Origin of the sequence: Paenibacillus sp. FSL R5-0473 (assembly GCF_038004565.1) — a bacterium.
Lineage (GTDB): Bacteria > Bacillota > Bacilli > Paenibacillales > Paenibacillaceae > Paenibacillus > Paenibacillus amylolyticus.
On sequence record NZ_JBBORL010000001.1, the window covers coordinates 2,018,502 to 2,133,844 of the forward strand.

The window sequence follows — 115,343 nt, forward strand, 5'->3', positions numbered from 1 at the left end:
ATCCGATACACCATTGTAATCTTCAAGGTAAGTGGATACGTTCAGAACGGAGCCTTCGTTGCCGAGAATTGCAGCTACAATGCGGTCCAGAGCAAGTGCGATTGCATAGGAAGTCGCTCCTTTGGCATTAATAATCTCATACGCTGCATTTTTGGTACGGTCGAAGATATCCTGTTGTGTTTCTTCATCCAATTCCAGATCTGTTCCTGCAACGTTAGCCAGGCTCCATACCGGTACTTCGGAATCTCCATGCTCACCAATAATGTGTGCGTGAATACTACGCGGGTCGATCCCTTTATTTTTACCAATCAGGTAACGGAAACGTGCGCTATCGAGCAATGTACCTGAACCGATGACACGGGAAGCAGGCCATCCACTTTGTTTCCATGAAGTATAGGACAGAATATCTACAGGATTGGTTGCAATCAGCAAAATACCATGAGAATTCACTTCAGTAATGCGCTCAATAATATCTTTGAAAATGCTTGCATTTTTCTTCAGCAGATCAATCCGGGTTTCGCCCGGCTTCTGGGAAGCACCGGCTGTAATAATAATGATATCTGCATCTTTGCAGTCGGAATAATCGCCAGCCCATACTTTCACGCCTCCCGTAAATGGAAGACCGTGGTTCATATCCAGCATTTCGCCGGTTGCCTTATCATGATTCACATCCACAAATACCAACTCGGACGAACGCTGTCTCAACATTAGCGTGTATCCCGTTGTTGTTCCCACCGCACCCATGCCTACAATCACGACACGACTGGGTTTCAGAGCTGCACTATTTGTCATGTTCATATCATCTCCTTTTTGGGTTATACTCCCATCCATATTAAGGGATTAGAGAATATAAAGCGAGTGTTGTCTATAAAATAGTTCACATTTCATGTCTTTTTACCAATTATTCCGTCGAAAAACAGTTTAGGATGAAATTAATGGTAACTGGAAAAAGGGAGTGGCCAGCCCATACGTAGCCAATGAGCCTTTTACATAAGGTTTGTGGTAGAATAGGAGCAGTGGATTCTGATGAATCGTAAATAAAACGCCATAGGACAGGCATGCGCGCCTGTATATTGGATGAGAGAGGTGGAACCCACTTGCGTTTGCAATGGATTAAAATCGCGCAGACAGCATTGCTGTCTATAGGTATAGCAGCCTTATTGGCTGCATGCACCGACTCAGATCCTCCGGAAGCAGAACCTCCGCAGCAGCAGGAGGATGCCGGGAATACAGGGCAGACATTAACCGTCGTTCCCCCTGTCAACAGTACAGAATCTGCGGATAACGCCAAGTACCAAATACAGACCCGTTTGACCGATTTTCAGTTGCTCAATGACAACGGAGGATTGGCGTGGGGTGTGACACGGAATGCGCTGCGCCTGTACTACACTCAGGATCAGGGAAAGACCTGGACCAATATTTCACCTTCGGAAAATGTACAGTTTCCGGCTAACCCTAAATATGGACAAAGCATTTATTTTGTAGATCGTGCACATGGTTGGATTGTTCGTGAAGGCATGGGTGGAACAGATACCATGGTGCTTCGCACCAACAATGGAGGCGTAACTTGGAGCCTGTCTTCTCTGTCCAAGACGGATAAAGTGACTGCGATCTCATTTGTATCTCCTGAAAAAGGCTGGATTCTCACTACGGTCGATACCGCTATTGGTAAACAGGACAAGAAACTTTACTTCACCGAGGACGGTGGAATTACCTGGAATCGGATGTCTTCCAGTGATGAAGATGGCAAACAGGAAGCAGAAGAGATTTCCAAACGTGGATACACCACGGGCATGACTTTCTCGGATCCAAAGCATGGTTTCTTAACAGCGCTGGAGTTCGGCACACCGAAGTTGTATGTAACATCAGACGGCGGAGAGAACTGGAATACTGGACCATCCTTCTTTGATCGAAACAAATTCAACGGGTGTGGTAATTTCAGTGTTAGTTCACCACAATTTTTTGGACGTGAAGCGCAGTCAGCCTGGATGTCAATGTCCTGTTCTCAAGGGGAGAGCACAACATTCAATGGATTCTTTACCACCGATGGCGGTAAGAGCTGGAAGCTGTCCAATTTCACTTTAAACAAACAAACAGGTGCGAATCGTAACCTTTCACCAGTATTTCTGAACGCATCTGAAGGTTGGGCGATGCAAAAGGGCATAACCTACCACACCAAGGATGCGGGCAAAACGTGGAGCGCTCTTCCTGCAAGCAGTGTACTGGAGAAAATTCTCGAAGATTATCCGGAGATTGTGAAGATGCAGATGGTTAGCCCCAAGCTTGGCTGGATATTGGTTGAAAATACAGATGCCAAAAGATCATTGTTATTGCAAACGGTAGATGGCGGTGTACATTGGAAAGTACTTTAAACTAAAGTGTTATCGATGTGAATAGATAGGAGAAAGGAGAGGAGCCTACGGGTTCCTTTTCTTTTTTTGCTTAGTTTGTGAAATAAATCACAAATAAATCCACTAGAAGGTGATATATTTAACTCAACAAGAGAAGGAGTGATGAAGATGAGAACCAACGGTCAAACTCAAATCACGCAGGCGGATGAATTAACCAGATATATGCTTCAATTATGCTACACATGTGACGATGCGAATCGTTGTACGACAGAGGAAGCGGTGAAGGCTTGCATGGCAGAACACGCACAAGTAGACCAACCCGAACAAGCCGAAGGTGAAGATGTAACTCGCGGGTATATGGATCTGATGTACGCTTAGGCTAATCATTCACAGAGAACGCTCCTGCGGGAGGGTTCTTTTTGATTTGGAGAGAAATGTATGCGCTTTTAAATTCACTTCGCAAATATTGCAGCATGGGTTATTATAGAAATAATTAAGGTAAATTACTCAAAATGTGGAATTGTTTATTGACTCTTAGTTTGGAGGAAAGTGACATGGATAAACGTAGTATTCATTAAACCAATGGCTTGTTTTGGGATACCAAAGGACAACTTTTGTCATCCACAAATGTGTTGCTGCAGAAGAGGATAGACTTGTTATTAAAAAATGTTACTTTGATAATTGATGCAACTGTAAAATGATGATTTTGCTAATAAAGCAAAGATGCTCCCTGTAATCTTTGTGATAAAGGCACGAAAACTATAGGGGCATGAAGTTAGTATAAATGAATTGAATCTACTTGGAATTGAATTTACGAATTAAAAGGAGAAATTAACTTGCATAGATTATCCTCAGAAAATTCCGGACTTATTGTTTCTGCTCATTTTGATACATTACCTGCGTTAAATTCTTTTTATATTGATTTTGAGGATGGAGAAACAATTAATGTAGAAGATGGGTACGCTACCAAGCAAAAGCGCTTATTTCGGGTTCATCATAAAGATGTGGATAACATGATTTCAAGTGTAGGTGAAAGTAATTTTTTTTCATTACATCGCGTGTTCCTAAGCTACTATGAAGCGCACTCTAAATTAGGACACCTTTGGAGTCATCAGGTTACTAAAGAAGTTGTACAAAAGGGGGAGCATATTAATATAAGCGACATAGAGAATGTGCTAGAAACGAAAGATGTTCAAATCGCTGATTCAAGAGCTTTGAAGTATGCAAATCATATCATGAACAAAGGAAAAGAACATTACGTAGAAGCAAATTCATTTCAAGAGTATTTATGGGCAATTCAGATGACCGAGCTTCTTCGAACATATAATTTGTCCGCATTTGAAAAAGTTACGAACAATAATAAAGACATATTCAATAGTTCTTATCTGTTTAAGGGTGCAATAGTAAAAAAAGAAATTAGCGTAGTACTGTATGAATGGGCTAACTTATATAGTTACACACAATCTGATTTTATTAAAAGGCTAAGCAATATTCTAGAGACCATAAATATGGATATAACTCGAAACAAAAGCTTATATGATAAAAAGTCTATCAGACCTGAAGTAAACCATTTGGTATATTCGCTAGATAAACAAATTCATAGTAATTCTCATTATAAGGGGTGCTTCTTTGGTATGTTTAATGCTTCTGATTTATTTGGCCCTTATTCACGTCACAGCAGTCACCAAATCAAAAGTATTAACGGAATAAACACACAAGAAAATGTTAGTTGTAAAGATATTGTTACAGATTGGAGAAAAAACGGCATATTTCCGACCGATCAGCAGTTTACTAAGTTATTCAAGCTTTGGTACTTCATCACTTCTTACTTGGTAATTAACTGGTTGAGACTTCCTCATTTCAACAAATGAATTAAGCGCTATTTAATCCATAGAACTAACACTCTACAATGAATAAAAAATTTGAAGGAGAGTGGCTAATTAAGATTAATCGAAGATATTACTATGTTAATAAAGTAATCGCTTGTGTTCTGATACTTGCATTCATCATTACGACATGTGCGGTACCTGTAAACGCTGAGGTAGAGAATGTGGAGACAACGCCCTCCAGGATTGCGTTGTCTTCGCTAGAGGAAACAATAGATTCATATGTGGCTACTAATCAGAAGAATACCGCTGCCGTTTCGGTTGTAGCTATCAAGAACGGTGAGACTATTGTGAATAAGGCCTATGGATACGCAGATATTGAGCAACAGAGAAAAGCAGACACCTCTACTGTGTTTGAATGGGGTTCAACTTCTAAACTATTGGTTTGGACGAGTGTTATGCAGCTTGTAGAACAGGGAAAGCTTGATTTGGATACCGATATTCAGGACTATTTGCCGGAAGGATTTCTAAAGAATCTTGAATACGATGCTCCCATTACCCTAATGAACCTTATGCATCATAACGCAGGATGGGAGGATAGATTGATCGATTTATGGTATTCATCCGAGAGTGATATTGTGGAATTAGGTGAAGCTTTACAAAAATTTGAACCGAGGCAGATCGATAAACCTGTGAGTGTCGTTGCTTATTCAAACTATGGTACGGCTATGGCTGCTTACATCGTTGAATTACAAAGCGGACAACCCTTTTACAAATATGTCAACGAACATATATTTAAACCGCTGAATATGAAAGACACTTCGATTCACCCGTCACAGTATGATAATTTAAACGTCTTGAAACGAAGAAACGAGATTCAGGGGTACACTACGAATCTGAAACTCATCTCTAAGAATAGAGCATACATAAGCTTGTACCCTGCGGGGGGCGCCATGGGCACAGCAGAGGATGCAGCTAGATTTCTTGCAGCCTTAATGCCGGTGGATCGTAGTAATTTATTATTTGCGAACAATGACACCTTAGACGAGATGCTGTCAACAAGTCTATATTACGATGGGACTTCAACTCCACGAATTGCACATGGCTTCTTTGAAGTGGAATACTGGGTGCCTGCACTGGAACACGCTGGAAGTACGGCGGGATTTTCAAGTAAATTTGTTTTTGACCCGGAATCTAATTTTGGGTTAGTAGTCATGACAAACCAGTCAAATGAAATGGCTTATAACGTTGGTCTTGTCCAGAAGGTGTATGGAAGTAGTTTCAGCACGAATTCAGTTGAATCTGAGAGTGGAGGATATTATCTGCCTGCGCGACGGGTCGTTTCCGGTTTTACAAAGGCATATTCGATGTTAAGTCTGCAGAAGTATACAACATTTGAGCTTAGTAACTTTGCAAATGTTGTTGAGAGTAACGGTGCTATTGAGAAGGCCTCCATTCCTTATAATGACTTTTTGCCCGTATCCAACTTAACGATAAACTTGATCAAAGCATCTTTTATTGCTCTTGCAATTGCGATCCTGCTCAGTTTGAGAGCGATAATTGGCTATTTTATTCGGTTATCCAAATACAAATTAAACAACTGGGAAAGACCCGGTACAGGGTTCGATAAATATCATATTGTCATTAATATCGCCAGTCTGGCATTCATTTTGAATACGATCCTATTGTTCATGCGCGCCTTAGGCTTCTCCCCCTATTCTTCATTGCGCATACATCTCATCTTGAACCTGGTTTATGTGATTCTAGCTGTGGTGTATCTTGTCTTGTTGTTCTACAAACTGCTGAAAAGAAGCTATAGTAAAAAGCAAAAGGCGGTATACATCATGTCTGGCATGTCGGCTTTCCTATTTGCTGCTTTTATTATGGGATGGGATTTGTACTTTTAGAGCTTAATTATCGACGAGAACATGATCAGAAAGAGCATGAGATAGTAGAAAGGATGAAACTATGAATATTCAGGATCTCCCAATTGAAATAAAAGAACATATAGGGGAAGTCCAGAAAATCACTTTTCCTAAGCAAGGTCATACTTCTACTGTGGCTATACTGGATACGTTTGATCAAAAGTACATCATCAAGAAGACAGAAAACGATCTTTATAATGAATGGTTATCCGATGAATATAAGGTGCTCCAATACCTTTACCATACGGGACTCCCTGTTCCAAAGGTATATTCATTTCATACTGAGAACACATCGAGATGGCTTCTGATGGATTATATTGATGGAATAAGTTTAAGAGAATTTCTCTCTAAGATGCCTGACCTCCAAAGTAAAGAAAAAGCGATTTTTAACTTTGGGCTTTGTTTAAAGAAAATACATGAATGCTCTTGTCCTGTTGAATTATTGAACAATGACAGTCCTTGGTTAGATACAATGCTTAATAAAGCAGAATATAATCTAACTCACTTTGCTGTAGACGGATCAGCAGAGCTACTTCAACAGTTGAAAGAAGCAAGACCAAAACCAATAGAGAACACTTTCATCCATGGAGATTTTACTATAGATAATGTGCTAGTTAATGATTGCAATATTGTTGGAGTTATTGACTGGGCAGGAGCAGCTTATGGCGATCCAAGATATGATGTAGCATTAGCCATTAGACCGAAACAGAACGCGTTTGATAATGAAAGAGATAGAGAAATATTTTATAACGGGTATGGAAAGTTAAGAATAACGGATGAAGAATATAATTATTTTGAAGATGGGATATATAACTTCTTTTAGTCTGGCTATAAATTGTTCTTCAAACGTATATTAATCTCTCTAGAAGGAGTCGAATAAATGAGCCCTCCAAAACATATCTTATCTGCCGCTGCAATCGTGATCAACGAACAAAATGAATTATTACTTATTAGAGGACCACGAAGAGGATGGGAAATGCCAGGTGGTCAAGTGGAAGAAGGAGAATCTCTAAGTCAAGCTGCGATCAGAGAAACGAAAGAGGAGTCCGGAATCGACATTGAAATTATCAAATTCTGTGGAATATTTCAAAATATCGAGAATTCAATATGTAACACATTATTTCTAGCCAAACCAATAGGAGGAGAATTAATCACATCAACGGAGAGTTTAGAGTCTGGTTTCTTTCCGATCGAAGAAGCCATTTTAAAAGTCGAATGGAAAAACTTCAGAGAAAGAATAGAGTATTGCTTAAACCCTGAGATGCAACCTTTTTGCATTGAGTTCAGCGATAAGAATAATATTTAAAAGTTTCTGAGAAGGAAGTTCAATCATTGAAACGAGTCGATGTAAATCGTTGGAGGGAGAGAATAGATATCAAGACCAGACGAAATCTCTGAGATTGCATGGTTGGATATAACACAGGCAGATGAGCTTATGCCATACTACAAGAATGGCTTTAAAAGCTTACTTAATGGCAATGAGATTACAAATTTCAACGAAGGTAACAAGTAATGTTCTGAATGTAGTGTATAAAGGAGGCTATCAGATGAACAAGTACAGTGTTTATGAAACAAACAGCTTTTATTGGGATACAAAAGGGAATGACTTTTTGAGTGCAATCGTGCTTCCACATTATGGAGCATTTATCACAGAAGAAAAACACCAACTTTTTGGTGATGTCTCAGGATTAAAGATGTTAGAGGTGGGCTGTGGAAATGGTCAATCCTTGCAGTATCATGGAGACCGCAAAGCAGGTGAACTGTGGGGTATGGATATATCCCAGAAACAGATAGAAAAGACACAACAACACTTGAGAACATACGGAATTCCTGCAACATTGATATGTTCACCCATGGAAGAGGAATGTGGGATTCCTATTAATTATTTTGACGCTGTGTATTCGATTTATGCCATAGGTTGGACAACCGATCTTGAAGGTACTTTCAGCCGAATCGCTTCTTATTTAAAGAAAGATGGCATTTTTATTTTCAGCTGGTCTCATCCAATAAACAGATGTGTTGTTGAAGAAAATTATAGATTTGTCTTCAATAAGCCATATTCTGATGAATCTTGGTATGCGGTATCTCCTGATTATTGTCAGGGTGAATTAACCTTGGCTGATCGTCAACTATCAACCTATGTCAATGCGTTAGCGAAAGCGGGATTTGTCATTGAACAAATGATAGAAGAATCCGATGAGGATATCATGCAATTACATAATAATAGCGATAGTCTCCTTAAAAGAGCAAAGATGTTACCTGTATCCTTTGTGATTAAAGCAAGAAAACGGTGATTAACTGAAATGAATCGGAAAGTGGGCTATGTTTAAATATCAAATGGATACTGCTACCTATGTATCGCTATTATTTATGGGTTGAAAGCAGATCAATGGAGAACGTAATAAATCAAATTTTATTTTAACTAAAGGAGCGAGTTATGAGAAGATTACCGCTTTTTATAGTGACAGGCGCAAGTGGGACAGGAAAAACAACGATCTCTTCGCTTGTTCGCAAGCAACTTCCCGAATTTGACGTCTTTGATATGGATATCATCGATAACGTGGATTGGCAGATTGCCAAAGAGAATTGGTTGAGGATTGCGTATAACATATCGCTAAGTGGACGAGGGACTGTTTTATGTGGAACGATGGTTCCGGAAAACATTGCATCGTCGGATTACATAGATCGATTTGATCGAATTTTATATATGAACTTGCATTGTGACGATGTTACTCGCGAGACGCGTTTAAGAGCCCGTGGGTGGGACGAGAACCTGGTTGAAGATCACAAGAATTTTGCCAATTGGTTACTCCAGAATTCGGAAACTGCGTTTGACCCGCCAATGCAAACAGTTGATACGACAGAACTTACAGCAGTGGAAGTAGCTGAACAAATTAAAGAATGGGTTTTAAAGAACTTGTGTGTTGAATGAACATTTAAAATAACCTAATAGTTAGATTGAGTGGGAGGAACAGGATGCTGCCTTTTCAAGTGAATGAATCTATTGTATTAAAGCTGATCCAATCTCGAGATAGAGATGAGTTATATGCATTAATTGATGAGAATAGAAAGTACTTGAGAGCGTGGTTACTCTGGGTTGATAAACGACAATCGCCCAGCGATTTAGATTCTGTAATAGAAGTATGGACACATAATTATGAAGAGAGGAACGGTTTTGATTCCGGAATATGGTTGAATGAACAATTGGTCGGGATGTTAGGATTGCATTATATTGATTGGAATAATCGAGCAACGAGCATTGGATATTTTTTAGCTGAGTCAGCACAGGGCAAAGGGATCATTACCAAATCAATAGAACAATTGCTTAAACACCTTTTTAACGAGTTGAAGTTAAATCGTGTAATCATTCAATGTGCAGAAAGCAACTTTAAAAGCAGGGCTATACCTGAGAAAATCGGATTTACAAATGAAGGTACATCCAGAGAAGCACAATGGGTCTACGATCATTATGAGAATATTGTGACGTATAGTCTGCTGTCTAGTGAATGGCATACTTAAACGGTAGAGTACATCGTCTGATGAGACGAAGGAGGTCACGTATTGTTTCTCAATGTATTACTTTGGTTGATTATTCTCTGGGTGATCTCCCTTTATTTCAGTTTTCCTAAGAAAGATCGCATGTACACAGTCAATGTGCCAAGCACATATTACATTCAATCTTCAAATCGGTTGGATATGCAGAAAAACTACGAATGCGCTGCATTTTCCAGTGCGTTTGTCTTGAGACATTTCGGTTTGGAGTCCAACGGAACAAAGCTATATGAAACCTATCCTCGCAAATTACTGGATGGGACGGTGTATCCCAAAGCGGTCGTTGTTTTTTTCAGAAAACTAGGATATCAGGCAATGTACTTACGAGGAAATGTGAATACGTTGAAGAAACAGATCAGCCAAGGGGTGCCTGTTATTTTATTTATTAGAGTACATCCCAAACAACGTTATTTGCATTTTGTTCCCGTCGTTGGTTATGATGAAACGCATTTTTACTTGGCAGAATCGTTAGACCACAAGATTAATTGTGATGAAGAATATTACAATCGAAAAATCAGCATAAGTGAACTCAACATGTTATGGAGGTCGTGGTTACCTTTTTCTCAAAACTCCTATATCGTCGTACACCCGATGCAGATTTAAGACGGCTCTCTTTCAAGGGGCATGATATATTAGCTTTAAACGAACTAATCTGCTTTATTCGGAACGTCTGCGTGGTTAAACTAAGCAACTCATGCCCAAATGGCATGAGTTTTTTTTGAACAAATATCGCTACGTAAACCAGCTCGCCTCAATTAATGGTTATGAACAATTTAGATCAACCGTATGGGCGGTGTGATATCCATTTTATTGTTTTTTCTGGGAATTAGCTGAGTTTTTAACTAAAATGGTTGTTCGTCCACGCACCTTTTCATCTACATACGTACATTAAACTATGTCTGTAGGGAGGTGTCCGCACTGTGAGTCATTCAGAAGTGAAGAAACGTATGAAGAGAAAAAAGGCAACATTCCATCCGTGTAAAGTTAAAAGAAAAGAACGCCGATTGAAAGTGGTCAAAAAGTTCGTTCGAGTAAAATGTCCGCCTCCAGAAGTGAACATATCTACACCTACTGTTGTTGGCCCAACAGGACCACAAGGTATACAAGGCGTACAGGGCGTACAAGGTATTCCAGGTAAACAAGGGGTTGAAGGGCCACCTGGAGCTCAAGGACCAGCGGGGGGGCCACCTGGACCACAAGGGCCTCAGGGACAGCCAGGTCCTGCTGGAGCGATAGGCTCTCAAGGTCCGGTCGGACCTGCTGGACCTATGGGAGCACAGGGGATTCCGGGAGAAGCAGGGGCCGTAGGGCCACAAGGTCCGCAAGGTAATCCAGGACCTGCCGGAGCAATTGGACCTCAAGGTTTTCCTGGAGCTGTTGGGCCGACGGGTGCGACAGGAACAGCAGGTACAACAGGAGCGGTAGGCCCTGCCGGAGCAGTGGGCTCGACAGGACCAGCAGGTGCAACGGGAGCAGTAGGCCTGACAGGTGCGACTGGAGTAGCTGGTCCCGCTGGTGCCGCAGGAGTTACAGGTGCGACAGGAGCAGCTGGAGGCGTACTGGGGTTCGCTGACTTTTTCGCGCTGATGCCACCTGATAATGCTGCAACGGTTGCTCCAGGTGCAGATGTTAACTTCCCTCAAGATGGTCCAACAAGTGGAACGACGATCTCTCGCACGGGTCCTAGTTCATTCAATCTGGCAGCCATTGGTACGTATTTAGTTATGTTCCAGGGGAGTATGAATGAAGCTGGGCAACTTATGTTAACACTCAATGGTGCTGATCTTTTCAATTCAGTAGTGGGACGGGCAACAGGTACAAGTCAGATGCCAGGAATGGCTCTCGTGCAAACAACAGTAATAAATTCAATTCTAACCGTACGAAATCCAGCAGGTAATTCCACTGCATTAACCATGACGCCTCTTGCAGGCGGAACAAGACCTGTATCGGCACATCTTGTGATCACACAAATAGCGTGAATCCGTTAAGAGGCTAGCAAACTCTCCTCAACTTTATTAAATATGCATCCATAATGGTAATACGGGTTTGCTTGAACTGAGATAGCAGTGCTTTATCTGAGGCTGTTATCTCAGTTGGAGCGGATAATGGTACAGGAGTAACTACATATCGGATACCCTTTTTGTTTGCGAGGAATGGTGAAAACGTCACTACTAATTATTTTTTCAGTTGATAATATGATAAAATATTGGAAAAACATCAGAGGTGAGTACATGAAGAATGGACACTGGAGAAAAATTACATGGGTTGTATCGGCATTATTATTAATCATGATCACGGCTTGCAGCAATAGCAAATTCAATCCAAACGAATTTTCAGAACAGGATCTGGCTGTGACGAAGACCGACAGTGAGGATAAGATTACGTATGGAATGAGTCAGGAAGAGACGGAGAAAATCCTCGGTGAGGGAACATCAACCGGTGTGGGTCAATCCTATCAATACAATAACGGAATCACGATTGGTTATAGGGATGCCCAAGTCGTTAGTATCATCTTGAATAAGGACTCGAAAGGGTACTTTAAGACGGCTCGCGGGGCAGAGGCGGGGATGACACATCAAGAGATTCTCGATCTGTATGGCAAGGAACATGTTTTGGTCGAATCTGAACGTAATATCGATTATGCCTATCATATTCAGAAGGAAACATTCCTGGATGAGAAGTCGCTACAAGCGGAAAAAGATGATCTGGCTATCTATCGTGCATCGTTTATGCTGACAAAAGAGGGACAGGTCAATCAGGTTATATTGTTGGATCATCGATTTGCAACAACCTTTAAGTAAAACATGGCTGCTAGTTAAGCAAGGTATTAGATAATGAAATAGTACTTATTTATGAAGCAACCCTTCGGTATTCTGCCGGAGGGTTTTTCCCTTCACACCGTTCGATTTCAATCCGGATAACAAGTTCCTTGTTTACGTGCATATACATTACAGGAGACGGGTCAAGACTCCGGCTGTCCTAAGTTGTATGAACGGAGGGAGAGACATGGGCATTGAATCATCCTGGATGTTTGATTTGTTTGGAACCGTCTTTCCGGTTGTATTTGTTCTGATTATAGGTATAGTCCTTCTGTCGATGGGAAAGGAGGTATGGAGGTGGGGACGCAACAACTCGGAGCCGCTATTGACCGTGCCTTCACGTATCACCAGCAGACGGATGAAGATGAGTCAGTCGCAATCTGAACCGGGTAGTACAGCACGAACGTTATACTACGTCACCTTTGAAGTAGAAAGTGGAGATCGGCTCGAATTCAAAGTCAATGGCGAAGAGTATGGTTTGTGCGCTGAGGGGGATGAAGGACGGCTCTCGTTCAAAGGAACGCGTTATGTAGGCTTCGAGCGATATAATCGCGTATATTCTGAACGCCTACGGGGTTAAACTGAGCAGCTTGCGCCAGAATGGCGTGAGCTTTTTTTGATTATTTACTGGACAAGCGTTTCTTAATGGGCCTAACGTGTTTTTATATAAGAAGAGGCTTAATGAGATTGTGATCAAAGGATCATTACCATAGAGGAGGCAATCAATATGTCATTTACAGATCAGGTCGTTGTTGTAACCGGTGCCGCTCAGGGAATAGGACGAAGTGTGGCTGAGGCTTATGCAGTCGCTGGAGCCAAAGTTGTACTTGCTGACTACAAGGAGGCGGAGGGTGCGGCAGCTGCAGCTTCCATTCGTAATGAAGGCGGAGAAGCCATCTTTGTGCAATGTGATGTTCGGAGCGAGCAGGATATTACGAATCTTTTTCGGACAACCGTGGAAGAATTCAAACAAATTGATGTTCTGGTGAATAATGCAGGACTCGCCAAGTGGAAGTCACCCTATGAGCTGACGCTGGAAGAATGGGACGATGTACTCAATACCAATGTGAGAAGTTGCTTTTTGGCGAGTCGGGAAGCAGCCAAACATATGAAAAGCAATGAACATGGAGGTGCCATTATCAACATGGCTTCTACCCGTGCGCTGATGTCTGAACCAGATACCGAAGCTTATGCCGCATCCAAAGGAGCGATTGTAGCTCTGACGCATGCGCTGGCGGTCTCACTGGGCAAGGACCAAATTCGGGTCAATTGTATCAGTCCGGGATGGATTGAGACAGGTGACGTGGAGAAATTGAAAAAGGAGGATCACGAACAGCATCCCTCCGGTCGTGTGGGTGTTCCTTCGGATATCTCCCGTGCTTGTTTATATTTGTCTGATCCAAGCAATACCTTTGTCACAGGGACCAACCTCGTTATTGATGGAGGCATGACCCGAAAAATGATATATGAGGACTAGAACCGGGATTGAACCGGGCGAGCCCTAAGCTGTCCCAACTTCAGAGTGATAAGCCCAAGTTAAGCACTTGGGCTTATTTGTTTTTAATAACTCGGTTGCTATAATAAATGTGATTTTACAACAGTAGAGGAATGGAGGGAGTATATGTTCGGGAAACAATCCCGGAAGGTATTTTGGCTGTTACTGCTGATCGGAGGGATGATAATGATAGGGAATGAGTCACCTGCTGAAGCTGATGGCGCAGATATACGGGCGGCCTGGGTATGGCAGGCACAGTCTGTTAGCAACGGAGATGAGCTGTTGGCCAATGCAGCTAAACATAAGATAAACAGGCTGTACGTGAATGTAGACATGACGCTGTCCAAGGAGGTATACCAGACGTTTATAGCCAAAGCAAGCCGTGCAGGTATTGCGGTTGAAGCGCTGGGAGGCGATCCATCCTGGGCACTCAGTGGCCGTGAAGGTCCCATGCTCAGATTAGCGTCGTGGGTAAGTGATTATAATCAAGCTGCTGAGCCCAACGAGCAATTTGATGCCATACATCTGGATATCAAGCCCTATGTGTTACCAGCCTGGAAAGAAGATGCTAAGCCACTGGTACAATCCTGGGTAGCCAATATGAATCTGTTATTTGAGCAAGTGAGACAGGATGGCGCAGTTGCAGTGAATATTGACCTGCCATTTTGGCTGGATTCCTATACCGTTACAGGAAATAGAGTTTCTGAGGATGCAGATAACGAACCATTGTCACGTTGGTTCATTGAACAAGTGGAGCATGTCACTTTACTCGCTTACCGTGATAACGCGCAAGGGAACAATGGTATCATACGTTTGATTGAACAGGAAATGAACTGGGCCGATGCCAGCAATGTGAGCGTCACGGTTGGGTTGAACACCAAGCCCATGCCTGGCGAGGAGTTCACGTCATTTGCCGGGAAAGGTGCAGCACAACTGGAAAGTGTTATTGAAGAAGTTGCCTCCGCATTCGGCGAGCATAGTTCCTACGCAGGTTCTGCTGTACATGACATCGTATACTGGGGACAACTGGAGCCGTCGGAACTGCCATCACCGGAGACTCCATCCAATCAGCCAGAGATTCGGGGAACGTATATCTGGGAGGCCTCTCAGGTGACGAATGACGGGGGAGAGCACATACTAGCATTTGCTAGAGAGCAGAATATTAACTGGTTGTATGTCCGGTTGGACCTGGATCAACCCTATTCCAGCTATCGTAGTTTTGTGAAACGGGCAAAAGCGCAGGGCATAGAGATCCATGCGATGGGTGGACATCCGATCTGGGGCAAGAAGGAGAATCGTCCACGCATTAAGCGCTTGATTGATTATGTGAAAAACTATAATGCTGAATCCGAACCGGATGAACGATTTGAAGGCATCCATCTGGATATTGAGCCTTACACTTTGCCAGAGTGGGAGAATAGTCGGGACACCTTATTGACCGAATGGGCTGCCAATATTACATTTTTCCAGGAAGAAACGAAGAAGGACAGTGATCTCGAAACAAGCGCAGACCTTGCTGTATGGTTGGATAGCTTCGCGTTGCCAGGAAAGGATACATCTGTGGCTGAATTTATGATCCGTACACTCGATCATGTGTCGCTGATGGCTTTCCGTAACAACGCCGAAGGTTCCAATGGGATTGCTGCTGTTGTGAGTCAGGAGATGGAGATCGCCGATCGTTTCGGTAAAAGGTTGATGATTTCGGTCGAAATGAAGCAGAACCACGAAGGTCCTCATATTTCTTTTTATGAAAAAGGGGCAGCGGAGATGGAACTTCAGCTTGCCAAGCTTCCTGATCTGTTGGCCGAATATCAGGCTTACCAAGGCAACATTGTTCATGCCTATGATTATTGGATTGAAGCCAAGCCTTAAACAGGCGAGTATTATAAGAAACGAGTTGCTTCGGGACTTCACCTTGGGTGAGGTTCCGGGCTTTTTTTTATGGAAAAAAGATGGAATCGTGTCACCGAATGGGCTCCTGCACAATACGATGTACGGTGATGAACAGCTGAAACAAGGGAGGAAACAGACTATGGCTGTTATTAAAGCCAACTCAGAGGACGTCAAGCTGCTGGCTAGGCTCATGAGGGCAGAGGCTGAAGGTGACGGCGAACAGGGTATGTTGCTTGTGGGCAATGTAAGTGTGAACCGGGTGCTGGTGGATTGTCTGGACTTTAAGGATATTCGCGATATCAATCGTATGGTATTCCAGAATCCAGGAGGCTACGAGTCAACACAGAAGGGGTACTTTTACCAACGCGCAAGACAGTCCGAGATACGTCTCGCACAACGGGTGATTAATGGAGAGCGCTTCTGGCCTGCCAGCAATTCATTGTGGTTCTTCCGACCTGTGGCCGAGTGTCCGGCAACGTGGTATGACCAGCAAAATACAGGACGTTTCAAAGCGCATTGTTTCTTCAGTCCTTCAGGCGAAGACTGTCCGGAAGTATATTAAATTTTGGGAGGAATCATCATGATTAATCAGCCTTATCAACCAACAACTCAAACAATGGGTCAGCAAGCGAATTCCGTGTTGGGTCAACAAGCCAATTCTCAGGTTCAAGGTACGTCTTACAAAATCGGTAACGGAATGCCTGCCATGTCACCAACGCCAGGGATGGTGTCCCCAAGCTCCACAAGTGTACCCCCACTCGTATCCAGTGGTAGCCCAATGACACCAACAGGTGCAGTGATTACAACAACGGCTCCACAGTTTGAGCAGTCATACATTGAGAATATTTTACGTCTGAACCTTGGTAAATTCGGTACATTCTACATGACATATGAAGGCAACAAAGAATGGAACGCTCGCATATTCCAAGGTATTATTGAAGCAGCGGGCCGTGATCATATTATCATCAGTGACCCGAAGACAGGTAGAAGAATCATGCTGTTGATGGTCAACTTCGACTATGCTACATTTGATGAGCCGTTGTTGTATCAATATCCGGGCGTGGTAGGCAATTACCCGCAAGCTCCAAGCAGATAATCATTTTCACCTCATCATGTTGATTGATAACTGACATGTCACATGTCTAACACATACTGATTTACTTCGCTGTCCTGAATGTGGAGGTAATCCGCAGACAGGACAGCTTTTTACATAAACATATATACGAAGGTTACTATAGGTTTAGAGTTATACGTAACCTTTTGGCGATAACATGGCACTTATACATGAATAGAACAAGCAACATGCTTATATGAAGGGAGTCCATAGCATTGAATTCATGGATTGAAGGAGCGATGAAGGGCGAAACCGAAGCTTACGCACAACTGATGTCTCAATATCGCGGGATGGCTCTTGCTGTTGCCTACAATCGTTTAGGAGATACATTTTGGGCTGAAGATGTCGTACAGGAAGCATTTACTGAAGCCTTTAGCAATCTGTCCAAGCTGGAAGCTCCTGAGGCTTTTCCCGGGTGGTTCAAGGTGATCGTGGAGAGGCAGTGTTATCGCTGGCTAAGACGCAAGCAACATACCATGATTCCAGTTCAGGAGCTGGAGCATGTATTCCATGAAGAGGATCAGGCGCATAATCCGGAAAAACAAGCGGTGCAAAATGAAATGCATCGTACGCTGCGTGATTCCATTGCAATACTGCCATCATCGATGCGGATTGCTGTTGAACTGTTTTATTTGGAAGGATACTCGCTCAAGGAAATATCGGATTTCCTCGGGGTGAAGGTACCTGCATTAAAGAAAAGACTGTTCGATGCCCGATCCAAACTCAAGCGCTCTATGCCAGTAAGGGATCTGGTCTCTGTATTCAGTGACTTGTATGAAGGGGGAAAAGGATTGTTACACATTATGAATGGGGATCACGCTGCCAATCGTTTAAGAGAGAGTGGAATTCAGGGAGACATCCTCGTATGGAGAGAGTTGTATACGTTCGGCCCGGTAGCCAAAGAGATGGGAGATACAAAGGAGCGGCAGAATCGAGCTTCCGTGTTAGAGCAGCAGTTGGGCATTCCACAGGCGGAATACTTGAAGATTGAGGAGCTTGAACGCAAGTTGCATTTGTTTCAACAATACAAGGAAATTGTCTTATGGTTCGAATACGATCTCTATGATCAGACGATGTTATCGTATCTATTGCATTATTTCAAAGGACAAGCACTCCAGAATACAAAACTGAATCTGCTCTGCATTGACTCGTATCCAGAGATCGAGCACTTTAGAGGACTGGGACAGCTTACCTCCACACAGATTGAACGTCTGTCCGGCAGTTGGCATGTGATTGAGAAAAACGAGTTACAAGCCGGTGCACAGTTCTGGGAAGCCTATACGTCGACTGATTCCCGGCATCATCTGGATTACTTGCAGGCAGATACTTCTGCGCTACCCTTTGCGAAAGCTGCCTTTAAGGCACATTTGTCCCGTCTGCCATCTGTATCGAACGGTCTGGGACTCATTGAGCAGACAACACTGGAGACTATTAGAGCAGGTGTGGAGCATCCGTATCCATTATTTCGCGAGGTAGGAGACAAACTGCATATTCTCGGAATGGGTGATCTTGAATACTGGGCACATCTGAAGCGGATGACAGAAGGACCTCATGCCCTTCTTCAGATGAGCGGTGCAACCACTTTCCCTAATTTCAAGCAGCATTATGAAAAATTCCGTGACGGAGTCCTGTCGCTAACGGCACTCGGAATTCAGGTGTTGAATGGTGAAGTCGATTGGGCACTGCTGAAGCAGGATGAATTCTGGATCGGTGGATTGCATAACGAAAGCGGGGAACGAGCGAAGTGGCGCTGGAATCCCGCTTCGGAAACCGTAGTGGAGATTGAGTCCACATCGTAATCGGCGAATAGAATCTGAGAAAATAACAGTATCAAAAAGAGAGTATCCAGCCATGCGGAGCATGAGCGAGGGTACTCTCTTTAGTTTGGTTAGATCATTGTTTAAGAAATGTTAAAAAAACAGCGTAATCGAGACTTTTGTTCAAGAAAAAAGGCGTTTGTGCCATTTCGTTGTCATAGGACACGGATTGACTGTGTAGTGTAGAATTATATAATAAAAGAAGCATATCTTTGTTATTCGACAGAACAAGGTGGAGGTGGAAGCATTGGGAAGTTGAAATTGCATATGAGCGGCAGAATGGCAAATATCCTACATTTTCGAAGGAGGTGGACCTATTTGCCGAAGAATGACGGCAAATAGGATGAAAATTTGAGTGACCCCTTACCGAGTATTTTAAATTTAGTAATCATTGGTTTACTTGTATTAATGAATGGTTTCTTTGTGTCGGCGGAATTTGCGATGGTGAAAGTTCGTGGAAGCCGGATTGAGGCTTTGGTGGAAACAGGCAACAAAAATGCCATCTATGCTTCCAATATCGTACGTAATCTGGATGCATATCTGTCAGCTTGCCAACTAGGTATAACTTTGGCTTCACTGGGACTCGGGTGGCTGGGAGAACCGGCAATTGCACATCTGTTAGAGCCCATGTTTACCGCATTTGGACTGGGACCAGTCTACGTTCATGGAATCTCTATTGCCATTGCATTTGTGATCATTACGATCTTGCACATTGTACTGGGAGAACTTGCTCCCAAAACGATGGCGATTCGAAAGTCTGAGACGATCACGTTGTGGTCTGCGGCTTTGCTAACGTTCTTCTACAAGTTAATGTATCCATTCATATGGGCACTGAACGGTATGGCTAACGGCTTGTTGAGACTGTTCCGAATGGCACCAGCTTCGGAGATGGACTCCGCACATAGCGAAGATGAAATACGCATTCTGATGAAAGAAAGCAATAAGAGCGGTTTAATTGATAACACTGAATTAGCACTTGTTGATAATATATTTGATTTTACGGATACAACCGCCCGTGAAATTATGATTCCGCGGACGGAAATGATCTGTCTGAATGCCAATGAGTCCATGCTGGAGAATCTGGAGATTGCCAGTGAGAGTATGCGAACAAGGTATCCGGTATATAACGGAGACAAGGATCATATTATCGGCTTTATTCACATTAAGGATCTGATGCGATCCCAACTTACGGATACCATCTCCGTAATCCGGCCCATCCTGGCTGTGCCAGATACCACGCTAATCAGTGATCTGCTCAAACGTATGCAGCGTAGCAAGACACAGATTGCGATTCTGATTGATGAATACGGGGGAACCTCCGGGCTTGTCACACTTGAAGATATCATGGAAGAGATCGTAGGCGAGATTCAGGATGAATTCGACCATGAACGTCCTGTCATTGAACAAGTGGATGAGATGGAATACTCTATTGATGGATTGATGCTGATTGAAGAAGTCAGCGAACGATTCGGACTGGAGATGGATCGTGCCGATTACGATACCATCGGGGGCTGGTTATACTCCAGAGTAGATGCCATTCCACCTGAGGTTGGTCAATCGGTTGAGTATGGGGGTTATGTATTTGTCATTCAAGAGACAGAGCATAAGCGGATTTCCCGAGTAAATGTGATTAAGCTGGAACTATTGGTTGAAGAAGAAGGCGCGTAGCCAGATCGAAATTGTAACAAATGAAGCTGTATGGTGACGTAATGGTCATCGTACAGCTTTTTTTGCATGCTCATGATTCTTTGGGTGCATGAATGACAATATCGGCGTAACGATTCTCCGTGACCAAGCTGTTCTCGATAGAAATTCGCTTATAAGTGACGTAAACATTCTCTCCCGGAGCCAGATCATACTGGATATTCAGCTTTTTTCGAGTGGATTGGGTTGTTGTCGGTGTCTTAATGGTGATGATGGCGTACATAGGCGTATCGACAAAAGTAACCTCGTAAGAATTGTAGTCCCCCACCTTAGTGGTGGATAACACGGGATTTTGCTTAAACTGGGTCAGGTGATCATTCACCATGCCAAGTGTTACGGGTAACACATAAAACAGAAGTACCAGAGGCAGAAGGCAGAAAGCAATCCCGAAAACACGTAAAAATTTGACATGGGAAAGGGTTCGTCCGCTCTGCTTGAGGAAAAGAAAAGCAAGGATGGGGGACAGTACAAGTCCCCAGATCATAAAGGGCAATACATAGCGGTCAATCCCCATGCTTATCCAGCTTTCCCGAGCTGTAGCCAAGAAATATATTAAGGTCCCTGCGGTAAGCGAGCTCACCAAGATAACAAGCCAACGTTTGAACGAGCCGGAAACTTCGATATGTAGTTCATTCGGATTGGAGCTGTGACGATGCCTTCTGGATTTGGATTGAAATTTACTCAAGTTTTACACCTCATTTGCAAATCTGGTTGGTTCATATGGTTTCGTGTATCCATTACCCAATACATACGGGCTGGAATAATTTAGGTTTCAACCATGCTGGAGATGCATACAAAGATAAAAGACGCTGCCGACAGAAACATCGGAGCGTCTAATTTTTTTTTGAAACCTGTCACCCGATCCGTTCGTTTATACCCTTACACAAAATCAAGTATGGAAGCGGAGGATGGATCAATATGCGGAAAACGAAAACAAAGAGTGCAGCATCTATACTAAAAATAACCCTTGTTGCCTTGTTAATGGTGCCAACAATCCTGGCTATACCTACGTCCGAACCAGCCGTTGCGAGCCCGATGATCAACGTGTCTTCTGGTGCCCTTACAGCTCCGCCACCGCCAGAACCATCCATCCATTCGTTTGCTAACACTCGAGAACTTGGACATATCTATCAAGCGGTCGGTGCAGTCACTCCTGGGGGTGGACTATCGGCTATCGTCAATACCAAGACCATGACATATACAGCAATGAAGACACTTTCCGTAGATTATCGACTTGAGCGCTGGACAGGAACAGCATGGGTAACTTTCAAAACGAGTTCCAACAATGCAACGAATACAAACTTATTGAATGCCGCATCGGATTGGACCGTAATGCCAGGATATTATTATCGCGTTACCAGTATTCATACAGCGTATGATGGAAGTGCCACGGAAACAAGCAAACATGTCTCTGGCACCGTGTTATTTTGATCTTATCGACGGGTGCTACCTGGAAACTTCTGCTCTTGAAAATCGTTGGCAATAGCAGTCATTTCTTCTTCCGAAAGGGTGCCAAACAGACTCATATTGTTTGAACCCATCATCCACTGAAAGGAGTTATAGGGTGGGCCGATATACATCAGTGCTTCCGAGCCATCCGCCAGCTTTACGGTGCTCATATCACGAAGCATGGCTCCTTCAATTTTCTCCCCAGGCATGACATAGATATAATCAAACTGGATAATCTCATCTTCTATGCTTTTGCCTTCACTGGTATATTGAACTCTCATTTGGTTGGACTCATAATAATCGTCTGGATTCACAGGGTTTTCAGTATCAAGCACGAGTTCGAATTTGACCTTGTTGAATCGCTCGGGAATGGCCTTGGATAACAGAAAGTCACCCATGAACCCTTCGCGTGCAATCTCTTCCGTAACAAGTACTGGACGAAACTGATGGCTCGATAACTCATACGAAGGTGTATTAAGAGCTTCTTCTTCTTGTACTTTAAGAATGTCGTCTAAGCTGGTTTCTGGTGGTGGGGGCGTTTTGGCTGTTGACGGATCAGCCCCCAGTTGGGTCGTACGATCCTCAATGATAATGGATTTCATGCCATTGCCCCAATCCTTGATGGATTGCACAAAAGGGGATACCGCTTGCGTACCGGACGGCAGGCTGAAAATAACGGCTCCGATGGTCACGGACGCAGCTACGACGACTGAAAGTCGCAAGGTACGTATTCTTTTTTTACGTAAACCGATTCTGTTAATTTCCCTGTTTACCTTCTGCCAGGATTGCTGCATGGCTTCGGTATGGGAGGCGGAAGGGGCAGAGACGGCCTGATGGAAAGCTTCATCAAAAGCCAGGTCAAACGCAGCGTCGAAATATTCGTCTTCCAGCTCTGAATCGAATTGCTCCACGTTTTTATCGGACTTGCCTTTGCTCAATGCTTCCACCCCATTCCTTATGTAATTTCTTCTTGATACTGCCACGAGCTCTGAACAAACGTTGCTTCACAATGTCTTCGGAGGTATCCAGCAGTTCGGCCATCTCTCGGTAGGAGAGACCTTTTTTCCACCGTAACTCCACCAATACACGATATTCCGGTTTGAGCTGTCTGAGATAATATTCAATGGACTCTTCCATCATCTGCGTTTCTACCATGCTTTCCACGGAAGCTGCCGTCTGATTCATTGTCTCCATATCTATAAAAACACTATCCGTATCCAATTGGTTACGGTTATTTTTATTTTTTCTCAGATAATTAATAGCTGTGTTCCGTGTGACAACCTTGAGCCAGGCTTTCAGTTTGACCTCGTCTTCAAAGATGGGTTTGTTTTTAATGATTTTGATAAAAGCTTCCTGAATAATATCTTCTGCTGCAGCACGCTCCTTGATGATATAAACGATAAGACCATGTACCATATTATAATATTCATAATACACTTCTTCTTGAAGTGCAGAGCCTAAATTATGGAAATCTGAGGCTAGTAATAACTGGAGCCGATTGGCCATGATGTTCTCCTTTCTGGTGAACAGTCCACAAACATTGGTATCATTACATTTTACAACATAATATGGAAACGGTACAATGGGAGGTTGGTCCGGGAAAAACCAGATGAGAGAAGTGTGTATAACATGCGGGAAAGTTTGCTGAAAATTAATAAAAGGCCGTCTCACCAACCATGAATACATGGTTGCAAGACAGCCTATTCGACCGTTCATTGAAAATACCTTACAGGAGATAACTCTCCGTGATCAGTTAGAATGCCCAGTCTCCCTTAAGGAAGATGGCTTCGCGTTCGCCGTTTGCCGTGATACCGTAAATGTCCGTCTCGGGAGAGCCCATCATGAAGTCCACATGGGTGATGCTGGTGTTCATGCCACGGGCTGCAAGCTCTTCAGGAGACATCGTTTTGCCACCTTCGATATTAAATGCATAGGAACTGCCAATCGCAAGATGGCAAGACGCATTCTCATCATACAATGTAGTGTAATACAGGATACCACTCTCAGAGATCGGTGAATGGAAGGGGACCAAAGCGACTTCGCCGAGGTAATGAGATCCTTCATCCATGGAAATGAGTCTTTCCAGCGTATCCTGACCTTCTTCAGCATGAAAATCAATGATACGTCCGTTCTCAAATGTGAGTGAAAAACGATCAATAATACTGCCGCCATAGCTGAGTGGTTTGGTGCTGGACACTTTGCCATTAACACCGTGCTTGGCTGGAGCGGTGAATACTTCCTCTGTCGGGATATTCGCGACAAAAGGGGTGCCTTGCTCATTCACGCTACCTGCCTGCGCCCAGATATGACCTTCTGGAAGCTCGACAGTAAGATCCGTCCCTGGGGAGAGGAAATGTAATGCTTGATACTTCTTGTTGTTCAGGGCAACGGCTTTGGTCTCCAGTCGTTCAATATGCTGTTCCCAAGCCGCTACAGGGTCCTCCAGATCGGCTCTCACCGCAGCAAAAATGGCTTCCCACAACTGGCTAACCTGCTCAGCTGCCGGGAGATCCGGGAATACTTTGGCTGCCCAATCGGGCGAAGGACATGCCACACCCGTCCAGCTCATTTTATCCGCCTGTTGATACTGACGGTACTTGGCCATCGCCTGGCCATATGTACGCTGATGAGTGGAAATCCGCTCCGGGTCAATACCTTTCATCAGATCTGGGCTGGATGACAATACGGTCAGAAAGGCTGCATTATTGGCTGCCAGTTCTTCAAGCTCCGCTGCATGCCATTTCGGCGGCTCTTGGAAGGATTCCTCAGGGGCCATCTCAAACCGCAATCGATTGACGGTTTCATCTCCGTATTTTACAATCACCTGCTTGGCGCCAGCTTCATATCCCTTGCGTACCAGCAAACGTACGAATTCAGCGGTTTCAATCATCGCAGAGATGACAAATACTTGCCCTGGTTGCACGTTAGCACCTACTCTTACAGCAAGTTCAGCGTAACGATCCAGTTTTTGTTCAAAACTTAACATATGAGTTCCCTCCAATTGTTGAATTTTTGACCTGTTGACGCAGGAAAAGAGAGGAGTAATCTCCTCTCTCCTAAATCACATCAAACGGGATTAGAATGCCCAGTTTCCTTGCAGGAAGATCGGCTCTTCCGCACCTTCGGAGGTCACACCGTGGATGTTCATTTCTCCGGATCCAATCATGAAGTCTACATGAGTGAGGCTGGAGTTCATGCCACGTTCAATCAGCTCTTCTTTGGACATCGTTTTACCACCTTCCAGACAGAAGGCATAGGCATTACCAATCGCCAAATGGTTGGAGGCATTTTCATCAAACAAAGTATTGTAGAACAAAATATTGGTATCGGAAATTGGGGACTGATGTGGAACGAGGGCTACTTCACCCAGATAGTGTGCGCCATCATCTATCTCAATCAGGTTTTTGAGTGCATCGAGACCTTGATCGGCGGTATAGTCAACAATTCGGCCGTTCTCGAATGTTAGTGAGAATCCGTCAATCAGGTTGCCGCCGTAGCTCAGTGGTTTCGTGCTGCGCACTGTACCGTTAACACCCGTTTTCAGCGGAGCCGTGAATACTTCTTCCGTAGGCATATTGGCAATAAAGACATGTCCTTGCTCATTCACACTTCCACCGGATACCCAGATATGGCCTTCTGGAAGTTCAATGGTCAAGTCTGTGCCTGGAGCTGTATAGTGTAGCTTCTTGTATTTTTTGTTGTTCAGCAGATCAGCACGGGAATCCAGGTTTTGCAAATGGGTTTTCCATTCGGCAACAGCATCCTGTTCACCGATCCGTACTGTTTTGAAAATGACATCCCACAGGCGGTCCACTTGTTGCGCTTCCGGCAGATCCGGGAACACTTTAGCTGCCCATTCAGGAGAAGGAACGGCCACGATAGACCAGCTGAATTTGTCAGCCATCTGATAAGAACGATATTTTTCGAGCGTTTTGCCGCGCACTTTTTGGCTAGTAATAATGCGTTCCTGCGCTACACCGTTCAGCAAATCTGGATTTTCAGCGATGACGTGCAGAATAGCGGCACCTTCTTCAACCAGTTCAGTCATTTCAGCTGCAAACCATTTCGGTTCAATGGAGAAGGCTTCATCAGGTGCAAGATCGTAATGAAGACGTGTAACGGTTTCATCACTCCAGTTTACTTTGACCAATTTCGCACCTTTACCGTAGGCTGCTTTGACAATCAGTCGTACAAAATGTGCTGCCGAGATTGGAGCGTTAACCACGAGTGTCTGTCCAGGATGGACATTGACACCGACTTGTACAGCCAGTTCAGCATATTGCTGCAGATTCGTTTCAAAAGTATTCATGCTATTTTTTCCTCCAATGTGATAATAATATCGTAGCTTGTTGGCTATTATAGTCCTCATTACAACTTTGTAAGGACTCAGAATGGTTCCTTCATTGAATAAGGTATACGTTGCTACGTTATATATTGTACAATTAACCAATAATAATTACCAAACTAGGTTTACCAGAAATGTTGGAGACCGACTGTAGATGAAAGATTAAAGGAGAGAATGATTGTGAATATTGAAATTATAAGTACTGAAATGCGCCGTGAAGGTGAAAAAGGATACGTGGGAAATACCGTTTACCGCACAGAAGGCGAAAAGTCAGTATATGAGATTACCTTCATGAGCAAGAACGGAAAAGATTGGGACTATAGCTTGCATTTCACGGAGCAATCCGGTGATGAAGAAGAGTTACTGCGTATGGACGAGTTGCTTGAGAATGATGACGATCTGTACAATCAATTGCTCGATGCTGCTTTGGAGGCATTTCCAGCTTAACTGGCTGAGATGTTCTTGTTCTATTGTGTTGTGTCGATGACTATACTAGACGGTGTATGCCCAAAACAGGGTGTATACCGTCTATTTTATTGGAAATGTTGAATAGATGATCCAGAAAAGGGAAGTCTACGAGATGAATGGAACCAGAGAGACAATCCGCCTAATGGGAGGTAACCGTGAATGGCATCTGACAATCTGATTACAGAAGGGTTGACGGGGCTTGAAGAAGTCGCGCCCGATATTCTCAGTCTACGTACACTATTCGTTAATGTCGTGTTCATCGGAGAGCCAAGAAGCAGGAACTGGGTCCTCGTGGACACCGGAATGGCGAGGTTCACAGATCATATTGTTCAGGTTGCAACAGAACGATTTCAAGGTCCGCCGTCTGCGATCATATTGACGCATGGTCACTTCGACCATGTAGGAACTGTTATTGAGCTGGAACAATTCTGGGGTGTGCCAGTGTATGCTCATCCGCTTGAAATTCCGTATTTAACGGGATTAAAAGATTACCCGCCAGCGGACCCTTCTGTAGGTGGAGGTTTAATGTCCAGGTTGTCATTCGCTTATCCTAATGAGGCAATCAATCTGGATGATCGGATATTCAGTTTACCCAAAGATCATTCCGTTCCAGGTCTATCAGGATGGGAGTGGGTGCACACGCCAGGTCATACGCCTGGACATGTGTCGCTGTTTCGAGAAGCAGACCGTTTGTTAATTGCGGGAGATGCAATCATCACAGTGAAGCAGGAGTCGCTGTGGAGTGTGTTGCTTCAGGACAAACAGTTGCATGGCCCGCCATCTTATTTCACAACCGATTGGCAGGCTGCTCATCAATCTGTCCAGCATATAAGGCATCTGGAGCCGAAACTTGCGATTACCGGGCACGGGCATGCCTTGAGCGGAGATATACTGAGTGAATCCTTGAAGCGGCTTGATCTGGACTTTGAAGAGAGCACTGTGCCGGATCATGGCAAATATGTGGATTAATTGAACCATCATATGAAAGACAGCAGAGACAGCCGTAACGTATTGCAGCTGTCTTTTTCCTGTCTTTTTTGTTTTTCTATTATGAATTTGTTCTCTATCATAGATTGGTATTTTACGCTCGGGCATGATATAGTCGAGCCGTATAATATAACCTTAGTATGCAGGAGGTACATATAACGATGACACAGCAAAATGCAGCATTTGAAGAACAATTTGGAGGGATTCCGGCCGTTTGGCTTCGTTTCAATCAGTTTGAAGCGGCGGTTATTCCAAGCGTGGGTGCCAACCTCGTTGCTTTCCGTGATACAGAAAAGGGTTTCCGTTACTTGAGAGAGCCGAATCAGGATCAGATGGATGAGTTTATGGCTGCACCTGCGGTCTATGGAATTCCGATTCTTTCTCCACCGAACCGTTATGAGGATGGACGTTTCCCCTGGAATGGTAAAGTTTATCAGTTGCCTGTGAACGAACCGGCTACAGGTAACCATTTGCATGGATTTTTGCATGATGCCGAGTGGAAGGTCGAGGGATACGGTTCTGATCAGCTGGAGAGTTATGTGTTGCTTAGCCAGGACGTGAAAGAAGGGCATACATTCTATAAGTACCTGCCGTTTACGTTCACGGTAACACTTCGTTACTCTTTGAGCAGCCAAGGACTTCAGCAACAATTGATCGTCCGCAACAACGGGACTGAATATATGCCGAATTTGTTTGCATTCCACACGGCGATTGCTGTACCTTTTGCACCGGACAGTCAGGCCTCGGATTACACGGCCAAAGTTACGATTGGACAACGTCGTGAATTGAATGAGCGTTCCCTGCCAACAGGACAATTTCAACCGCTTACAACTGAGGAAGAACAATTGAAGAAAGACGGGGTTAGTCCGTTCTTTGCTGCCATGGATAATCATTACACTGCGGAGCCGCAGAATGGACGTAACTATATGGAACTTACGGATCACCGTACTGGAGACAAACTGGTATACGATGTGGGTACCTCCTACAAGCACTGGATGATCTGGAACAATAACATGGGTGGCGAATTCTTCTGTCCTGAACCACAGATGAACCTGGTTAACGCTCCTAATGTTGAAGGCATACCTGCAGAAGAAATCGGATTGATCGGTTTGGAACCAGGTGAACTATTCGAACAGAGCAGCCGATTGTATCCAATTGCGTCACAAAAATAATTCACGCTCATTTTGCGCTACGCTTACATTTTTGTCGAAAAGGTGAAAACCTGCTCGCAAATCATGTATAATATGACGAGATACACAAGCTTTGTAGAGACCCAAACCATCTTTTTGGAGGAGGACAAGCAAGTGGAATACCGCATTGAGAGAGATACGTTAGGCGAAATGAAAGTACCAGCCGACAGGCTGTGGGGAGCTCAGACGCAGCGCAGCAAGGAGAACTTCCCGATTGGTAGTGAACATATGCCGATGGAAGTTATCCGTGCCCTTGCCATTTTGAAAAAAAGTGCTGCGGCCAGTAACCATAAATTAGGTAAATTATCTGCGGCTAAGTCCGATGCTATTGCTTATGCAGCAGACGAGATTATTGCAGGCCGAATTGATGATCATTTCCCATTGGTAGTGTGGCAGACGGGAAGCGGAACACAATCCAATATGAACGTGAACGAAGTGATTGCCAATCTGGGGAACCAACTGCTGGAGCAAAAGGGCAAGGAAGAGCGTCTGCATCCAAATGATGACGTGAACATGTCCCAGAGCTCCAACGATACATTCCCAACGGCTCTGCATGTCGCAGGTGTTCTGGCTGTTGAGGATCAACTTTTGCCAGCAATCGCGGTATTAAAAGCCACTTTTGCAGACAAGTCGGATGCATTCAAGGATATTATCAAGATTGGACGTACTCACCTCCAGGATGCAACACCAATTACGCTTGGCCAGGAGATCAGTGGTTGGGAAGCCATGCTGGGCAAGAGTGAGCGTATGATCCGTGAAAGTGTACAGTATCTGAAGGAGCTTGCAATTGGCGGTACAGCTGTCGGAACGGGCATTAATGCGCATCCGGACTTTGGGGACTTCACTGCCAAGGAGATTGGCAAACATACGGGGAAAGATTTTGTATCTGCACCTAACAAATTCCACGCACTTACAAGTCATGATGAAGTTGTGTATGCGCACGGTGCGGTTAAAGCGCTCGCAGCTGATTTGATGAAAATTGCCAATGATGTCCGCTGGTTGGCCAGTGGCCCTCGTAGTGGATTGGGCGAGATTCGTATTCCTGAGAATGAGCCAGGCAGCTCCATTATGCCAGGTAAAGTCAACCCAACTCAGAGCGAGGCCATTACTATGGTGGTTACGCAGGTCATGGGTAATGATGCAGCGATTGGTTTTGCGGCAAGTCAGGGTAATTTTGAACTGAATGTATTCAAACCGGTTATCATCTATAACTTCTTGCAATCCGTGCAACTCCTGGCGGACTCCATTATTGCGTTTAATGACAAGTGTGCCGTAGGCATTGAGCCTAATCTGGATCAGATTGAACATAATCTGAACAATTCGCTTATGCTGGTTACAGCGCTCAACCCGCATATTGGTTATGAGAATGCAGCCAAAATCGCGAAACTTGCACATAAAGAAGGCTTGTCCTTGAAACAGGCGACGTTACAAACGGGCCTGCTTACCGAAGAGCAATTTGATCAATATGTCGATCCGGCCAAAATGATCGCTCCAAAGGCCTAAAATCAGCCATAATGAGCAATATAGATCACTGAAGAGGACGACCTGCACAAGCAGGTCGTTTTTCTTATGATTACCGATGAACTTAATGCTTGTCAGACTATACGTATACATATAAACTACATATGCACCAGTTTTAATTTAATTATGGGATTCGTATATATTTGGAGGTTTCCGCGTTGTCAAAAACGAGAAGATTTACGATACGCTCCAAAATTTTATTGGGCTATCTTGTGGTTGTGCTTTTGTTTGGAGCTGTTCTGTTAGTGCTTACGGCCCAAATTAATGTGTTACAGAAGGAGAATGATTTTATCTCCCATCATGATCTGGAAGTACATAATCTGACCAACGCGATTGAAAAAAATGTCTTGAACATGGAGACAGGACAGCGTGGATTCATGATTACAGGCAATGAAAGTTACTTGGAGCCTTATTCCCAAGGCCTATCCCAGTGGAGTTCCAACTATGATCAGTTGAATGCTCTCATTAGCGATAATCCTTCACAGCAGCAGAGTCTGCAAAGCATCAAAGCTCATATTACACGCTGGATTGAGATTGCTGGGGAGCCGTCGGTGGACTTGAAAAAGCAAGGGGATCAAGCGAAAGTTGTTGCATTCTTCGAATCTGATCCGGGTAAAACTGAAATTGATCTACTGCGCTCGCAACTTACAACCTTCCGTAACACGGAGATCACTCTGACCGAGGCGAGGGTGACTGAACTTGCCAGACGCAGTTCCACACTGCTGACGATTATGTACACGTTGTGGGGTATTATTGCAGCATTATCCATTGCAGCCGCGATTGTGATATCAGGAAATATCGTCAAAACGTTGCGAGATGTTATGCAGACCATCAGTGATATCTCCAAAGGTGGAAACCTGAAACAGCGGATTCAGGTGCGCACACATGATGAAGTGGGAGACCTGGGCCACGAAACCAACAAATTACTGGATGAAGTACAGGAACAGAATCGGGTCAAGGACCAGATTACAGGCATTGCCACACTCTTACAGAACCCGACCAATCTGGAAGGATTGTCCCGCTTGTTCCTGAACGAGCTAGCCATGTTGTTTGAAGTTCCCTATAGCGTCTTATATTACTGGAAAGACAATCGACTGCTGCGCTTGGCTGCATATGCTGGGGATGGAGAGAAAGAACGTTCGCTCGGTAAAGTGTCGCTTGCTCCGGGTGAGGGGCTTGTAGGTCAAAGTGCTGTGGAGAAGCGAGTTTTACGCATGAATGATCTGCCCCAGAATTATATCCGAATTTCTTCGGGTCTTGGGTATACATCTGCCACATCACTTACTGTCGTACCGGTCCTCTTCGAAGGTAGAACGATTGCGGTAATCGAGCTCGCTTCAATGAAGCCGTTGCAAGAGAATGATATGAAGCTGATGCAAGAACTGACGGATATTTTTGGTGTTTCACTACACTCGACCGTCACTCGCATGGAGTTACAGCAATTATATGATGAGTCACAAGTTCTGAATGAAGAATTACAGGCACAATCAGAGAAACTTCAGGCTCAGACCGAAGAAATGTTGTCTCAGACGGAGGAATTGCAAATGCAGACCGAAGAGCTTCATATGCTGAACGATCGTCTGGAAGTACAGAAGAGTGCTGCAGAGACATCAGCCAATGAACTTTCGGTTGTGGCGGATCAGTTACGAACGAGCTCGGGGTACAAATCCGAATTCTTGGCGAACATGTCCCATGAACTGCGGACACCGCTCAACAGCATGTTGATTTTATCTGAGATATTGTCTGAAAATAAAAATCAACACTTGAATAGTGAAGAGCAGAACTATGCTTCAGTCATTCACAAATCAGGAAAAGACCTGCTGAATCTGATCAATGATATTCTGGATCTATCCAAGGTGGAAGCTGGACAGATGGAAGTGGATTTCGATGATGTCTATCTGGGCAGTGTTCCTGAAGTTATGAACCAGTATTTCCTGAAAACAGCGGAACAGAAAAAAATAGATTTCCGAATTCAGCTCCAAAGTCCTTTACCGGAAACGATCGTGACGGATGAGATGAGATTGCATCAGATTCTCCGAAACCTGCTCTCGAACGCATTCAAGTTCACCAGTGAGGGTGAAGTTGCCTTAACCATCTCCAAAATGAGTCTGGCTCATCCTGAATTGAAAGATCAAGAGACCGACGTGATTGCTTTTTCCATCAGTGATACAGGGATCGGAATTGCGGATAACAAACTCGTGCAGATCTTCGATGCTTTCAAACAGGCGGATGGAGCTACAGCACGTAAATACGGGGGAACCGGACTTGGCCTGTCTATCTCTCAATCGCTTGCGAATTTGCTGGGGGGTTCAATCTCGGCTACAAGTCGTGAAGGACATGGCAGTGTGTTCACGCTGTTCCTGCCACTGCGAAGAGATGAACCTGAGACTATGAATGCATCGCGGTTGTTCCTGAATGAAGTGGCTACCACTACACCTGAGATCAATAAGCTTCCTTCAATCACTTCCGGACAATCGGATGTTTTATTGACACCTCTGGAAGAAGCGTTGCTCAGCGGACGCCAAGTACTTGTCGTTGATGATGATATACGTAATGTATATGCCCTGGCTAACGCCCTTGAGCAATACGGTATGAATGTCATTTCAGCGCAGAACGGGTACGAGTGTCTGGAATTGTTGGAGCATGGAGGAGTCAAACCTGATATCATCATGATGGATATTATGATGCCGGAACTGGATGGTTATGAGACCACTCGCCAGATCCGTGAACGGCTTGGTATGACCCAGCTTCCGATTATTGCGCTGACAGCCAAGGCCATGAAAGAGGATCGGGAGAAATGTATTGCAGCAGGTGCTTCGGACTATCTAAGCAAGCCATTGAATATCAAAGATGTATTATCCCGTATGAAATTATGGATGAATCACGAAACCATGGAAATCTGATCTAAAAACCTATGCCGATTACAGGAAATTGCGCTGTAATTAGGTCATAGGTTTTATTTTTTTGCCGTGTAAGCTTTATTCAGAAAATTGATGTTATAATACTTAACAACAAATAAAAGTTGAACGCATAAATATGGATTTAATTAGAAAAACAATGCGAAATTTAGTTTCGTTAACCAGAATGACATAATATTGTGTTATATATATGGGAGGTATTGTCCATGCAACTTACGGTTAAAGAGGCTTTACAGGTGTACCCGTTGTCAGAGGCCAAACTGGTTGCGGGTGGAGAAGGGACTTCACGGATGATGAAATCCGTTAATGTCATGGACGCTCCTGATATCGCGGATTGGATCAAATCCGGAGAAATGTTGTTCACCACCGCTTTTATTATGAAAGACAGTGAGACGGATGCACTGCGTTTGATGCGACGTTTGAATGAACGCGGCTGCGCAGGACTCGGCATCAAGCTGGGGCGTTTCTGGCAGTCCATTCCCCAAGGTATTGTCGAAGAAGCCGATCGACTTCGGTTGCCACTGCTTGAGCTCCCCTTTCAATTCACCTTCTCGGACCAGATGAATGCCTTGTTCAAGGCTGAACATGAACGTAGCAACCGATTGCTGCATGAGGTTGTGCAAAAGCAGAAAAAATTAATGCAGTTTGCACTGCAACAGCAGCCACATCGGAATGTGTTCGCCGAACTTGCCACGGTGCTGAACTATCCGCTTGCCGTCATTGGTTCACGTGGGCATGTACTGTATGGTAGTGAAGGCATTGCAGGGGATGCTGTAACCCAAGGCTGGCCTTGGAAATCCGTCATGCACCGAGTGAAATGGAATCAGGGAAGTTGTCATCGCGTACCGATCAAGCAGAATGATGAAGAGTACGGGGCGTTGCTTGTGTTTACGGATTCAGCCCTATCGCTTCGAGCAGAGGAAGAGCTGTTTCAACAGGCTGCCGATGTGCTGGCATTTTATATGGATATGACTTATCGTGAGCATATTAATCCGACCGTGCAAGATGAGATGCGTACACTGCTTTCACAGTATCTGGATAACAAAATGACTGTTCAGGAATTGACCACTTTGAGTGAAAACAAAGGTGTACATCTGTTCCAGGGAACCTATCAGTGCGTATTGATTACACTTGAGCCGACTCTGTTTGCCGAGGGAAAGCTACTTAAACAGATTCATCGTGAGTTGCAATACAATCCGCTGATGCAATTCACGGCCTCACAGCATTTTCAGATTGAGGATGGCATTCTGTCCATCTACACCTGTCCAACAGGGCGAGATTATGGAGAGGAGCTGTCGAGTTTTCTGTTGAGCCGTTTCGGTGATGTTCTGGCAGCCCAAGAAGCGAAAGGGGCACCGGCTCCACGCTTCTGGATCAGCAAAATGAAACATGAACCCAAATCGCTCCGTGAAGCATACCAGGAGTGTCTGGATACACGACAACTGGCTCGTCGATTTGGTATGAAAGACCGTGCGTTGCAATTTGAAATGCTTGAATTTGCCTATGTGTTTCAACACGTACCGGATAACATCATGGAGAACTACTGCAACAAAGTACTTGAACCGTTACTTGCCAGGGACGGTGACCCCAATCAGGTATTGATGAATACATTGGAGTCCTTTATCGAAAATGATGGACTGATCAATGAAGCTGCCAAACAACTGTTTGTGCATCGCAACACGGTCACTTATCGGATGGAGAAAGTCGGCAGCTTGCTGCAAATGGACTTTAAGAAAACGAATGATCTGCTTAAGTTAAAGCTGGTATTCACCTTCCGCAAGTTCGTGCGGGACAAAGCAGCTGCAAGACCGCACAATGTCCAACTCTAGACCGCAAATTGTGCAACATGACAATGCTAGCGGGTTAGACCCCCAAGAACCGCATTCCGTTGATGGAGTGCGGTTTTTTCATGTTTGAGGACAACAAAAGCTGATCTTCCCGTGCACAGCAAACAAATCACAACTCTGATGTTATGTTATATTACAAAATTGCGTAAATATTGTTGTCGCGACATTGAACGGCACTTAGAATGAAGAACAATAATCCACAACAGACCGGAGGTTCTAACATGAGTGACTTAATTAAACTTGTTAACAACTGGTCTATCACACAGTTTGTGCATACGTTTGGCGGCTTATTTGAGGAATCACCATGGGTGGCTGAGCGTGCAGGGCTTTCACGACCTTTTGATTCATTTGAACAGATGATGAAAGTGATGAAAAACGTGGTTCAGGCATCGGATGACCAAGTGAAGTTTCAGTTGCTTCGAAATCACCCGGATCTTGGAGCACGAATCAGCATGAGCAGCAACTCCGTTCAGGAGCAGGCTGGTGCAGGACTTGATTCACTCTCACAAGAGCAATACAACGAACTTCAACAATTAAACAAAGCATATACAAGCCAATTTGGCTTTCCTTTCATATTGGCCGTAAAAGGCCATACCGCAAGCTCCATCCTCGAATCCATGAGGCAACGTCATCGCCGAGGCAGGGAAGAAGAATTCGAGACTGCAATGAAGGAAGTATTCAAAATTGCGGGCATTCGTTTGGAGCAGTGGCTTGCACAGATCGGTCATGAACATGAGTTCGTGAGCAAGCCAGCCGCAGTCCAGCAGCGGACCATGTATTACGGCAAAGGGGATGTGTGGATGTACCGTTCCTATGCCAAACCGTTGACGGGTATACAGTCCATTCCGGAATCTCCTTTTATGGGACGCAGTAATATTCTGTTTGGATTGAACATCAAGGTGGCTGTGCAGGGGGATGAATTCTTGCCTTCTTTTGCAGAAGGGGATAATTCGCTGGTGGTCGCAACCGATTCGATGAAAAATTTCATTCTCAAACATGCAGCGGATTACACAGGAGCGACGGTGGAAGGATTTCTTGCGCTGGTAAGTCGGCGTTTCCTGGAGACGTATCCGCAGATGAGCAAGGTTCAGATGACAGCGGACCAGATTCCGTTTGAAGATATACCCATTGGATTAGAAGGAAGTTATCGACCAAGTGCGCTCGTATTTCGTTATTCGCAGAATGATCGGGCGACAGCTGCCGTGGAAGCAGAACGATCAGGAGACTCGATTGAACTCAGCAACCATTTCAGTGGTGTAGCCGATCTGAGACTGATCAAGGTCAAAGGCAGTGAATTTGCCGGATTTATGCAGGATGAATATACCACTCTTCCAGAGACAAGGGATAGACCGTTATTTATTTTCCTGAACATCAATTGGCGTTATGAAGATCCGAGAGATGGCATGGACGATCAGCGTGGACGGTATGTAGCGGCGGAACAGGTCAGAGATTTGGCTGCTGCGGTATTTCATGAGTGTCGATCCGCTTCCATTCAACATCTGATCTACCAGATTGGACGAAGGTTGTTAAGTCGATTTGAGCAACTGAGTGAGGTTTCATTTGAGTCCAACAATCGGACATGGGAGACAGTGCTGGAGGAAGTAAAAGAGGGGGAAGGCAAAGTGTTTACCGAGCCGAGACCGCCATATGGATTCCAGGGGTTCTCGATGACAAGGGATGATCTGGGAACAGACGGCCGTGACTCCGGGAAAGCAGGTGACGTCTAATGGCGCTGTCTGATGGACGAATTACAACTCATGTGCTGGATACATCCAAAGGCGTGCCTGCTGCGGGTGTTCGGATCGAGCTGTATACCCTGAAGAGGGATGGGGAGCAGGAAAGCAAGACAAAAGTGGCTGAATCGGTTACCAATGCGGATGGACGTTTGGATGCACCGCTGATGGATGGAGGCAAGTTGGAGCCAGCCATATATGAGCTTCAATTCCATGTCGAGAGTTATTACGCACAGCGTTCGTTGGAGGAGCTAGGCCAGGCATTATGGACGATTGTTCCGATTCGTTTTGCCGTATCTGATGCCTCAAGACATTATCATATTCCGTTATTGATTGCTCCAGGGGGTTACAGTACATACCGGGGAAGCTGAACATGCACACATCCGGTTCTGATTCAGTAGGAGGGTCATCCACATGACAACATTTGATACCATCATCCGGGGGGCCCGGGTGGTGCTGAGAGATCGGGTAGAACAACTGGATATTGGTATAACTGGTGAAAAAATAACGGAACTATCCACGCGGCTGACCGCTGGTGAAGCAACTTGCATCATAGAAGCTGAGGGGCTTACAGTGATGCCGGGTGTCGTGGACATTCATGTACACTTCAATGAACCCGGACTCGCCAGTTGGGAGGGATTTCGATCGGGTTCGGCAGCTCTTGCCGCAGGTGGAATCACGACCTATGTCGATATGCCGCTTAACGGTGTACCACCAACCACAAGGCCGGAAGCATGGGAGATGAAAAAGAAAGCAGCTGCCGACCAATCCTATGTTGATTATGCCTTCTGGGGAGGTTTGGTTCCCGGCAATCGTGAGGAACTTGCTCCACTGGCAGGGTTGGGTGCTGCCGGATTCAAGGCATTTATGTCCGAGCCAGGTGGAGATGGGGAAGATATTTTTGCCAGAGCCGATGATCATACGTTACTGGACGGGATGAATGAACTTGCCAAATTAAAACGTGTGCTGGCACTTCATGCAGAGGACGAAGGCATAGTTGCCGAACTCGGTGCAAAAAGCATTGCAGCGGGAAAGAATGAACCGATGGACTATGTCCAGTCCCGTCCTGTGGAAGCCGAAGTCGTCGCGGTTGCGCGAGCGTTGAAATACGGTGAACAGACCGGGTGTGCGCTGCATTTTGTGCATATTAGCACCTGGGAAGCCCTGGATCTAATTGCAGAAGCAAAACGGCGTGGGCAAGACGTGACTTCGGAGACATGCCCTCATTATCTGACGTTGATCGATCAGGATGTGGTCCGACTGGGTGCAGTTGCGAAATGTGCTCCACCGCTTCGCAGCTCTTCCGAGCAGGAGCAGTTATGGGATGCACTGACTTCGGGATTGATTGATGTTATTGCCTCAGACCATTCTCCATGTCCGCCATCCATGAAACAATCCGATAACTTTTTTGAAATCTGGGGCGGTATATCCGGGGCGCAAAGCACACTGCTGATCATGCTGGAAGACGGACATCTTCAGCGCAATATCAACCTCCCGTTGCTCGGAAGAGTGCTCTCCCTGCAGCCTGCCAGAAGGCTTGGTCTGGAGAACAAAGGAGAGATTGCAATTGGCAAGGATGCAGATCTGGTCCTGATTGACTGGGAGAGAAGCACAACCCTGAACACGGAGGATCTGCTCTATACGCATAAACAGAGCCCTTATGTGGGACGTACATTTAACTGTCAGATTGCAGACGTATTTTGCCGTGGGCAACGGGTATATAACTCGGAATCCGGATTATCTCCTGTGCCTCTCGGGCAACACATTGTGGCTTACTCTTCTAGTCCCATCGAAGCGGGAATGGAGGAGACGCCATGACAGAATCTGGAGTATACCGGTCATCCGGTACAAATAATGCACCTCTTCCTTTGCCGGATGTGGAACAGGTGGAGCTGCAAGCCATGCTTGACTGGCTGTCGACATATGGCGCGGATGCACAGGGCGGCGTTACAAGACTGTTGTATGACTCGGCTTGGTGTGAAGCACAAGGTGCCCTTGCAGCCAAAATGCAGGAGAAAGGGCTGTCTCCCGAATTTGACCAGTCTGGTAATCTGTATGGCACATTGAAGAGCGAAATTGATGAAACATCAACTGGTGCAGAAGCATTACCGATTGTGACCGGATCACATATTGATACCGTGGTGTATGGTGGCAAATATGATGGTGCTTACGGTGTGGTGGCGGGTGTTCTTGCTTTGGAGTATTTACAGAAGCATTTTGGAGCACCGAAGCGAACACTTCAAGTGGTATCGTTATGCGAAGAAGAGGGAAGTCGATTCCCTTTTGCGTATTGGGGTTCACGCAGTATAACAGAAATAACGGCTCTGGAAGATGTAGAGCATCTGAAGGATCAAGACGGCGTTACCTTTGCACAAGCGATCCGGGATGCGGGTTTTGGACCTGATAGTGCATATAGACCTGCCGCGAAAAATTACGGTGCCTTTATTGAGCTTCACATTGAGCAAGGTCAGGTTCTGGAACGTCTTGGACATTCGATTGGAGTTGTATCCGATATCGTAGGTCAGAAGCGGTTCAGTATTACCGTAAGCGGGGAAGCGAATCACGCAGGAACGACGCCGATGTCCTGGCGCAAAGACGCACTTGCCGGAGCAGCCGAGATGATTACTGCAGTAAGGAATGTCGCATTGGAAGCAGGAGAACCGCTGGTAGCCACAGTTGGGCGAATTACAGCTGATCCGGGTGTTGGGAATGTGGTTGCAGCACGGGCGGTGTTTTCACTGGATATCCGCCATATCCGGCAGGAGAGTATTGATCGCTGCTGGCAGGATATGCTCCAGGCATTTAGTCGTATCGCAGCCGAGCAGCAGCTTGGACTGGACTGGGAAGAACATCTGTCGGTGACGCCCATTCCTATGAATGCAGAGATGATCTCAGATATTCAAGATACCTGTGAGCAGGAGCAGTTGTCCTACTGGTTAATGCCAAGCGGCGCGGGACATGATTCGCAGATTTTTCAGCCGGCTTGTCCAACAGCCATGATTTTTGTACCGAGTCAGGACGGTATTAGTCATAATCCACTTGAATATACAGCTGAAGCAGACCTGATGCACGGTTTTCGGGTTCTGGTCCGGCTACTCTATAAATACGGTTACGGGAGTTGAATGAAGATGTCCACCTATAAAGAGTTATCTCCGTCCTTGCGGACCATTATGACCCCGGGGCCGGTTGAAGTTGATCCACGTGTTCTTAGAGCATTATCCTTTCCGATCCTGGGGCAGTTTGACCCGGAGTTCACATCTTTGATGAACGAGACGATGGCGATGTTGCGAGAGTTATATATGACAGATAACGAGTGGTGTTATCCAGTCGATGGTACATCCCGTTCAGGCATTGAAGCTGTGTTGGTCAGTCTGATCCAGCCCGGTGATAAAGTTCTCGTCCCGATCTACGGGCGGTTCGGACATCTGCTCGTTGAAATCTCGGAACGCTGTGGTGCCGAGGTTGTCTTTTTCGAAACGGAATGGGGAACGGTATTTGATCCGGAAGAAGTGATCAAGGCGATCCATACCCATAAACCAAGTCTGGTTGCAATGGTTCACGGTGAGACTTCCACCGGTCAGATGCAGCCCCTTGCTGAGATTGGCAAAGCCTGTCGCGACCTTGATATCTTACTCGTCGTGGATGCTGTGGCTACCATTGGTGGGACTCCGGTGGAGACGGATGCGTGGCATCTGGATGCGGTAATGGGTGGTACGCAGAAATGCCTGTCTGTTCCTTCAGGGATGGCACCTCTCACATACAACAGTCGAGTGGAGCAGAAACTGATGAGCCGCAAAACAGTTGAACGCGGACTGCGAGATGCAACCAGTGCGAGGGCAGAAGGCCGCACGATTGCCAGCAATTATTTTGACCTGAGCCAATTGCAGGATTACTGGAGTTCAGCACGGTTGAACCACCATACAGAAGCTACCTCCATGCTCTACGGTCTTCACGAAGGATTACGTATTCTGCTGCAAGAAGGATTGGAGGCAAGGTTCCAGAGACATCTGGTGAATGAACGTGCGTTGGTTGCTGGAATTCAGGGAATGGGACTACAGTTGTATGGGGATATGTCCAGTAAACTTCCGGTGGTCACTTGTATCACGATTCCGGAGGGGATCGATGGTGAGTCGGTGCGCAGCATGTTGCTGAACGATTTCAGCATTGAGATTGCCAGTTCATTTGGACCATTGAAAGGGCAGATCTGGCGGATCGGTACAATGGGATTCAGCTGCCAACGCAAGAACGTACTTCATGTGCTGGGAGCGCTGGAAGCTGTTCTTCTCCGTCATCGTCACGTATTACCAGCCGGTGAAGCGGTGCAGGCCGCATTGGATGTGTATGCAGGGAAGGAGGGTGCCTTATGTTAAACCAGATGCCAATCTCCAGAGAGGTTATGGTCACCTCTCCTCATTATCTAGCGAGTGCAGTTGGAAGTTCTATCCTCCAGCAGGGCGGTAATGCTTATGATGCTGCTGTTGCGGTCAGTGCAGCTCTGGGTGTGGTATATCCGCATATGACCGGACTTGGCGGGGATGCCTTCTTCCTGATTCATGACGGAGCCAGCGGTGAGATTACCGCCTATAACGGAAGTGGCCGCTCAGCCGCAGGCATTCATGCGGATACGTTCAAAGCGATGGGCATGAATGCCATCCCTCAGCGAGGAGTGCTTAGTGCCATTACGGTTCCGGGAATGGTGGATGCCTGGTGGGAAGTATGGTCTCGGTACGGAAAGTTAACGTGGGAGCAGTTGCTTGAACCTGCCGCGCAGTATGCGGAAAAAGGATGCCCTGTATCCCGGAATCTCCGCCTGTGGATGGAAAGGGATGAAGATTTCATTATGGGCCATACACCGCTGCGAGCGGTATTTGCGCCTTTGGGTACACTTTTGCAGGAAGGTGAACTGCTGATCCAGCCTGATCTTGCTGCCTCCATTCGTCTGATTCAGACGGAAGGGCGAGATACTTTTTATACAGGAGAACTCGCGGATCGTCTGACTTCAGCTATTCGTGAGGATGGGGGCATGCTTGCCCCAGCAGACTTTGCAGGACATCGTGGCGAGTGGGTGAAACCCGTTAGCACGGAGTATCGTGGCTATGAAGTTCATCAGATGCCGCCCAACTCGCAGGGATTCTCGATGCTGATGATGTTAAATATGCTGGAGCATACGGATCTGTCCTCTGTAGCACGTACCTCACCTGAATTCTATCATCTGATGGCGGAAGTGGTGAAAAAGGCGTTTCGTGATCGTGACCGTTATCTGACGGACCCGGATTTCAGGGACATTCCGCTGGATCTTCTGTTATCCAAGAGTTACGGAGACCAATTGTGGAATGAGATTCAATCTGCTCCACCTGTGGCACAACCGTTTTTGTCCAAAACGATAGGTCAGGACACGGCGTATGCAGCGGTGGTTGATAGCGAAGGCAATGCCGTTTCATTCATCCAAAGCCTGTATTTTGACTTCGGTGCAGCGTATGTTCCGGGGGATACGGGGGTTATCATGCAGAACCGGGGGTCTTTTTTCTCCTTAGATCCGAGAGATGCCAACGTACTGGAACCGAACAAACGCTCATTCCATACCCTCATGCCGGGCCTTGTTACACGAGATGGCAAACCTTATATGCTCGTGGGTACACAGGGGGGAGAAGGGCAGCCGCAGACACAATTATCTGTGCTTACCGGAGTGCTTGATTATGGGCTGAACATTCAGGAAGCAATCAGCCTGCCGCGTTGGGTGTATGGACGTACCTGGGGCGAAGAAGGCGATACGATGCGTGTGGAGAACCGATATCACGATGACGTATGTGCAACCCTTGCCCAATGGGGACATAACGTTGAAGCGAGAGCGCCGTGGGACGGCATTATGGGACAGTCGCAAGGCATTGTCATTCGTGAGGACGGCATGATTAGTGGCGCGGCAGACCCTAGAGGTGATGGTATGGCTATTGGATGGTAACAGCTACATTGGACATTTATAAGTTCAACTAGATATTTACACGATAACAGCGATCGGAAGATTGGTCTGTCATCGGAATGCAAGTGTAAATATGTATGAGTTGTAATATATAGACAGACACAGATAGGGGAGATTGGCATGGGAACGATCCTGCTGAAAGGTGCACAGCTTGTGACGATGAATGCAGAAGAGGAAGTGTTCATTGGAGATCTGTTGATCGAGGATAACAAAATCAAGGAAATTGCAGCGCACATCGACGTTCAGGCTGACCAAGTCATTGATGCTCGTGGCAAAGTGCTGCTGCCTGGTTTCATTCAGACGCATATTCATCTGTGTCAGACCTTGTTCCGTGGACGTGCGGACGATCTGGAACTGATGGATTGGCTCCGTCAACGAATCTGGCCGCTGGAAGCAGCACATGATGAGGAGTCCGTGTATTATTCGGCAATGCTCGGTTTGGGCGAATTGATCTCCAGCGGAACCACGACCATTTTGGATATGGAGACGGTACATCACACGGACTCGGCGTTTCAGGCGATGGCACAGAGCGGCATCCGGGTCATCTCTGGCAAGGTGATGATGGATCATGGGGACGAAGTTCCGGAACCCCTGCGTGAGGATACAGCAACTTCGCTGCAACAGAGTGTGGATCTGCTAGAGAAATGGAACGGGTTTGGCGGAGGTCGCATTCAATATGCTTTCTGTCCACGCTTCGTTGTATCGTGTACCGAAGAATTGCTGGTAGAGGTGCGCGACCTGTCGAATAAATATCATGTCAAAGTCCACACCCATGCCTCCGAGAATCGCGGAGAGATTGAACTGGTAGAACACGAACGCGGAATGCGTAACATCGTATACCTCGATCATATCGGTCTGGCGACCCCCCGATTGGTACTGGCACACTGTGTATGGCTGAGTGAGGAAGAGAAGGAGATCATCCGCAAGCGCGGTGTCAAAGTCACTCACTGTCCTGGATCAAATATGAAACTTTCCTCCGGGGTAGCAGATATTCCGGATCTGCTGAATCGACAGATCGCGGTTGGAATCGGGGCAGATGGCGCCGCATGCAACAACAATCTGGATATGTTTCAGGAGATGCGCCTCACGGCCCTAATGCAGAAGATTCCTCATGGTCCAACGGTGATGGATGCCCGGACCGTATTGCGTATGGCTACCATGGGCGGTGCAGAGGTGCTTGGCTTGTCGAAGGAAATTGGCAGTCTCGAAGTGGGCAAAAAGGCAGATATGTTGCTGCTGGATCTGGATGATTTCCACACGTACCCTTCCTATGAGACGGATGTCTATTCCCGTGTGGTCTATTCTGCAACACGAAGTTGTGTGGACACCGTGATTATCGATGGCAGCATTGTCCTCAAGAATCGTAAGATCCAGACGATTGATCGTGGCATTGTGCTGCGTGAGTCGGATAAGAGTATCGCGAGATTGATGAAACGTATCTGATCGAAGGAAGTTTATGCACTTCCAGAAAGGATGGAGACCGCTATGGAAATGCATGATCTGTGTGCAATCGCAGCCCGTGAACCGCGCTGCGTGCTCGCAACAGCGATTAAGGTAGAGGGCCATGCTTACCGTAAGCAGGGAGTCTCTATGCTGTTGACCGAGGATGGCAAAATGGTTGGCAGTATCAGTCCGGGATGTCTGGAGAGTGATCTTCAGGCCCGGGTGAGCCGTGTGCTGGATACGAAGCAGATTGAGTTTGCGGAGTACGACATGCGTCCCGAAGATGATCTGTCCTGGGGGGAGACGATTGGCTGCGGCGGACTCGTTGTTGTGTTGCTTGAACCTGTGTGTGGTGAACTCCGAGATACGTTGCATAAGATGTACGAGTGTTTTCAATCCGGCATTGCAACAGCGTTAACCCGAACGTTCCAAGATGATTATACGAAGGTTCAATATGGCTGGAAACGGATTGAACCAACGGGTACTCGGCGTCAGCCAATCTTGCGTCCTTCGCTCGTCCCTCTTCATGATCGCGTGGCGAATTATAATCCAGCTTCATTGCAAATTGAGGTACAACACAGCAGTGGTAATATCAAGCATGAACATACGGCATCAAAACAATATTCTCCCGACATACCTCGCCTTACGCTTGTGCCTGAAGTGGTACCTGTTTTGTCAAACGAATCTCACTCTTCCCATCTATCCGGTGATTCACAACATATCTCTGAGTCTGATGCTGAAATAGTGACAAACAACACGGTTTCAACGAATCCCTGGGACCTCCCGCAGCAACTTACTTCGCTGTACACGCCTAAACCTCGCCTGATTATCATCGGAGCCGGGAATGATGTTATTCCTGTTGCCAGACTCGCCCAATCCGCAGGATTCCGAGTAGTTGTAGCCGATTGGCGAGAGTCCTTATGCACCTCGGAAAGGTTCCCTGAAGCTGAACTTGTACTTGGTTTCCCACGTGAGATTATGCCTCTGTTAAACGTAAACAACGGAGATTATTTGATTTTAATGAGTCACAATTTTCCCCGCGAACGTGAACTGTTGGAGATGGTAGTGGACTGTGAGTACGCGTATCTTGGCATCATGGGTTCCAAAACACGAACAGCCCGTCTGCTGGATGGCTTACCACCGTTGAAATATGTGCATTCTCCCGTTGGTTTGAGCATCGGAGCAGACGGTCCCGAACAGATCGCCATCAGCATTGCAGCGGAATTGATCGCATGTAAACATAAGGTTTCTTCCTTGAGTTCTGAGGTGCAGAGGGGGAGCGTTGCACATGCGAATGACGGGCATAGTTCTGGCAGCAGGTAAGAGTCGTCGCCTTGGTCGGGATAAACTCTCGGTTGTCATGCCTGACGGAAGGTCACTGGCTGCATGGTCATTGGAAGCTGCGTTGAATTCGGAGCTAGATCAAGTGGTCTGTGTGGTCAAACCGGAAGATTCGCTGGCATGGCTACCTGTAAAATGGATTGATTCAGCCACGTATGCCTATCATCCCACAGCAAGACTTCGAATTGTGGTCTGTGCTGACTATGCCTGCGGCATGGCCAATTCTCTTCATTCTGGCGTATTGTCGGCCATGGAGTACAAACCGGAGGGCATTCTCATGTTACTGGGTGATCAGCCTTTATTACAAGCACAGGATATTAATCAGGTGACCACAGCACTGGCTATCCACAAGCTAAGTGACTATGTCGCAGCTACCGACGGTGAGGGAGGCAAGCCGCCCGTTGCTTTTCGCTCCCATATGTTCGGTCCTCTGTTGTCCTTGCATGGAGATGAGGGGGCACGCAAGATTATGCGCAGCGCTAACTATTCAGGTGTACATGTACCACTGTCTGAGACTAGTTTCTGGGATGCGGATACAGAACCGGAATTGGAACGCATTCTGAGTCATGTATATGAATCACAGCAGACAGACTAAATAACAGGAGAAGATTATTAACTATGTATAATTTAATAACATGATCAGGTCAGCCAGGCAGTCTGGTTGGCCTATTTGTCTTCTTTTCACGTATGGTGAAAGAGAGCCAATGTTAGCTTTCGATAGATCGTGATGCATCAAGCACAAATAGAACGCAGGTTTTATACATTTATCCAAAACGATGTAAAGGTAATTGACGTTGCTGCTGAACTCTCATATGATTTGAAGAATTATCTGGATCAGACGGTTGAATTTCCTGCCCAAGGAAGAGAGAGAAAGGGGATGCAGCCATGGTAACACCGGCATACGGTTCTGGAGCCATGCCATCGGTATGGCAACCTGAGAACCTGCAAGAACTGCAAACGTTAAGAAGTAGACTCAAGGGGATATGTTGTTTCACGGCAGGTGGAACATTGCTACGAACCCAGTGGGAGGGTGGCTTGGTTCCAGTGCCTGAACACATGATTAGTCTGGCTCGTATTCCTGAAATGAGCGGTATATCTATTCGTGGAGATGAAATAGTCATTGGAGCAATGACCCGATTAAAGGAATGTGCTGCACAAGCGTTGCTGCATCAACTGCCGATTCTGCAAGAAGCTGTGAATGCAATTGCGGCCCCTTCCATTCGTAATGTGGCAACCATTGGCGGGAATATTGTGTCCGGAGTAGGGGATACGTTGCCTGCTTTGCTTGTATATGATGCGAAGCTGCAGTGGTTGACGGATAGCGGAATCGAGACCCGCAGCGTGTCTTCCTGGCTTCAGGGTGGATGGGATGGCAGCCGTAATCCAGGGGATGTATTAATCTCGATTCATATCCCAATGAAACCGTCCTCTCTGCTTGATGCGGACAGTGAGCAGAGACATGCAGAACGAGAAGTTTCCTTTTACCGCAAGTTGGGTCGACGGGAGACGTTCAGTGCTTCGCTGGTGACGGTTGCGTTATACGGTGAGATTGATTCGGATAACCGCTGGACCAAGATTGCGATTGCGGCTGGTGGAGGCTCAGGCATGGCGATGCGACTTCTGGATTCGGAACGGCAGCTTCTTGGTAGCGAAGCTACTGTTATGCAAGCGGTGACTCTTGCAGCTGCTGTGACTGACGAATTTACGACGTATGGCGATGCATTTGCAACAGAACATTATCGCAAACAGACCGCGGGCAACATGCTTGGCGCCGGGCTATGGGAAGAACTTCACGAATAGAAGACTTCGATCACACAAAGGGGGAGAGGCATCATGCTGCTGAATCGGAAACAGAGCGGGAAACGCTGGCACCTGCGGCCAGATGGGGCACCCAAAGTTACAGGCCAGCTTCAATATCTGACGGATATGACGCTACCTGACATGATTCATGGCAGAGTATTGCGAAGCGAATATCCTCATGCTCGTATACTGTCTATAGATACTTCGGAAGCTGAGGCGTTGGAAGGTGTCTATGCGGTTCTGACCTCCAAAGATGTGCCTGGTCTGAATCGTTTTGGCATAGCGACCCCGGATCAGCCTGTGTTCTGCGAGGATATTGTACGTTATGTTGGGGATGCCATTGCAGCGGTAGCTGCGGATTCCCCGGAACGTGCGGCGCTTGCACTGGATGCGATCCGTGTAGTGTATGAGGAACTCACACCTCTGAATAGTACAGACGCTGCCTTGGCTCCAGGTGCACCAGAGCTACATGAGCATGGACCAGGTAATGTGTTGCATCGGACGGAGATCAAACGTGGAGACGCCGAGCAAGCTTTTGCCACTTGTGATCATATCGTGACAGAGACGTATTATACGCCTCGTCAGATGCATGCTTACATGGAGACAGAAGGTGGCCTGTTTGTCCCGGATGAAGAGGGAAGGCTGAATGTATACGCGGCAACGCAACATGGTTATAAAGACCGGATGCAGCTTGCGCGCATCATTGGCTGTCCTGAAGAAGATATTCGGGTGGTGTCTTCACCGATTGGTGGTTCGTTTGGCGGAAAAGATGAACTAAACGTACAGCCCTATGGTGCACTACTGGCTTTAAGATGCGGACGTCCTGTGAAAATGCATAATTCTCGTAAAGAATCCGTGCGTGCAGGACTGAAACGTCACCCAATGAAGATTGAAATGCAGACCGGCATGAGTCGAGAAGGCATCATCCAAGCGCATCGTGTCCGTATAACAGCAGATACCGGAGCGTACGCCACACTCGGTGCACCCGTACTGAACTTCTGTACCGAGCATTGCCTTGGACCGTACGCTATTCCAAATGTGGATGTGGAAGGCGTATCTGTATATACGAATAACGGGCTGTCAGGTGAGTTTCGCGGATTTGGCGGGAATCAGGCGATTTTTGCCATGGAAGGCCAGATGGATCGGCTTGCAGCAATCATGAACATGGACCCTTGGGAGTTCCGCAGACGTAATATGAGGGAAAAGAATGATCCTGGACCGCTGAATCAACGCATTCTGGTTACGAATGGACTGTCCCAAGTGTGGGAGGCATTGGATCGCTCCGAACTGTGGCAAAAACATCAGAGTCCCCCGGCTCATCCTGCCCTGCCACCGTGGATCAAACGCGGAATCGGAGCTGCCATCGCCATGCATGGTGCAGGGCTGGGTTATGGCATTCCAGATCCTGCAGGAGGCCGCCTGTCCCTGAACAACGAAGGCAAGATTGAGGTGGCGTTCAGCTACGAGGAATTTGGTCAGGGGCTCATTGCAACGCTGGAGATTATGTTATGTGATCTGTTTCAATGCAGTACATCGGATCTCAGTATTATCATCGGAGATACGGATCGTGTGCCCCACAGCGGATCAAGTACAGCTTCACGTTCAACAACGATGGCATGGATGGCTCTTCAACGCTTGCAGACTCCATTTCGTTCCCGTGTTCTCACTGTTGCCTCTGCCTTGTCAGGCGTTCCGGCAGATGAACTGGTAACAGGACCTGGTGGTGTATGGCGCAAAGGCCAGCTTCCTGCCGAAACTTCAGAAGTAGAAACAGAGGTGCAAGGGACAGGAAAGAGCGAGAAGAAAGTAGCATTGGCGCTGGAAGGCGTAAATCAAACGTCTGAAGAAGCAGGAAAACTAGAGAAGGCTGAAAGAACTAAAGTGGCTGAGATTGTTGCGGTAGGGACTGAAAGTGATCAAACTGCTGAAAGTAGTTATTTAGGTGCATCTCAATACCTGGCGAAAGAGGGAGTTTCATCAGGCTTATTGATCTCGTATGCTGAACTCGCAACGCAGGGCGAAGCCGATGAATGGATTTTTGATACAAAGTTTGATTACCCAACTACGCCGGACAATGTGGTAGGCGGGCATTATTTGTATACGTATGCGGCGGTTGCGGCAGAGGTGGAAGTAAATACTTTGACCGGAGAAACCAAGCTTCTTGATACGCGCCATGTTGTTGCGGCAGGTCCAGTTATCAACCCTATGGGTTATATCGGACAGATTGAAGGTGGCAGTGTCATGGCGCTTGGATTCACGTTAACGGAGGATGCGGTCATGCAGGACAGCCGTTATGTAACCACGAACCTCGACACGTATCTGATCCCGACCATTCAGGATATTCATACCAATCTGGAGGTTGAGGCTATTGAAGACTTACCCGAAGGTGATGCGTTTGGTCCTAGGGGGATCGGTGAGATAGGCTCCGTTGCGCTTGCGCCGGCCATAACAGCTGCAATTCACCAGGCGACAGGCGTATGGGTTAACCGTCTTCCTGTACCGAGGGAACAACTGGTCAGACCTTTAAATGTACCTTTGCAGGAAGGAGTGAGTCCATCATGAGTAAACCACTTGAGAATCATTGGACAGCCGTTGTGAATGGCGAACAGAAACATCTGGAGATCGCGCAAACGACCCGACTTGTCGATGTGCTTCGGTCTCATTTGCAACTAACGGGTACCAAAGTATCCTGCGAAGTTGGTCGCTGCGGCGCATGTATGGTTCTGATGGATGGAGAACCCGTGAATTCCTGTCTTGTCATGGCTTATCAATGTGAAGGCAGTGACATTATGACGATTGAAGGTCTGCACGGCGAGGAGAAAGGCACTCTGCATCCGATTCAACAGGCTTTTGTGGAGGAAGGTGGCTTCCAGTGCGGCTACTGTACTCCAGGCATGGTGATCTCAACCAAGGCATTACTGGATGCGCATCCTGAGCCTTCTCAAGAACAGATTGAAACAGGATTGTGCGGGAATCTGTGTCGTTGTACCGGCTACGGTGGCATTATTCGGGCGGTACGCAAGGCAGGGGAACGCTGTGTGGTAAAAGAAACGTCTACCGAGGAAACCGTAAGTTGAGGCGGGACGCAGGACGCAGACATAAGCAAGGGCAATTGAAGAAACATACGTGAAAAAGCATCCGAATAGGAATGCTTTTTTTTGTTGTTTATCAGTTTTTCTTTCAAGTGCACATCTAATGTGAGATGAAGTTTCATACGCTAAATTGATTAGATTATGAACCGTTTTCGTCAATTATCAACTCGGATGAGAGAAAGGAAATATAATGTTCAAAGTACTGGTACAAAAGAATTTTAAACATTCTCATTCACCATATATTTACAAATATTGGTGTACATGCTATGTTTAAAATGAAAGCGCCATCATGAATGGGTTCATTGACATTTCATTATCATATTTCACTTGGGAAGGAAGATGGAATTGATGAAAAATTTGCTCAAAAAGGCAACCGCAATGATGCTGGCATTGGCCCTACTGATTGGATTAATGACAGCGCCCGTTCATGCAGACACACCATTGTTCACCATCGAAAGCGAAGATGCGCAGCTGACCCCGGATCTTCAAGTGGTTACTTCAATCTATGGGCAGCCCAAGCCCGGATTCTCAGGTGCCGGATTTGTCTGGATGCAGAACTCTGGCACATTAACCTTCACAGTTACTGTCCCGGAAACCGGCATGTACGCGATCTCCACACGATATATGCAGGAGCTCAGTGCAGATGGCAGGTCACAAAATTTAATCGTCAATGGTGTTACGAAAGGGGCGTACATGCTGCCTTACACGACAACATGGTCAGACTTCGATTTTGGCTTTCACAAGTTGAATCAGGGTGCCAACACGATTGAGCTGAAGGCTGGCTGGGGCTTCGCGTATTTTGATACTTTTACAGTGGATCATGCTGATCTGGATCCCCTGAATGTGCAGCCAGTTCTCACTGATCCTGAAGCTACACCGGAAACTCAAATTTTGATGAATTATTTAACGGAGGTATACGGAAACAACATTATTTCTGGTCAGCAAGAGATCTATGGAGGAGGGAATGACGGAGATACAGAGCTTGAATTCGAATGGATTCATGATCTGACTGGAAAGTATCCGGCAATCCGTGGCTTTGATCTGATGAACTATAATCCGTTGTATGGTTGGGAGGACGGTACAACCGATCGCATGATTGATTGGGTGAATAACCGTGAAGGTATTGCAACAGCTTCCTGGCATATCAATGTGCCTCGTAATTTCAATACGTATGAGCTCGGGGACTTTGTGGATTGGAAAGAGGCTACCTACAAGCCAACAGAAACGAATTTTAATACAGCCAATGCGGTAATTCCCGGTACGAAAGAGTATCAATACGTGATGATGACCATTGAGGATCTGGCAGAACAATTACTGATTTTGCAAGATAACGATGTGCCAGTGCTTTTCCGTCCGTATCATGAAGCAGAAGGCAACGGCGGGCTGAACGGGGAAGGTGCATGGTTCTGGTGGGCTTCGGCAGGCGCAGAAGTGTACAAAGAGCTATGGGATCTGCTGTATACCGAACTGACCGAGACGTATGGCTTGCATAATCTGATCTGGACCTACAACAGCTACGTATATAGCACTTCTCCTGCCTGGTATCCGGGCGATGATCAGGTAGATCTCGTCGGATATGATAAATACAATACGATTTACAACCGTTATGACGGTTTGTCCGGCGTACCGAATGAAGATGCGATTACCTCGATTTTCTATAAGCTTGTTGAGTTGACGAACGGTACAAAAATGGTAGCCATGACGGAGAACGACACGATCCCAAGCGTGAAAAATCTGACCGAGGAGAAATCAGGATGGCTGTACTTCTGTCCTTGGTATGGTGAGCATCTGATGAGTTCTGCTTTTAATTACCCGGCAACATTGAAAACGCTTTATCAAAGTGATTATGTCATTACGTTGGATGAGCTGCCAAATCTAAAGGTTAACAATCCCAACCCCAGTGCATCCATCACACCTGGAAACGTCGAATTTGACAAATACACACCCAATCAAAGCGATAAAACCGTAACCGTGAATGCAAACGGCAATACGCTAACTGCTCTCCGGGCAGGCAGCAATGCGTTGACCGCAACGACAGACTATATTTTGAACGGAAGCACATTGCTGTTGAAAAAAGCTTATCTGGCAACCCTGCCAGTTGGTGAGCATTCGATTGTTCTGGATTTTAATCAAGGCCAGGACCCTGTGTTAAAAGTCAAAATTGTGGATTCAACACCGGGTACAAATGCTGTGATTTCTCCTGTGAATGCAACATTTGATAAAGCGACGAATCCCGCGCAGGATATTACCGTATCTCTCACCTTAAACGGCCGTCAGCTCACAAGCATCACAAAGGGGGATGTTACGCTTGTATCAGGTCAGAATTATACAGCATCCAGCTCTGCTGTTGTTCTGAACAAATCCTATCTTGCGACGCTTCCCCTGGGCCAGAACGTATTGACCTTTCACTTCAATGGAGGAAATGACGCTGTGCTAACGGTGAACGTCGTAGATAGCACGGTTACTGTGCCAGCGGGGGATTTAACGATTCAATCTTTTAACGGCAATACAAGTGCATCCACCAACGGCGTCTCACCCAAGTTCAAATTGATCAACTCAGGCAATTCGGCTATTCCGTTAAGTGATGTAAAACTCCGGTATTACTATACAATTGACGGGGAGGAAGCTCAGAGTTTCTGGTCCGACTGGGCCAGTATGGGCAGTGCGAATGTAACGAGCAATTTCGTTAAACTGGCGACTCCAGTTGCCGGAGCGGATCATTATCTTGAAGTGGGTTTTACAAGTGCGGCGGGATCACTGAATGCGGGCCAGAGCGCAGAGATTCAAACACGCTTTTCCAAAAACAATTGGTCGAATTACACACAGACTAACGATTACTCGTTCAAGGCAACCGGTAGTCAGTTCGCAAACCATGATAAGGTTACCGGGTATGTGAACGGTCAGCTGGTATGGGGAATTGAGCCGTAAAGGTAGATAGCACGTTTAATGGGCTGGATCAGGGGTTGAACCTCTGATTCAGCCTTTTTATGGTGTAGAAGGTGTATACCGATTAGACGGAATGTTCTTTTTCACTTTTAGTATGTGACGATGTATCCATATCTGTTAATATGCGATCTATTATCCTTTTCGTATGGCCCATGATGAACTGAAGAAGCACACCTGCACAACATACGGTTATCAACGTTCCAAGCCCGATTGGCCCACTGAGCAGAAACGCCAGAATTAAAAATACAAGGTAAATGAATGTTCTCGATACAAATAAGGGCGTTTGAGTGATTTCATGCAAGATTAATGTTAAGCGGTCAATCGGAATGGGTGCAAAATGGGTCTGTAAATAAATTGCCGTGCCAATACTTATGATCACTAAACCAATGACAAAAATCATTAATTTGCTGTACCAAACTTCGGGTGTGATCAGGGAATCAGATACATAAAGCCAGATATCAATCCCGACACCAGTAATGAATGCGGTGACGAGCCCCAGAAACTCGGGTTTTTGCTGCTTCAAAAGCGAATTACATCCAATTAATAGGAAAGCAATGATGACCTCCCAGCTACCTACACTTAGCCCTACATGATGTGACAGCCCTACCAGAAGTGCATCAAACGGTGAGGTGCCCAGTTCAGATTGGATGGTAAGGGAAATGCCAAGTGTTAAGATGAGAATACCTGCGACAAAAAGTACATATTTCAAATTAATTCAACCTCTTTTTCGATATTATGTTGCAAATACAACAAAATTGAGCTAAATTCAATGTAACCCTTTTTTAGTGCATTTGCAACAAACGATTAACTTGTTAAAGGAATGTGAATATAGATGACGATTCGTATAGAGAGATGTACCATTGAACATGTATGTGAACTGCAGGAGATTAGTTATGAGACGTTTAATGAAACGTTTAAAGCGCAAAATTCACCCGAAAACATGAAAGCTTATCTGGAAAAGGCGTTTAATCGGGAGCGATTAGAAACTGAACTGTCCATAGCGGATTCACAATTTCTTTTTATTTATGTCAACCACAAAGTGGCAGGGTACATGAAGGTAAATATCAATGATGCTCAGTCTGAGAATATGGGTGTGGAATCTCTTGAGATCGAGCGTGTGTACATCAAGAAAGAGTTCCAAAAACATGGCTTGGGTAAGGTACTGCTCCATAAAGCCATAGAGATGGCAACAGAACAACACAAAACGAATATCTGGTTAGGCGTGTGGGAGAAAAATGAAAATGCCATCGCATTTTATGAAAAGATGGGGTTTGTACAGACAGGAGCTCATGCTTTTTACATGGGAGATGAGGAACAGATTGATTTTATAATGACCAAAACGCTACTGTAACTGGATCATCGAGGGAAAAGCTTGGGAGAAACATGCTATTGAGCAGAATTCTCTCGGGCTTTTTTATGTTTTACCAGAACCGTTGAATAATAAAATGATGAAATTGAAGAGTGTTATTACATAATTAATATTATGTAAACTTATTATTTTCGATGACCTTCATAAGCTGCATCTATGGCTTTAGTAAAAGTTAAAGGCCTGATTAATACATAAATGGCATTATAATTTTGCTCAATAATAGTGAAGGTAATAGGCTGATCTCAAGGATTATCATTACAGTTTATTAGTTTATTTCTACTTTTGGACAGCCAGTCGAAAATCGTTTTCGTTTGTAGCCTATTAGATAGCGTTATGTTCTTAAAAATCACGATATAAGTTGTATATACCTCATGTTAAAAGAACTTTTTACGCATGAAACGGATGTGTTAATCCACCATGTTGAATTATTTAGATTTTTACGCGGAAAATGGAAAAATAAAATTAATATTTCAAGTAAGAAATCAGGAGGATTGGACTCTTAAAACCAGCCGAAAAAAGGAGCGAAATCGATCAATATATTAATTGGATAAATAAGGTATAAATCGTTAAAAAGGCGCTACTACGCCGATTATAGATCAATTTCATATGGATTTGCGATGGATTTAGTACCGCTTTCACGTTATGCTTTTGGAAATTGGAAAGGAAGTGGGAAAAATGGAACGCGAACTGGCGTTGGAAATTGTCAGAGTAACAGAATTGGCTGCGTTAGCTTCAGCACCCTGGATGGGACGAGGCGACAAGAACAGTGCAGATGAAGCGGCTACTTTGGCCATGCGCGCCATGTTCGATTCCGTGTCCATTCGCGGCACGGTGGTAATCGGTGAAGGAGAAATGGATGAAGCACCCATGTTGTACATCGGCGAGGAAGTAGGCAACGCTGAGGGCCCCGAGGTTGACGTGGCTGTAGACCCGCTCGAAGGTACAGAAATCGTGGCCAAAGGACTAAACAACGCTCTATCGGTTATTGCAGTGGCGGGAAAAGGTAACCTGCTCCACGCACCGGACATGTATATGGAGAAACTGGCGGTAGGGCCTGCGCTTGTAGGCAAGGTCAGCATTGAAGACCCGGTTGAAGTCACACTGGAGAAAGCCGCTGCCGCATTGAACAAAAACATCTCGGACCTCACTGTGATGATTCTGGATCGTGTACGACATGAGAATACCATCAAGACGCTACGCAAGGTTGGCGTACGGATCAAGTTTCTCAGTGACGGTGATGTTGCGGGTGCGATGGCACCGGCCTTCCCGGAGGCGGGCATTGATCTGTATGTCGGATCTGGAGGAGCGCCAGAAGGTGTGCTGGCTGCCGCAGCGCTATCTTGCCTTGGGGGTGAGATCCAAGGTCGTCTGATGCCTGCCAACGCAGACGAATTCCAGCGCTGCTTGCAGATGGGGATCGATAATCCCTATAAAGTGTTAACGATGCAGGATATGATCGGCACGGAGGATGTCATTTTTGCCGCAACGGGTGTGACGCCAGGTGAGATCTTGGGAGGGGTACGATATCTTGCGGATGATCGTGCCGAGACGGATTCGATAGTTATGCGTGCCAAAACCAAAACAATTCGGTTTATTCGTTCCCAACACTTCCTGCCGAACAAAGAAGTGTTGCACAAAGTAAGACAGCTCCAATCCACGCCAGAACCCTCGGATCGCATTCCGAGTCATGCGAAAACGATGGAGCAAGCTGAGTTTAGTCAATCCTCCGTTGATCTTGGCGTTACAACGACGTTGTGAGCTGCACTCCCCATAATTGAACAAACAGGATCAACTGAAATCGTTGTATTTAAGGTTGATAAGTAACTTGAATCCCTAAGATTACAGAGCATGAAGTTAATGAAAGTACCATCTCTGGCAAGATAATAATGAGGGCTTGGATTAACCCAAACCCTCATTATTTTTTTGTGTTAAAAGCATTGACAACGGTTACATGGCATGAGAAAATGTACGCGCGTACATAAATATCGATTTTTAATTACTATTTGATTTATTGATGAGCTATATATGTTGAACTAATCATTTGCACGATAACGGAGAGGATAGAAAAAACCTGAAAAAGCAAAGCGTTCGCCTAAAAGCTTTCTGAAAGAAAGCTGCATCGGAAGCATACGCTATCCCCGGATTTTCCCCTTTATAAAAAGGAATCGAAAAATCTGGGGATAACAGCGATTGGAAGGTTGTTCTGTCATCGTAGTTCAGTGTAAATAATCTTTAGTTCAACTTATATAAAAGGGGGTGAAATTCATGGCATCTCGTAAAGAAGTGGCTGATCTTGCGGGTGTTTCCGAGGCGACGGTCTCCCGGGTGCTTAATGGGGTAGGTCCTATTAAAGAAGAGACACGCCGCAAGGTTCTTGAAGCTTCCGAACAGTTAGGCTATGTGCCCAGCGCGCTTGCTCGCAGTTTTGCCAGAAGTAAAAGCGGAAACCTTGGCGTGGTATTACCTTATGTTCCGAAGGCGCATCTGTTCTCGGCGTATTTCTTCTCGGAAATGCTGAGTGGGATTGGTAGCAAAGCCAGAGACAATAGCATGGACCTGTTGGTTATGTTCCGAACACCCGGTGAAGTGATGAATTATACGGATCTGTTCCGGCGTCAGAAAGTGGATGCCTGCATTATCCTTGGTGCCAGAGATGATCATGAAGAACTGGCGGCCATGCAGCAACTTCATCAGGAAGGACACCCATTCTGTGTCATGAATCAGCATTTTGAGGGCCAATCGTTCACGGAAGTGGATGCGGATCATGTGGAAGGAAGCAGACTTGCCATACGTCATCTTACGGATCAGGGGTATCGCAAAATCGCTTTTCTCAATGGTCCAGACAGCTATTCCAACAGCCAGGAGCGAATGGAAGGCGTTTGTCTTGGCCTGCAAGAAGCAGGTATGGAGCTGGAGCCGAGTCTATTGCTTAAAGGGAATTATAGTAGAAGAAGTGGCATTGAGGCGGCAGCGATTGTAGCAGATCGCCTACATGAGATTGATGCTGTATTTGCGGCCAATGACCGGATGGCCATTGGTGTCATGCATGGTTTACGTGAGCGGGGAATAGGGCCTGCGGATTTTCCGGCATTTGTGGGTTATGACGACTCCGATGCCGCCGAGATGGCGGTTCCGCCGCTGAGCAGCGTCAGGGTTCCATTTTTTGAGATGGGTGAACTTGCAGTATCGAAGCTTATGCATGGGTCTGTGGGTGATACACATGAAGCGAATAACTCTGTTGTAGCGGTACCCAAATCTGCGAGAGCGTTGTTGCCTACCGAACTGATTATCCGTGCTTCTTCTATCCGTCAATAGTTTATTGGTACACATATTGAAAGACTTTTTATTATTCCAAAGGAGGAAATGATCATGTCAAATCGTCTTCGTGTCGGAATGGTTGGATACAAGTTTATGGGGAAGGCCCACAGTAATGCCTATCGCAGTCTGCCGATGTTTTTCCCGTCTGCTCCGTTGCAGCCTGAGATGTCTGTGATCTGTGGACGTAACGAGCAGGGAGTGCAGGAGGCAGCGAATCAGTTCGGTTGGTCCGAGAGTGTAACGGATTGGCGTGAACTGGTAAAGCGGGATGATATCGATCTGATTGATATTAACGCACCAAGTGATGCCCATAAGGAAATTGCTTTGGAAGCAGCTCGTCAGGGCAAACATCTGTTTTGTGAGAAGCCTCTGGCCCTGTCGCTTGCGGATTCGCGTGAGATGCTTCAGGCAGCAGAGGATGCTGGAGTCGCACATATGGTCGGGTTCAACTACCGTTTCTCACCAGCGGTGCAATTAGCGAAGGATCTGGTGGAGAGCGGACGACTGGGTAAAATCTATCATTTCCGTGCGTTTTTCCTGCAGGACTGGATCATGGACCCTTCGTTCCCGCTGGTATGGCGTTTGCAAAAAGAAGTGGCTGGTTCCGGTTCCCACGGGGATCTGGGTGCGCATTTAATCGATCTGGCTCGTTTCCTTGTTGGTGAATTCCAGGAAGTCATCGGTATGAGCGAAACCTTCATCAAAGAGCGTCCGCTTGCAGCCGAAATGACCGGTCTGAGTGCAAAGGGCAGTTCGAATGCGGATGCACCCAAAGGAGAAGTGACCGTCGACGACGCTACGTTGTTCCTGGCACGATTCGCAGGAGGGGCGCTGGGCAGCTTCGAGGCTACACGTTTTGCAGCGGGGCATCGGAGTACGAACTCGTTTGAGATAAACGGCAGTCTCGGCAGTGTACGATTTGATTTTGAACGGATGAACGAACTGGAAGTGTATTTCACAAAGGATGAAGAGGACGTACAGGGATTCCGCCGTGTACTGGCGACCGATCCGGCACATAAATATGCTGAAGCCTGGTGGCCTGCTGGACATACGATTGGATTCGAGCACACGTTCACCCATGAAATGCTGGAGCTTGTGACAGCGATCTCTGAAGGACGCCAACCATCACCGAGTTTCCACGATGGGGTCGCTTGTCAGGCTGTACTGGAAGCGGTAGAACGTTCGGTGACAGAGCGACGCTGGGTGACGCTTGAAGAGATGTGAGTAAGCAAGACAGTGACGTCAGAAATAAGGTTGAACACATAAAACTAGGCGAAAGCGAGTGAATAAACGATGAGTAAAGCACTGATTGTATGGGGCGGCTGGGATGGACATGAACCGGAGCAGGTAGCAGCGATATTTGAGCGTATTTTGAAGGAAGAGCAGTTTGAGGTTGAAGTCTCGAATACGTTGGAGTCTTATGCGGATGCCAAGAAGCTGCTAGGTCTGGATCTGATCGTGCCGTTGTGGACAATGGGACAGATTGAGCAAGAACTCGTCAATAACGTATCAGCGGCTGTTCAGAGCGGTGTGGGCTTGGCTGGTCTTCATGGCGGGATGTGTGATGCCTTCCGAAATAACGTAGACTGGCAGTTTATGACGGGTGGACAATGGGTTGCTCATCCAGGCAATGATGGTGTGGAGTATATGGTAAACATGAAGCGTGGCTCTAGCCCGTTATTGGATCATATTGAAGATTTTCAGGTGAAAAGTGAACAGTACTACCTGCACGTAGACCCGGCAGTGGAAGTGCTGGCAACAACTCGTTTCCCAGTGGTGGCTGGTCCGCATGCGGCGAATGGGCCCGTAGATATGCCTGTTGTCTGGACGAAACGCTGGGGCGCCGGGCGTGTATTCTACAACTCCCTGGGACACCATGCAGACATTGTAGACATGAAACCCGTGACTGAAATGATGCGCAGTGGTTTCAAATGGACAGCAGCAGGCAAAGAGCTTGCCAAGAGTCGAGTAAGTTCAGCAACCGAAGTGTACACAGGTATGGCGGACAACCAGAACTAATGAGATTATAGTTTGATTGCAAACGTAACTTCAGTGTTAACCATTCATCCTCAATGGATAAACCATTTCTGATCCACGGCGAAGGGAGCCCCAGGTATGAAAACAATGAAAGTAGGCATTATTGGCTGCGGTAAAATCAGCGGTATTTATATGGAAAACTGTCACCGGTTCGAGGTGCTGGAACTTGTTGCTGTTGCGGATCTCGACCGGAAACGTGCCGAGGAGCAGGCAGCAGCCTATAACGTCCCTAACGTATACAGCGTCGACGAAATCTTGGCTGATCCCGAGATTGAGCTGATCATCAACCTGACGATTCCTTCCGTTCATGCGGATGTATGCTTGCGTGCGCTTGAATCTGGCAAACATGTTTATGTAGAAAAACCGCTCGCTGTTACCCGTGAAGAAGGGCAGGCCGTGCTTGAAACAGCGAAGCGTAAGGGACTGCTCGTGGGTTGTGCACCAGAAACGTTCTTTGGTTCAGGCATCCAGACTTCACTTCAATTGGTGGAAGAAGGGGTAATCGGCAAGCCGGTGGCGGCGACCGCATTTATGATGAGCCGTGGTCATGAGCATTGGCACCCAGATCCGGAGTTTTATTACGCGTCAGGCGGTGGGCCAATGTTTGACATGGGTCCGTACTACCTCACCGCATTGGTTCAACTAATGGGACCGATCAAGTCGATTGCGGGTATGACAGGTAAAGCCATGAACGAACGGACGATTACGAGTGAGAAAAAGAGAGGCCAGGTGGTTCCCGTCGAAATTCCAACTCACGTCACGGGTCTGTTGCAGTTTGAACAGGGAGCCATTGGCACGCTGATTACAAGTTTTGACGTATTTGGCGGAAGTGCATTGCCACCGATTGAGATATATGGCACGCACGGTACATTACAGGTACCTGACCCCAACACCTTTGGTGGTCCGGTTCGTTATCGCTTGCTGGGTGAACATGAATGGACGGAAGTTCCGCTCCTCCCAGGATATCAGGAAAATACACGTGGCATCGGTGTGGCAGATATGGCCTATGCAGCACATAGTGGACGTGCACACCGTGCGAGTGGGGAACTGGCATACCACGTACTTGAGGCCATGTGGGCATTCCACGATTCATCAGATGAGCAGACGTTCTACCAGATGAAAAGCTCGTGTCAGCGCCCGGCTGCATTGCCGGTGGATCTGCCATTGTATACATTGGATAAATAAGATAGCCATTATGACTTATATCATGATAAACAGCCCCTTTTCCTTCGAACAAGGAAAGGGGCTGTTTTTTATTAAATCAAAAAAATCTGGGAATAACAGCGCTCGAAAGGTTGTTCTGTCATTGGAGTGTCCAGTGTAAATAATCTTTAGTCCAACTTATATAGCCATTTATGGCTCAAATCCCGCCTGACTGATCCAGATCTCATCCTCGGCAAAACAGTCTTTCATCCGCTGAACTACAGTCTGATACGCATCTGGATGATACCAATGCTCCATCCCCACTTGCTGATAGAGCAACTCCATACCGAGTCGACGGGTGCGCTTGCCCTCACTGCCATCGCCCATGAAGTAATCGTCAATGCATACACGTTGAACCAGAGGTCTCAATATGGCTGCAAACTGTTCACTGCTGGGTAATACGGGAGCAATCGCAACCTGCGTGGGTATTCCGGCATCCCGCAACTGTTCCAATGCACGTAATCGGCCCGCAATTGGGGGAGCGGAAGGACTGAAATGCTTGCGCATATCGTCCAGATCCGTCTCTACCGTCATGCTGACCCGAACCCGGTCACCTAACTGCTGTAGCAGATCTATATCCCGGGTAACGAGTGGACTGCGGGTCTGGACTAATACGAAATCTGGAGGATGCTGTACCATCGTTTCAAGTAATGAACGCGTGATACACTCCTTGTATTCGGCGGGTTGATACGGGTCGGTACTGGATGACATGAACAGAGTAACTTCCCCTTTGGTCAGGGCACGTTGCAACTCTTTGGCGAATACTCGGGAGGCCTGTTGTTTCACATCAACCCACGTTCCCCAATCCTCTTTGCGAAAGAGAGAGACAGGCATCTGTCTGACATAACAATAAGAACAACCGAAGGCGCATCCTGTGTAAGGATTCAGTGTATGTGTATATCCATTAAGGAACCCTGTCCCCTTGTTGAGTAACGTTTTGGGTACTTTGTAAGTAAGATTTGTCTTCATAAGTTCTCATGCCTTTCGCGGTAGTGTGCAGGTGTGAGACCTGTGTGTTTGCGAAATACAGTAATGAAATAAGCTGAGTTAGGTATACCGACATGGCGGCCAATATCGGTGACGGTAAGTCCGGTATGTTCAAGCAACTTCCGGGCTTCGGTAATTCGTTTATCCTGAATATATTGAACCGGTGTGCGGCCTGTAATCTGCTTGAACACACGATGCAGATGATAAGGACTGCCATGACTTACAGTGGCAAGGACATCCAAGGTTAGAGGTTCGGCGTAATGATGTTCGATGTAATCCGTGATTCCGTATATCCACTCCTGATCAGGTACCCGCTCGCCTGTGGGCTTGCAACGTTTGCAGGGTCTGAACTTTAATGCTAACGCTTCTTCAATATGTTGAAATATCAGCACATTTTCAACTTTGGGTGCTCTGGATTTACAGGAAGGTCGACAGAAAATACCCGTTGTTTGCACGCCGTAATAGAATGTTCCATCATAGGAACTATCGTTGTGGATGATGGCATGCCAGTATTTTTCCTCTATAGATTCGGGCAGTATGCGATCTTGATCTCGACTTTCCACTGTGATCACCTCATCTCTAATTATACCCTTGATTCGAAGGGATTGACGAAGTTCTAACTTAAAAAGCAAGATATCAATATTTGGGGATATGGCCCCTTCCTTCAATCTGAACGAAATATGAGCTACAATATACAAGATGGAGTGGTTTATATCTCAAATGAAATTTATAGATGAAAGAGGTAGGTAGGCATGGTTCGTTTTGGCGTAGTGGGTACCAACTGGATTACAGAAAGGCTTCTTGAAGCCGCAGCACAGGTTGAAGGATTCAAATTAACCGCCGTGTATTCAAGAACTGAAGATAAGGCTAATGCATTCGCAGATAAATATGATGTTGAACACCGATTCACCGATCTGGAAGAGTTGGCGGCAAGTGATGTGATTGATGCAGTCTACATCGCAACACCGAATACGGTTCATGCGGAGCAGGCTGAGCTTTTTCTGAGAAACGGTAAACATGTATTGTGCGAGAAACCTCTGGCTGCAAATAGCGCCGAAGTTCGGAGTATGATCGATACAGCACGAGAACACGAGGTTCTGCTCATGGAAGCGATGAAATCGACCCTTGTTCCCCAGTTCAAAATGGTGCAGAAGAGCCTGCATAAAATCGGTCCTGTCCGCAAATACGTAGCAGGATACTCTCAGTATTCTTCGCGTTACGACAAGTACAAAGAGGGGATTGTCCTGAACGCGTTCAAGCCTGAACTCGCTAATGGGGCGTTAATGGATCTCGGTGTGTATTGTCTCTATCCATTGATTACGTTGTTCGGTGCACCTAACCGGGTTCAATCCCAAGCGATGATGCTGGAATCTGGCGTGGATGGACAAGGTAGTGTGCTGCTGGACTATGATGGGATGGATGCGGTCGTTACATACTCCAAAATCTCCAACTCTCATCTGCCAAGCGAAATCATGGGGGAACAGGGAAGCATCATCATTGATAAGATTGGTTCACCAGAACATGCAGAGATACGTTACAATGACGGTACGGTGGAGCAGCTCACAGTCGAACAAAACCATCCGGCGATGTATTATGAAGTGGAGGAGTTCGTGAATCTGGTTCAGGAAGGCAAAAAGGAATCTGACATGAACACATATGAACGCTCCTATGTTACGATGCAGGTCATGGATCAGATTCGGAAGCAGATTGGGCTTGTGTTCCCTAACGATTGATTCAAGCGCAGGAAAGGAAGCTGAGACGAGATGAGCAGAGATGAGCAGAGCAACAGTAGAGAAGAGATGAATAACAGCAGAGAAGATCAGCAGTCCAATGATTCTGGAGGTTTGGAACTGTCACAGATCGTTTTCATAGGAAGAACCTTCGAGGAATATATGAAGATGTTCAACTTAATGGTGGACGAGATTAATGGCAAGTCCATTCTGGATTGTCCAGGTGGAGCATGTTCGTTCAGTAGCCAGGCGCGCAAGTTGGGTGCTGATCCCGTGGCCGTGGATATTGCCTACGAACATGAGATCGACGAGCTTGAAGTAAAGGGATTTCAGGACATTGAGCATACGATGAAACAGATGGAACCCGTGCAAGGGATATATGTGTGGGATCAATTTGGATCAATTCAGGGGTTAAAGGAAGAACGAACTCGTGCCATCACAGATTGCATCGCAGATATGAGAATGTTTCCTGACCGTTATGTGGCGTCTGTGCTCCCGGATCTACCCTTTGCAGATGAACAATTCGATCTGACGTTATCCGCCCATTTCCTGTTTACTTATGCGGATCGATTGGATGTTGATTTTCATGTTGCAACCATAATGGAGTTGCTGCGTGTGACCAAACAAGAGGTTCGCATTTTTCCAACAGTGGATCTGTCTGGTGAACGTTACAAGCACATGGATGCTTTAAAATTAATACTCGAAGAGCGTGGGTGCACGGTATCCGAAGAACCAACTTCATATGAGTTTCAACGGAATGCTCACACCATGCTTCAAATTGTTAAACATAATTGAACATGATAGGAGGTTTTTTGGATGAATAAAGTACTTATACTTGGGGGTACACGTTTTTTTGGCAAACGTCTTGTGGATCACTTGCTGTGGGAAGGGAAGTCTCAGATCACAGTCGCAACTCGTGGTAAAACGGATGTTGACTTCGGACCCGAAGTAAACCGAATCAAGATGGATCGTGAAGACCCGGAATCTCTGGCAGAGGTTGCGCAGACAGACATGTGGGATGTTGTGTACGATAATATCTGTTATTCCCCAGATGCGGCGAAAGCGGCATGTGAATCTTTTGCAGGGCGCACCAAAAGATACGTTCTGACATCCACACTCTCGGTGTACGGTGATCCCAGACCTGGATTTAAGGAAACGGATTTTGACCCGTATACATATCCATTGCAGTATGGAAGTGCAGAGGATTTTTCGTATGGAGAAGGCAAACGGCTTGCGGAGGCTGTATTTTTCCAGGAAGCAGATTTCCCGGTAGTGGCGATGCGCATCCCAATTGTACTCGGGATTGATGATTATACGAGAAGACTTCATTTTCATATTGAACATGTGCAAAAAGGAAAACCGATCGGCATGCCAAATCCGGATGCGGAGATTGGATTTATCAATTCCACCGAAGCGGCAAGATTTCTCGCTTGGCTTGGACATTCGTCCATTACCGGTCCGGTGAATGCAGCTTCCAAGGGTGCGATTACGCTGTCAGCCATGATACATCTGATCGAGACGGTCACGGGCATGCAGTCCCAGATCCTCACGGAAACGGTGAAAGAGGACATGTCACCCTTCGGAATTGAGCAATCATGGACGATGGAGACGACCAAAGCTGAACAAGCGGGATATACGTTCGAACCTCTGATGGACTGGTTCCCGGGACTCGTTCGTGAGGTCGCTCTTGCATTACAGTCGGAGCGGTAGAATATCGGCTCGGATGGAACTGAAATAAACCAGATGGGCAAATCGGTTCGAACGAACTGATCTTTTCAACGAATGAATGTAAAACAGGGTGCAGCCAGAGCGTAATCTCCGGTGCACCCTGTTTATGTTGTACATTTTTCGAATTTGAACGGGACCTAATTCAGATAAGTGGACTAATCATTTACACGATAATATTTAGTCAACTCTGGTGCTTAACTCTATTTTTGCTCACGTGGAGCAGCAGCTGAAGCACGTATGCGCAGTTCTGACGGTAGAATGACGGTTTGGGCTTCGGAAGGGGCTTTTCCCTCAATTCGGTCAATCAGCATCTGTACGCCCTGAAACCCAAAGTCATACGCGGGCTGTGCAGCTACAGTCAGGAAAGGATCAAAAGCAGAAGCCAGATCCAGATCGTCGAAGCACACAACAGAAATGTCTTCTGGTACACGCAGTCCTCGTTTGCGCAAAAGCCGAATGACCCCAATTGCCAGCATGTTGTTGGCGGCAAAAATGGCTGTTGGTTGATCCGGTTGAGAAAGTAGGCGATCCAGTCCTTCTTCATCGCTGAAATCCCGGTACCCGGTTCGAAGCACAAGCTCGGTATCGATATCAGCTCCGGCCTCACGTAAACCCGCTATATAACCTTCCTCCCGCAGTCTGGCGGTAGAAACCTCCGAAGAACCATTGACCAGTGCAATGCGCCGGTGACCCAATTGCACCAGATATCGGATCAGCTCAATCGCGCCTTCCAGGCTATCTCCAGCAATGATATCTGACGTAATGCCAGGTACGGTGCGGTCCAGAAAGACAAACGGAATGTGACGTTCCTGCAGCTGTTTCAGATGTTGAAGAGAACGATCTCCCGCTGGGGCAAAGAGTACACCATCCACGCGAGTAGACAGAATCGCATCTACATAATCCTTTTCCTTTTTGTAATCCTCGTCACTATTGCCGAATAAAAGACGGTACCCACGAAGATGGGCTGCATCTTCAGCACCACGCGCCAGTGTTGTATAAAAAGGGTTGGTAATATCCGTAATAAGCAGGGAGAGCATCTGGGTTCGTTGAAGCACAAGGCTGCGTGCATTGGAGTTCGGGATGTAACCCAGTTCGTCGATCACCTGTTGCACACGTTCACGTGTCGCGGAACTTATACGGCCTGTATGATTAATGACCTTGGAGACCGTCATGGCGGAGACGTTGGCTTTTTTGGCAATATCGTAAATGGTAATCATTAGAATCTAACCTTTCCGCAACATAGTCTTACCATTCTATAGGATAATGCCAATTGACAGCAAGATAGGCTCATGCTATGTTAGGGTTACCGATAACCCTAAAGGGTACTGAACGTATTTACTGCATAAACCATTTCGTTAAATTTGCTCATGCACGTTCCATTTTCTTGAATAGAGGAACTACATACATAGCTAATTAATGAAGTGGTTTATTGTTATTTATCTAAATATGTAAACGCATTCAAAACTCAAGTAATGCACTTGATAATCTGTGTATGCAGCTCTTGCGTGCCACCTGGGTATCGGTTGTATTTCCGTCATTATTTCATTCCAATCAATGCATATGGATCAGACAGAAGGTTTCTCAATTCAACCCAAATCCTATGAAACGAATTGAAGGAGGACATTCCAGTGAAACATCAGGATTATCGTTATAAACAGGCTTTCCCCAAGATTGGTATTCGTCCCACGATTGATGGAAGACGCAAAGGCGTTCGGGAGTCACTGGAAGAACAAACGATGCGGATGGCGACATCTGTTGCCGAGTTGCTTGCATCAGAACTACGTTATCCTGACGGGTCCGCAGTGGAGTGTGTTGTGGCTGAGACCTGTATTGGCGGGGTAGCCGAGGCGGCCGCAGCATCAGAACTATTCAGCCGTTCCAACGTTGGCGTAACAATCACCGTGACACCATGCTGGTGTTATGGTACGGAAACGATGGATATGTCACCATCCACTCCAACAGCCATCTGGGGTTTTAACGGAACTGAACGTCCGGGTGCTGTATATCTGGCGGCAGTTCTCTCTGCCCATGCACAGAAGGGGATTCCGGCCTTTGGGATCTATGGAGAGGATGTGCAGGACGGCGGAGATACAACGATTCCCGAGGATGTGCGTGAGAAATTGCTCCGGTTCAGCCGTGCGGGACTTGCAGCCGCGACCTTGAAAGGGCAAGCCTATCTGTCTATTGGATCAGTATCCATGGGGATTGCAGGTTCAATTGTGAACGATTCATTTTTCCAGGAGTATCTGGGCATGCGTAATGAATACGTGGATATGAGTGAACTCACTCGTCGTATCGAAGAAGAAATCTACGACCCCGAGGAGTATAAGCTCGCACTGGCTTGGGTGAAGGAGAATTGTAACGAAGGTCCAGACAACAACGCTGCCCATCTGCAAACGGATCGCAAACGCAAAGAGTACGAATGGGAAACCGTTGTGAAAATGACCCAAATCGTGCGTGACTTGATGGCGGGCAACCCAAGATTGGCAGAGCTTGGTTTTACAGAGGAATCGATGGGTCACCACGCGATTGTATCCGGCTTCCAAGGGCAACGGCAGTGGACGGATCATTCACCTAACGGAGATTTTCTGGAGTCGATATTAAACTCTTCCTTTGACTGGAATGGCAAACGTGCGCCTTATCTGGTTGCAACGGAGAATGACAGCCTGAACGGGGTATCGATGTTATTCGGTTCGCTGCTGACACATACGGCACAGATCTTCGCTGATGTGCGTACGTATTGGAGTCCGGATTCAGTACAGCGCGTGACGGGGCACCAATTGGAAGGAAACGCAAAGGATGGCATTCTGCATCTAATCAACTCCGGGTCCGCAGCTTTGGATGGCACTGGGCAACATTCCAGAGAGGGTAAGCCTGTACTCAAGCCATTCTGGGAAATTACAGATGAGGAAGTTAAGGACTGCCTGAAAGCAACATCGTGGAGACCGGCATCCGTAGAGTATTTCCGTGGGGGCGGCTATTCAGCGGATTTCCTGACCAAAGGCGGCATGCCTGTAACGATGACACGTCTGAATCTGGTCAAAGGACTGGGACCAGTGCTGCAAATCGCTCAGGGTTACACGGTCGATCTGCCTGAAGATGTACATGATACGCTGGATCAGCGGACAGATCCAACCTGGCCATCCACCTGGTTTGCACCTGTTCTAACTGGAGCGGGAGCTTTTACTTCCGTATACGAGGTCATGAATCAATGGGGAGCGAACCATGGCTCCATCTCATACGGACATATTGGTGCAGATCTGATTACTCTCGCTTCCATGCTTCGTATTCCGGTAAATATGCATAATGTACCTGAAACGGAAATTTTCCGTCCGCGTGCATGGGGATTGTTCGGCACAAGTGAGCCGGAGAGCGCAGACTACCGTGCTTGCAGTGTGTTTGGCCCGTTGTATCGTTAAAATAAAGTTCCATTCCTGTCAAACGCCATGTTCCTTGTGAAATGAGGTAACATGGCGTTCTCTTGAAAACTGTGTTCAGAACTCGAATATGGCTTATCTCGTAGAGTTAAGGAGGCTTGAAAGAATGGGCGATCAAGCAACACATGTGCTTGCTGCCGATTACGGTGCCGGTAGTGGGCGCGTAGTCCGGGGTTCTTTTGATGGAAGCAGACTATCGTTACAAGAAGTGCATCGATTCAACAACGAACCCGTGCAACTGGGGGATGGATTGTACTGGGATTTCTTGCGACTTTTTCATGAATTAAAACAAGGCATTGTGAAAGGGACGCAAGGCGTCTCTCCATCGGTCCGTTCTATAGCAGTGGATACGTGGGGAGTGGACTATGGACTGGTGGATGGGGCGGGAAGATTATGCTCGAATCCGCGGCACTACCGGGAAGCACGTAACGCACAATGGATGGAAGAAGTACTGCACATGGTGAAAGAAGAAGAACTGTATGCCATGTCTGGCGTTTTGCCGCAGCAGATCAATACAGTATTTCAACTGCTAGGCAGTGTACGAGAGCAGGCCGAAGGTTTGCGTCCGGATGTGCGCATGTTATTTATGCCGGATTTATTTCACTATTATCTATCCGGTCAGCAGGCTTGTGAGTATACGATTGCAAGTACCAGTGGGCTGTTGCATGCAGGCGAGGCGCGTTGGAATGAACATCTGATCGGGCGTCTCGGTATACCGGAAACATTATTTCCAAAGCTCGTTCAACCGGGTACCGTTCTGGGCGATCTAACAAATGAGTTGTGCGCCGAGTTACGGACTGGACCGATGCAGGTAGTCTCTGTGGGATCACATGATACGGCATCTGCCTTGGCAGCGATTCCAGCGATGGATTCGGACTTCGCTTTTATCAGCTGTGGAACTTGGTCTCTTATGGGTGTGGAGCGTGATACACCTGTATTGAATAACAGAAGTCGTGCATTGGGATTCACCAATGAAGGGACCGTGAACGGCAAAGTACGTACCCTGAAAAATCGTTCAGGCCTGTGGCTGCTACAGGAATGTAAACGGCAATGGGAGCGGGAGAATCAACTTTTTACACATGAAGAACTCATTCAACTGGCTACCTTGGCAACGCCGCATCAAAGTTATGTATCGCCTGGAGATGGCGTGTATTTGGCACCAGGAAATATGTCTGAACGAATACGGCAACAATGCAGTCTCACCGGACAGACAGTGCCCGAAACGACTGGAGCGATTGTGCGCTGCATTCTGGAAAGTCTTGCACTGGAATTCAGACAAACGCTGGATGAATTGCAGTTGATTACAGGTACAAGACCTCGTGTCATTCATATGGTTGGTGGTGGTGTACACAATCGACTATTATGCCAGTTTACAGCCAATGCAGCCGGTGTCCCGGTGGTGGCAGGCCCGGCAGAGGCGACTTCAGCCGGGAATTGCATGCTGCAATTCCTTGCGCATGGAGAAGTGAGTAGCTTGGCCGAGGTACGGGAGGTCATGGCTGCTTCCTTTTCCCCCGAGATCTATGAGCCTGAGGATACAGAGCTGTGGCAGGAAGCTTATGAAAACTACCAAAGTCTGAATCAAATCAAAAGGTAATAAACAGATTCAATGCAATGAGCATGGATGCAAAATGCTAAAAAGAAAAGTATGAGGAGTGGAGAAAACATGTCTGAACAGCAAGTAAGGGAAGAGTTGACGAAATATGCTCGCAGAGCAGTTGCCCAAGGGTTGGTGGTAGGACCCGGTGGGAATCTGAGCGCTCGCTCTGGGGGAACGATGTTGTTGTCTCCGAGTGGTTATGCACTTGAGGATCTGGAGCCTGACGAATGGATCGCCATTGATATCGAGACAGGAGAGACTCGTGCGGGATCAACACGTCCATCTTCCGAAGTATTGATGCATCTGTACAGTTATCGTGTGAATCCTGATATCCAAGCCATTGTGCATACGCATCCGGCATATACGATCGCACTTAGTCTCGTTTTCGATGAATTGCCACACTTGTTCCCTGATCAGTCCGCCTTGGTAGGTGATATCGGATTTGTTCCATACGTTCTTCCAACGACAAAACTTCTTGCCGATGCAGTCTCAGCAAAGGTAGAAGAACATACGGCACTCATTCTCGTCAATCACGGATTGGTCACAACGGGTAAAAACCTCCGCGAAGCCTATTATCGCACCCAGGTGGTGGAAGAAAGTGCGAAGGTATATATGATCGCAAAAGCAGCCGGGGAACCCAAAGTGCTTACTGCCGAAGAATATAAGGAAATTCAATCCCTTGAAAGTGAAGCCTACCGTGTGCAGTTATTGCAACAACTCAAGTCCTGATACCTGATTTGAGTATTAATGATTACATTCGTGATGTTAAAAGATTGCTACGTTAAGGGCAGATTGCATTCTCCAGATAAACGCTGGAATAAAGGATGTGAAATGCTCTTTTTTAATTTTAATTTTGACTTGAAAAGGCACACAGTATAGCTGAGGGAATAATTCGCACTATTTTGATGAGAATTGTTGAAATTGTGATGTCTGCAAGGTATACTAACGTTAATCATCAGTGAGTAACAACTACGAAGAAGATTAAAAAAACAATTAAGTATCTAAGAGGGGTGAGATCAGTGGGTCCTGAGCTAAACGAAATGGAGTTGGAATACGAACTGTTAAAGCAGCTTCGAGACGCTAATGCTCCCATCGGGGCCAGTACGTTGGTTCATACTTTGGGCAAAACGTATGGTCTGAGTCAGGCAACCATCGGAAGAAGACTTATGGAGATGGATGTTGAAGGTTTTACAGTTCTGGAAGGTCGCAAGGGAAGAACTTTGACCGAACAGGGTCTGGATCGAATGAAGACGTTGGAAAAAGATTTGCAGCAACAAAGCGTGAACTCACAGTTAATTCAGATGCTGAACCATTCCGGGGAAAAGGCTCTGCTGGATGTTCTCGTTGCCAGAAGGGCACTTGAGCGGGAGATCGCTTCCCTGGCAGCACAACGTGCCTCGAAAGAATACATAGTACTGTTGCAAGCATCTATTGCCAACCAGCATGAATTGCTTTCCAAGAATATTATACCATACGAGGAGGACCGGGAGTTTCACAGATTGCTGGCTTATGCTGCGCAAAACCAAATTCTTCTGCATGCGGTTGAACTGGTATGGGAGACAAGCCGCGATTTTCTGGAAACCGCGTATATTCGCCGGAGAGTAGGAAGTGAATTAGTTGTGGATCATCAGCAGATTCTGGATGCTATTGTAGCGGGCTCTCCGGAGCAGGCTGAAGCGGCAATGGTGAATCATATCAACCAAATGATTGATGATGTCAAACGTTATTTCGCCATGCAAAACCAATAACATTCCTTAGAAACAGACCCGGTGATAAAGGAGTTGAGCTTGTGGACACAATCTACCGTCTAGGCATAGATATCGGAGGTACATTCACTGATGCGCTGGTGATGGACCATCAGGGCAGGGTGATTGCGGCGCTGAAGACGCCATCGATTGCAGTAGCTCCGGAACAGGCGATTTTTAACGCACTTGATCAGTTGAAGGCGACTGGTGTGAATATTCATGAGATTGATCTGTTTGTGCATGGAACAACACTTGGTGTCAACACGTTGATTGAGCGAAATGGCGCAGTTACAGGTCTGCTGGTCACTAAAGGATTCCGTGACATTCTTGAAATCCGCCGGTTGCGACTTGAGGATACAACCAATCTGTATGGTGAAAAGACTGATGCGCTGGTACCGAGACATCGCGTTAAGGAAGTCGATGAACGGGTCATTGCGAGTGGGGGCATACTCCAGCCACTGAATGAGGAACAACTGTTGCAATCGGTGGATGAGCTGGTGGAGGATGGCGTTACCGCTTTGGCGATTAGCTTTTTACATGCTTATGTGAATCCTGCTCATGAGCAGCTTGCGGAAGATCTGATTAGGGAACGTTATCCGCAACTGTTCATCTGCCGAAGCAGCGCCATCTGGCCACAACAGCGTGAGTTCGAACGAACACTCGCAACGGCCATGAACGCTTATGTAGGTGAACGGATGGGGTCTTACTTCCTGCGTCTGCAAGAAGGGATTCAGGCATACGGCCTCAAAGCCAACTTGCTGTCGACCATGTCCAACGGTGGAATTATGACGGCTGCCAGAGCGGCTAATGAGCCGGTACGTACGCTTCTGTCCGGGCCTGCTTCCGGTGTAATCGCCGCGACGCATATTGCTGAACGAGCGGGCATTCATCAGGTCATCACATTTGACATGGGTGGGACAAGTGTTGACGTTGCCCTCATTGACAAAGAACCGAGTTATTCTTCTGAGAACAAGGTTGGAGATTTTCCTGTCATCATTCCCGCTGTTGATGTAACAGCGATTGGAGCTGGTGGTGGTTCAATTGCTTGGCTTGATTCCGTAGGCGTACTCAAGGTTGGACCGCGCAGCGCGGGAGCCAATCCCGGTCCGGCATGTTATCAGCGCGGGGGAGAAGAGCCGACAACCACAGATGCCTATCTACAGCTCGGTATCCTGCATGCTGACCATTTCCTTGGCGGACAAATGCGCCTGTATCCCGAACTTGCAGAGCGTACTCTGGGCAATCTGGGAGAGAAGCTTGGACTGAATGCCGAACAGACTGCGCAAGCCATTCTTGATGTGGCAACCGCCAATATGTATGCCCAGTTTTCTCCCCTCATGGCTCGCAAGGGTGTTGATCCCCGCGATTTTACGTTGCTCGCATATGGTGGAGCCGGCCCGATGCATGCTTTTCTGATGGCACGTGAGGTAGGTATCGGCAGAGTGCTGATCCCGCCATCTCCGGGAACACTGTGTGCCATGGGCTGCACGGTTGCCAATCTCCGCAATGATTTCGTTCATACGTTACACAAAAGCACTCAGACTCTGGAGTCTGGTGAATTAAGCTCTCTTTTTGCTGAATTGGAAAACCTGGGACGCAGCTGGGTAGATGAGGAAGCCCGTGGTGGTGTCAAGCTGGACAATATTTATTGCCTGTACAGTGCGGATATGCGATATGAGGGACAGGCCTTTGATCTTGAGGTCACGCTGACATTGGAAGAAATTCAAGATCCCAAGAAGGCAGGGATTAAATTCCATACATCTTACCAAAACGTATTTGGCATTAGTCAGCCAGAGGCAGAGGTCATGTTTGTAAGTCTCAGAGCAACCATTGTTGGTGTTTTACCTACCCATAACACGGTAGATCCGGCAAATTTGCCATTTGATGAGAGTGCAGCGGAAGAAAGGCTCATCACTTTTGACCATGTACAGCAGATTGCCAAGGTACTGAAAAGGGGACAAATTCCATCGGTGGATGCTCCCATCCCCGGGCCCATTATTGTGGAGGAATATGATACAACGATCTTTATCCCGCCTGGATATAAGGTATACCGGGATGTCCACGGGAACGTGATTGGGGAGGTGGAAGCATGATCGGCGACAAGGTCTTTCTTGAGATTTTTAACAACCGGATTCAAGCTGCCGTGGAAGAAATGGCAAATGTTGTTCTGCGTACAGGATTCACCGCTTTTGTCAAAGAAACTGGCGATTTTGGAACCTACCTCTTATCTCCATCCGGGGAAACGTTTGGGTCACCGCTGGAGACGGGTTACAACCTGTCCCTGGGCATCCCTGCTGCTGCGACCATTAACAGTGTAGAAGACTGGAAAGAAGGGGATCTCGTCATATGTAATGATCCTTATTCCACTAAAGGCATGGTCACACACCTTCCAGACATTCATCTCATCAAGCCTTATTTTCACGAAGGGCGAATCATCGCTTACGGCATGTGCTTTGTTCATTCATCCGATGTGGGCGGCAAGGTACCGGGGAGCGTATCTCCCAGCGCCTACGATATTCATATGGAAGGCATTCGAATTGCACCAGTCAAACTGTATGAAGCTGGTGTTCTGAACGAGCAGATCCTGCGAATGTTTATGGACAACAGCCGAATTCCGGAGCAAAATCTCGGTGATCTCAAAGCGCTTATGGCTGCATTGAATCGGGGAGAGCAACGGCTTGAGGAACTCATTGCACGATATGGCGTGGGAAAAATCCAGCAGGGCATCGAACATTTGCTGGAATATGCCGAGCTGAAGGCACGTGTTATCGTGCAAGATGTCCCGGACGGTTCCTATGACTTCTGGGACTATCTGGAGAAAGGACCAGGGGGATATCCTATTCGGTTGCGTTGCAAGATGACGATTGCAGGTAGTGACATTCATCTGGACTTTAGCGGCACCGATCCTCAGGTTAGGGCTTCATTCAACATTCCTACCCACAACCAACAGGGTCATTACATGCTGGTGCCCGCACTCATTCGTTATTTCCGTACGCTCGATCCGACCATTCCTTGGAATTCGGGCATGATTCGTATGGTGCGAAATTACGCGCCGCCTGCTTCCGTACTAAACCCGGAGCCGATGGCAGCAGTTGGGGCACGTGCTGCGACCTTTATCCGGCTGATGGACGTTATCACGGGAGCACTAGGGAAAGCTCAGGGCAGCATGGTTCCCGCGGCAGGAGCTGGACAAGCTTGCATCGTCATGATGGCGATGACAGATGCATCCGATGGCAAGAAAAAGGTGGGCGTAATTCAGCCGATCTGCGGAGGTTCGGGAGCTAGGCCGATGAAAGACGGCATTGATGGCATGGATTTTGCGGTCGGTCATCTTCGGAATATTCCTGCGGAAACGGTGGAATCCGAGATGCCTGTGTTGATTGAGCATTATGGTCTTCGTGCTGACTCGGCGGGTGCAGGAACCTTCCGTGGCGGAAGCGGGATTGACCTGTGCGTCAGAATTCTAACACCGGATACGGTGATGACGGCCAGAAACATGGAGCGTATGGAGTTCCAGCCCTGGGGCAGGCTCGGTGGTGGCGTAGGTTCACATGGAGAAGCGATTCTTAATGCTGGACGTGCAAGTGAGCATCATCTGGGAAGAATTGATGAGCTACTGCTTCAACCTGGAGAAACGGTTACGTTCCTGTCGCAAGGCGGAGGCGGATATGGTGATCCACTTGAACGTGAACCACGCCTAGTTCTGGAGGATGTAAGAAGTGGGCTGGTATCCCCGGAGAAAGCTCTTGAGTTATATGGTGTTGTGATTGACGGCCTGGAGCTGAACGAGAGCGATACCGAACAAATGCGAGCCAAGCGACCACGGCAGCAGGAGGAATTCGCCTTTGGCAAGGCGCGGGAGCAATTTGAAGACATATGGAGCGATGAGATGCAGGTAACACTGAATCAGGCCTTGCTGAATGCTCCGCTTGCACTAAGAGACTACCTGAAGCGTCAGACCATGGGCGTTGTAGAGGAGAAGTATAAGGATTCCCTATCTGTAGATCCACGGGAGATATCCGACATTATGGAAGGTTTACGCCAGCAAATAGGGTTGCATTGATCAAGTGTATGGAGACTATCTAGTTCTGTCTTATCGGTAAAACCAACTACATGGATGGGGGAATTTGCATGTTCAAATCCAACAAAAAACGCTTTCTCAGCCTCGCCTCTCTGACACTGGCCAGTACATTGGTGCTTTCCGCCTGCGGTGGGGCAGGCAACTCAAGTAATACTGCCGGAGAGAGCGACTCATCAGGAGCAAGCGGAGACAAAGTTAAGCTGACGATGTTTATCTGGGCTGGCTCCAATCAGGATGTCGTTCCGAAAGAAGTGGTTGCCGAGTATGTGAAAGAACATCCCAACGTTGAAGTCACCTTTGAGGAATCCTCCAATTCGGTAATGTACCCCAAGATGGTCGCAGGCAAGCAGGCTGATGCCAACAATCCAATTGTTAACTTCGGTTACTTCAATGCAGATGCGACGGCAAAAGGCTTGAATGATGACATGTGGGAGCCACTGGATACCAGCATTGTGACCAATATTAAGGATATTCCCGAGTCCTTCCACAAGCCAGACAATAAAGGTGTGGTCTGGGGCGTTTCGAGCTTCGCCCTGGTATATAACAAAGATCTGGTGAAAACGCCACCTACCAGCTGGAACGATCTATGGGATAACGAGGAGTTCAAAGGAAAAACTGCGCTCTGGGACTACATGTTCTATTCCTATATCTCCCCACTTATTGCTACCAAAGGTCAAGAGATTGGCGCATCCTATGAAAATCCCGAGCCAGCCTTCCAGTTCTGGGCAGATCGCAGTGACCAGATTGGCACATTGGTTTCATCCAATGATCAGCTGAAGGCACTGCTGGAGTCAGGTGATGCGCTCATTGCCCCATTCAGTGCACAGGTTGCACAGACATGGATTGATGGTGGTTCTCCACTGGCCGTAGCGTATCCGAGTGAAGGTGCCATCTCCTTCCCGTACACACTTCAGGTAGTGAAGGGCTCAACACCTGAGCAGGCACGTGTTGCAAATGAAATTATTAACGAGTTGTTGAGCGCCGAGGCGCTGTCACAATATGCAGAAGCAACGGGTACGCCAGTAACCAGTACGACTGCTGCAGTTCCGGACAAGTACAAGGATGATCCTTCATTCTCCGTCGAAACGCAAAGTAATGGTATTAATCCAGACTGGGATGTGCTTGCACAGAACAGTTCTTCCTGGAAGGAACTATGGGACCGCCTTGTGAAAACAAAGCTTCAATAAAACGATTGTTGCCAGGCACACAACGATTCCGGGTTCTGTTATGAACCCGGAATGGATGGGAGGGAATCAGAGATGAGCAGCGGACAAGAGACCATATCCATTGAAACAAGGGAAGTCACGAAGACTTATGGTGAGCGAGCCGCCGTTGATCAAGTAACACTCCAAGTGAAAAAGGGGGAATTCGTTTCCTTGCTTGGTCCGAGTGGCTGTGGCAAAACAACACTGCTGCGCATGCTTGGCGGACTTGAGCAGCCGGATCAGGGCACCATTATGCTGGGAGGTCGAGATGTTACTGGCATCCCGGCTTATGGACGCAATAGCAATATGATTTTTCAGCAGCTTGCGCTGTTCCCTCATATGGATGTATTCAACAACATTGCCTACGGACTAAAGGTGAAGAAGTTACCAAAAGCCGATATCCAACGGCAGGTAGGTGAAATGCTTGATCTGGTCCAGCTCGGAGACTATGGCAGGCGTGCTGTATCCGAGCTGTCCGGGGGTCAGGCCCAACGCGTCGCCATTGCTCGCGCACTGATCAACAGACCCGAAGTGCTGTTGCTTGACGAACCTCTCTCGGCATTGGACATGCAGCTGCGTCTTAATATGCAGCGTGAACTGAAACGCATCCAGCGTGAATTCGGCGGAACGTTTATCTTTGTAACGCATGATCAGAGCGAAGCCATGAATATGTCTGACACAATTGGCGTCATGCGTGCCGGAAAGCTGCTGCAATACGCAAGCCCTGATGAAATCTATGAAAGACCGGCCGATAGCTTCGTGGCCAAGTTTATTGGAGATACCAATCTCTTTGAGACGGAAGTGTTAGGACAAGAGGTGAATGGAATTCGGGTAGAATGCTTCGGCAAGCCATTGCTGGTGAAAATCAGTGATGGCAATGCTGTACCGAAAGCGGGAGCACGACATTCCTTATCAATCCGCAATGAGTATATTCGACTTGGAGAAGATGCAACTCATTGCCTGAACAAGCTGGATGGACACGTGATTGAAGCGGTGTATGGCGGAGCAAATATTCGATACAGCGTGCAGATTGCGGAAGGTTTTCTGGTTCAGGCCAGTGTGCTGCATCAGCGGGGAACCTCACGTTATAGTCCAGGTGAGCCAATACAAATTGGCTTTGACCCGGAGGACGCGCTCTTGTTATCCGAACCCATTGATGACCTTGTACAGGGGGCAAGAATATGAACCGGATCGCGGAACGGATCGTGAATCTGTATTCCTTTGGAAACCGTACATGGGTAACCCGGTTGCTGCTTCTGTTGCCTGCGCTTGCTCTGATGGGCATCGTGTATCTGGGCGGGTTGCTGATCTTTGGCAGATATAGCTTTGATATGTATGAGAATGGAAAGCTTATTCGGGGCTGGGATTGGGGGGCCTATCGTGCGTTTCTGTCCGACCCTTATTATTGGAAGCTGATTGGCACAACGTTTCGCATTGCCTTCAAGGTTACGCTATGGAGTCTTCTGCTTGCCTACCCACTGGCGTATTGCATTGCGGGTCTAAAGAAACCTGGCATGAAGCAATTGTTGTTGCTGCTCACGTTTCTCCCGCTACTGGTCAGTGCGGTTGTACGTTCTTATGGATGGCAGCTGTTGTTGTCCAAACAGGGGTTCATGAACTGGCTGTTCATCCGTCTGGGGCTAACCGAGGAAGGGTTCAGCATGATATACAACGAGACAGGTGTTGTCGTGGCCCTTGTCCATATTTTCCTGCCATTTATGGTCTTCCCGATCCTGAATGTACTGTCCCAAAGTGACGCCTCCTTAAAGGCAGCTGCTCAGGATTTGGGGGCGGGCAGCTGGCGAACGTTCCGGACCATTACCCTGCCTTTATCGGCAAGAGGTATTGCAAGCGGGGTGCAGATTGTGTTCACGCTATGTCTCACCGCATTCACCACACCTCAGCTGATCGGCGGGGGAAGAGTCATGACACTTCCGGTATTTATATACCAGCGAACCTTGGACACGAACTGGCCGATGGCTGCGGTTGCCAGCCTGTTTTTACTTGTGTCTTCCATTGTTGTTTCGTTGCTTGTGAATAAAGGAGCAGAAATGCTGATGTTCCGTCGTTCCCGTAAGGGAGGTCAGGCGTATGGTTAAGTCCAACAGGGGCACCAAGCTGTTACTCTACATCTTTGTGAGTGCCGTAGCGATTTATTTGCTGCTGCCACTGCTGATGATTATGTTGACATCTGTAGGCTCAGGTTCAGCCACCAAATTTCCCCCGGAAGGTCTCACCTTGAAGTGGTATGCCAATCTGAGTGAGCAGACCCAGTTTCTCGATGCATTCAAGAACAGCCTTATTGCTTCTACAGGGGCGGTTCTGCTGGCTTTAATTACGGGTACACTTGCTGCGCTAGCGATCGTGCAGTATCCTTTCCCGGGTTCTGGCATCTTAAGAGCATTTTTTGTATCTCCGATGGTTATGCCAAAAATTACGCTGGGCATCGCATATTTGATCTTATTCTCGAAAATGCATATTGCTGGAGGATTGTTTGCGCTTATTTTGGGTGAAGCGGTCATTGTGCTGCCATTTGTGCTCACTATTGTTGGCAGTGCATTAGCCAATCTGCACCCGGCTCATCGGGAAGCTGCCGCGGACCTTGGTGCTGGGCCGATACGCATTTTTTTCACAATTACGCTGCCACAGCTCCGACTATCCCTGCTTTTGTCAGGGTCAATCGCTTTTGTCTTCACTTTTGATCAGGTAGAGGCTGCTCTGTTGCTGCTCCGTCAGGACAGCTACACGTTGCCAATACAACTATTCCTGTATATGGAGAAATGGCAGGACCCAACGATAGCCGTGGTGTCTGTTGTTCTGATCGCGTTTGCGCTGGCTCTGTTTATGACGATTAAACTAGTGTTGCGCTCTGTACCAGGACTTGAAAGTTTGTTTGGTCGCAGGAAAACAAAAGGAGGTCTGGATCAAAATGAATAATTCACAGCATCTATCCCATAGCTCAGGTCTGAACCGGGACCGAGCGGAAGAAGTGATGAAAACTCAGGGGCTAAGCGCCCTGATCGCAACAACTCCAGAGAACATTCAGTATGTCATCGGGTCCCAGCTGCGTGCAAGCAATTGGACCATGCAGATTTATGCGGTTTTACCTGCCGACAGATCTGCTAAGCCTTGTATCGTCATTCCGACGAATCGGTTAGGCGTTGTAGCCCAGTTCGGTATTACGGGGGTAGATATATTTGCTTACAGTGATTTCTTCGTGGAAGGTTCAATTGAAGGCAAACCTTCCACTGACGACATTGATCTCTTTTATTCTCTCCTGCAAACGACGGTTATTCATCCAGGTCCTGTTGAAGCACTCAAGGCTGCATTAAAACAGCTTGAGATCGAAGATCAGCCGGTTGGCATCGATGAGATGCGGATCGCTCCCGATATTCTGGCTAGAATCAGGGAGGAGCTTCCTGAAAGGCCGGTGGTTTCCGCATATAAACTGTTCCGACAAATCCGCCTGGTTAAGACACCTTTCGAAATCGAGCAACTGCGCCAGGCTGCTCAATTAAATGAACGGATTGAGCAGGAGCTGATTGACCTGATTGCAGCAGGTGTTCATGAGAAGCAACTTGCCGATCATTATCGTCTGGCTGTGATGAGAGCGGGTGGGACTCCGGCAATGACAGCGGTAGGGGCAGGGCCACGTAGTGCGCTACCACTCATCGAAAATTATTTTCATACGATTGAGACCGGAGATCAGATCCGTTTCGATCTTTGCCTGCAGCTGGAAGGATACTGGGGAGATACGGGCCGCACGGTTGTTGCAGGGGAGCCTACCGCTTGGATGAAAAAACATTTTGCTGCGGTCAAAAGTGGATGGGAGACGGCACTTGAAACGGTGCGCCCTGGCGTCAAGGCGTCGGAAGTATTCCATGCGGCAGTATCTCGCGTACAGCGTGAAGGGATTCCACATTACCGACGTCAGCATGTCGGACATGCCATCGGGTTGGAACTGTACGACGATATAACCCTCTCCCCTGGGGACCAGCGTATACTGGAGCCCGGTATGGTGTTATGTGTTGAGGTACCATATTACGAGCTAGGTGCTGGTGGATTCCAAATCGAAGATACAATTGTTGTAACGCCAGATGGTTATGATTTTTTAACCCATATGGAGCGGAATTTGTTCACTAAATAACGATAGATGGAAGGCTTCGCTGACCGGCGATCAGACCACAGTCGATCCAAGAAGCTTTCTTACTGGGAAAGTTGGAACATCCATGATTCAGCAGGGAACTAAGACGTTTCGTAACATTAGCCTTGCGCTGTTCGCCGGAGGTTTTGTCACTTTTGCTTTGCTCTACAGCCTCCAGCCCCTGATGCCTGAGATTAGCAACGCATTCTCCATTACGCCGGCACACGCCAGTCTTACGTTATCCGTTACAACGATCGCCATGGCACTGACGATGCTGTTCATCGGGTCCTTGTCTGATTCTGTGGGCCGACGCTTTATAATGACAGCTGCACTGGTGATATCTTCTGTTATTGCTTTGCTCAGCGCATTCAGCCCGGGATATACGGAGCTTCTTCTACTTCGTATTCTCCAGGGTGTGGCACTCGCGGGGTTGCCAGCGATAGCTATGACATATTTGTCAGAAGAAATTGAACCTAGAAGTCTTGGTTATGCTATGGGCCTATATATAAGTGGCAATTCGATAGGAGGCATGGCCGGCCGTTTCATCAGCGGTGTGGTGACAGATTGGTTCAGTTGGCGCGCTGCTGTGGGTTTCATTGGTATTCTTGGACTGTGTGCAGCCGTTATTTTTTGGCTTGTCATCCCGCCATCCCGTCATTTTGTCAAAGCTGCACCCGGATTCAAAAATCCAATACCTCTTTTGTGGTCACAATGTCGCAATCCAAGGCTGTTATGCCTGTATGGACTCGGTTTTCTCCTGATGGGGGGATTCGTGACCCTGTTCAACTATATCGGTTTTGAATTAACGGGTGAACCCTATCATCTTAGCCAGTCTATCGTTGGAAGTCTTTTTGTGGTATATCTGATGGGCACGGTAAGCAGCACCTGGATGGGCAGGCTGGCAGATCGGTACGGCAGGTCACATGTGCTTGGAATCGCGCTGGGAATTATTCTGGCTGGTGCAGTCTGTACCGTTCATCCAGCGCTTTGGGTCAAAATTATCGGACTCGCCCTGTTTGCCTTTGGTTTCTTTGGCGGTCATTCCATCGCAAGCAGCTGGGTTGGACTCGTGGCCAATCAGCACAAATCCCAGGCCAATGCGTTGTATTTATTTTTCTACTATCTTGGTTCAAGCGTAAGTGGAACAGGAGGTGGACTGCTTTACAGTCATCTTGGATGGATAGGCATTGTGGGGATGATCGGTGTGTACGTTTTGATCGGTTTTGTCTTGTGTAATTTGCTTGTTCACAGGTTGAAGGGACAGGCTACATAAATCAACTTTTTCCGACAGCTATTGCATATCCTGAAATACCGAGTATAATACTTGGTAAATAGACGAAAAGGGGATGCAATAAACGATGAAAACACATGCTGAATTGAACTCACTTCTTGTTGACGATTATCTGGATCTCCTGAACATTGCGAAACAGCTAGGTGATGACGAATGGAAAGATGCTATTCTGCAAGCATTGAAGGAAGAAGTCGATGCGAATCATCATCTGGATTCCAAAGAGGTAAGACAGGATTTATGGATTCAATTTGAAGGCATTAATGAACAAATGCATGATCTGTTAATGCAATTGAAGCATGCCGACAGTCCTGAGGAAAAAGAACAGATTATTGAAATGATCTGGGGATTGAAAGTAGACCGTCATGCGATCACACGTAAACTTGAAACCATGAGCCGTGCCAGTGCTGGACATCAGTAAGCTCTAGGTTGATTATACATTGAAAACCCGCGTGTTTCCTGGGATTATCCCCTAGGTCGCACGCGGGTTTTGTTTTTGCTTTATTGTTTACTACACTTTAGTGAGTGTTCAAAAAGGTCGGTTTTCAGTACCGAGAAGATGGGATGAAGCTAGAAATGGAGTAGCGGAGCGTAGGGAAAACTACGTGAGCAACGGACATTTCGGCTGAATTCCATATTCGATGCTGATGATGCCATTAGGCATCCTTCGTAATCAAAAGCGGACTTTTTGAACTACTTCTATTAAAACTGTTTTGCGAAAGTGCGTGCTTGTTCGATAGCTTGTTGCTTGATCTCATCTGCACGATCTTTATATTGATTATGCCCCTCAACAAAAATGCCATCAAGCTTCGGCACACCGAGGAATGACATGATAATGCTTAAGTAACGATGACCGGATTCCATTTGAGCCGCTGGGCCATCGGAATAAATGCCGCCGCGAGCCTGAATATGCAGTGCTTTTTTATCAGACAGCAGTCCGACAGGACCTTGTTCGGTATAACGAAATGTTTTGCCAGCTACGCAGATCGAGTCCACATAAGCCTTCAGAATAGGAGGGAACGAGAAGTTCCACATCGGGGTTACAAAAACATATTTATCTGCTGAGGCAAATTGATCCGACAGTTCATTCAAACGGCTTACTTTAGCCTGCTCTTCGGAAGTCAGATCACTACCCGATTGCAGTTTGCCCCAACCACTGAAGACATCCGCATCGATATGGGGGATATCCGAGCGATACAGATCGAGGTGAACAACCTCATCAGAAGGGTGACTTTCACGATACGCATCAATAAATGCTTTGCCCGTAGCCATGCTGAAGGAGGTTTCATGATCGTGAGGATGGGCAGTAATATACAATAAGGTAGACATGTAATTCTTCCTCTCTGTGCGATTCATGGGGGAACCGATGTTTGTTAGTAATAAAGCGACCGCAGTAGTATGCATCGTTTCCCCATTTTTATACGTCAGAAAAGATATGAATGGATTGATCATGATACTGAATTGGATGCTTTATAGTGACCAGATACTCAATCCATGTATAATATACAGGACGAGTATTTATTTTCCAAAGACAATAGGATGAGTGAGATGAGCGCACATGGGAATGGATCTGGAGAAGCAACGATTAAGCATTGAAGCAGCGAAATTGTATTATCAGTCCGATTATAGCCAGCAGGATATTGCCGCAAGATTGGGCGTGTCGCGTCCAACCGTATCAAGGTTACTTCAGTACGCCAAAGATCGTGGATACGTCCGGATTGAAATTATGGACCCGCTGGAGGATATCGACATCATTGCCGGAGAACTCAAGTCAAAATATGATCTGGATACGGCACTTGTGTGTTTTGCCCCGTTGAAGAGTGATGAGGAAATACAGAAGCATATCAGTAAACGAGCAGCGGATTATCTTCAAGAGACGGTTCAGGATGCAGATATTATCGGGGTGACTTGGGGAACAACCATGCATGCTGTAGCACGCCAACTTCGTCCCAAGCAGGTTAAAGGTGTCGAAGTCGTGCAATTGAAGGGGGGCGTAAGCCACTCCCATGTCAATACCTATGCCGCTGAGATTGTTCATTTGTTCGCTGAGGCATTCCATACGGTACCAAGGTATCTGCCGCTGCCTGTGATTTTCGACAACATTGAAGTAAAAAACATGGTGGAAGCGGATCGACATATCGGCAGAATCGTGGAACTTGGCAGACAGGCCAATATTGCTTTGTTTACCGTGGGTACTGTTAAAGAAGATGCATTATTGTTCAGGCTCGGTTACTTCAATGAAGAAGAGCAACAATTGCTGATGAACTCCGGTGCAGGTGACATTTGTTCACGCTTTTTCGACGCGGAAGGTCAGTTGATCAGTGAAGAGATTAACAGCAGAACCGTTGGAATTGATCTAGCCGAGTTGAGAAATAAGGAAAAATCAATCCTTGTCGCTGGGGGACAACGCAAAATTGAAGCCATACACGCCGCGCTCAAAGGTCATTACGCAAATATTCTGGTCACGGATCAGTACACAGCGCAGGCATTACTTCGATTTTAATTTCAAATGGATATGGATGACAACATCTGCCACGTAAAAAGGGCGGATGTTTTGCTTTTTTAGGAAGAAAATATAACGAAGAAGAAATGTAAGTGTAACTGTGAACAAAAGTTCAAGTTGATTTTTACATATGTTCATGTTAGTGTAAGTGTATAGAAAATAACTAGTTCAGATAAGGGAGAGATTTAATTGACTACACCACAATTAGCGAAAATGATCGACCATACGTTGCTTCGTGCGGACGCAACGCAAAGTGAAATGGCCAAGTTAACCGAAGAAGCGAAACAATACCAGTTTGCTTCCGTATGTGTTAATCCAGGCTGGGTTGCTTATGCTGCTGAGCAGTTGCAGGGTACTGGCGTAGATATCTGCACCGTTATTGGTTTCCCTCTGGGAGCATCTACATCGGAGACAAAAGCTTTCGAAACTAAAGATGCGATTGCTAAAGGTGCAACTGAAGTCGATACGGTCATCAACATCAGTGCTTTGAAAGATGGCAAAGATGATTACGTTGAACAAGATATTCGTGTTGTCGTTGAAGCGGCTGCGGGTAAAGCTTTGGTGAAAGTTATTATTGAAGCTTGTCTGTTGACGGATGAAGAGAAAGTACGTGCTTGTCAGGCAGCTGTGCGAGCTGGAGCTGATTTTGTTAAAACTTCTACAGGTTTCTCCACAGGTGGAGCAACGCCAGAGGATATCGCTTTGATGCGTCGTACTGTAGGTCCTGATGTTGGCGTTAAAGCTTCCGGTGGCGTACGTAGCCTGGAAGATATGCAAAAAATGATCGAAGCGGGTGCAACTCGTATCGGTGCAAGTTCTGGCGTGAAGATTATGCAGGGTGGTCAGTCTACATCTTCTTATTAAGCAAAAGCATCTTATTAAGAAAAAGCTTAATAAATAAAAGTAATGTTATATTCTCTGTACTTGGGCATTCGACTCAGGTACAGGGAATACAACTTACACTTGTATTTTAAATAACGGAACTAATTGTAAGCGCTTCATAAGTTTTCTGAAAGATTACTGATAAGAATGCTTAAGAGCCCTTTGAGCTGAATTTTCACATCCGGCTTAACTACCTTCAAAGGAGAAATCAAATGAAATTTCTAATTGCCATTATCGGCTTACTCGTTGTTTTTGGACTGGCTTATATCGCAAGCAACGGCAAAAAGCAGATTCGTTACCGGCCGCTGGCTATCATGATTGTTTTGCAAGTTATATTAGCTTATGCTCTGTTGAATACAGGAGTGGGTACTTTTTTAATTGGCGGTTTCGCGACCGTATTTAAAAGTTTACTCGACTATGCGAATGAAGGTATCGCATTTGTATTTGGGGGTTTGACTACTGTAGGTGCCGAAAGCGGGGGGGCACCGTTCTTCCTCAGCGTATTGATGCCGATTGTTGTCATCTCCGCCCTTATCGGTATATTGCAGTATATCCGAATCTTGCCTTTTGTTATAAAATATATTGGTCTGGTATTAAGCAAAATCAACGGAATGGGCAGACTGGAATCATATAACGCGGTTGCTTCGGCTGTATTGGGGCAATCTGAAGTGTTCATTTCTGTGAAAAAACAAATTGGGTTGTTGCCAAAACATCGGCTGTACACCTTGTGTGCTTCGGCGATGTCCACGGTATCGATGTCGATTGTTGGTGCTTATATGACCATGATCGAGCCGAAATATGTGGTTACAGCTCTTGTACTGAACCTGTTTGGCGGTTTTATCATTGCTTCTATTGTGAATCCTTATGAGGTTACAGAGGAAGAAGATATATTGGAAGTACAGGAAGAGGAGAAACAGTCCTTCTTCGAAATGCTCGGCGAATACATCCTGGATGGATTCAAAGTTGCTATCATCGTAGCTGCGATGTTAATCGGTTTTGTTGCCTTGATCGCACTTGTTAACGGAATTTTCAGCGCGGTGCTTGGCATTTCGTTCCAGGAGCTACTTGGTTATGTGTTTGCACCATTTGCCTTCATCATGGGTGTTCCATGGAAAGAAGCGATTCAGGCAGGAAGTATTATGGCAACCAAAATGGTATCCAACGAATTCGTAGCTATGCTTAATTTGAAGGAGACTGCAATGTCTGCCAGAACAACGGGTATCGTATCTGTCTTCCTCGTGTCGTTCGCCAACTTCTCCTCCATCGGTATCATTGCTGGTGCGGTGAAGGGACTCCATGAGAAGCAAGGTAATGTGGTCGCCCGCTTCGGTCTGAAACTGCTTTACGGTGCTTCGCTTGTCAGCGTGCTGTCAGCGATCATTACTGGACTGTTCTTGTAAACCGGATTATTGGAAGGAGTGCTTAGGTTATGTCAACATTCAAAAGAGTACATCTGATCGTTATGGATTCTGTAGGGATCGGCGAAGCGCCGGATGCAGCAGAATTTGATGATTTTGATGTAGATACCTTCGGTCACATTGCACGTGAACGCGGAGGTCTGAAAATGCCTCACATGGCCAGTCTCGGACTGTCCAACATCAAAGAAATTGAGGGTGTCCCTGTAGCGGATGCACCTAAAGCGTATTACACCAAAATGCAGGAAGCATCCAGAGGCAAAGACACAATGACAGGTCACTGGGAGCTGATGGGTCTTTACATTGATACACCTTTCCGTGTGTTCGAGAATGGTTTTCCCGATGAGTTGATTCAGCGCATTGAAGAGAAAACGGGCCGCAAGGTGATCGGTAACAAACCGGCCAGCGGCACGGAAATTCTGGATGAGCTGGGTGCAGAGCATGTTGAAACTGGTGCGCTCATCGTATATACATCCGCGGATTCGGTTCTGCAAATTGCAGCACATGAGGACGTTGTTCCACTGAAAGAACTGTATGAGATCTGTGAGTTTTGTCGTGAAATTACACTTGAAGATCCGTATATGCTCGGCCGCATTATTGCACGTCCATTTGTAGGTGAAGCGGGTAACTGGAAACGTACTGCAAATCGTCATGACTATGCGCTTAAACCTTTTGGTCGTACTGTTATGAATGAACTGCAAGATAGCGGATTTGATGTGATTGCTTTGGGTAAAATCGCAGATATCTATGATGGCGAAGGTGTAACCAAGGCTGTTCGTACCGTCTCTAACATGGATGGTATGGACAAGTTGTCTGAAACAATGGATGAAGAGTTCACTGGACTCAGCTTCCTGAACCTGGTTGATTTTGATGCCCTGTACGGTCACCGTCGTGATCCGCAAGGTTATGCTCAGGCACTTGAAGACTATGATGCACGGCTGCCAGAGATTTTTGCCAAAATGACTAATGATGATCTGCTGCTGATCACAGCTGACCATGGTAACGATCCAACATACCGCGGTACAGACCATACACGTGAATATGTACCACTGCTTGCCTACTCTCCGCGCTTCAGCGAGGGCAAAAAGCTTGATCTGCGCAGCACATTTGCTGACCTTGGCGCAACCGTAGCAGAGAACTTTGGAGTGAAAATGCCGGAATACGGCACCAGCTTCCTGAAGGATTTGAAATAAGTTTTTCAAAACTGGATAGGGTAGGTCGGAGTAGCTTGGCTGCTCCGGTCCTGCCATCATAATAGACTAATTGTATAACTGGAGGAGATTCATTCATGAGTACACATATTGGAGCAAAACCCGGGGATATCGCAGAAACGATCCTTTTGCCAGGAGACCCTTTGCGCGCGAAATATATCGCAGATACGTACCTCGAAGATGTTGTATGTTACAACGAAGTTCGTGGAATGCTCGGTTACACAGGTACATATCAAGGACACCGGATCTCGGTGCAAGGTTCAGGGATGGGAATTCCGTCCTTTGCAATCTATGCTAACGAATTGATCAGCGAATATGGCGTAAAAAACCTGATTCGTGTGGGTACTTGTGGCGGTATGCAGGAGCATGTACGTGTACGTGACGTCATCCTTGCACAAGCAGCATGTACAGATTCCAGCATGAACAAACACGTATTTGGTGGATATGACTTCTCACCAATCGCTACGTTCTCCCTGCTGAAAGAAGCCTATGACCGTGCAACAGCTAAAGGTATGAAGATTCACGTCGGTAACGTATTCAGCTCCGATTCTTTCTACCGCGATGACCGTTCCGTAACCGAGAAGTTGATGAAACACGGCGTACTCGGCGTAGAGATGGAAACAACAGCATTGTACACTATCGCTGCCAAGTTTGGTGTTAACGCACTGACCATCCTGACGGTAAGTGACCACTTGCTGACAGGCGAAGAAACATCTGCCGAGGAGCGTCAAAAAACGTTCAACGACATGATGGTAGTGGCTCTGGACACAGCAATCACACTGTAATTGTTGCATTTTATATTCATAATCATTTGATTTGGATCGAAACTTTTGTTTTAAGCACGGAGTGAAGGAACCGGAATCGATTCTGAAGAAGCAAAGCGTTCGCCTTTGTCTCCGAGTTTTCCCATTGCAAAATGGATCAAAAAACTTGGAGACAACAGCGATCGGAGGAACGATCCGGAGCCGTAACGGACTAACAACAAAGTGTTCAATACAATCAATACACACACAAGGAGAGATCATCATGAGAATGGTAGACATTATTGCTAAGAAACGCGACGGAAAAGAACTGACAACTGCTGAGATTGATTTTGTTGTTCAAGGATACACACAAGGAGAAATCCCGGACTATCAAGTCAGCGCATGGGCGATGGCAGTATTCTTCAAAGATATGACAGACAAGGAACGCGCCGATCTGACGATGTCGATGGTGAATTCCGGTGAGACGATCGACCTGTCCGCTATCGAAGGCATCAAAGTAGACAAGCACTCCACAGGAGGAGTGGGCGATACGACGACACTGGTACTCGCTCCGCTCGTTGCTGCGCTGGATGTTCCTGTTGCCAAAATGTCCGGACGTGGACTTGGTCACACGGGTGGTACAACAGACAAGCTGGAATCCGTTGCAGGTTTCCACGTAGAGCTTGAAAAAGAAGAGTTCATTCGTCTCGTAAACGAACACAAGGTTGCAGTTATTGGACAAAGTGGTAACCTTACGCCTGCAGACAAAAAGCTCTATGCACTACGTGACGTAACAGCTACCGTTAACTCCATTCCACTGATCGCCAGCTCCATCATGAGCAAGAAAATTGCAGCAGGTGCTGATGCAATCGTATTGGATGTTAAAACAGGTGCTGGTGCATTCATGAAAACAACGGAAGATGCCAAAGAATTGGCACATGCCATGGTAAGCATCGGTAACAATGTTGGACGTAAAACGATGGCTGTTATCTCCGATATGTCCCAACCACTGGGTCTGGCGATTGGTAACGCACTTGAAGTGAAAGAAGCCATCCTCACCCTGCAAGGTAAAGGTCCAAAAGATCTGGAAGAACTGTGTATGGCACTTGGACGTCAGATGGTATTCCTTGCTGGCAAGGCAGATTCCTTGGAGCACGCTGAGGAGAAATTGAAAGAAGTGATCCAGAACGGTAAAGCACTGGAGAAATTCAAAGATTTCTTGGCAAACCAAGGCGGAGACGCTTCGGTTGTGGATCATCCAGATCGTTTGCCACAAGCACAATATCTGGTTGAAGTCCCAGCAGATAAAGACGGCTATGTTGCCGGAATCGTCGCTGACGAAATCGGAACTGCAGCAATGCTGCTCGGCGCAGGCCGTGCAACAAAAGAGTCCGAGATCGATCTCGCGGTTGGTCTGATGCTGAACAAAAAAGTGGGTGACCCAGTCAAGGCTGGTGAGTCCCTCGTAACAATTCATGCTAATCGTGAAGACGTAGCAGACGTCATCGCGAAGATCAAAGAAAACATTACAATTGCGGATCATGCCGATGCTCCTGTGTTGGTTCATGATATCGTAACGGAATAATACAATCAGAGAAGACGAGATGTAATCTCATGTCTGACTGAACATGAAAACCCCGAAGTTATGTAATCCATAGCTTTGGGGCTTTTTGTCGTTGAGGTGCAAGTTGTTACTACTACTAGCAACTAAGGGCTCTTTATTTTCTCATAGGCCATCACTGAATCCGCACTCGTGTAAATATAAGGCGTGGATGGCTCTGATACTGGTGTCACCTTTGTTGCGCGAATCTCAATCGTATCCTTACCGTTCACCTGTGCAGAACCGATGCTGCCATCGATTTGCACCCAACTATCTGTAGGGAAGCTATCCGCTTCTGGGATGTGAATCATCACGCCAAAGGGAGCAGCATCTGCGGGGCAACACATGACGAGAAATCGACCCAGCGCAAAATGTGATTCATGATCCATGCTTTTGTCCCGATAAACGAACCCGGTTAAGGAGATATCTTTGCCTGCAAATTGTCGCTGGAACATATCAATCGTGCCGAGGGTTTCAGAGAAAATTTCAGGATAGACTCGAATGACCTGTTCTGCATACAACTTCTCCGCCAGTTCAGCGAATTCGCGGCTATACTCGTCTGGGGGAATGAATTGTACTTTGGTAGCCGAAGCAGCCTGAACAGCCGTTGGTTTTTGCGTGAGATCTTGTACTTTCAATTGCGTTGCCGGATCAGGTAAAGGCTCTTTTCGACGAATCTCGGGAGGGGCATAGGTGAGAGACATGCCTTTCTGACTGGCCATGGAACTGCCGAGAGCCCGATCAGGTAACAGAAACCCCAGCAACAAGGGGATAGCAATCAGACCATATACCATTAAGCTACGAAGGAACCCCGAGGGTGGTGGATGTTCACAGTCGCAATGAACCTCGTTTCTGCCGAACAGTCCGTGCCATGCCATGATAACGGCAATAAACAATAAGGGAACAGGACAGCATAATAGCAGTTTTTGCATGGTAGGAGCCAAATAATAATGAAGCGAATCACTTGAATTCAACTGAATAATGTACACTGCCACCCCGCCGATCCAGCCTGCACGGATCAGGTTATGCCATTGGATGACGTGTGACCTTGGAACAGGAGGCTTGGTCATCGTATAGATAGTGTGGTTCATATATCATCACCTCATTTCTATTCATAGTCAGAATGCAAGTTCATGGGATTAACCATTCAGGTCATGAAGTATTGGGCTCAACCTTTATACCAGCAGGTTAATCAACCACGAGCCGGCGAAGACGAGTGTGATAATCGCTAGACTTAAACCTATAACAAACCGAGTACGGAAGGTTGAGAGCAACATGAGCGTGCTTTTGAAATCCAGCATTGGACCAAGAACAAGGAAGGATACCAGCGGCCCCAGTGCAAACGTATGTGAGAACGCAGAAGCCACAAAAGCATCAGAAGTGGAGCAGAGAGACAGTACATAAGCAAATCCCATCATGAACACATAGGAGGCAACAGGACCATTACCAAGAGAGATCAGATCGCTGCGGCTAATGAATGTTTGGATGCAGGCTGTAATCAGGGCACCGATCACCAGATATTTGCTCATATCGACAAATTCGTCTCCGGCGTGAATGAAGAAGCTGCGCCAGTTTTTTACATGGTTATGATCATGTGCATTTGCGTGCGCGTGAGGTTGCGCCATTTTAAACCCAGGGTGTGTCTTAACCTCTGTCGCTGCGACTTTTGGCATCCGAAGAGGATTTCGACGAACAAACACATACACAAGCATCCCTATGGAAGCTGCTACAGCAAAGGCCAGTCCCATACGGGCAATGGTAATCTCAGGATGGGAGGGAAAGGCAAGTAAGGTTGCCGTAAATACGATGGGATTGACTACGGGACCACTCAAGATGAACGTCACTGCGATATAGGCAGGCATGCCTTTGTGCATCAACCTTCTTACGACCGGAATCATGCCACATTCACAGATGGGAAAAATAATACCGAGTAGTCCTGCGACCAGCACACCGCCGATCGGATTCTTGGGTGTGAGTTTACGGACCATTTCTTCAGATACGAACCACTGCATGAGCGAGGACAATAACACACCCATGAGCAGAAAAGGTGCGGCTTCAAGGAAAATACCTATGAATACGGTTTTCATATTTTGCAAAGCTTCACTGTTCCATGCTTCCTTCAGGTCTGGAGCCATTGTGATCAACACGGGAACAAGAAATGCACAAGGGATCAGGAAGGACAGGAGCTTCAGATTGGCTGCCATTTTCATGAAACAGACCTCCACAACTAGGACTTTGCTAAAATATATGCTTGTACGTGCGGCAACATACATCATTCCTATGTTCTAATCAACATTTTTACGATTAATCAAGATTCTTCATCGATATGTAGAACTGGCGTGAACTGAAAGATCCTTTTCCTGCATGGAGTTGACAAAAGAAAAGCTATAGACTAATATCATTAAATAGTAATAATTACGATTAAACAAGAGGAGGCAACAACCATGAGAGTCATTGTAACTTTAGCCTGCACCGAGTGCGGGGACCGCAACTATACAACAATCAAGAACAAACGTAACCATCCAGAGAGACTTGAGATGAAGAAGTACTCCCCACGTTTGAAGAAAATGACGATCCACCGGGAAACCAGATAAAATTTTTTTGTTATTTTTAAATCGTAATATTTACGAAAAGAGGAAATGGCATGATACTATCCTCCATGCGTGATGTTGTATTTGGATATGGCAAAGAGCCGGTCATTGATCAACTGTCGCTGGATATTCATGTGGGAGAGTTCATAGGCATCACAGGTCCCAATGGTTCTGCCAAAACGACCCTGTTAAAGCTGCTGCTAGGGCTATTGAAGCCCTGGAGCGGCACGATACATATGAATCCGCAGTTGAAACGTGGGAACAAGTCCAATATCGGTTATGTGCCCCAGCAGGTTGCATCGTTCAATAGTGGATTTCCCAGTACGGTGAATGAACTGGTCCGGTCCGGATGTTACACCAGGCTGGGATTATTCCGCAGATTCACAGCAGAGCAGGATGCCATCGTTGAACGCAGTTTGCGGGAAGTTGGCATGTGGGAATATCGGAATACACGCGTCGGTGAGCTGTCTGGTGGACAGAAGCAGCGGATCTGTATTGCCAGAGCTATGGCTGGGCAACCGCAAGTTCTGGTACTGGATGAGCCAACAACGGGAATGGACCGCCACAGCCGTGAAGGATTTTACAATCTGATGCGCCACTATGCTGATGTTCATGGGTTAACGATTATTATGGTTACTCACGGACTGGAAGAGATGGGGAATCGATTGGATCGTACGATTACTCTGGAGCGGCAAGAAAGTGAGGAATGGCAGTGTTTGAGTACGAATTCATGCAACGTGCCTTCTGGGCAGGTGGACTGATTGGAGTCATCGCTCCAATTCTTGGGGTCTATCTGATGCTCAGGCGGCAGGTCCTTATGGCAGACACGTTATCCCATGTCTCACTGGCAGGGGTTGCGCTCGGTTCGGTCATGAATCTTAACCCCGTGATCTGCGGATTCGCCATTGCAATTATCGGTGCATTACTGGTTGAACAACTACGGCGAAGCTACCGAACCTACAGCGAGGTACCTGTGGCGATCATCATGACTTCGGGACTGGCTCTTGCTGTAGTGTTGATGAGTCTTAAAACCAATCTGTCCAAGACCTTCAGCTCATACTTATTCGGATCTATTGTCGCGGTTAGCGATATACAATTGTGGATGATGGCAGGTGTGTGTGTCATGGGTTTACTTTTTTTCATCCTGCTCCGAAGACCGCTCTATAGCTTTACGTTTGATGAAGAGACATCTTCCATTGGGGGCGTTCAGGTAAAAGGTTTATCGTTTGCATTTGCCATTCTGACAGGAATGACTGTAGCTTCAGCCATGCCGATCGTCGGAGTGTTGCTGGTGTCTGCTCTCATTGTATTACCTGCTGCCTTGGCACTGAGAGTGTCTCGCAGTTTTACAGCGGCGATTATTGTCGCGGTAATTACAGGTTTAATCGGTATTTTTAGTGGACTCACAACATCTTACCATCTCAATACACCACCGGGAGGAACAATTGCACTCTTCCTGTTGGTCATCCTATTGACTGGAATATCAGCGCAAAAGCTGATTGCACGATATAACCGCAAGCGTCACCGCAAAGAAACGAAATCACAGCACGTCATTCTGGTCAACCATTCTAGGAGGAATACATCACATGAAATTCAGTGAAAAAGCAACGCTCGGATTGTTGTTCAGTCTCACACTTATCGTCGCAGGCTGCGGACAAAAATCCGCTTCTGATGCAAATACAGCTTCGACAGGCACTTCCGTTCCAGTCAAGACGGAAACCGCAAAATTAAACGTGCAGGTCAGCTTCTACCCGATGTACGAGTTCACCAAAAATGTGGCAGGTGATCTGGCCGATGTGCATACACTCGTTCCAGCAGGAATGGAGCCCCATGATTGGGAGCCCACACCACAAGATATTGCCAGCCTTGAAAAAGCGGATGTGCTTGTATACAACGGTGCGGGCATGGAATCTTGGATTGATCAGGTCACCGGAAGTCTGAGCAATGCTTCACTCATTCAGGTGGAAGCGAGCAAAGGCATCAACCTTCTTGAAGGTGGAGAGCATGAACACCATCATGGTGAATCTGAGGCAACAGAACACGATCATGACCATGACCATGCGAATGAAGCTACTACAGAAGAACATGATCACGACCACGATCATTCAGATGAAGCGACTGCTGAAGAACAACACGATCATGACGCAGAGGCAGAAGCAGGACATGATCACGATCACGGTGGACTCGACCCCCACGTATGGCTGTCACCTGCATTGGCTGTAAAAGAAGTGCGCAATATTGAAGCAGGTTTGGCGCAGGCTGCCCCGGAACATGCTGAACAGTTCAAGCAGAATGCAGATGCCTACATTGCTCAACTGGAGTCACTGGATCAGGACTTCAAGGCGGCTGTGACGGATAGCAAACGTAAGGATTTCATCACACAACACGCTGCATTTCGTTATCTTGCCAAGGAATATGGATTGCAACAGGTGCCCATCGCAGGTTTGTCTCCTGAGCAAGAACCTTCAGCAGCGCAGATGGCATCTGTCATTGATTTTGCAAAAGAGCATCAGGTGAAAACGATTTTCTTCGAAACACTGGTTTCATCCAAAGTGTCTGAGACAATCGCAAGTGAAGTGGGGGCCAAGACGGCTGTATTGAATCCGATTGAGGGACTCACCGAGGAAGAAATTGCGGCGGGAATGGACTACATTAGCGTGATGAGACAGAATCTGGAGGCTCTGAAACTGGCACTAAACGAATAATTAAAAATCAGTTTGATGCCTGTCACCGAAAAAGGTACAATAATACAACATGCTGAGGAATGGATCGCCATTCCTTTGCCTTTTTGCAAAGCAGAGAGCACAGGGATGTGCTCTCTCTTTGTTTAATAAGGTGACCGGATCAAGGAGAACAGGAGGACACATTGCATGAATTTAAATGAGGAACATGAAGTGCTGTTAAGTGAACAGCCTGCCCATCTGTGGAGACGGCGTAAGCTGGAGCTGATGCACTGGACGGAACGTGATAAACATACAGTATCCGCGAAGAAAACAGAGATTTGGAACGGTGTTGAAGTTGATGCCGAGCTTGTGAAGGCATTGTCCATACTTCAGAGTGCGGGCGTGAGGACGGAATTTTCATGTGCAGGGGTGAGTCCGCTTGATGAACCTGTCGATCATTCTCTTTATGCTTATGTTACCCTGATACAAAGTGAGGTTGCAGATCAATTCGTGCACTATGCTCTCCGTCGGATGCGGAATCGACTGCTCGTTACGCTAGAGGCCGAAAAGGGCCGCTATGATCTGTCTTCTTTTTTCATTGGACACAATCGGAGCTTCTGCTGGTGGATGGAGCACTGTGCCTTACAGTTCGGAAGCCGAAACAAATCGAGTGAAAAAAGCGTAGTATAAAGGATAGGCTTGTTTACTTGATTGTTTACTTGAAGGTAAAGGAGGTATACACGATTGAATAAGTGGGTCAAAACGATACTTTTTCTACTAGGCTCCGTCTTTCTTACACGATTCATCCCATTTTCGTCCTTGTTCCGTAACCTGGATACGATGATTCACGAATTCGGTCATGCACTAATGACACTGGTATTATCCGGTAAAGTGCTGCGCATTGAATTGTACGCTGATCATAGTGGTGTAACTTACTCTTCCATGCTGACGCCAGGCAGATCGATCCTGGTTTCTCTGGCGGGATATATCAGTGCTTCACTGTTCGCCTTGCTGTTGTTCTACTTATACCGCAAAGGCTTGCACATGTGGGGACTTGGTATTATGACGGCTGTCGCTCTGGTGTCGCTCCTGTTATATGTAAGAGGGGAGTTCGGCATGTTATGGCTGACCGGGTTCATCGTACTGAACGTTGTCATTATGATTTTTGGTGCCAAGATCGTGAAGTACTATTATCTGTTACTGGCGTTTCTTACGCTGGAAGAGTCGGTTGTTAGTGCTGTATACGTTGGATTTATGTCCTGGACTCAGCCTTCACGGGCAGGGGATGCAGCGAATCTCGCTCAACAGACATTCCTTCCCGCGCTGTTTTGGGGCACGCTGTTCGCTTTGTTTGCACTGTGGTGTGCCAAGGGAGCACTCGGTCTCTTTTTCCGCAAAGAAGGTACTTCGCGATCGTCACGGTCTCGGGGATTACGAAGAGCGTAATGGATATAAAGTTATATCATTGCAAAGAAGGCACTTCCTTTCTTCATAAAAGGATAGTGCCTTTTGTTGTTGGACTTACTTCTTATATTCAAGCCTGATATTAAAGATATTGAACCTAATCTCCAAGATTATCCCATAACACATAAAAGTAATAAATCTCTTCCATAATCGCCTTATCATCCTCTGCCGCAACGCCGCCCTTGATCCGAGCAAGCGTGCCCAGAATATCATATATCGTTTCACGTTCCACACTGAACTGAATGCGGTTGACGACTTTATCCCAGGCCTTCATTGCGTAATTAACTTGAGACTTGGCTTCAGTCCATTTTTTACCCTCAACCTGTTTCTCTAACGTTTGTATAGATTCAAGCAAGCGATCATCGTTGCCAAAGGGCTTTTTGAGAAAGGCTCCGCTAGCCATAATTGCAACGAACACAAGAATGAGGAAGATCGGAAGCACATATAACAGCCAGAAACGCGTTTTCATTCAACCGCCTCCTTGATGTAAAGAGTTTAGAAAGGTCCCTCATAATCGCCCATATCGATTTTTTCGGTGATTTTATCTTCGAACAGATCAACATACAATTTGTCATTAGGCAATATGGCGGCAAAAGCAATATCCTGTATCGTGATCTTTTGCTTTTTAAGCTGTTCACTGAGCCAGTTGATATCTTTATTTCTTTCCTCCAGATTTTGCTTAATCAGCAGGCCATCAATGATAATCTCGGTCATCAGCTTGCTCTTAGGCGGGTGCATATGCATGTCTTTGGCGGTTACCGGTTGATTCTCAGGTTTCAAAACAACCGAGAGGCTGCCATCCGGTTCCAGAATCGCATAATCCAGTGTTGTAATATCAAATACATCCTTTTGCCGCAGCATCATGGTCAATTCATCAAATTTGACTCGCATTTTACTCAGGTTCTGTTCAAGAATTTTACCGTTCTGGATGATCAATGTTGGATCAGAGTCCATCAGTTTGGAGATGGTGCGATTTTTCAGCGTAATATACTGAAAGATGATCGTAATGATTGTGAAAATGGTCAAGGCCACAAAATGAATCCACGCCTTGGAGGAAAGATCGGTTGCAAAAGTCCCCGCAATGGAACCGATTGTGATACCGTTAATGTAATCAAAATACGTCAAGTTACCCATCTGCTGTTTGCCCAGCACCCTTGTATAGATGATCAGGGTCAGAAAGGCAATAATAGACCGTACGGCAACAACCCATGTTTCTTCCATCATATATGTATCACCTTCCTTTATTTCACCGTAGCTGTATTAAGAGGTTGTTTAAAAAGTTTGCTTTTGAACATGTATTATAACAAGCTTTTCCTATGCTGGAGGATCTTATGCTTAAACGCAAAAAACCGAAACCTGGGTAAGTATCCCAGGCTTCGGTCCTCTAAAAATTCTCTATATTAGTTGAACTGATTCATTTACACGTAACGGAGAGGAAAGAAAAAACCTGAAAAAGCGAAGCGCTCGCCTTTATCCCCGGATTTCTCCTTCGGAGAAGTGAATCGATAAAATCTGGGGATAACAGCGATTGGAAGGTTGTTCTTTCATCGGAGTGTCTGTGTAAGAAATCGTTAAACACCGGAATACGCCATAAATCCGCCATCTACCGGAATGACTGTGCCAGTGACAAAACCGGATTGTCTTTCATCGGCAAGCCACATTAATGTGCCAAGCAGGTCTTCCGGTTTGCCGAAGCGGCGCATAGGAGTATGCGCAATGATTTTACTCGAACGCTCCGTAGGTGAGCCGTCTGGTTGCAGTAATAGATTACGGTTTTGCTCAGTCAGGAAAAACCCGGGTGCAATGGCGTTGACACGAATACCGGATTCAGCCAGATGAACGGCGAGCCACTGCGTGAAGTTGTTAATCGCTGCCTTCGCAGCGCTGTATGCTGGAACTTTTGTCATGGGCGATGGGGCGCTCATGGAAGAAATGTTTATGACAGTAGCGGGAACATCACGCTCTATCATATGTTTTGCAAAGATTTGAGTGGGGATGAGAGAACCGACAAAATTCAGATCCATCACCTGACGGAATCCCTCTACACTCACATCAAAAAATGTAGTAACATCGCTCTGTTCCAGATCTTCCAATCTGAAAATTTCATTTGTGGTGTTGGCACTGGCGTTATTGCCACCGGCGCCATTAATAAGAATGTCGCATGGTCCAAGCTGTTCCAGCACCGCATCTGCCGCCGCTTGCACACTATCTGCCTGCGTTACGTCACAGGCAATCGCAATCGCTCTGCCACCTGCAGCTTCAATCGCAGCTACAACTTCCTGCCCTTTGGACACCGTGCGGTTCAGGATGGCTACACTTGCACCGTGCCGAGCGAGTTCTTCCGCCATGGAGCGGCATAATACTCCAGCACCTCCGGTGATTACTGCCGTTCTGCCTTCGAGACGAGATGAGCGTTCATATTGGTGTTCACTCATGCTTTTGCCCTCCTTTGCAGGGAATCCCAGACACCCCAGAGATACATGATCCCCAAAGCCCGGTCATAGAGTCCATAACCAGGTCGGCACTGTTCTCCCCAGAGATGACGACCGTGGTCGGGTCTTGCATAACCTTCATAACCGATATCGTGATAAGCCTCAACAACCCCTGCAATATCAACACTTCCATCCTGACTGCGGTGTGAGGTTTCGATAAAGTCGCCGTTATCGTAGATTTTTACATTACGAATGTGGGCAAATGGAATCCGATCCTTGAACTCGTGTATCATCCCGATAATGTCATTATCAGCATTCGCTCCCAAAGAGCCACTGCATAGTGTCACGCTGTTGTAAGGGCTATCATAAAGATTCAAATATTTCCGAACATTCTCCTGACTTGTAATAATCTTTGGTAATCCAAAGATTGGCCATGGCGGGTCATCCGGATGGATGGCCATTCGAATCCCCAGCCGTTCGGCTGTAGGCATAATCTCTTGCAGGAAATAACGTGCGTGCTCCCACATATGATCCTCGGTTACATCCTTGTACGCTTCGAACAGACCTGTTAAATACTGCAATCGTTCCGGTTCCCAACCTGGCATAGTGAGTGCGGAGTTCTCCGTAATGCGTCGAACGAGTTCTAGAGGTTCTATATCTGCGAGTTTACTGTGCTCATAGAAGAGGGCAGTTGAGCCATCCTCCATTTCCTTGTGCATATCCGTGCGAAGCCAGTCGAAGATCGGCATAAAGTTGTAACAGATGACCTTCACACCCACCTGAGCCAGTTTCTCCATTGTTTTAATATAATTTGCAATGTATTTATCCCTTGATGGCAGGCCCAACTTGATATCCTCATGGATGTTCACACTCTCAACGACATCCAGATGTAACCCGGCCTTGTCTGCTGCTGTTTTGACAGCGAGTATTTTGTCCATTGGCCATTCCTCGCCAGCAGGAACATCGTGCAGTGCCCACACAATACCTTCAACACCCGGAATCTGCCGGATATGATCCAGCGTTACCGTATCATTGCCTTCGCCGAACCAGCGAAAAACCATTCTCATCACGTTCACCTCATCATGAATAGTAGGAAGAAAAATTCAGTCATTGAAAATAGGACGGATATGTATCCTGCAGGACAGCCAAATCGGTGACAGTTAAATGCAAATGTTCCTGCATCAGTCGCTCTGCTGTGTCGGCATCATGCTGCTGAATGGCCTTGACCATAGACCGGTGCTGTTCAATCAGGTGATCCCACTGGTGGTCCGAGGACAGGCGTAACATGCGACTTCGATTCAAATGTACATTCATCTGCTGGATAACAGTCCAGGTGTTGCTTTTGTTGCAGCCTGCAAAAAGAGTGCTATGGAATTCCTCATCCAATTGGAACATTCGTTCATCATCCGGTTTGACCCTGCATTCCTGTTGCCACGCAAGGTTCTGTTCAAGAGCTACCATCTGTTCGTTCGGAAAGTTCTCGCAGGCGAGCCTGATTACGGCTCGTTCGAGCTGTTCACGCATGAACCGTGCTTCCTCAACGAGATCGACCTGAATCAGAGAGACGTATGTGCCGCGCTGTGGATACACTTCCAGCAGACCTTCCTGTGCAAGCCTTACAAAACTTTCTCGAACAGGTGTCCGGCTTACCTGGAACTCCAGCGAAATTTCCTTCTCAGAAATAGCTGTTCCCGGAGGCATTTTCAAACTCAAAATGAGTTGTTTCAGCGTGAAGTAAACGACATCTCGCGTTGAGTAAGATTGCTTATTATTCATGGAAGACATATTGCTCGCAACAGGCAACAAACCGGCTTTGGATGATAACTTTGGGGTATATTCCACAACTTCAACTCCTTCAATGACATACTACCATACTTGTATGGTAGTATGGAAGCGCTTTATAAGCATTATATTAAATTTAGTTGATGGTTCACTTGCAGTTCAAGTGATTAAAGAGTACAATTCAGTCATTAGGTTCGAATGTTTAAACCAACAGACATCAAACAGAGAAATATACGTAGAAATAATGAAGAAGAAATAGTATAGAGGTGAAACCATGGGACAAAAAGCAATTAGCGTTTTTCAAACCTGTATTCCGTTATTTCAGGTCTTAAGTGACAACCATCGTCAATCCATTTTGCTGACACTTACCGAGAAGGGCAGAATGACGGTGAATGAAATTACCGAACAATCCAGCCTATCCCGGCCAGCCATATCTCATCATCTCAAGCTGTTGTTAGAGAAGGGGCTTATATCTGTGGAGCAGAAGGGCACACAGCGCTATTATTCGGCTTCATTGAATGCATCTGTGGAACTGCTGAAGGAACTGGTAGCTGCTTTGGAAGAAGAGTGTCTGTAGATTAATAGTGATAAAACATGCTTTTGCATGTGTCTTATAGGTTCGTAAGTTTAAACGCTTGATCAATAATGAATAGAGGAGTCTGTATATATGACAACGACTATACAGGAAGTAACCAGTCAGGAAGTTGAACAGATTTTGGAGCAGCAACGACAGTTCTTTCGTTCCGGGGCAACAAGATCGGCAGAAGCTCGAATTGCACGTCTGACCCAACTGAAGCAGGCTATTCAAAAGTACGAATCCAGACTGACAGAAGCTCTGTATCAGGATTTGGGCAAAAGTGAGTTCGAATCCTACACAACCGAGATCGGATTTATGATGGATAGCATCACACACACCATTCGTAAAGTGAATAAATGGGTGAAACCCGTTAAAGTGAAAACGCAAATGGCGCTCCTGGGTTCGAAAAGTTATATCATACCCGAACCCTACGGGGCGGTTCTGATTATCGGACCGTTTAATTATCCTTTTCAACTCTTAATCGAACCATTGGTTGGTGCTATTGCAGCAGGTAATACAGCCGTGCTCAAAGCGTCAGAGAATACACCTGCGGTGTCCGCTGTTGTACGTGAAATGATTGCGAGTGTGTTCGAACCGGCATACGTACAAGTGCTCGATGGTGCAAAAGATACAACAACAGCGCTGATTAACGCGCCATTCGACTATATCTTTTTTACAGGCAGTGTACCGGTAGGCAAGATTGTGATGGAGGCAGCTGCCAAAAATCTCGTTCCCGTTACTTTAGAACTTGGAGGCAAGAGCCCTGTCATCGTGGATGAACAGGCGGATATCAAAGTAGCAGCTGAGCGCATTATATGGGGCAAACTGCTCAATACAGGACAGACCTGTATCGCACCCGATTATTTACTTGTGCATGAGCGCGTGAAGGAACCGTTAATTACAGAGATGAAGGCAGCAATCGTGTCTTTCTTTGGTTCAGATATCCAGCACAACAAGGACTATGGGCGAATCGTGAACAAGGGACATTTTAAACGTCTGACGACTTTGATTGAGCGGGATCAGGCCAAAGTGATATATGGGGGAGCTTCGGATGAGGAAGATCGCTTCATTGAACCTACTTTAATTGATGCGGAGTCCTGGGATGCAGCAACGATGGAAGATGAGATTTTTGGACCCATTTTGCCAATCATTAGTTATCGTAACCTGGATGAAGCCATTGTAGAAATCGTAAAGCGGCCGAAACCACTCGCCTTGTATCTGTTTACTTCCGACACCCGGGTTCAGGACAAAGTGCTGCGTGAAGTTTCTTTTGGAGGCGGCTGCATTAACGATACCATCACTCATGTAGCGAATCCACGTCTGCCGTTTGGCGGTGTTGGTCATTCTGGTGTTGGCTCGTATCATGGGCAGTACAGTTTCGAAACCTTCTCTCATCTCAAAAGTGTACTGAAAAAAAGCACCAAGTTGAATCTGCCGATTCTGTATCCACCGTATGATAACAAGCTGAAGCTGATTAAGCGTTTGTTGAAATAAATAAGAAAGACAAACAGCCTGCTACTGGACCTATTCCAGAGCAGGCTGTTCCTGTCGGTAACGGGATGGTGACATGCCGGACCAGCGCTTGAATTGACGACTGAAATGGGCAATATCCTTATAACCAAGCATGACGGCAATATTTTGAACGGACAGCTTCGGATTGCCCAGAAGAAGCTTCGCTTCATGCAAAACCAACTGGGATAATACAGCACGTGGAGACTGACCGAACACCTCCTTGAACACGCGATTACAGTGAGAAGAACTGATGCCCAGCTCTGCTGCAATATCATCAATGCCATAGTGACTGTTGGACTCGTGTCCCTGTTTGAATTGCTGACTCATCAAGCCTTGCAATCGATTACGAATCTGGTGGGCGAGTTCGATCTTCTCGTGTCCGTCGGTAAACCAGTGAGCTGCCTCTTTAGAGACCGCCTCCCACAGATGGCCAAATAGTTCAAATACCGCAGATTGCAGCTGCATACGCTGTACCATCGTATTTGCTGTTTCATCATCCGCAGATGACATCAATTTGCGCAGAACCGGCTCAATCTGCTGTGTAACCGGACTATCCGCACTGAATCGCACTTGTTTGATGCGCGCCAGCAACGATAGGAACAACTGATCATCAATGTCAAAATGCATGCAAAAATACGTGAATCCCTTGCCGTTATGGCTCTGGCTGGAATGAATGCTTCCCGGAGGAATCAGGAGCAGTTCGCCAGCCTTTTGAATGTATAGGGTACCATTCACCATCATGCGTTGCTCGCCTTCCGTGACATAATTCAATTCATATTGAGGGTGCTCATGTGCCGGATAATCCCAGTCCATACCCACACTTCGTAAATGAATGGCAAACAGATTGACCGTTGTTTGTACATCTGGATAAAAAACTTCATGGACACATTCTCCCAAAGTAGGAGGCAAATACGTTGAAGACATGGAAGATCCCCCTTCATATGAGGTTGTTCAAAAAATGTGATTTTGATTACGCACGTATATCTAATGGAATGTTTTTGTGTAACCGCTTTAATCTATTATAGTCTATCAGCTTGATTTGGGTAAATATCCGATTGATTTGATCATGGTCGGAGGTGGAAACACGTGTTAGGATGGGGCTAATGAAAACGTATGCAACCATTCTGAGAGGGGTTATGATTCATGAATACGTCCAAATCCATCTTTTATAATGCACATCACGCACCGATTGGTGCTTTTGCGAGTTTTACACTGGGTTACAAAGGAGCCAAAGGCGGGCTGGGTCTTGAACTCGGCAAGCCGGCAGATCAGAATATATATATTGGATTACAATCTCGCGATGGCGACAATTATCAGGCGTTTCCTTTTTATGAAGCTTCCGAGGATGAGAGCAGCCGCTATGATGTAGAGAAGTTGGAGAATGGGGACACTGCGTCGACAACAGCGACCAAAGTTCCACAACCTCTTATTACGGCTTTTCGCGATGAAGATATCACACGTGAATTTACCTCAGGTACGGATACGTGGACTGCTGGAGATCTGACGTTTCGTATCTACTCGCCTGTACGTCCAGTACCTGATCCAACGAATGGGAATCGTGAAGAAATAATGGATGCACTCGTACCTGCCGTATTGGTTGAGATGACAATTGACAATACGGAAGGTCAACAACCCCGCAAAGCCTACTTTGGCTATCAGGGCAATGATCCGTACTCTGCGATGCGTCTGATTGGAGGACCGGAAGGTGGCTCCATCACAGGTGTGGGACAAGGTCGACTTACAGCAATTATGTCAGCAGATGACGGACTGTGGCCCGCACGCGGATTTACGCTGGAGAAACTGTTGCAGGAGAAACATCGGGAGAATCTGGCATTTGGACTTGGTTCAACAGCTGCACTACTGATGGAGGTTCCGGCTGGAGAGAAACGTACGTATCAATTCGCAGTATGTTTCTATCGCGGGGGCATTGTGACGACAGGAATGGACACAACGTATTGGTATACGCGCTATTTCTCCGATATTCAGGCAGCAGGAGAGTACGCACTTCAACGCTTCAGTGAGTTGACTGCATCCTGTGGAGAGGTTGAACAACGCCTTGGATCGGCTGCTTTGACCGAAGATCAATCATTCATGCTTGCTCATTCCATTCACAGCTATTATGCCAGTACTCAACTGCTGGATGCCGATGGTGAGCCACTCTGGGTGGTGAACGAAGGGGAGTATCGGATGATGAACACACTTGATCTGACGGCTGATCAGTTGTACTTCGAGCTTGCCTTGAATCCATGGACGGTGCGTAATGAGCTGGAGTGGTTTGTGAAACGATACAGTTATACGGATCAGGTTCGTTTCCCGGGGGAAGAGAAGTTATATCCGGGCGGAATTACCTTTACCCATGATATTGGTGTTGCCAATGTGTTCTCACGCCCTGGACACTCGGCATATGAGCTGGTTGGCATTGACGACTGTTTCTCACAGATGAGCCACGAGGAGCTGGTGAACTGGCTCTGCTGCGCGACAGTATACATTGAACAGACACAGGATCAAGCTTTTGTGAAAAACATGTTGCCTGTTATCCAAGATTGCTTCGAAAGCATGCTTAATCGTGACCATCCCGACGCAGAGCAGCGTAACGGTCTAATGGGTCTGGATAGCAGCCGTACCCAAGGTGGAGCGGAGATTACAACTTACGACAGCCTGGATGTGTCACTTGGTCAGTCTCGCAATAATATCTATCTGGCGGGTAAATGTTGGGCGGTCTATGTTGCATTGGAGAAGCTGTTCGCAACTGAGAAGTTGGCGGATCTGTCCCATCAAGCTGGACTTCAAGCGGATCGCTGCGCTGCCAGTATTGCTGCACAGTTGACTGATGGCGGCTACATTCCAGCTGTTATTGCAGAAAATAATGATTCTCGAATCATTCCGGCGATTGAAGGTTTGGTGTTCCCGTACTTTACAGGCTGTGAAGCAGCACTGGATGTCAATGGTCGTTTTGGACCTTATCTGAAAGCACTCCAAACTCATCTGAAGACGGTTCTTGTACCGGGAACATGTCTGTTCGAAGATGGAGGCTGGAAACTGTCCTCAACAAGCAATAACTCGTGGCTGAGCAAAATCTATTTGTCCCAGTTTATCGCTAGAGAGCTGCTGGGTGTGGAATGGAATGAGACAGGCAAGGCAGCAGACGCGGCTCATGTCAACTGGCTGCTGCATCCGGAGGAATCCTACTGGTGCTGGAGTGACCAGATCCTGTCTGGTGTAGCGGTTGGCAGCAAGTACTATCCGCGTGGTGTAACGTCGATTCTATGGCTACTCGAAGGAAAAGGGAATCACCTTGGGCAGATCTATGCCAGCAAGGAGGCGGTACAATGAGCCAATCCGTCATTCAATCTGCCTTGTCAGGTCCACAGTACGATGCGTGGCTGGGGTATCACTCCGAATTGCCAGAAGCGAATGGACTTGCCCAAAAGACGGCTCCTGCGTGGAGCAAGCTGATATTGGTGGAAGAGAACCATGGAGTAATTACAACAGCTCTGACCGAACTTTCACGGGGACTAGAGAGGTTATATGGCGTGAAACCGTCGGTCAGTCATCTGTCTGATGCTCAGGAAAGTGAACGGGACAAGCATGCCTCCGCTCCCGCAATACAAATCGGCACTTGGACAGGGAGCGATTCCGTGGCTGGGTCGTTCAGTGAGACAGAGCGTTCAACTGTTCAAGGAGAAGGGTACATCATTCGTGAGAACGAGACAGAAGGTGTGCTGGTCATTGGATCAGAGACCCCCCAAGGTGTGCTCTATGGTGCATTCCATCTGCTTCGTGAGCTGACAATGGATCAAGGAAGTGCACATGAGGCGGATGACGCTGTGAATAAGTGGAGCTTCATTACAGAGCAACCAACCAATGCGCTACGAATGATTAATCAGTGGGATAACGTGGACGGTAGCATTGAGCGTGGTTACGCAGGAGAATCCATTTTCTATGATAACGGGGAATTCACGCTGGACTTGGGACGCATCCGGGATTACGCACGTTTGCTCGCTTCCACGGGAATCAATGCCATATCGATCAATAACGTCAATGTACACCGCCGTGAGAGTCTGTTTCTGACGGAACGTTATCTTAGTGATGTGGCGAAGGTTGCCGCTGAATTCAGAGCGTATGGTATTCGATTGTTCCTGAGCGCCAACTACGCAAGTCCAATTGAGATTGGTGGATTACGTACGGCTGATCCGCTGGATGCGCAGGTACGGGAATGGTGGAACATTCAAACGGCCAAGGTGTACGCAGCGATTCCGGATTTTGGCGGTTACCTGATCAAGGCAGACTCCGAGAATCGTCCGGGACCGTTCACGTATAACCGTGATCATGCCGATGGTGCGAACATGCTGGCTGAAGCCCTTCGGCCATTCGGTGGATTGGTCATCTGGCGTTGCTTTGTCTATAACTGCAAGCAGGACTGGCGGGATCGTTCCACTGACCGTGCACGTGCAGCCTATGACCACTTTACGCCGCTGGACGGGCGTTTTGCCGAAAATGTCATTTTGCAGATCAAAAACGGGCCGATGGACTTTCAGGTGAGAGAGGCGGTATCCCCGCTGTTCGGCGCCATGGAAAATACAAATCAGGTGATTGAATTTCAGATTACACAGGAGTATACCGGGCAACAACGTCATCTCTGTTATCTGGTTCCCCAGTGGAAAGAAGTATTGGACTTTGACACATACGCCAAAGGCGAAGGTTCAGAGATCAAGCGAATCGCGGACGGTTCTCTGTATAAACGACCATACAGTGGCTTCGCCGCAGTATCCAATATTGGTGCAGATGCCTGTTGGACAGGACATCCACTCGCGCAGGCGAATCTATATGGATATGGAAGACTTGCGTGGAACCCGGAACTGTCCGCGGAAGAGATTGCTGATGAGTGGGTGAGACTCACATTTGGACATGAAGACGAAGTTGTGCGGCAGGTTACGGGCATGCTTTTGACTTCACTAGATATCTATGAGAATTATACTGCGCCTCTCGGTGTAGGCTGGATGGTTAATCCGGAGCATCATTATGGGCCGAATGTAGATGGGTATGAGTATTCCAAATGGGGAACGTATCACTTTGCCGATTGTCATGGCATTGGTGTAGATCGAACCGTGAACAGTGGTACAGGATACACATCACAGTATCACCCTGAGAATGCTGATCGTTATGAGTCCGTAGACACCTGTCCGGATGAGCTGATCTTATTTTTCCATCACGTGCCATACACCCATGTTCTGCATTCGGGTAAAACGGTCATTCAGCATATTTATGATACACACTTTGAAGGTGTTGTGCAGGCGGAGACGTTAGCCGAGACATGGAGAGGGCTGGAGGGCAAAATCGACCCAGTTATTTTCAGCAAAGTTGCTTCATTACAGGACAACCAGGCCGAACATGCCAAGGAATGGCGGGACATGATCAATACGTACTTCTATCGCAAGAGCGGCATAGCGGATGAACAAGGTCGAACAATCTATTGATTGGTAATTAGGAAGGAAGAAAGAAGATACCTTGTTTTCTTTGATGTACAATAGACAGCATGGACATACATGAGGAGGAGAACCGTATGGGACAACATCAACTGCCCGAGACCATGAAAGCTGCTATCATGACAGAGCCAGGACACATTATTATTGAGGAACAACCCGTCCCGCAACCGGCAGCGGATGAGGTGTTAATCCAGGTAATGGCTGTCGGGGTATGTGGCTCGGATGTGCATTATTTTGAACATGGGCGCATTGGCAGATTTGTGGTGGAGAAACCGATCATTCTGGGTCATGAGTGTGCGGGGATCATTGCTGCTGTTGGCTCGAACGTATCCCGTCTGAAAACAGGGGATCGAGTTGCTATTGAGCCTGGGGTGACTTGCGGACGCTGCACGGCATGCAAGGAAGGTCGCTATAACCTGTGTCCGGATGTACAATTTCTAGCGACCCCTCCGGTGGATGGGGCATTTGTACAATACATGGTGATGCGTGAAGATATGGTATTCCCGATCCCGGATCATCTGTCTTATGAGGAAGCAGCTATGAACGAGCCATTCTCTGTTGGTATTCACGCTGCACGCCGCAGCAAACTGGCTCCGGGTACAACCCTGGCGATTATGGGCATGGGTCCCGTTGGACTCATGGCTGTGGCTGCTGCCAAATCTTTCGGTGTAGAGAAGATCATAGTAACGGATCTGGAGGAAGTTAGGCTGGAAGCAGCTCGCCGCATGGGTGCCACTCATACCATTAATGTGCGGAATGAAGATGCGCTGGCTGTGATTCGCGAGTTAACAAATGGTGTGGGTGTTGATACTGCATGGGAAACAGCGGGGAATCCGAAGGCGCTACAATCTGCTCTGTATTCACTTCGACGTGGAGGAAAACTTGCGATTGTGGGCCTGCCTGCACAGGACGAGATCGCACTCAATGTTCCATTTATTGCGGACAATGAAGTTGATATCTATGGCATATTCCGTTATGCCAATACTTATCCGGCAGGAATTGAATTTCTGAGCTCCGGCCAGCATGACGTGATGTCCCTGATTACAGATCGTTATTCACTCGAAGAGACACAGCAAGCGATGGAGCGTGCATTACACAATAAAAGCGGCAGTCTGAAGGTCATGGTTTATCCGAATGGTATGTAAGAACAACCTGGAAGAGTCCTAGGGTTCAGGACTCTTTTTTTTGTTTTTTTGCAAAAAAGTATGGGTCAAGCTCCCATAACATGGTATAATTCATGAAGATTTTAATATATAAATGGATACACACCATATTGGTGAATGAATACTTAGCGAAAGGAACTGAAGGTTGTGAGAGTACATGAATTTATGATACACGCTGATTTTCATCGGGATGATCTGATGTCGGTATCTTCTCAAGCGTCGCGTTTTTCCTCGGATATTATTTTGTCGTATATGGAGTCTGAGCATGAGCATCGTGTAGATGTCAAAAGCCTGCTTGGAATGGCGTTACTACCCATTCGATATGGTAGTGTTGTCAGATTACAGACAAGAGGCAGGGATGAACTGGAGGCTTTGGAGTACATGTTGAATGTACTGGAGAAAGGGACGGCTTGACACCTGATTAGGTGCAAAATCACAGATATCATATTTTTTTTAGCTATTCCTCAAAACCTGCTGGTACTTTGTCCAAAAAAAGAGTATAATAAAATGTAGTTTGATTCTAAAGAAGTACCCATATTAAAGGAGTGTAAATAGATTATGCCAAAAGTTGACATCCATCCAAAGACACAACTCGTAATTTTTTACGATGCAAGTGCTGATTTCAAATTCCTGAGTTCTTCCACGAAGTTCTCTAACGAAACTATGGAATGGGAAGACGGTAACTCTTACCCAGTAATCCGTGTGGACACTAGTTCCGCATCCCACCCATTCTTCACTGGTAAACAAAGAAACGTGGATATCGGTGGCCGTGTTGATAAATTTAACCGTAAATACAACATCACCAAATAAGTTTGTCCATACATTACAAAAAAACCTCGGGATTTGTCCTGAGGTTTTTTTGTGTACATTAAAAATTAATTCAACCAATTATTGCGCTTACAACACATTCGGATGTACACTAGGAAACGAGTACGAACATATTGGAGGAGGAAATAGAGATGAGCAGCATCACACATATGGTAACGTTTACACTTTACGCGGGTAAAGATACACCGGAGGCCGAAGCCTTTTTGAAGGAAAGTTCAGATGCACTGGCTGTCATTCCTGGCGTAGAGCAATTTCAGGTTCTGAAACAGGTAAGTGAGAAGAATGAGTTTGACTACAGTTTCTCGATGGTCTTTGCGGATCAGGTTGCGTATGATGCATACAACAATCACCCGGTTCACCGTCAATATGTAGAAGAGCGTTGGGAAAAGGAAGTCAGTCGCTTCCAGGAAATAGATCTCATTCAACATCATAATTAATAGTCTCCACATATAGGGAAAAAGTTGAACTACCATATACAGCATTGAACAATGCTGTATATCTCTCTGAATAACGCGTCATTAATGAACAAAAATAACATATTTACGAAATCGTTTTCGAACAAACGAATACAAGGAGGTTTTCACTGTTATGCAATTGGATCTCTCAGGAAAAACGGCTCTGGTTACAGGCGCAACCGGACAACTGGGGAGAGTCATCGCCCGCACGTTGGCAGCCTGTGGCGCCAATCTGGCTCTACATTACATAAATAATGATACCAAGGCTCGGGAGCTTCAAGGTGAGATTGAAGCACTCGGTCGTCAGGCTGTTATTGTACAGGGAGATATTACAAAGCAGGATACGGCAATTCGGATGCGTGATGAAATTCAGCCTGTCCTCGGTGGAGTGGATATCGTTGTTGCCAATGCAGTCATTCAATATGAATGGACAACGGTGTTGGAACAGTCTCCTGAAGATTACTTGAGCCAGTTTGAATCCTGTGTCATGCAGAGTGTGTATCTTGCCAAAGCTTTCATTCCACATATGCAAGATATCAGAGCCGGTCGGTTCATTGGTATCAATACGGAATGTGCGATGCAAAATTTCGCTCATCAATCGGCCTACACCGCTGGTAAGCGTGGAATGGATGGTGTATATCGCGTGCTTGCCAAGGAGGTTGGTGAGTATCAGATTACCGTAAACCAGGTTGCACCTGGATGGACAATTAGCGAACGTGATCGGTCCAGTGAGCCTGGACATGATGAGGCATATACGCGTACCGTGCCGCTGAAGCGCAGGGGTGAAGATCAGGAAATCGCCAATGCGGTAGCTTTTCTCGCTTCGGATCTGTCCTCATTTATCACAGGTGCCTATATCCCGGTAAGTGGTGGCAATGTGATGCCTGCTATCTAGTGTCTGATTTGGATTTGGGAATTCACATGAAATAACAATAAACGTAGTTTAACCGTAATCCGTTTGTCATTCGACAAGCGGATTTTTTGGCATTTTGCTAACAATGAAATAACGGTTCAAGGGGGTGTTTTTTGTTTCATATATCCAGACATACATATTGAGTTGGTTCGGGTTTCAGAAGATTGGGGTATAAGAATAGGTATATTAACCGAGTGGAAACATAATCAAAATGAGCAATTAAAGGAGACTCACCTATTATGAAAAAAACAGTCGCGGACGTTCTGGTTGAATCCTTATTGAACGCTGGTATCAAACGCATATATGGCATTGTTGGAGACTCCTTGAATGCGGTACTCGACTCCATCCGTCGTTCGGGCAAGATCGAATGGATTCATGTACGTCATGAAGAAGTAGCTGCATTTGCTGCTGGGGCGGACGCTCAGGTCAGTGGAAGTATCGCTGTCTGCGCAGGTAGTAGTGGTCCTGGTAATATGCATCTGATCAATGGTCTGTACGATTGTCACCGCAATCGTGTTCCTGTACTCGCCATCGCTGCACATATCCCAAGTGACGAGATTGGCAGTGAATATTTTCAGGCGACCCATCCGGAGTATCTGTTCCAGGAATGTAGCGATTATTGTGAAGTCATTACAACAGCAAAACAGATGCCGCGTTCTCTGACGATGGCCATTCAGACAGCGGTCGCACGGTCGGGTGTGTCCGTCGTTGTATTGCCGGGGGATGTAGCAGGACTTGAAGCAGCGGATCTGCCTGTGCCTGAGCATGTGTATCATGCAACCAATCCAGTGGTACATCCTTCTGAGCCAGAACTCGTTAAACTGGCGGAGTATCTGAATCAAGGCAAAAAAATTACGTTGTTGTGCGGTGCAGGCTGCGCGGGCGCTCGGGAACCCCTTATGCAGCTCTGTGATCGTTTGAAATCCCCGATGGTTATTGCGCTACGAGGCAAGGAATATTTGGAGTATGACAACCCCTATTCCGTCGGCCTTACCGGCCTAATCGGGTATTCATCCGGTTATCATGCCATGATGGACTGTGATGTACTATTGATGCTCGGAACGGATTTCCCATATCGTCAATTCTATCCCGAAAATGCGAAAGTCCTTCAGGTCGACATTCAATCTTCTCATCTGGGTCGGCGCACGAAGCTGGATTACGGCGTATGTGGGGATGTGAAAGCGACCATTGAAACTTTGCTTCCTTATCTGACAGAAGAACACAGTGACAAACATCTGCGTAAAAGTGTGGATCGTTATGTGAAAGTACGCAAAGATCTGGACGAGCTGGCCGTTGGAAAACCGGGTAAAAAGCCCATTCATCCGCAGTACCTGACCAAGGTCATTAGTGATGCCGCAGCTGAAAATGCCATCTTCACCTGTGATGTCGGTACTCCGACAGTATGGGCGGCCCGTTATATCGAGATGTCTCGTAATCGCAGACTACTCGGTTCATTCAGTCATGGTACGATGGCAAACGCTTTGCCACAGGCCATTGGCGCTCAGGTCGCTGATCCGGGCAGACAAGTCATCTCTTTGTCGGGTGATGGTGGTATTACGATGCTGATGGGTGATCTGTTGACATTGAAACAGCATAATCTGCCGATTAAAGTTGTGGTGTTTAATAATGGAGCACTCGGTTTTGTTGAGCTGGAGATGAAAGCTGCCGGATTCCTGGAATCGGGAACAGAGCTTGTCA

Annotated in this window: 103 protein-coding genes (2 of these 103 cut by a window edge); 84 read left to right on the top strand and 19 right to left on the bottom strand. The window is 46.6% G+C overall.

The genetic code is table 11. The features are described from left to right. On the bottom strand, window positions 1–792 hold the 5' portion of the coding sequence (locus MKY28_RS08865) for an L-lactate dehydrogenase (RefSeq protein ID WP_076217081.1). Its footprint begins 138 nt before the window's first position; the window shows 792 of its 930 coding nt (coding positions 1–792); its start codon is at window positions 790–792; its stop codon lies beyond the left edge, outside the window. Window positions 793–1,097: 305 nt separating this feature from the next. Here MKY28_RS08865 and MKY28_RS08870 point away from each other — a divergent pair, with 305 nt between their 5' ends. From MKY28_RS08870 to MKY28_RS08960, 19 genes are all read left to right on the top strand, one after another. Further along, the gene (locus MKY28_RS08870; protein WP_340935693.1) at window positions 1,098–2,372 is read left to right on the top strand and encodes a WD40/YVTN/BNR-like repeat-containing protein; all 1,275 of its coding nucleotides are present in this window, start codon (window positions 1,098–1,100) and stop codon (window positions 2,370–2,372) included. A gap of 147 nt (window positions 2,373–2,519) precedes the next feature. Next, on the top strand, window positions 2,520–2,729 hold the full coding sequence (locus tag MKY28_RS08875) for a hypothetical protein (protein ID WP_340935694.1): 210 nt from the start codon (window positions 2,520–2,522) through the stop codon (window positions 2,727–2,729). Window positions 2,730–3,187: 458 nt separating this feature from the next. Then, the gene (locus MKY28_RS08880; RefSeq protein ID WP_340029205.1) at window positions 3,188–4,222 is read left to right on the top strand and encodes a hypothetical protein; all 1,035 of its coding nucleotides are present in this window, start codon (window positions 3,188–3,190) and stop codon (window positions 4,220–4,222) included. Window positions 4,223–4,260: 38 nt separating this feature from the next. Continuing rightward, a complete protein-coding gene (locus tag MKY28_RS08885; RefSeq protein ID WP_340935698.1) occupies window positions 4,261–6,084 on the top strand; it encodes a serine hydrolase domain-containing protein in 1,824 nt (607 codons plus the stop codon). 61 nt (window positions 6,085–6,145) lie between these two features. Beyond that, entirely contained in the window at window positions 6,146–6,925 is a 780-nt protein-coding gene (locus MKY28_RS08890; protein ID WP_340935699.1) for a phosphotransferase family protein, read from the top strand. A 57-nt stretch (window positions 6,926–6,982) separates the two neighbouring features. Beyond that, a complete protein-coding gene (locus tag MKY28_RS08895) occupies window positions 6,983–7,408 on the top strand; it encodes an NUDIX hydrolase (protein WP_340017656.1) in 426 nt (141 codons plus the stop codon). A 241-nt stretch (window positions 7,409–7,649) separates the two neighbouring features. Continuing rightward, the gene (locus MKY28_RS08900) at window positions 7,650–8,396 is read left to right on the top strand and encodes a class I SAM-dependent methyltransferase (RefSeq protein WP_340937875.1); all 747 of its coding nucleotides are present in this window, start codon (window positions 7,650–7,652) and stop codon (window positions 8,394–8,396) included. A 143-nt stretch (window positions 8,397–8,539) separates the two neighbouring features. Beyond that, window positions 8,540–9,034, top strand: a complete 495-nt coding sequence (locus MKY28_RS08905) for an AAA family ATPase (RefSeq protein ID WP_340935701.1) — start codon at window positions 8,540–8,542, stop codon at window positions 9,032–9,034. 44 nt (window positions 9,035–9,078) lie between these two features. Then, on the top strand, window positions 9,079–9,621 hold the full coding sequence (locus tag MKY28_RS08910; RefSeq protein WP_340017653.1) for a GNAT family N-acetyltransferase: 543 nt from the start codon (window positions 9,079–9,081) through the stop codon (window positions 9,619–9,621). A 42-nt stretch (window positions 9,622–9,663) separates the two neighbouring features. Beyond that, on the top strand, window positions 9,664–10,257 hold the full coding sequence (locus MKY28_RS08915) for a C39 family peptidase (protein WP_340935704.1): 594 nt from the start codon (window positions 9,664–9,666) through the stop codon (window positions 10,255–10,257). 317 nt (window positions 10,258–10,574) lie between these two features. Beyond that, window positions 10,575–11,633 carry a collagen-like protein gene (locus tag MKY28_RS08920; protein WP_340935705.1) on the top strand — a complete coding sequence of 353 codons (1,059 nt, stop codon included), beginning with the start codon at window positions 10,575–10,577 and terminating at the stop codon, window positions 11,631–11,633. Between the two features lie 252 nt (window positions 11,634–11,885). Beyond that, entirely contained in the window at window positions 11,886–12,455 is a 570-nt protein-coding gene (locus MKY28_RS08925) for a hypothetical protein (RefSeq protein WP_340029212.1), read from the top strand. 205 nt (window positions 12,456–12,660) lie between these two features. Further along, window positions 12,661–13,053: a DUF2500 domain-containing protein gene (locus tag MKY28_RS08930; RefSeq protein WP_017688132.1), complete on the top strand. Its 393-nt coding sequence runs from the start codon at window positions 12,661–12,663 to the stop codon at window positions 13,051–13,053. Window positions 13,054–13,200: 147 nt separating this feature from the next. Continuing rightward, window positions 13,201–13,950 carry a glucose 1-dehydrogenase gene (locus MKY28_RS08935; RefSeq protein WP_017688133.1) on the top strand — a complete coding sequence of 250 codons (750 nt, stop codon included), beginning with the start codon at window positions 13,201–13,203 and terminating at the stop codon, window positions 13,948–13,950. A 204-nt stretch (window positions 13,951–14,154) separates the two neighbouring features. Then, on the top strand, window positions 14,155–15,840 hold the full coding sequence (locus MKY28_RS08940) for a hypothetical protein (protein ID WP_340935709.1): 1,686 nt from the start codon (window positions 14,155–14,157) through the stop codon (window positions 15,838–15,840). Between the two features lie 160 nt (window positions 15,841–16,000). Next, window positions 16,001–16,423: a cell wall hydrolase gene (locus tag MKY28_RS08945; protein WP_076217086.1), complete on the top strand. Its 423-nt coding sequence runs from the start codon at window positions 16,001–16,003 to the stop codon at window positions 16,421–16,423. Between the two features lie 75 nt (window positions 16,424–16,498). Next, window positions 16,499–16,957, top strand: coding sequence for a spore coat protein GerQ (gene gerQ / locus MKY28_RS08950; protein ID WP_036613981.1), 459 nt, complete (start codon window positions 16,499–16,501; stop codon window positions 16,955–16,957). A 233-nt stretch (window positions 16,958–17,190) separates the two neighbouring features. Beyond that, window positions 17,191–18,774, top strand: a complete 1,584-nt coding sequence (locus MKY28_RS08955) for a sigma-70 family RNA polymerase sigma factor (RefSeq protein ID WP_340935710.1) — start codon at window positions 17,191–17,193, stop codon at window positions 18,772–18,774. Between the two features lie 369 nt (window positions 18,775–19,143). After that, complete coding sequence (locus tag MKY28_RS08960) at window positions 19,144–20,460, top strand: hemolysin family protein (RefSeq protein WP_036613746.1); 1,317 nt, start codon at window positions 19,144–19,146, stop codon at window positions 20,458–20,460. A gap of 70 nt (window positions 20,461–20,530) precedes the next feature. Here MKY28_RS08960 and MKY28_RS08965 read toward each other — a convergent pair whose 3' ends face one another. Next, complete coding sequence (locus MKY28_RS08965) at window positions 20,531–21,181, bottom strand: hypothetical protein (protein WP_340935712.1); 651 nt, start codon at window positions 21,179–21,181, stop codon at window positions 20,531–20,533. 233 nt (window positions 21,182–21,414) lie between these two features. Here MKY28_RS08965 and MKY28_RS08970 point away from each other — a divergent pair, with 233 nt between their 5' ends. Then, entirely contained in the window at window positions 21,415–21,927 is a 513-nt protein-coding gene (locus tag MKY28_RS08970; RefSeq protein ID WP_340029219.1) for a hypothetical protein, read from the top strand. A gap of 2 nt (window positions 21,928–21,929) precedes the next feature. Here MKY28_RS08970 and MKY28_RS08975 read toward each other — a convergent pair whose 3' ends face one another. The 4 genes from MKY28_RS08975 to MKY28_RS08990 all read right to left on the bottom strand — a co-directional run bounded on the left by MKY28_RS08975 (window position 21,930) and on the right by MKY28_RS08990 (window position 26,254). Then, entirely contained in the window at window positions 21,930–22,883 is a 954-nt protein-coding gene (locus MKY28_RS08975) for a hypothetical protein (RefSeq protein ID WP_340029220.1), read from the bottom strand. Then, window positions 22,861–23,451, bottom strand: a complete 591-nt coding sequence (locus MKY28_RS08980; protein ID WP_017688141.1) for an RNA polymerase sigma factor — start codon at window positions 23,449–23,451, stop codon at window positions 22,861–22,863. Before MKY28_RS08980 ends, MKY28_RS08975 begins: the two co-directional genes overlap by 23 nt. A gap of 247 nt (window positions 23,452–23,698) precedes the next feature. Beyond that, entirely contained in the window at window positions 23,699–24,931 is a 1,233-nt protein-coding gene (locus tag MKY28_RS08985; protein WP_340935715.1) for an aminopeptidase, read from the bottom strand. 90 nt (window positions 24,932–25,021) lie between these two features. Beyond that, window positions 25,022–26,254, bottom strand: a complete 1,233-nt coding sequence (locus tag MKY28_RS08990) for an aminopeptidase (RefSeq protein ID WP_340029221.1) — start codon at window positions 26,252–26,254, stop codon at window positions 25,022–25,024. Between the two features lie 210 nt (window positions 26,255–26,464). On the opposite strand from MKY28_RS08990, the gene MKY28_RS08995 reads away from it, so the two are divergent. The 20 genes from MKY28_RS08995 to MKY28_RS09090 all read left to right on the top strand — a co-directional run bounded on the left by MKY28_RS08995 (window position 26,465) and on the right by MKY28_RS09090 (window position 53,535). Then, a complete protein-coding gene (locus tag MKY28_RS08995; protein ID WP_036613754.1) occupies window positions 26,465–26,737 on the top strand; it encodes a hypothetical protein in 273 nt (90 codons plus the stop codon). A 180-nt stretch (window positions 26,738–26,917) separates the two neighbouring features. Further along, window positions 26,918–27,727 (top strand): MBL fold metallo-hydrolase, encoded by an 810-nt coding sequence (locus tag MKY28_RS09000; protein WP_340935718.1) that lies wholly within the window; start codon window positions 26,918–26,920, stop codon window positions 27,725–27,727. A gap of 179 nt (window positions 27,728–27,906) precedes the next feature. Further along, window positions 27,907–28,917, top strand: a complete 1,011-nt coding sequence (locus tag MKY28_RS09005; RefSeq protein WP_340935720.1) for an aldose 1-epimerase — start codon at window positions 27,907–27,909, stop codon at window positions 28,915–28,917. Between the two features lie 132 nt (window positions 28,918–29,049). After that, complete coding sequence (gene fumC / locus MKY28_RS09010; RefSeq protein ID WP_076250332.1) at window positions 29,050–30,438, top strand: class II fumarate hydratase; 1,389 nt, start codon at window positions 29,050–29,052, stop codon at window positions 30,436–30,438. Window positions 30,439–30,614: 176 nt separating this feature from the next. Continuing rightward, window positions 30,615–33,359: a CHASE3 domain-containing protein gene (locus MKY28_RS09015; RefSeq protein ID WP_340935724.1), complete on the top strand. Its 2,745-nt coding sequence runs from the start codon at window positions 30,615–30,617 to the stop codon at window positions 33,357–33,359. A gap of 221 nt (window positions 33,360–33,580) precedes the next feature. After that, complete coding sequence (locus tag MKY28_RS09020) at window positions 33,581–35,203, top strand: PucR family transcriptional regulator (RefSeq protein WP_036673765.1); 1,623 nt, start codon at window positions 33,581–33,583, stop codon at window positions 35,201–35,203. Window positions 35,204–35,442: 239 nt separating this feature from the next. Continuing rightward, a complete protein-coding gene (gene pucL / locus MKY28_RS09025; RefSeq protein ID WP_340935725.1) occupies window positions 35,443–36,948 on the top strand; it encodes a factor-independent urate hydroxylase in 1,506 nt (501 codons plus the stop codon). Next, on the top strand, window positions 36,948–37,325 hold the full coding sequence (gene uraH / locus MKY28_RS09030; protein WP_340935727.1) for a hydroxyisourate hydrolase: 378 nt from the start codon (window positions 36,948–36,950) through the stop codon (window positions 37,323–37,325). The genes pucL and uraH overlap by 1 nt, the downstream gene beginning before the upstream one ends. Window positions 37,326–37,368: 43 nt before the next feature. Then, complete coding sequence (gene allB, locus MKY28_RS09035) at window positions 37,369–38,772, top strand: allantoinase AllB (RefSeq protein ID WP_340935728.1); 1,404 nt, start codon at window positions 37,369–37,371, stop codon at window positions 38,770–38,772. Then, window positions 38,769–40,076 (top strand): M20 family metallo-hydrolase, encoded by a 1,308-nt coding sequence (locus MKY28_RS09040; protein ID WP_340935729.1) that lies wholly within the window; start codon window positions 38,769–38,771, stop codon window positions 40,074–40,076. The genes allB and MKY28_RS09040 overlap by 4 nt, the downstream gene beginning before the upstream one ends. 6 nt (window positions 40,077–40,082) lie before the next feature. Continuing rightward, window positions 40,083–41,324: a pyridoxal-phosphate-dependent aminotransferase family protein gene (locus tag MKY28_RS09045; protein ID WP_074095406.1), complete on the top strand. Its 1,242-nt coding sequence runs from the start codon at window positions 40,083–40,085 to the stop codon at window positions 41,322–41,324. Further along, window positions 41,318–42,913 (top strand): gamma-glutamyltransferase, encoded by a 1,596-nt coding sequence (gene ggt, locus MKY28_RS09050; protein ID WP_340935730.1) that lies wholly within the window; start codon window positions 41,318–41,320, stop codon window positions 42,911–42,913. Before MKY28_RS09045 ends, ggt begins: the two co-directional genes overlap by 7 nt. A gap of 138 nt (window positions 42,914–43,051) precedes the next feature. Further along, a complete protein-coding gene (locus tag MKY28_RS09055; protein ID WP_036613764.1) occupies window positions 43,052–44,374 on the top strand; it encodes a 5'-deoxyadenosine deaminase in 1,323 nt (440 codons plus the stop codon). Between the two features lie 30 nt (window positions 44,375–44,404). Beyond that, window positions 44,405–45,697, top strand: a complete 1,293-nt coding sequence (locus tag MKY28_RS09060) for an XdhC family protein (RefSeq protein WP_340935733.1) — start codon at window positions 44,405–44,407, stop codon at window positions 45,695–45,697. Then, window positions 45,663–46,310, top strand: coding sequence for a nucleotidyltransferase family protein (locus MKY28_RS09065; protein WP_340935735.1), 648 nt, complete (start codon window positions 45,663–45,665; stop codon window positions 46,308–46,310). The genes MKY28_RS09060 and MKY28_RS09065 overlap by 35 nt, the downstream gene beginning before the upstream one ends. Before the next feature lie 132 nt (window positions 46,311–46,442). Further along, window positions 46,443–46,607, top strand: a complete 165-nt coding sequence (locus MKY28_RS09070; protein WP_340935737.1) for a hypothetical protein — start codon at window positions 46,443–46,445, stop codon at window positions 46,605–46,607. Then, window positions 46,601–47,515 (top strand): FAD binding domain-containing protein, encoded by a 915-nt coding sequence (locus MKY28_RS09075; RefSeq protein WP_340935739.1) that lies wholly within the window; start codon window positions 46,601–46,603, stop codon window positions 47,513–47,515. Before MKY28_RS09070 ends, MKY28_RS09075 begins: the two co-directional genes overlap by 7 nt. A 33-nt stretch (window positions 47,516–47,548) precedes the next feature. Further along, complete coding sequence (locus MKY28_RS09080) at window positions 47,549–50,077, top strand: molybdopterin cofactor-binding domain-containing protein (protein WP_340935741.1); 2,529 nt, start codon at window positions 47,549–47,551, stop codon at window positions 50,075–50,077. Further along, a complete protein-coding gene (locus MKY28_RS09085; protein WP_340935743.1) occupies window positions 50,074–50,592 on the top strand; it encodes a (2Fe-2S)-binding protein in 519 nt (172 codons plus the stop codon). Before MKY28_RS09080 ends, MKY28_RS09085 begins: the two co-directional genes overlap by 4 nt. 363 nt (window positions 50,593–50,955) lie before the next feature. Further along, entirely contained in the window at window positions 50,956–53,535 is a 2,580-nt protein-coding gene (locus tag MKY28_RS09090) for a X2-like carbohydrate binding domain-containing protein (RefSeq protein WP_340935745.1), read from the top strand. Window positions 53,536–53,617: 82 nt separating this feature from the next. Here the strand turns inward: MKY28_RS09090 and MKY28_RS09095 are convergent, their stop codons facing one another. Then, the gene (locus MKY28_RS09095) at window positions 53,618–54,262 is read right to left on the bottom strand and encodes a YczE/YyaS/YitT family protein (protein WP_340935746.1); all 645 of its coding nucleotides are present in this window, start codon (window positions 54,260–54,262) and stop codon (window positions 53,618–53,620) included. A gap of 123 nt (window positions 54,263–54,385) precedes the next feature. On the opposite strand from MKY28_RS09095, the gene MKY28_RS09100 reads away from it, so the two are divergent. The 6 genes from MKY28_RS09100 (at window position 54,386) to MKY28_RS09125 (ending at window position 61,462) form a co-directional block, all read left to right on the top strand. Then, complete coding sequence (locus MKY28_RS09100; protein ID WP_340935747.1) at window positions 54,386–54,904, top strand: GNAT family N-acetyltransferase; 519 nt, start codon at window positions 54,386–54,388, stop codon at window positions 54,902–54,904. 693 nt (window positions 54,905–55,597) lie between these two features. Beyond that, complete coding sequence (gene glpX, locus MKY28_RS09105) at window positions 55,598–56,680, top strand: class II fructose-bisphosphatase (RefSeq protein ID WP_076328584.1); 1,083 nt, start codon at window positions 55,598–55,600, stop codon at window positions 56,678–56,680. Between the two features lie 507 nt (window positions 56,681–57,187). After that, entirely contained in the window at window positions 57,188–58,237 is a 1,050-nt protein-coding gene (locus MKY28_RS09110) for a LacI family DNA-binding transcriptional regulator (protein WP_036613777.1), read from the top strand. 54 nt (window positions 58,238–58,291) lie between these two features. Next, window positions 58,292–59,464 carry a Gfo/Idh/MocA family protein gene (locus MKY28_RS09115; protein ID WP_036613779.1) on the top strand — a complete coding sequence of 391 codons (1,173 nt, stop codon included), beginning with the start codon at window positions 58,292–58,294 and terminating at the stop codon, window positions 59,462–59,464. Window positions 59,465–59,533: 69 nt separating this feature from the next. Further along, on the top strand, window positions 59,534–60,259 hold the full coding sequence (locus tag MKY28_RS09120) for a ThuA domain-containing protein (protein WP_340935749.1): 726 nt from the start codon (window positions 59,534–59,536) through the stop codon (window positions 60,257–60,259). A 96-nt stretch (window positions 60,260–60,355) separates the two neighbouring features. Next, window positions 60,356–61,462 (top strand): Gfo/Idh/MocA family protein, encoded by a 1,107-nt coding sequence (locus MKY28_RS09125; protein WP_340935750.1) that lies wholly within the window; start codon window positions 60,356–60,358, stop codon window positions 61,460–61,462. Between the two features lie 168 nt (window positions 61,463–61,630). On the opposite strand, the gene MKY28_RS09130 is transcribed toward MKY28_RS09125, so the two are convergent. Continuing rightward, the gene (locus tag MKY28_RS09130) at window positions 61,631–62,449 is read right to left on the bottom strand and encodes an SPL family radical SAM protein (RefSeq protein ID WP_340935751.1); all 819 of its coding nucleotides are present in this window, start codon (window positions 62,447–62,449) and stop codon (window positions 61,631–61,633) included. Beyond that, entirely contained in the window at window positions 62,446–63,030 is a 585-nt protein-coding gene (locus tag MKY28_RS09135) for a bifunctional transcriptional activator/DNA repair enzyme AdaA (protein WP_340937877.1), read from the bottom strand. The genes MKY28_RS09130 and MKY28_RS09135 overlap by 4 nt, the downstream gene beginning before the upstream one ends. Window positions 63,031–63,219: 189 nt before the next feature. Between MKY28_RS09135 and MKY28_RS09140 the strand changes: the two genes are divergently transcribed. Genes MKY28_RS09140 through MKY28_RS09150 form a run of 3 tightly spaced genes read left to right on the top strand, consistent with a single transcriptional unit; the run spans window position 63,220 to window position 65,907 of the window. Then, window positions 63,220–64,200, top strand: a complete 981-nt coding sequence (locus tag MKY28_RS09140) for a Gfo/Idh/MocA family protein (RefSeq protein ID WP_076317677.1) — start codon at window positions 63,220–63,222, stop codon at window positions 64,198–64,200. Between the two features lie 30 nt (window positions 64,201–64,230). Beyond that, the gene (locus MKY28_RS09145; RefSeq protein ID WP_445670888.1) at window positions 64,231–64,992 is read left to right on the top strand and encodes an SAM-dependent methyltransferase; all 762 of its coding nucleotides are present in this window, start codon (window positions 64,231–64,233) and stop codon (window positions 64,990–64,992) included. A gap of 21 nt (window positions 64,993–65,013) precedes the next feature. Next, a complete protein-coding gene (locus tag MKY28_RS09150; protein WP_036613785.1) occupies window positions 65,014–65,907 on the top strand; it encodes an NAD-dependent epimerase/dehydratase family protein in 894 nt (297 codons plus the stop codon). Between the two features lie 218 nt (window positions 65,908–66,125). Here MKY28_RS09150 and MKY28_RS09155 read toward each other — a convergent pair whose 3' ends face one another. Continuing rightward, window positions 66,126–67,142 (bottom strand): LacI family DNA-binding transcriptional regulator, encoded by a 1,017-nt coding sequence (locus MKY28_RS09155; RefSeq protein ID WP_340935753.1) that lies wholly within the window; start codon window positions 67,140–67,142, stop codon window positions 66,126–66,128. A 411-nt stretch (window positions 67,143–67,553) separates the two neighbouring features. On the opposite strand from MKY28_RS09155, the gene MKY28_RS09160 reads away from it, so the two are divergent. The 13 genes from MKY28_RS09160 (at window position 67,554) to MKY28_RS09220 (ending at window position 83,846) form a co-directional block, all read left to right on the top strand. Then, the gene (locus MKY28_RS09160) at window positions 67,554–69,344 is read left to right on the top strand and encodes an L-fucose isomerase (RefSeq protein ID WP_340935755.1); all 1,791 of its coding nucleotides are present in this window, start codon (window positions 67,554–67,556) and stop codon (window positions 69,342–69,344) included. Window positions 69,345–69,468: 124 nt separating this feature from the next. Then, entirely contained in the window at window positions 69,469–70,959 is a 1,491-nt protein-coding gene (locus MKY28_RS09165) for a rhamnulokinase (protein ID WP_340935757.1), read from the top strand. Between the two features lie 69 nt (window positions 70,960–71,028). Continuing rightward, window positions 71,029–71,691: a class II aldolase/adducin family protein gene (locus MKY28_RS09170; RefSeq protein WP_076328589.1), complete on the top strand. Its 663-nt coding sequence runs from the start codon at window positions 71,029–71,031 to the stop codon at window positions 71,689–71,691. Window positions 71,692–71,981: 290 nt separating this feature from the next. Next, on the top strand, window positions 71,982–72,710 hold the full coding sequence (locus tag MKY28_RS09175) for an FCD domain-containing protein (protein ID WP_245838229.1): 729 nt from the start codon (window positions 71,982–71,984) through the stop codon (window positions 72,708–72,710). 41 nt (window positions 72,711–72,751) lie between these two features. Beyond that, window positions 72,752–74,800, top strand: coding sequence for a hydantoinase/oxoprolinase family protein (locus MKY28_RS09180; RefSeq protein ID WP_076317683.1), 2,049 nt, complete (start codon window positions 72,752–72,754; stop codon window positions 74,798–74,800). Beyond that, on the top strand, window positions 74,797–76,770 hold the full coding sequence (locus MKY28_RS09185) for a hydantoinase B/oxoprolinase family protein (RefSeq protein ID WP_340935760.1): 1,974 nt from the start codon (window positions 74,797–74,799) through the stop codon (window positions 76,768–76,770). The genes MKY28_RS09180 and MKY28_RS09185 overlap by 4 nt, the downstream gene beginning before the upstream one ends. Before the next feature lie 68 nt (window positions 76,771–76,838). Next, on the top strand, window positions 76,839–77,975 hold the full coding sequence (locus tag MKY28_RS09190; RefSeq protein WP_340935761.1) for an ABC transporter substrate-binding protein: 1,137 nt from the start codon (window positions 76,839–76,841) through the stop codon (window positions 77,973–77,975). Window positions 77,976–78,047: 72 nt separating this feature from the next. Further along, window positions 78,048–79,178, top strand: coding sequence for an ABC transporter ATP-binding protein (locus MKY28_RS09195; RefSeq protein WP_340935763.1), 1,131 nt, complete (start codon window positions 78,048–78,050; stop codon window positions 79,176–79,178). Next, a complete protein-coding gene (locus MKY28_RS09200) occupies window positions 79,175–80,092 on the top strand; it encodes an ABC transporter permease (RefSeq protein WP_340935764.1) in 918 nt (305 codons plus the stop codon). The genes MKY28_RS09195 and MKY28_RS09200 overlap by 4 nt, the downstream gene beginning before the upstream one ends. Further along, a complete protein-coding gene (locus tag MKY28_RS09205) occupies window positions 80,085–80,930 on the top strand; it encodes an ABC transporter permease (protein WP_340935766.1) in 846 nt (281 codons plus the stop codon). The genes MKY28_RS09200 and MKY28_RS09205 overlap by 8 nt, the downstream gene beginning before the upstream one ends. After that, window positions 80,923–82,140, top strand: a complete 1,218-nt coding sequence (locus MKY28_RS09210; RefSeq protein ID WP_340935768.1) for a Xaa-Pro peptidase family protein — start codon at window positions 80,923–80,925, stop codon at window positions 82,138–82,140. Before MKY28_RS09205 ends, MKY28_RS09210 begins: the two co-directional genes overlap by 8 nt. A gap of 82 nt (window positions 82,141–82,222) precedes the next feature. After that, window positions 82,223–83,410, top strand: a complete 1,188-nt coding sequence (locus tag MKY28_RS09215; protein WP_315372408.1) for an MFS transporter — start codon at window positions 82,223–82,225, stop codon at window positions 83,408–83,410. Window positions 83,411–83,495: 85 nt separating this feature from the next. After that, window positions 83,496–83,846, top strand: coding sequence for a hypothetical protein (locus tag MKY28_RS09220; RefSeq protein WP_036613800.1), 351 nt, complete (start codon window positions 83,496–83,498; stop codon window positions 83,844–83,846). Window positions 83,847–84,127: 281 nt separating this feature from the next. Here MKY28_RS09220 and MKY28_RS09225 read toward each other — a convergent pair whose 3' ends face one another. After that, on the bottom strand, window positions 84,128–84,754 hold the full coding sequence (locus MKY28_RS09225; protein WP_340935770.1) for an FMN-dependent NADH-azoreductase: 627 nt from the start codon (window positions 84,752–84,754) through the stop codon (window positions 84,128–84,130). 235 nt (window positions 84,755–84,989) lie between these two features. Between MKY28_RS09225 and MKY28_RS09230 the strand changes: the two genes are divergently transcribed. The 6 genes from MKY28_RS09230 to MKY28_RS09255 all read left to right on the top strand — a co-directional run bounded on the left by MKY28_RS09230 (window position 84,990) and on the right by MKY28_RS09255 (window position 91,764). Then, window positions 84,990–85,928, top strand: coding sequence for a sugar-binding transcriptional regulator (locus MKY28_RS09230; protein ID WP_062836066.1), 939 nt, complete (start codon window positions 84,990–84,992; stop codon window positions 85,926–85,928). A gap of 213 nt (window positions 85,929–86,141) precedes the next feature. After that, complete coding sequence (deoC, locus tag MKY28_RS09235; protein WP_036613998.1) at window positions 86,142–86,792, top strand: deoxyribose-phosphate aldolase; 651 nt, start codon at window positions 86,142–86,144, stop codon at window positions 86,790–86,792. A 230-nt stretch (window positions 86,793–87,022) separates the two neighbouring features. Then, window positions 87,023–88,210, top strand: coding sequence for a NupC/NupG family nucleoside CNT transporter (locus MKY28_RS09240; protein WP_036613804.1), 1,188 nt, complete (start codon window positions 87,023–87,025; stop codon window positions 88,208–88,210). A 29-nt stretch (window positions 88,211–88,239) separates the two neighbouring features. Next, entirely contained in the window at window positions 88,240–89,418 is a 1,179-nt protein-coding gene (deoB, locus tag MKY28_RS09245) for a phosphopentomutase (RefSeq protein WP_047843308.1), read from the top strand. A 95-nt stretch (window positions 89,419–89,513) separates the two neighbouring features. After that, window positions 89,514–90,221, top strand: a complete 708-nt coding sequence (gene deoD, locus MKY28_RS09250; protein WP_017688193.1) for a purine-nucleoside phosphorylase — start codon at window positions 89,514–89,516, stop codon at window positions 90,219–90,221. A 241-nt stretch (window positions 90,222–90,462) separates the two neighbouring features. After that, window positions 90,463–91,764: a pyrimidine-nucleoside phosphorylase gene (locus tag MKY28_RS09255; RefSeq protein ID WP_047843307.1), complete on the top strand. Its 1,302-nt coding sequence runs from the start codon at window positions 90,463–90,465 to the stop codon at window positions 91,762–91,764. 122 nt (window positions 91,765–91,886) lie between these two features. Here MKY28_RS09255 and MKY28_RS09260 read toward each other — a convergent pair whose 3' ends face one another. Continuing rightward, the gene (locus MKY28_RS09260) at window positions 91,887–92,849 is read right to left on the bottom strand and encodes a TIGR03943 family putative permease subunit (protein ID WP_340935774.1); all 963 of its coding nucleotides are present in this window, start codon (window positions 92,847–92,849) and stop codon (window positions 91,887–91,889) included. Window positions 92,850–92,954: 105 nt separating this feature from the next. Next, the gene (locus tag MKY28_RS09265) at window positions 92,955–93,989 is read right to left on the bottom strand and encodes a permease (RefSeq protein WP_340029248.1); all 1,035 of its coding nucleotides are present in this window, start codon (window positions 93,987–93,989) and stop codon (window positions 92,955–92,957) included. Window positions 93,990–94,223: 234 nt separating this feature from the next. On the opposite strand from MKY28_RS09265, the gene rpmG reads away from it, so the two are divergent. From rpmG to MKY28_RS09295, 6 genes are all read left to right on the top strand, one after another. Then, a complete protein-coding gene (gene rpmG, locus MKY28_RS09270) occupies window positions 94,224–94,373 on the top strand; it encodes a 50S ribosomal protein L33 (RefSeq protein WP_340935776.1) in 150 nt (49 codons plus the stop codon). A gap of 50 nt (window positions 94,374–94,423) precedes the next feature. Next, window positions 94,424–95,131, top strand: coding sequence for a metal ABC transporter ATP-binding protein (locus tag MKY28_RS09275; protein ID WP_340935778.1), 708 nt, complete (start codon window positions 94,424–94,426; stop codon window positions 95,129–95,131). After that, window positions 95,077–95,970 (top strand): metal ABC transporter permease, encoded by an 894-nt coding sequence (locus tag MKY28_RS09280; RefSeq protein WP_340935779.1) that lies wholly within the window; start codon window positions 95,077–95,079, stop codon window positions 95,968–95,970. Before MKY28_RS09275 ends, MKY28_RS09280 begins: the two co-directional genes overlap by 55 nt. After that, window positions 95,957–97,075 carry a metal ABC transporter substrate-binding protein gene (locus tag MKY28_RS09285; RefSeq protein ID WP_340935781.1) on the top strand — a complete coding sequence of 373 codons (1,119 nt, stop codon included), beginning with the start codon at window positions 95,957–95,959 and terminating at the stop codon, window positions 97,073–97,075. Before MKY28_RS09280 ends, MKY28_RS09285 begins: the two co-directional genes overlap by 14 nt. A 165-nt stretch (window positions 97,076–97,240) precedes the next feature. Then, the gene (locus tag MKY28_RS09290) at window positions 97,241–97,723 is read left to right on the top strand and encodes a hypothetical protein (RefSeq protein WP_340935783.1); all 483 of its coding nucleotides are present in this window, start codon (window positions 97,241–97,243) and stop codon (window positions 97,721–97,723) included. A gap of 54 nt (window positions 97,724–97,777) precedes the next feature. Further along, window positions 97,778–98,479: a M50 family metallopeptidase gene (locus tag MKY28_RS09295; RefSeq protein ID WP_036613817.1), complete on the top strand. Its 702-nt coding sequence runs from the start codon at window positions 97,778–97,780 to the stop codon at window positions 98,477–98,479. Between the two features lie 115 nt (window positions 98,480–98,594). Here MKY28_RS09295 and MKY28_RS09300 read toward each other — a convergent pair whose 3' ends face one another. The 5 genes from MKY28_RS09300 to MKY28_RS09320 form a co-directional block, all read right to left on the bottom strand. Continuing rightward, the gene (locus MKY28_RS09300) at window positions 98,595–98,966 is read right to left on the bottom strand and encodes a DUF4363 family protein (RefSeq protein WP_076328606.1); all 372 of its coding nucleotides are present in this window, start codon (window positions 98,964–98,966) and stop codon (window positions 98,595–98,597) included. A gap of 26 nt (window positions 98,967–98,992) precedes the next feature. Then, window positions 98,993–99,721, bottom strand: a complete 729-nt coding sequence (locus MKY28_RS09305) for a DUF421 domain-containing protein (RefSeq protein ID WP_105599036.1) — start codon at window positions 99,719–99,721, stop codon at window positions 98,993–98,995. Between the two features lie 347 nt (window positions 99,722–100,068). Beyond that, entirely contained in the window at window positions 100,069–100,932 is an 864-nt protein-coding gene (locus MKY28_RS09310) for an SDR family oxidoreductase (RefSeq protein WP_340935785.1), read from the bottom strand. Next, a complete protein-coding gene (gene uxuA / locus MKY28_RS09315; RefSeq protein ID WP_036673719.1) occupies window positions 100,929–101,996 on the bottom strand; it encodes a mannonate dehydratase in 1,068 nt (355 codons plus the stop codon). Before uxuA ends, MKY28_RS09310 begins: the two co-directional genes overlap by 4 nt. A 40-nt stretch (window positions 101,997–102,036) precedes the next feature. After that, window positions 102,037–102,714 carry a GntR family transcriptional regulator gene (locus MKY28_RS09320; protein ID WP_026081054.1) on the bottom strand — a complete coding sequence of 226 codons (678 nt, stop codon included), beginning with the start codon at window positions 102,712–102,714 and terminating at the stop codon, window positions 102,037–102,039. Between the two features lie 271 nt (window positions 102,715–102,985). Between MKY28_RS09320 and MKY28_RS09325 the strand changes: the two genes are divergently transcribed. After that, the gene (locus MKY28_RS09325; RefSeq protein WP_017688208.1) at window positions 102,986–103,288 is read left to right on the top strand and encodes an ArsR/SmtB family transcription factor; all 303 of its coding nucleotides are present in this window, start codon (window positions 102,986–102,988) and stop codon (window positions 103,286–103,288) included. A 90-nt stretch (window positions 103,289–103,378) separates the two neighbouring features. Further along, window positions 103,379–104,782 carry an aldehyde dehydrogenase gene (locus MKY28_RS09330; protein WP_074095359.1) on the top strand — a complete coding sequence of 468 codons (1,404 nt, stop codon included), beginning with the start codon at window positions 103,379–103,381 and terminating at the stop codon, window positions 104,780–104,782. Window positions 104,783–104,812: 30 nt separating this feature from the next. Here MKY28_RS09330 and MKY28_RS09335 read toward each other — a convergent pair whose 3' ends face one another. Further along, the gene (locus tag MKY28_RS09335; protein WP_340935787.1) at window positions 104,813–105,724 is read right to left on the bottom strand and encodes an AraC family transcriptional regulator; all 912 of its coding nucleotides are present in this window, start codon (window positions 105,722–105,724) and stop codon (window positions 104,813–104,815) included. 219 nt (window positions 105,725–105,943) lie between these two features. On the opposite strand from MKY28_RS09335, the gene MKY28_RS09340 reads away from it, so the two are divergent. From MKY28_RS09340 to poxB, 8 genes are all read left to right on the top strand, one after another. After that, window positions 105,944–108,133 (top strand): glycoside hydrolase family 52 protein, encoded by a 2,190-nt coding sequence (locus tag MKY28_RS09340; protein WP_340935789.1) that lies wholly within the window; start codon window positions 105,944–105,946, stop codon window positions 108,131–108,133. Next, on the top strand, window positions 108,130–110,277 hold the full coding sequence (locus MKY28_RS09345; protein WP_340017600.1) for an alpha-glucuronidase family glycosyl hydrolase: 2,148 nt from the start codon (window positions 108,130–108,132) through the stop codon (window positions 110,275–110,277). The genes MKY28_RS09340 and MKY28_RS09345 overlap by 4 nt, the downstream gene beginning before the upstream one ends. Before the next feature lie 86 nt (window positions 110,278–110,363). After that, the gene (locus tag MKY28_RS09350) at window positions 110,364–111,431 is read left to right on the top strand and encodes an NAD(P)-dependent alcohol dehydrogenase (RefSeq protein WP_100527485.1); all 1,068 of its coding nucleotides are present in this window, start codon (window positions 110,364–110,366) and stop codon (window positions 111,429–111,431) included. Between the two features lie 165 nt (window positions 111,432–111,596). Then, window positions 111,597–111,863: an HPr family phosphocarrier protein gene (locus MKY28_RS09355; protein WP_026081056.1), complete on the top strand. Its 267-nt coding sequence runs from the start codon at window positions 111,597–111,599 to the stop codon at window positions 111,861–111,863. A 144-nt stretch (window positions 111,864–112,007) separates the two neighbouring features. Then, complete coding sequence (locus MKY28_RS09360) at window positions 112,008–112,259, top strand: type B 50S ribosomal protein L31 (protein ID WP_036613829.1); 252 nt, start codon at window positions 112,008–112,010, stop codon at window positions 112,257–112,259. Window positions 112,260–112,408: 149 nt separating this feature from the next. Further along, entirely contained in the window at window positions 112,409–112,714 is a 306-nt protein-coding gene (locus MKY28_RS09365) for a Dabb family protein (RefSeq protein ID WP_036673713.1), read from the top strand. A gap of 151 nt (window positions 112,715–112,865) precedes the next feature. Further along, window positions 112,866–113,627, top strand: a complete 762-nt coding sequence (locus tag MKY28_RS09370) for an SDR family NAD(P)-dependent oxidoreductase (protein ID WP_340935791.1) — start codon at window positions 112,866–112,868, stop codon at window positions 113,625–113,627. Between the two features lie 257 nt (window positions 113,628–113,884). Then, window positions 113,885–115,343, top strand: the 5' portion of a protein-coding gene (gene poxB / locus MKY28_RS09375; protein ID WP_340935792.1) for a ubiquinone-dependent pyruvate dehydrogenase. Its footprint extends 269 nt past the window's final position; only the first 1,459 of its 1,728 coding nucleotides appear in the window; its start codon is at window positions 113,885–113,887; the stop codon falls past the right edge of the window.

What these genes read in the sequence shown, in the direction of transcription:
- MKY28_RS09290 (WP_340935783.1), top strand. Translation starts at nt 97,241, where the DNA reads ATGAATTTAAATGAGGAACATGAAGTGCTGTTAAGTGAACAGCCTGCC.
- MKY28_RS09000 (WP_340935718.1), top strand. Translation starts at nt 26,918, where the DNA reads ATGGCATCTGACAATCTGATTACAGAAGGGTTGACGGGGCTTGAAGAA.
- MKY28_RS08980 (WP_017688141.1), bottom strand. Translation starts at nt 23,451, where the DNA reads ATGGCCAATCGGCTCCAGTTATTACTAGCCTCAGATTTCCATAATTTA.
- deoD (WP_017688193.1), top strand. Translation starts at nt 89,514, where the DNA reads ATGAGTACACATATTGGAGCAAAACCCGGGGATATCGCAGAAACGATC.
- MKY28_RS09145 (WP_445670888.1), top strand. Translation starts at nt 64,231, where the DNA reads ATGAGCAGAGATGAGCAGAGCAACAGTAGAGAAGAGATGAATAACAGC.
- MKY28_RS08890 (WP_340935699.1), top strand. Translation starts at nt 6,146, where the DNA reads ATGAATATTCAGGATCTCCCAATTGAAATAAAAGAACATATAGGGGAA.
- MKY28_RS09330 (WP_074095359.1), top strand. Translation starts at nt 103,379, where the DNA reads ATGACAACGACTATACAGGAAGTAACCAGTCAGGAAGTTGAACAGATT.
- pucL (WP_340935725.1), top strand. Translation starts at nt 35,443, where the DNA reads ATGAGTGACTTAATTAAACTTGTTAACAACTGGTCTATCACACAGTTT.
- MKY28_RS08940 (WP_340935709.1), top strand. Translation starts at nt 14,155, where the DNA reads ATGATAGGGAATGAGTCACCTGCTGAAGCTGATGGCGCAGATATACGG.
- MKY28_RS09110 (WP_036613777.1), top strand. Translation starts at nt 57,188, where the DNA reads ATGGCATCTCGTAAAGAAGTGGCTGATCTTGCGGGTGTTTCCGAGGCG.
- glpX (WP_076328584.1), top strand. Translation starts at nt 55,598, where the DNA reads ATGGAACGCGAACTGGCGTTGGAAATTGTCAGAGTAACAGAATTGGCT.
- MKY28_RS09260 (WP_340935774.1), bottom strand. Translation starts at nt 92,849, where the DNA reads ATGACCAAGCCTCCTGTTCCAAGGTCACACGTCATCCAATGGCATAAC.
- MKY28_RS09100 (WP_340935747.1), top strand. Translation starts at nt 54,386, where the DNA reads ATGACGATTCGTATAGAGAGATGTACCATTGAACATGTATGTGAACTG.
- MKY28_RS09345 (WP_340017600.1), top strand. Translation starts at nt 108,130, where the DNA reads ATGAGCCAATCCGTCATTCAATCTGCCTTGTCAGGTCCACAGTACGAT.
- MKY28_RS08905 (WP_340935701.1), top strand. Translation starts at nt 8,540, where the DNA reads ATGAGAAGATTACCGCTTTTTATAGTGACAGGCGCAAGTGGGACAGGA.
- MKY28_RS09215 (WP_315372408.1), top strand. Translation starts at nt 82,223, where the DNA reads ATGATTCAGCAGGGAACTAAGACGTTTCGTAACATTAGCCTTGCGCTG.
- MKY28_RS09115 (WP_036613779.1), top strand. Translation starts at nt 58,292, where the DNA reads ATGTCAAATCGTCTTCGTGTCGGAATGGTTGGATACAAGTTTATGGGG.
- uraH (WP_340935727.1), top strand. Translation starts at nt 36,948, where the DNA reads ATGGCGCTGTCTGATGGACGAATTACAACTCATGTGCTGGATACATCC.
- MKY28_RS08885 (WP_340935698.1), top strand. Translation starts at nt 4,261, where the DNA reads ATGAATAAAAAATTTGAAGGAGAGTGGCTAATTAAGATTAATCGAAGA.
- MKY28_RS09125 (WP_340935750.1), top strand. Translation starts at nt 60,356, where the DNA reads ATGAAAACAATGAAAGTAGGCATTATTGGCTGCGGTAAAATCAGCGGT.
- uxuA (WP_036673719.1), bottom strand. Translation starts at nt 101,996, where the DNA reads ATGAGAATGGTTTTTCGCTGGTTCGGCGAAGGCAATGATACGGTAACG.
- MKY28_RS09225 (WP_340935770.1), bottom strand. Translation starts at nt 84,754, where the DNA reads ATGTCTACCTTATTGTATATTACTGCCCATCCTCACGATCATGAAACC.
- MKY28_RS09130 (WP_340935751.1), bottom strand. Translation starts at nt 62,449, where the DNA reads ATGAAGACAAATCTTACTTACAAAGTACCCAAAACGTTACTCAACAAG.
- MKY28_RS09335 (WP_340935787.1), bottom strand. Translation starts at nt 105,724, where the DNA reads ATGTCTTCAACGTATTTGCCTCCTACTTTGGGAGAATGTGTCCATGAA.
- MKY28_RS09155 (WP_340935753.1), bottom strand. Translation starts at nt 67,142, where the DNA reads ATGATTACCATTTACGATATTGCCAAAAAAGCCAACGTCTCCGCCATG.
- MKY28_RS09085 (WP_340935743.1), top strand. Translation starts at nt 50,074, where the DNA reads ATGAGTAAACCACTTGAGAATCATTGGACAGCCGTTGTGAATGGCGAA.
- MKY28_RS08970 (WP_340029219.1), top strand. Translation starts at nt 21,415, where the DNA reads ATGCGGAAAACGAAAACAAAGAGTGCAGCATCTATACTAAAAATAACC.
- MKY28_RS09140 (WP_076317677.1), top strand. Translation starts at nt 63,220, where the DNA reads ATGGTTCGTTTTGGCGTAGTGGGTACCAACTGGATTACAGAAAGGCTT.
- MKY28_RS09090 (WP_340935745.1), top strand. Translation starts at nt 50,956, where the DNA reads ATGAAAAATTTGCTCAAAAAGGCAACCGCAATGATGCTGGCATTGGCC.
- MKY28_RS09080 (WP_340935741.1), top strand. Translation starts at nt 47,549, where the DNA reads ATGCTGCTGAATCGGAAACAGAGCGGGAAACGCTGGCACCTGCGGCCA.
- MKY28_RS09005 (WP_340935720.1), top strand. Translation starts at nt 27,907, where the DNA reads ATGACACAGCAAAATGCAGCATTTGAAGAACAATTTGGAGGGATTCCG.
- MKY28_RS09210 (WP_340935768.1), top strand. Translation starts at nt 80,923, where the DNA reads ATGAATAATTCACAGCATCTATCCCATAGCTCAGGTCTGAACCGGGAC.
- MKY28_RS09205 (WP_340935766.1), top strand. Translation starts at nt 80,085, where the DNA reads ATGGTTAAGTCCAACAGGGGCACCAAGCTGTTACTCTACATCTTTGTG.
- MKY28_RS09300 (WP_076328606.1), bottom strand. Translation starts at nt 98,966, where the DNA reads ATGAAAACGCGTTTCTGGCTGTTATATGTGCTTCCGATCTTCCTCATT.
- MKY28_RS08875 (WP_340935694.1), top strand. Translation starts at nt 2,520, where the DNA reads ATGAGAACCAACGGTCAAACTCAAATCACGCAGGCGGATGAATTAACC.
- MKY28_RS09305 (WP_105599036.1), bottom strand. Translation starts at nt 99,721, where the DNA reads ATGATGGAAGAAACATGGGTTGTTGCCGTACGGTCTATTATTGCCTTT.
- MKY28_RS09195 (WP_340935763.1), top strand. Translation starts at nt 78,048, where the DNA reads ATGAGCAGCGGACAAGAGACCATATCCATTGAAACAAGGGAAGTCACG.
- MKY28_RS08985 (WP_340935715.1), bottom strand. Translation starts at nt 24,931, where the DNA reads ATGTTAAGTTTTGAACAAAAACTGGATCGTTACGCTGAACTTGCTGTA.
- MKY28_RS09200 (WP_340935764.1), top strand. Translation starts at nt 79,175, where the DNA reads ATGAACCGGATCGCGGAACGGATCGTGAATCTGTATTCCTTTGGAAAC.
- MKY28_RS09045 (WP_074095406.1), top strand. Translation starts at nt 40,083, where the DNA reads ATGTCCACCTATAAAGAGTTATCTCCGTCCTTGCGGACCATTATGACC.
- MKY28_RS09320 (WP_026081054.1), bottom strand. Translation starts at nt 102,714, where the DNA reads ATGTCTTCCATGAATAATAAGCAATCTTACTCAACGCGAGATGTCGTT.
- deoB (WP_047843308.1), top strand. Translation starts at nt 88,240, where the DNA reads ATGTCAACATTCAAAAGAGTACATCTGATCGTTATGGATTCTGTAGGG.
- allB (WP_340935728.1), top strand. Translation starts at nt 37,369, where the DNA reads ATGACAACATTTGATACCATCATCCGGGGGGCCCGGGTGGTGCTGAGA.
- MKY28_RS09120 (WP_340935749.1), top strand. Translation starts at nt 59,534, where the DNA reads ATGAGTAAAGCACTGATTGTATGGGGCGGCTGGGATGGACATGAACCG.
- MKY28_RS09170 (WP_076328589.1), top strand. Translation starts at nt 71,029, where the DNA reads ATGTCTGAACAGCAAGTAAGGGAAGAGTTGACGAAATATGCTCGCAGA.
- MKY28_RS08895 (WP_340017656.1), top strand. Translation starts at nt 6,983, where the DNA reads ATGAGCCCTCCAAAACATATCTTATCTGCCGCTGCAATCGTGATCAAC.
- MKY28_RS09285 (WP_340935781.1), top strand. Translation starts at nt 95,957, where the DNA reads ATGAAATTCAGTGAAAAAGCAACGCTCGGATTGTTGTTCAGTCTCACA.
- MKY28_RS09340 (WP_340935789.1), top strand. Translation starts at nt 105,944, where the DNA reads ATGAATACGTCCAAATCCATCTTTTATAATGCACATCACGCACCGATT.
- MKY28_RS09065 (WP_340935735.1), top strand. Translation starts at nt 45,663, where the DNA reads ATGCGAATGACGGGCATAGTTCTGGCAGCAGGTAAGAGTCGTCGCCTT.
- MKY28_RS08925 (WP_340029212.1), top strand. Translation starts at nt 11,886, where the DNA reads ATGAAGAATGGACACTGGAGAAAAATTACATGGGTTGTATCGGCATTA.
- MKY28_RS09060 (WP_340935733.1), top strand. Translation starts at nt 44,405, where the DNA reads ATGGAGACCGCTATGGAAATGCATGATCTGTGTGCAATCGCAGCCCGT.
- MKY28_RS09255 (WP_047843307.1), top strand. Translation starts at nt 90,463, where the DNA reads ATGAGAATGGTAGACATTATTGCTAAGAAACGCGACGGAAAAGAACTG.
- MKY28_RS09265 (WP_340029248.1), bottom strand. Translation starts at nt 93,989, where the DNA reads ATGAAAATGGCAGCCAATCTGAAGCTCCTGTCCTTCCTGATCCCTTGT.
- MKY28_RS09220 (WP_036613800.1), top strand. Translation starts at nt 83,496, where the DNA reads ATGAAAACACATGCTGAATTGAACTCACTTCTTGTTGACGATTATCTG.
- MKY28_RS09350 (WP_100527485.1), top strand. Translation starts at nt 110,364, where the DNA reads ATGGGACAACATCAACTGCCCGAGACCATGAAAGCTGCTATCATGACA.
- rpmG (WP_340935776.1), top strand. Translation starts at nt 94,224, where the DNA reads ATGAGAGTCATTGTAACTTTAGCCTGCACCGAGTGCGGGGACCGCAAC.
- deoC (WP_036613998.1), top strand. Translation starts at nt 86,142, where the DNA reads ATGATCGACCATACGTTGCTTCGTGCGGACGCAACGCAAAGTGAAATG.
- MKY28_RS08945 (WP_076217086.1), top strand. Translation starts at nt 16,001, where the DNA reads ATGGCTGTTATTAAAGCCAACTCAGAGGACGTCAAGCTGCTGGCTAGG.
- MKY28_RS09165 (WP_340935757.1), top strand. Translation starts at nt 69,469, where the DNA reads ATGGGCGATCAAGCAACACATGTGCTTGCTGCCGATTACGGTGCCGGT.
- MKY28_RS08935 (WP_017688133.1), top strand. Translation starts at nt 13,201, where the DNA reads ATGTCATTTACAGATCAGGTCGTTGTTGTAACCGGTGCCGCTCAGGGA.
- MKY28_RS09240 (WP_036613804.1), top strand. Translation starts at nt 87,023, where the DNA reads ATGAAATTTCTAATTGCCATTATCGGCTTACTCGTTGTTTTTGGACTG.
- MKY28_RS09365 (WP_036673713.1), top strand. Translation starts at nt 112,409, where the DNA reads ATGAGCAGCATCACACATATGGTAACGTTTACACTTTACGCGGGTAAA.
- MKY28_RS09190 (WP_340935761.1), top strand. Translation starts at nt 76,839, where the DNA reads ATGTTCAAATCCAACAAAAAACGCTTTCTCAGCCTCGCCTCTCTGACA.
- MKY28_RS08900 (WP_340937875.1), top strand. Translation starts at nt 7,650, where the DNA reads ATGAACAAGTACAGTGTTTATGAAACAAACAGCTTTTATTGGGATACA.
- MKY28_RS09020 (WP_036673765.1), top strand. Translation starts at nt 33,581, where the DNA reads ATGCAACTTACGGTTAAAGAGGCTTTACAGGTGTACCCGTTGTCAGAG.
- MKY28_RS08910 (WP_340017653.1), top strand. Translation starts at nt 9,079, where the DNA reads ATGCTGCCTTTTCAAGTGAATGAATCTATTGTATTAAAGCTGATCCAA.
- MKY28_RS09310 (WP_340935785.1), bottom strand. Translation starts at nt 100,932, where the DNA reads ATGAGTGAACACCAATATGAACGCTCATCTCGTCTCGAAGGCAGAACG.
- MKY28_RS09275 (WP_340935778.1), top strand. Translation starts at nt 94,424, where the DNA reads ATGATACTATCCTCCATGCGTGATGTTGTATTTGGATATGGCAAAGAG.
- MKY28_RS09230 (WP_062836066.1), top strand. Translation starts at nt 84,990, where the DNA reads ATGGATCTGGAGAAGCAACGATTAAGCATTGAAGCAGCGAAATTGTAT.
- MKY28_RS09055 (WP_036613764.1), top strand. Translation starts at nt 43,052, where the DNA reads ATGGGAACGATCCTGCTGAAAGGTGCACAGCTTGTGACGATGAATGCA.
- MKY28_RS09070 (WP_340935737.1), top strand. Translation starts at nt 46,443, where the DNA reads ATGCATCAAGCACAAATAGAACGCAGGTTTTATACATTTATCCAAAAC.
- MKY28_RS08990 (WP_340029221.1), bottom strand. Translation starts at nt 26,254, where the DNA reads ATGAATACTTTTGAAACGAATCTGCAGCAATATGCTGAACTGGCTGTA.
- MKY28_RS09075 (WP_340935739.1), top strand. Translation starts at nt 46,601, where the DNA reads ATGGTAACACCGGCATACGGTTCTGGAGCCATGCCATCGGTATGGCAA.
- MKY28_RS09040 (WP_340935729.1), top strand. Translation starts at nt 38,769, where the DNA reads ATGACAGAATCTGGAGTATACCGGTCATCCGGTACAAATAATGCACCT.
- ggt (WP_340935730.1), top strand. Translation starts at nt 41,318, where the DNA reads ATGTTAAACCAGATGCCAATCTCCAGAGAGGTTATGGTCACCTCTCCT.
- MKY28_RS08930 (WP_017688132.1), top strand. Translation starts at nt 12,661, where the DNA reads ATGGGCATTGAATCATCCTGGATGTTTGATTTGTTTGGAACCGTCTTT.
- MKY28_RS09150 (WP_036613785.1), top strand. Translation starts at nt 65,014, where the DNA reads ATGAATAAAGTACTTATACTTGGGGGTACACGTTTTTTTGGCAAACGT.
- MKY28_RS08995 (WP_036613754.1), top strand. Translation starts at nt 26,465, where the DNA reads ATGATTGTGAATATTGAAATTATAAGTACTGAAATGCGCCGTGAAGGT.
- MKY28_RS09370 (WP_340935791.1), top strand. Translation starts at nt 112,866, where the DNA reads ATGCAATTGGATCTCTCAGGAAAAACGGCTCTGGTTACAGGCGCAACC.
- MKY28_RS09360 (WP_036613829.1), top strand. Translation starts at nt 112,008, where the DNA reads ATGCCAAAAGTTGACATCCATCCAAAGACACAACTCGTAATTTTTTAC.
- MKY28_RS09185 (WP_340935760.1), top strand. Translation starts at nt 74,797, where the DNA reads ATGATCGGCGACAAGGTCTTTCTTGAGATTTTTAACAACCGGATTCAA.
- MKY28_RS09325 (WP_017688208.1), top strand. Translation starts at nt 102,986, where the DNA reads ATGGGACAAAAAGCAATTAGCGTTTTTCAAACCTGTATTCCGTTATTT.
- MKY28_RS09280 (WP_340935779.1), top strand. Translation starts at nt 95,077, where the DNA reads ATGGCAGTGTTTGAGTACGAATTCATGCAACGTGCCTTCTGGGCAGGT.